Consider the following 92,586-nt stretch of genomic DNA (forward strand, 5'->3'; position numbering starts at 1 on the left):
AAAGATCTCCCCCGCCGAGGGGGAAAGGGAAAGGGTGGGACCCCGCCCCCCCCCCCCCCGCTCCCTCCCCCCCCCCCCCCCCCCCCCCCCCCCCCGCCCCTCGGTCGGGTCCCGGTGGGATTGCTCGGGAGGTCAGGCGGGCGCGGCGGCCGGGTTCTGGGCGGGTACGCCGGTCTGCCGGCCGAGGGTGAACTCCGGGTCCACCTGCGCTGCCAGGTCCGTGCCGGTCTTCGCGTTGCCCCAACTCTCCGCGTTGCGCAGGTGGAAGTGGACGGCCTGGGCGGTGTACCGGCCGGCGTCCCGCCGGTGGTACGCCGCGTCCGCCTCGGCCTTCAGTAGCTCCAACACCTCGCGGTTGGTGGGTTCGAGCGCGCTCAGCGGCGGCGCCTCACCCTGCTCCAGGCGGCGGACCCAGTCCGAGTGGCCGAAGGTGGCCAGCAGGTCGTCCCCCACCTCGCGGCGCAGGAAATCCAGGTCGGCCTGTCCCTGGACCTTGTTGCCGACCACCCGCAACGCGATGTCGAAGTCGCGGGCGTACTCCTTGTACTGCCGGTAGACCGAGACGCCCTTCCGGGTCGGTTCGGCGATCAGGAAGGTGAGGTCGAACCGGGTGAACAGGCCGGAGGCGAAGGAGTCCGAGCCGGCCGTCATGTCCGTCACCACGTACTCGTCCTGACCGTCGGTCAGATGGTTGAGCAGCAGCTCGACCGCGCCGACCTTGGAGTGGTAGCAGGCCACGCCGAGGTCCTCCTCGGTGAAGGCACCGGTGGCTAGCAGTCGCACCGAGCCCTCGTCGAGGGCGATCGGACGTGCGCAGGTCGCGTAGACCGGGTTCTCCTCGACGATCCGCAGCAGCCGGGAGCCGCGGCCGGGCGGGGTGGTCTTGATCATGACGTCCGCCGATGCCAGCCGGGGATTGCTGCCGCGCAGGTACTCCTTGATCTCCGGCAGGTGGGCGCCGAGCGAGGGAAGCGCGGCTGCCTGATCATCAGTCAGGCCCAGGGCCGGCCCCAGGTGCTGGTTGATGTCGGCGTCCATCGCGATCACCGGCCGGCCGTCGGCGGCGAGATGGCGGATGAACAGCGCCGACAGGGTGGTCTTGCCACTGCCGCCCTTGCCAACAAAGGCGATCTTCATCTGGATTCCCGGCTTTCGTTCCGCCGATCGCCACGGAGGCGCCGGCCGTCAGCTTGTTGGTAATCGTTATCGTCACCGATAGCGTCATGGTAGCCATGGCCCTCGCCGCCCCGCCGGAGGGTCCGGAGGATTGCCTCGAACGGGTGACGCCGGGGTTGCTGTGCGGGCCGGGTCGAGGGGGTCGTTACCCTCGGGTAGGTGAGCACTGGAACTGATCCGCTTGCCCCGCTGGCCGAGCTGCCCGGGGTTCCCGAGTCCGTCGCCGAGGTCCGCAAGGCCGTGGACCGGTTGTACGGCCACCGGGTGATGCGGCGGCGCGCGCCCGAGGTCACCTCGGAGGCCGCGCTGCGTGGGGCTCGCGCCTCGGCCGCCTTGGCCGGCGCCGACTGGCCGCTCGAAGAGGTTCGGCGGCGGAGCGATTTCAGTGCCGGCGAGCAGGATCGCGTCATCGGTGGGGCGCTGCGGCTCTCGGCCGAGGCGGGGCAGCTGCTGAGCGTGTGGCGGACCTCGCCGCTGCAGGTCCTGGCGCGGCTGCATCTGCTGGCGGCCGGCGAGGGGAGCTCGGCCGGGCGGCCCCGGCAGGCCGGCGAGCCGGTCGACGAGCTCTTCCCCTTGGAGCTGGCGGCCGCCGAGGGGGTGGCGGCTCGTGTCGCGCCGACCGTCCAGCCCGTGCCGGTGACGACCGCGCTGCCGTCGGCGCCCATGCCCGAGGAGGCCGCCGCGCGGCTGGACCAGCTGTCCCAGCTCCTGGTGGCGCGCACCTCGGGTGCCGTCGGTGCGGCTCCCGCACTGGTCGTGGCGGCGGTGGTGCACGGCGAGCTGCTGGCGCTGCGCCCGTTCGCCTCCCACAACGGGGTGGTCGCCCGGGCCGCACAGCGGATCGTGCTGATCACCGAGGGGCTGGACCCGAAGGCGATCTGCCCGGCCGAGGTGGGACTGGTCGAACTCGGCACGGCCGCCTACCGGCAGGCGCTGGCCGGCTATGCCAGTGGGACGCCCGAGGGGCTGGCGCACTGGATCGGGCACTGCGGGTTGGCGGTGGGACTGGGGGTCCGAGAGAGCACGGCGGTCTGCGAGGCGATGCAGCGCGGAATGGTCTGACCGGCCGAATCGGTCCGTTCCCGCTCCGGTCCGTTCCCGGGCCGGGCAGTGAGTTGCGGCGGCACCCTGACCGCTGGTACCGCCGCTGGCACAGCGTTCCGGGTGACCATGCGTGCACCGGATGTGCCCATCAGGCGGGGATCCTGCCCGTTCGCCTGGTGCGGCGGCCCGTATCGCGGGTCGGCTGCACGTGGGTGCTCGGAACCTGTACGCGGTCCGTGGGGCCTGAACTGCGGTGTCGGTCTGACCTCTTCGGGTCCTTCCGGGTCTCGCGGGCCGTAAACCCTTTGTATCTCGGATCCGGGGCAAACGGAACTCGAACGGCGAATTCTTTACCTTTTGTCCGATTTGCTGACAGATGCTGCCAGTTGGTCAGTTGACCGGACGCTGCCGCTTGGCCAGGTGCCAGACCAGCCCGGCGGTCACCATGGCCGTTCCGACCGCGACGGCGACCACCGCCGTGCGACTGGGGGCCCTGAACTCGGGCAGCCGGCGGTGCAGTTCGATGGGACGATCGAAGACCAGTACCGGCCAGTCACGGGCCACGGCCTCCTTGCGCAGCCCGCGGTCGGGATTGACCGCGGAGGGGCGGCCGACCGCCTCCAGCAGTGGCAGATCGGTGATGGAGTCGCTGTAGGCGTAGCACTCCGCGAGGTCGTAGCCCTGCCGCTCGGCCAGCTCGCGGATCGCGGCCGCCTTGTTCTCGGCGTAGGCGTAGTACTCGATCTCGCCGGTGTACCGGCCGTCCTCGATCTTCAGTCGGGTGGCGATGACGTGGTCGGCGCCGAGCATGGCGCCGATCGGCTCGACCACCTCGGCTCCGGAGCTGCTGACGATCACCACATCGCGACCGGCGGCGTGGTGCCGCACGATCAGGGAGGCGGCCTCCTCGTAGATCAACGGGTCGATCAGGCCGTGCAGCGTCTCGGCGACGATCTCGCGGACCTGCTGCACGTTCCAGCCACGGGTCAGGGTGGAGAGGTACTGCCGCATCTTCTCCATCTGGTCGTGGTCCGCGCCGCCGACCAGGAAGACGAACTGGGCGTAGGCGCTCTTGAGTACGGCCCGACGGTTGATCAGACCGCCCTGGTAGAAGGGGCGGCTGAAGGCGAGGGCGCTCGACTTGGCGATGATCGTCTTGTCGAGGTCGAAGAAGGCGGCGGTGCGCGGGGCGGCCGGGTGGGGGTGGGGTGCGCCGGGCAGTCCGGCGCGGGTGGAATCGCCTGGGGCCGTGGCTCGGGGGGTGTCGTCCCCCGGTGTCGCGCCGTCCGGCTGGACCGCCGCCGGGACGGCACTCGCGTCGTGGTCCGAGGCGGGGGTCGGCTCCGGAGCGGCGGTCGGCGCGGTCTCCGAGGCGGAGTTCTCGTCGCCGTTGGCGAGGTCGGCGTTCTCGGTGGTGTCCACAGCAACCGAGGATAGATGGCGGCTTCGATGACGCCGCCATTCGGTGTACTCAGGGCCCTGCGGGTTTGTGTTTCTGGCCGCTCGGGTACACCATGGAAGTCACGGATCGTTCGCGACCGTGCTAACCCGGTCCGGCTCCTCCCCCCCGAGTCGGGCCGTGGATAGACGACCCCCGCTCTCCCCCCCGGCGGGGGTCGTCGCATGTCCGGGCCCATTTTCCAAGGCCGGCGGCTGGCGTGGGGGAGGTGTCGGAGGGGTGCCGGGCGTGGCGTACCGGGCGGGGAAGGGCGGCGGAGCCCCGCCGCCGTTGATCACTCTCCGTAGTCCAATGCTTCGCTCGGGGCGACTGTTCGGCGGTTGTCAATTCATTGCCGAGATACGCCCGCACGAGTGAAGTGAGCCCTCTCGAGTGGACTCGGATTTGTCCACACCCCCCGGGTTATCCACAGAAATCGCTTCGCGGCAGACGAACGGCCGGCCCGACGGCACTGTGGGGGCCACGCCGAAGCGACGGCCGGTCCGGGGTGCGGTTCGCCCCCTGATGCCAGGCCGTCGGCCGAGGTTCCCACCGTCGCTCGCGGCCCCGCCGGCGAGCGACCGACGCCGGGGAGGCAGGCGTGTCGACACCCACCACCGACCAGTACGAGCCCGGGGCCGAGGACCGGGAGGCCAAGGGCCCGCTCATCCTCACCGCGGACGAGGCTCTGGCCGAGCACCTGCTCCGGCTCTGCGCGGCGGCCGGCACCGAGCCGCAGGTGCTGTCCGGGGCGCCGCCACCGCTTCACGTGTGGGAGGCCGTCCCACTCGTGTTGATCGGCGACGACGTCTCGGAGCACTGCGCCGGGCTTACTCGGCGTCCGGGGGTGCTTCTGCTCGGTTCGGACCTCGGCGATCACGACGTCTGGGTCCGGGGCATCGAACTCGGTGCCGAAGAGGTGCTCTTCCTGCCCGACGCGGAGTCCTGGCTGCTCGACCGGATCGCCGATGCCGTGGAGCGGGTGGGACCCCCGGCGCTCACCGTCGCCGTGATCGGCGGGCGGGGCGGGGCCGGCGCGTCCACGCTGGCCTGCGCGCTGGCCGTGACCGCGGCGCGGGCGGGGCATCGGACGATGCTCATCGACGGCGACCCGCTCGGCGGCGGCTTGGACGTGCTGCTGGGTGGCGAGTCGGCCGACGGGCTGCGCTGGCCGGATCTGGCCGCCGCGCGCGGTCGCCTGAGCGGTCCCGAACTCGCCGATGCGCTACCGCAGCTGCACAGCCTGTCGGCGCTCTCCTGGGACCGGAGCGACGCACTGGTGATCCCGCCGGAGGCCATGCGAAGTGTGCTCGCGGCGGCCCGGCGCCGAGGCGGCCTGGTCGTCCTCGACCTTCCCCGACATCTCGACCCGGCCACCCGGGAGGCACTGGACCAGGCCGACACCGGCCTGCTGCTGGTGCCGGCCGAGCTGAGAGGGATCACCGCGGCCGGCCGGGTGGCCACCGCGATCGCGATGCGGTTGGCGGACCTGCGGGCCGTGATCCGGTTGCCCGGACCGATCGGCCTGTCGAGCGCGGAGATCGCACGCGGACTCGGTCTGCCACTGGCCGGCGAGGTCACCCGGGAGGCCGGACTGCCGGTCGACGTCGAGCGCGGCAACCCACCCGGCCTGCGCCGGCACGGGGCGCTCGCGCGCTTCTGCACCGGCTATCTCACCGAAGTCATGCCCACGATCACCATCAACGGAGGAGCGGTCTCATGAACAGCCGGACGACCTCGACCGGATATCCCGGCACGCGCCGTCTCCCGTGGGGCCGGCGGCCCGAACAGGCGGGGCGGCGGGCGCACCTGGTGGCCGTCCGGCGGCCGGCTGACCCCGCTGGGTCGCCGGGGCCGCCGCGTGGACCGGGAGCCGGGCGCGGCGCCGAACTGATCGACGCCGTGCGGCTACGACTGGCCGAGGCCGGGGCGGCTCCGACCAGTGGTTCGGTGGCTGCGGCGCTGCGGGCCGCCCGTCCGCCGCTCGGTGGGGACGACGTTCTGGACACCGTGCGCTCGTTGCACTCGGAGCTGGTCGGGGCCGGGCCGTTGGACGTGCTGCTGGCGGATCCCGAAGTGACCGACGTCCTGGTCAACGGGCCGGACGAGATCTGGGTGGACCGGGGCAGCGGGCTGTGTCGCGAGGCCGGGGTCCGTTTCGCGGACCGGGAGGCGGTGCGCCGCCTCGCACACCGGCTGGCCACCGCCGCCGGGCGGCGGCTCGACGACGCCCGCCCCTGGGTCGACGCCCGGTTGCCCGACGGGACCAGGTTGCACGCGGTGTTGCCGCCGATCGCCGAGAGTTGCACCCACATCTCGCTGCGCGGCAACCGCCCTCGGCCGTTCACGCTGGATGAGCTCGTCCGGACGGGGGCGCTGCCCGCGGCGGGTGCCGAACTCCTCCGGGGTGTGCTACGTGCCCGGCTCTCGCTGCTGATCAGCGGGGGCGCCGGTACCGGCAAGACCACCCTGCTGGCGGCCCTGCTGGGCCTGGTGGGGCCGACCGAGCGCATCGTCATCGCTGAGGACTCGGCGGAACTCCGGCCGGACCATCCGCATGTGGTCCGGTTGCAGAGCCGGCCGCCCAACCAGGAAGGGCTGGGCGAGCTGACCTTGCGCGACCTGGTCAGGCAGGCGCTGCGGATGCGCCCCGACCGGCTGGTGGTGGGTGAGGTCCGGGGCGCCGAGGTGCTCGACCTGCTGACCGCTCTCAACACCGGCCACGAGGGCGGCTGCGGCACTGTGCACGCCAACGCCGCGGTCGATGTGCCGGTCAGGTTGGAGGCCCTCGGCTCGATGGCCGGTCTCGACCGGCTCGCCCTGCACAGCCAGCTGCGGGCGGCCCTCGACCTGGTGGTCCATCTGGTCCGGGATCCCGCCAGTGGGCGGCGGCGGGTGGCCGAGGTGCACACGGTGACCGCCGACCCGGCCGGTCTGGCCGTGACCCAGCCTGCGGTGGTGCTCGCCCCGGACGGTTCGGTGGTCCGGGGGCCGGGCTGGGCGCGGCTGGAACGACTCTGTGCGGCGCGTGGCGTGGTGGCGGGAACGGGGATCGGGTGATGAGCGAGTGCTTGGAGCCGGCCTCGGTCCTGGTCCTCTGTGTCGTGACCCTGGCTGCCTGGTGGTGGCTGAACCGCTCGAGCCGGGCTCGACGGCGGTCGGACGGCCTCTTCGGCGAAGCCGGCTGCGGGGGTGCCGGAGCGGACCGCCTGGCCGGGCGGGGCGCGCACCTGGTGCGGATGCTGATCGACGGGCGGGGATGGGCGCGGATCCCCTGGCTGGTGCCGGAGTTACTGCTGGTCGCGGTCGGGCTCGGGGCAGCCCTGCCGACACGGTCGCCGGTTCCCCTGGTGGCCATGGCGTTGGCCGTCCACCCGGCGTATCGATGGCGGATCGGTCGGCGGGTGCGTCGCGCGGCGCGTGGGCGGGCGGACGCGGTGGTCGAACTCTGTGCCGCGCTGGCCGGTGAGTTGCGCGGTGGGGCCACACCCGAGCAGGCGATGGTGGCGGTCACGAGCGGGGAACGCGACTCCGGAGGGCTGCTCGCCCGCCTCGGTCCCGAGGCGGTGAGTCGGCTGTCAGCCAGTCGGTACGGCGCGGACGTCCCGGCTGCCCTCCTCTGGGTGGCGGGGCAGCCGGGCGGCGGGGGAGCGGCGGCCGTCGCGGCCTGCTGGCAGATCACCACGGAGAGCGGCGGCGGACTGGCCGCAGGTCTCGACCGGGTCGCCGAGGCGCTGCGGGCCGATCGCGCCCTGGCGCAGGCGATCGAGGGCGAGTTGGCCGGGCCACGGACCACGGCGGTGCTGTTGGCGGCGCTGCCGGGGTGTGGACTGCTGCTGGGTGGGCTACTCGGTGCGCAGCCCTGGGAGGTCCTGCTGCACACCTCCTTGGGGCTGGGGTGTCTGGGTGTCGGGGCGCTTCTGGAGGCGGCCGGGTTGGCCTGGACGGACCGGATCGTGCGTGGTGCCCAACTCGCCGGGGCCGGTGGGCTTGGTGGGCCCCTCGCGGTCGCGGTGCGCGGCGACCGGCTCGGTGCGCGGGCGGGGCGAAGGCCGAACTGTGTTGCCGGACCCCCTCGGTGCGCGGATGCGTGGGCCGTCCGGCGGCCGCGTCCGGTAGGTTCTCGAACTCCGGCGGTGGGGCGATGACCAGCGTCCTCGGTGCTCACGCGGTCCCGCCGCCGCTGGTCATGGCGCTGCTCCTGCTGGCTGACGCGGCTGGTCTGATGGTCGGGACCCTCTGGTCGCTCGGTTGGTTGCTGCGCAGGCGGTCCCGGCGGGCGCGCGCGGTGCGCCTATCGGGTGGAAGGCGCGGACCGGGCGGGCGGCATCGCCGTCATCCCGGGGGATTCGCCCGGGCCGGGCCGGTCCGAGTGGCCGGAGGGTGGGGGTGCGGCGACCGGGCAGAGCAACAGGATTGGCCCGTAGGTGAGTTCACTCCACCACTGAGGGCGGGTGTACCGGCCACGCTGACCGGCGGAGCGATCGCTCCGCTGCTCGGAGCGCTCACCACGGCGATGGTGAAGGTCGGGCTGCCATGGCTGCGCGGCAGACGGGCCCGTCGGGCGGAGTTGGAGCTGGCCCATCTGATGGCCCAAATTCCGCTCACCGCAGAGCTCCTGGCAGCCTGCCTGGTCTCGTCGGCCTCACCTGCCCGGGCGGCGGCGGCCGTTGCCCGGGCGGTGGGCGGCGCCATGGAGGGGCGGCTGGCCGCGGTCTCGGCGGAGCTGAACCTCGGGGCTGCGCCCACGATTTGCTGGGAGCGGCTCGGGGTCGGGTGTCCCGCATTGGCGCCGCTCGCCCACTGCCTCGTCCGGACCAGCGTCAGTGGGGCTCCGGCAGCCGCGCCGCTGGTGGGTCTGGCGGCCGCCCAGCGGGCCGAAGTGGCCGCAGCGGCTCACGCCAGGGTCCGCAGGGCCGGGGTGCTGGCCACCGCGCCGCTGGGGCTCTGCTTCCTGCCAGCGTTCGTCCTGGTCGGCATCGTGCCGGTGGTGACCGGACTGGCGAGTGCTTTTTCGCAAAGAAGTTGACGGCAGATCAGTACAAGAACACCAGGAGGTCAGGTCATGAAGAACATCGCGCACGACTCGGTGTCCCGCTTCCGGTTCATCCCGTTCCCCTCCCACGAGCACGCCGAGCAGGCGTGTCCGGGACCGCTCGCCCCTGCGGTGCCGAACGGCGGGGTACCGCTGGCCGGTTGGGCCCGGCAGCGGGTGCCGCGGCACCGGCCGGCCCGCGAGGTCGTCCGGCGCGGGGTGCGCCGGCTGCCCCGCTGGGTGCGACGTCGCCTGTCGGTGGCGCCGGACGCGGGGATGTCAACCGCCGAATACGCGATCGGGACGGTCGCCGCGTGCGGGTTCGCCGCGTTGCTCTACAAGGTGCTGACCGGTGGCACGGTCAGTGATGCGCTGACCGAACTGGTCAACCGGGCGCTCCATGTGGTCTGAGCGCGCTCGCCGCAGCCCTCCCGGTGGCGCGGGCGGGGTGCGCGGCGGCCGGGACGGTGGCTACGTCACCGCGGAGACGGCCGTTGCCCTGCCGGCGCTGGTGCTGCTGCTGGCGATGGTGCTGTGGGGCGGGGCGGCGGCCGCCGCCAAGCTCCGCTGCATCGACGCGGCGAGGGTCGGGGCACGGGCGGCGGCCAGGGGCGACGGTGACGCGGTGGTCGTGGCGACCAGGGCCGCGCCGCCGGGCGCGGTGGTCCGGCTGACGCGGCAGGCCGGCGTGGTCCGGGTGGTGGTGGAGGCCGAGTGTCTCGGGCCGGGCCGCCTGGCCTCCGCGCTCTCCGTCACGGTGGCCGGCGACGCGGTGGCCGCTCTGGAGGATTCGACGGGTGGTGAAGTGTGATGACGACGGGTCGACTCGGTGGCCGTCGAGGCGGTGTGGGGCGGGCGGGGGCGGTGAGGGTGTCCGGCCAGGGAGCGGCGGGGCCCGAACTGGGCTCCGCGACGGTCTGGTTGGTCTCGCTGATGTTCCTCTGCTGCGCGGTGTTCGGGGTGATCCTGGCGCTGGGCACGGTGCTCGCCGCCAGGCACCGTGCCGAGTCGGCGGCCGACCTCGCCGCGCTCGCGGCCGCCGACCACCTCCTGCTGGACGCCGATGGCGGCTGTGGCCGGGCGGTCGCGATCGCGGCGGGGCAACGGGCAACCGTGGTGTCCTGCCGGGTCGACCTGGCGGCGGACCAGGTGGACGTGGTGGTGCGGGTGCCGCCGGCGGGTCTGCTGGTGCCGCTCGGCCCGGCCCTCGCCCAGGCCCGGGCCGGCCCGGAGTGGTCGCTCGGCCGTGCGCGGGCCGGATCCGGCTCCGCCACGCCGGACCAGACCGTTGCGGCCCGGTGGCTACTCGCGGGGAGCACCAGCGAGCAGGACGGTCAGCAACCGCACCGCGCCGGCCTTGTCCAGCGGGTCGTTCCCGTTGCCGCACTTGGGCGACTGCACGCAGGAGGGGCAGCCACGCTCGCACTCGCAGGCCGCGATGGCGTCCCGGGTCGCGGTGAGCCACTCGACCGCGCGACGGAAGCCGTGCTCCGCGAACCCGGCGCCACCCGGGTGCCCGTCGTAGACGAACACGGTGGGCAGCCGGGTGTCCGGGTGCAGGGGCACCGAGACGCCGCCGATGTCCCAGCGGTCGCAGGTCGCGAAGAGCGGCAGCAGGCCGATCGAGGCGTGCTCGGCGGCGTGCGCGGCGCCGGGCAACTGGTCGAAGGGGACGGTCGCGTCCAGCAGCTGTTCCTCGGTGACGGACCACCAGACCGCTCGGGTGCGCAGCGTCCTGGGCGGCAGGTCGAGCTTGGTCTCGCCGAGGATCTCCCCGGTCGAGATCCGCTTGCGAAGGAAGCCGACCACCTGGTTGACCACCTCCACCGAGCCGAAGCTGAGCCTGCCCGCGCCCCACGCCACACTGCGGTCGGTGGACAGCACCGAGATGGCCGTGGTGTCGCGGGCGGCGGTGGTGTAGCTCGGGTTGGCGGACTCGACCAGGGCCACCGAGGTCTCCAGGTCCAGCTCCCGGACGAGATAGGTCCGGCCCTGGTGGAGGTGGACGGCGCCGGTGTGCACCGTGGTGTGGGCGGCGGCCGCGTCCACCGTGCCGAGCAGCCGTCCGGTCGACACCTCCACGATCTGGACCGGGTTCCCGCCGCTGCCGCGCAGGTCGACGGCGTCGGCCGCGCGCTCCCGGCGGGTCCAGTACCAGCAGCCGTCGGAGCGTCGTCGCAGCAGTCCGCGTTGCTCCAGGGCCGGCAGCAGCTGTTCGCTGGCCGGACCGAAGAGGGCCCGGTCCTCCGGGCCGAGCGGGAGTTCGGCCGCCGCGGCGCAGAGGTGCGGGGCGAGCACGTGGGGGTTGTCCGGATCCAGCACGGTGGCCTCCACCGGGCGCTCGAACAGCGCCTCGGGGTGGTGCACCAGGTAGGTGTCCAGCGGGTCGTCCCGGGCGATCAGGACGGCGAGCGCCCCCTGGCCCTTGCGTCCGGCCCGCCCGGCCTGCTGCCACAGCGAGGCGCGGGTGCCCGGGTAGCCCGCCAGCAGCACGGCGTCCAGGCCGGAGACGTCGACCCCGAGCTCCAACGCGGAGGTGGAGGCCAGGCCGAGCAGCCGGCCCGAGTGGAGGTCCCGTTCCAGGGCCCTACGCTCCTCGGCGAGGTAGCCACCGCGGTAGGCGGCGACCCTGTTGGCGAGGGCCGCGTCGAGGTTGTCCTGGGCCTGCAGCGCGACCAGCTCCGCAGCCCGCCGGGAGCGGACGAAGGCGACCGTGCGGGTGCCGTCCGCCACCAGATCGGTGAGCAGGTAGGCGGCCTCCGCGGTGGCGGTCCGCCGGACCGGGGCGCCGTTCTCGCCGACGTACCCGGTGAGCGGGGGTTCCCACAGCGCGAAGACCAGGGGACCGCGGGGCGACGCGTCCTCGGTGACCGCGACCGCGGGCAGTCCGGTGAGCCGCTCGGCCGCCGCCGCGGGGTCGGCGGCGGTGGCCGATGCGAGCAGGAAGATGGGTTCGGATCCGTACCTGCGGCAGAGCCGGCGCAGCCGGCGCAGGACCTGGGCGACGTGCGAGCCGAAGACGCCGCGGTAGGTGTGGCACTCGTCGATCACCACGTAGCGCAGTGCCTTCAGGAAGGAGGCCCACCGGGAGTGTGCCGGGAGGATGCCGCGGTGCAGCATGTCCGGGTTGGTGAGCACGTACGAGGCGTACTGCCGGACCCACTCGCGCTCCTGGGCGGGGGTGTCGCCGTCGTAGAGCGCGGCCCGGACCCGGGGCGGCGCGAGTTCGGCGGCCCGGCGGCGCTGGTCGGCGGCCAGTGCCTTGGTCGGGGCGAGGTAGAGCGCGGTGGAACCGCGGCCGTTCGGCGCCTCGGTTCCGTCGAGCAGCTCGCTGAGCACTGGCGCCAGGTAGGCCAGCGACTTGCCCGAGGCGGTGCCTGTGGCGAGCACCACAGTTCGACCGGCCCGGGCCAGATTCATCGCCTCCGCCTGGTGGGCCCAGGGTCGCTCCACTCCGAGCTGCAGGGCGGCGGCGCGGATCTCCGGGCGGATCGAGTCGGGCCAGGCGGAATGACGGGCCCGCCGTGCGGGCAGATGCTCCGTATGGGTGAGCCGGTCCGAGCGCCCCCGGCTGGCGACCAGGGTCGTGAGCAGGGCTTCGGGCAGGCGATGGCTGGGCGGCACGAGGACCCAGTGTGTCACTGGAGTGACGGAGAATCGCGGCAAGCCATCGTGCGGGCATGGTGCCAGGTGGTTGAATGAGGCGGTGGCGGCCAGTTGGCCGGGCCGGCGGCACCTGGGCCGGTCGTTCGACCATGCGGTGACAGACCGCAGTGGCCGGGATCGGCAGCCGAGACGGCCGATGCCGCCCGACTCGCCGTAGAACGCAATATGACGTAGCAAGGCAAGGTGCTGGAGGTTCCGTGGACCTGTCCCTGTCGACCCGTACCGTCGGCGATCGCACGATCGTCGAGGTTGGCGGCGAGATCGATGTGTACACCGCCCCGAAGCTGCGCGAGCAGCTGGTCGAGCTCGTCAACGACGGCAACTATCACCTGGTTGTCGACATGGAGGGCGTGGACTTCCTCGACTCGACCGGTCTGGGCGTGCTGGTGGGTGGCCTGAAGCGGGTGCGTGCGCACGAGGGCTCGTTGCGCCTCGTCTGCACCCAGGAGCGGATCTTGAAGATCTTCCGGATCACCGGTCTGACCAAGGTGTTCCCGATCCACTCCACGGTGGATGACGCGGTCAACTCGACCGACTGACGCGGGACCGTTCGCGCGGGCGTCCGCGGCCGGGTCATGGCGGCCCGGCCGCCCGGTCGGCGGCCCTGCGCCCCTCGCCCGGCCAGCCGGCCGGTGCGACGGTGGCTCGGCCTGCCCGTCCGGTCGGTGTGGCGGCCCTGCCAGGCACGCTGTGCGGCCTGGGTGCTTTGACGTGCCCCTGGGCGGCTGGGCCGGCCCGCACAGGGCGCTGGCCGGGCAGAGCCCGCGTGCGGTGTGGTCGAGTGAGCAGGACCGTCCGGCAGCAGAGCGTCGGCGATCGGCGTCGGACGCCCGGCGGAAAGAACCCCGAGGGGGAGAGATGGCAACCGTCGAACTTCGATTCAGCGCCCTTCCGGAGCACGTGCGGACCGCACGGCTGGTGGCGGCGGCGGTGGCCAGACGGGCCGGCGTGGACGAGTCGGTGCTCGATGAGGTCCGGCTGGCGGTCGGCGAGGCCTGTTCCCGGGCCGTTGGCCTGCACCAGCGCGGCAGCGGTAGTGGCGGAGCGGTCCGGGTGGCCTTGACCGACCAGGAGAAGCGTTTCCTCATCGAGGTCGGCGACGGCGCCGGGCCGCTCAGTGACCTGATCGCCTCCGGCGGAGCGGAGGAGTCCGCCGACGGCTCCGAGGACACCCTGGGCCTCGCGGTGATCACCGGGCTGGTCGAGGACCTGGAGGTCGGCCGGGACGACGACGGCGGTGTGATCCGGATGAGCTGGCCGGTGGCGGTGGCCTGACGTCCGAGGCCCGCGCCAGACGCCTGACACGTGGCCCTGACGGAACGTCGGGGCCATTGGCATGCCGTGGGCCCCGCAGCGCGGACGGTGCCTCAAGATGCCGCTGAGGCTGCCGGGGTGACGGTCCACCGGTGCGGCAACGGCGCATCGTCGGCTGAAAATCATGGGCGGTTGCCGAAAACTCCGGGTTTTCGGCAACCGCCCATGATTCTTTGCGGGCTGTCCTGCACGCGGACTATTTCAATCACGCGTTGATTCCTACACTCCTGAGATATCCGGTCGGGTCAGCTGGGTCGGGCCCGGTCGCCTGTGCCACCAGAGCCACTCGCGCGGCGTGCCAACAGGCCGGCGTGCCAGTCGTCAGGGAGGACGCATGGCGGGATTCACTCTCATCACATCCGGTTCAGTGCACCCATCGATTCTTTTCCATACCGGCCTGGAAATGGCCGACGGTACGTCCGGGGCCGCTGTGCTCAGCGGGGGGAATCGTATTCTCGTCCTGATCATCGGTCTGATCGCCCTGGCCGCCCTGGGGGTAGCCGTTCTGCTGGTACGTCAGGTGCTGGTGTACGAGGCCGGGACGCCGGCGATGCGGCGGATCGCGGAGGCCGTCCAGGAGGGGGCCAACGCCTACCTGGCCCGGCAGTTCCGCACCCTCGGCGTCTTCGCGGCCGGGGTGTTCTTCCTGCTCCTGCTGCTACCGGCGGACGGCTGGTCGCAGCGGCTCGGGCGCTCGGCCTTCTTCCTGGTCGGCGCGGTCTTCTCGGCGGCCACCGGCTATCTGGGCATGTGGCTCGCAGTCCGGGCGAACGTCCGGGTGGCGGCGGTGGCCCGGGGCGTGACGGCGGGCCAGGAACGGCCCGCGCAGCACCGCGCGATGCGGATCGCCTTCCGGACCGGCGGTGTGGTCGGGATGTGCACGGTCGGCCTGGGGCTGCTCGGCGCGGCCATCGTGGTGCTGATCTACCGGGCCAACGCGCCGAAGGTGCTGGAGGGCTTCGGGTTCGGCGCGGCGCTGCTGGCGATGTTCATGCGGGTCGGCGGCGGCATCTTCACCAAGGCGGCCGACGTCGGCGCCGACCTGGTGGGCAAGGTCGAGCAGGGCATCCCCGAGGACGACCCGCGCAACGCCGCCACCATCGCGGACAACGTCGGCGACAACGTCGGGGACTGCGCGGGCATGGCGGCGGACCTCTTCGAGTCGTACGCGGTGACCCTGGTCGCCGCGCTGATCCTGGGCCGGGCGGTGTTCGGCGACGTCGGGCTGGTGCTGCCGCTGGTGGTGCCGGCGATCGGCGTGGTCACCGCCGTCCTCGGCATCGTCGCGGTGGCGCCGCGGGCGCGCGACCGCAGCGGGATGACCGCGATCAACCGCGGCTTCTTCCTCTCCGCCGGGATCTCCCTGCTGCTCGTCCTCGGCGCGGTCTTCGTGATGCTGCCGGCCCACTTCGGTGATCTGCGCGACGTGCCGGCCTCGCTGCGGGACCACCACGGTGACCCGCGGCTCTTCGCGCTCGCGGCGGTGGCGATCGGGATCGCGCTGGCGGTGGTGATCCAGCAGCTGACCGGCTACTTCACCGAGACCAGCCGGCGACCGGTGCGGGAGGTCGGGCGCAGTTCGCTGACCGGCCCGGCCACCGTGGTGCTCTCCGGGATCTCGCTCGGCCTGGAGTCGGCGGTGTACTCGGCCGTGGTGATCGGCGCCGCGGTGTACGGGGCGTACCTGCTGGGCGGCGGGTCGATCGTGCTGGCGCTCTTTGCGGTCGCGCTGGCCGGGACCGGCCTGCTGACCACGGTGGGGGTGATCGTGGCGATGGACACCTTCGGTCCGGTGTCGGACAACGCCCAGGGCATCGCCGAGATGTCCGGCGAGGTGCACGGCGCCGGGGCCCGGGTGCTCACCGAACTGGACGCGGTCGGCAACACCACCAAGGCGATCACCAAGGGGATCGCGATCGCCACGGCGGTGCTCGCGGCCACCGCGCTGTTCGGGTCGTTCACCGACGCGATCAACGAGGCGGTCGGTGGTGTGTCGGGTGGGACGGCGGGGGCGGCCAGCCTGAGCCTGGACATCTCCCAGCCCAACAACCTGGTCGGGCTGCTGCTGGGCGCGGCGGTGGTCTTCCTCTTCTCCGGCCTGGCGATCAACGCCGTCTCCCGGTCGGCGGGCTCGGTGGTCTTCGAGGTGCGGCGGCAGTTCCGCGACCACCCGGGGATCATGGACGGCAGCGAGACGCCGGAGTACGGCAAGGTGGTCGACATCTGCACCCGGGACGCGCTGCGCGAGCTGGCCACGCCCGGGCTGCTGGCGGTGCTGGCTCCGATCGCCGTCGGCTTCGCGTTCGGGGTCGGCGCGCTCGGCGCGTACCTGGCCGGGGCGATCGGCACCGGCACGCTGATGGCGGTCTTCCTGGCGAACTCCGGTGGCGCCTGGGACAACGCCAAGAAGCTGGTCGAGGACGGCGCGCACGGCGGCAAGGGCAGCGAGGCGCACGCCGCCACGGTGATCGGGGACACGGTCGGCGACCCGTTCAAGGACACCGCCGGGCCGGCGATCAACCCGCTGCTGAAGGTGATGAACCTGGTGTCGCTGCTGATCGCGCCGGCCGTGGTGCGGTTCAGCTTCGGGGTGCACGCCAGCGCGGGGGTGCGCGCCGGGGTGGCCGGGGCGGCGGTGCTGCTGGTGGTCGCGGCGGTGTACAACGCCCGGCGGCGGTCGGTCAGTGTGGCTGCCGAGCCGTCCGCCGGTGCGTCCGGGGGCTTGGCGGCCGGGACCGGCGAGGCCGTCGAGGCGGCGGCCGGCGGCTGACTGGCCGGGCTTGGCGGCCGGGTCCGGCGGGTGGCCGAGGGGTGGTCCTGGCGGTGGTCGCCGGGACCACCCGTGCGTTCGGCAGACGGACGCCGGGCGGATGCCGAGACGCGATTGACAAACTGTTGAAGGAACGGCTTCGCCCCTCCCGGGCGCGATGGGCACGATCGGCGCCGCGCGCCGGCCGGTGACTCCGGTCGGCCATCGGTGACCAGTGATCGAGATTCAGACCCGGAGAGGGACCTTCATGCGGATCCGCATCCTCTGGCCGGCCGGCCAGGCAACGGCGACCTTGCGGTCGACCCCTACCAGTGAGGCGCTCTGGGCCGAGCTGCCGATCGACTCCTCGGCCAACACCTGGGGTAAGGAGGTGTACTTCGGCACGCCGGTGAGCGTGCCGCGTGAGCCGGACGCGCAGCAGGTGGTCGAGCCCTGCACGGTGGCGTTCCGGACCGACGGCGACGGCTTGGCGCTGCCGTACGGGCCGACCCCGGTCTCGCACGGCGACGAGTGCCGGCTGGCCAGCCCGTGCAACCTGCTGGGCGTGCTGGACGGGGACCCGGGGGCGCTGCGCACCGTGCGCGAGGGCGACCCGATCCGGGTCGAGCGGGCCTGACCAGCGCTGATGGCCAGGCCCTCGGTCGTACGGGGGCCGCACTGGCGGGCGAGCGGGTCGGGGTGGCACGGACGGTCCGGACCGGTCGGGTAGGTTCACCCGGGACGGTTCGGTACTGGACGGAAGGGTTCTCCTGGTGGACGAGCAGGTGCCGGCGGGCCGGCAGGTCGCGCCGACCGGTGGGGCCGCGGCGCCCGGGCGGGCCGCCGGCGGACGACGTGGGACGGACGGCGGGGCCCGGACGCGCCGCCTGTTGGCGGTGCCGGTGCTGGGCGCGCTGCTCGTCTCCGGCGCGGTCGCGTGCAGCAGCGACAACAGCAGCGCCCAGCTGGACTCCTGGGCGAAGACCGTCTGCGACGGGATGCGGGACCCGGTCGCCAAGGCGCAGGCCGCGCTGAGCGACACCGGCCAGGTCAAGCAGGGCGAGACACCCGGCGACCTGCAGCAGCGGCTCTCCGGGGACCTCGGCGTGCTGGCCAGCAGCACCCAGCAGATCGCCGCGGCGATCAACCAGGCCGGGGCACCCAAGAGCAGCGACGGCGCGAGCGTGCAGCAGGACGTGGTCAACTCGCTCGACCAGGCGGCCAAGGGCTACCAGGCGGTGCAGCAGAAGCTGGCCGGGCTGCCGACGAACGACCAGGCGAAGTTCGCCGACGGACTGAAGGGCATCGGCGACCAGGTGCAGCAGCTGGCGCAGGTCTCCACCAGCGCGCTGGCCAAGGTGCAGAGCGGGGACCTGGGCACGGCGATCACCAAGCAGCCGGGCTGCAAGAGCACCGGGACGGTGGCCCCCGGGGCCGGCGCGGCGTCCGGGGCCCCGGGGGCGAGCGGTTCGCCGGCCCCCGGGGGTTCCCCGGGCGCGTCCGGCTCCCCTGCGGCGAGCGGTTCCCCCGGCGCGTCCGGCTCCCCCTCCGCCGCCGGCTCCCAGGCGCCCTCCGGGGCGCCCGCGGGCAGCCCGTCGGCGGCACCCGGAGGCTCCGGAGCGCCTTCCTCGCCGGCGCCCGCCCAGAGCTGACCACCGGGGCGCGAGCTCCGGGGCGCGGGCGTGGTGCGGCCCGCCGGTGGCCGGGCCGCGCCACGGGAGGCGGGAGAATGGCCGGGTGACCATCCTCCCCACCCCTGACCCCGCCCGCCTCGCCCGCCTGCGCGAGGCGCTGCTCGCCGCCTCGTACACCGCGGACGGCTGCCTGGACCTGCTCGGACCGACCGGCTACGCCGCGCTGGCCCGTGGCGAGTCGGTGCCCGCCCTGCGGGCGACCCGTGGCGGTACGCCGCTGGAGACCCTGGTCCGGCTCTTCCTGCTGCAGCGGCCCGTCCCGTACGCCGCGGCGGCGGCCGCCCTCCCGGTCGAGGAGGCGCTGGTGGACGGCTGGCTGACCGCGGACGGCCCGGAGGTCCGGGCCAGCGTGGATGTCCGGCCGTACGCGAACGAGGTGGCCGGGCTGGAGAGCGCCGACGCCTGGGTGGTCTCCGACCTGGGGTGCGCGGTCGGCGGCGCGAGCGGCATCGGCGGTGGCGGCAGCCCCGCCGGGGTGGCCCGCCGCGAGCTGGTGCTGGGGGTGGGCGGCGCGTCCACCACGCTCGCCAACCTCGCCGTGCGCCGCCCGGTCCGCGCCGCGCTCGACCTGGGGACGGGCTCCGGGGTGCAGGCGCTGCACGCCGCCCGGCACGCGCAGCACGTCACCGCGACCGACCTCAACCCGCGGGCGCTCGCCTTCGCCCGGCTCACCCTGGCGCTCTCCGGCTTCGACAACACCGAGACGGCCGAGGGCAGCCTCTTCGAGCCGGTGGGCGAGCGGCGGTTCGACCTGATCGTCTCCAACCCGCCGTTCGTGATCTCGCCCGGCAGCCGCTTCGTCTACCGCGACGGCGGGATGGCCGGTGACGAACTCTGCCGCAGCCTGGTACGCGGCGCCGCCGCGCACCTGGAGCCCGGCGGTTACTGCCAGCTGCTGGCCAACTGGCAGCACGTGCGCGGCGAGGACTGGCACGACCGGCTGGCCGGCTGGGTCTCGGGCACCGGCCTGGACGCCTGGGCGGTGCAGCGCGAGGTCCAGGACGTCGCGCAGTACGCCGAGCTCTGGCTGCGCGACGGCGGCGACCACCTGGCCGGCCCGGAGGACTACCGGTCCCGCTACGACGAGTGGCTGGACGCCTTCGAGGCCGCCAAGGTGGAGGGCATCGGCTTCGGCTGGATCACCCTGCGGGCGTCCGGCGCCGACCAGCCGACGGTGCGGATCGAGGAGTGGCCGCACCCCGTCGAGCAGCCGCTCGGCCCGCACATCGAGCAGTGGTTCGCCCGCCAGGACTTCCTGCGCGGCCACGACGACGCCGCGCTGCTCGGCGCCCGCTACCTGCTGGCCGACGAGGTGGTGCAGGAACAGGTGGGCGCCCCGGGGGCGGAGGACCCCGAGCACGTGATCCTGCGGCACAACCGGGGCATGCGGCGGGCGACCAAGGTGGACACCGTGGGCGCCGGGTTCGCCGGGGTCTGCGACGGCACCCTGGCCGCCGGCGAGATCGTCGACGCGATCGCCCAACTGCTCGGCGAGGACCGGGTGCGGCTGCGCGACCGGGTGCCGGAGTCGCTGCGGCTGCTGATCGAGCAGGGCTTCGTCGAGCCGGTCTCCTGATCCGGGCGGCCGGCCCGCGGCGGCCCAGGGGTGGTGGAGCTCGGTGACGCCGTCGAACAGCGAGAGCCCGGCGGCGGCAGCGCGCCGGTGGCGGCGGGTGGACGGGAAGCCTGCGTGACGTTCCCCAGGGGCGTTGTGTGGCCGCCGGGCTGACGGTCACTCACCGGCCGTCCGTGCTCCCCTCCGGCCGCCTGTTTCCGGCGTTGCGGCCCCGTGCCCGAACGCTGCCCGGGAGGGCGCCGTTCACCCGCCGGTGGTCGTGGGTTCACCCCGCGGACGCCGAGCGTCCGCGCCGGGTTGTCCACGGCCTGCCAGGCTCCCGGCCGGAGCGGATCTTCGGTGAGGGGCGGACGGGGATGGAGCCGGCGACCACGGCGCTCGCGGGCGGCGTGCTCGCGCTCTTCGGCGCGGGCCTGCTGCTCTGGTGTGCGGCCGAGCTGCGGGTGCGCCGACGGCTGCGCCGGCACGGGATCCCGGTCGCGGCCCGGGTGCTCCCCGACGGGAGCCCCGTCGAGGCGCTGGACCCCGCCCCGCTGCTCTCCTTCACCACCCTCGCCTCGGTCGGTGGCGTCGACGGGCGGGACGGGTCGGAACCGGTCCGGACCCGTCCGCGCGGCAGTACCGCGCTGCGCCGGCCGGCCGGGCTGGTCCCGGGCAGCAGCGTCCGGGTCTGCTACGACCCGCGCCGGCCGGCCCGGGTCGTGCTCACCGGCGTCGGGACCGCGGCCTCGTTGCCGCTCGACGTGTTCTGGACGATTCTCGGCACCAGCTCGCTGGCCGCCGGCCTGAGCCTGCTGGCCTCGGTCTTCACGGGCTGAGAGCGCGCCGCCGCCCCCGCTCCCCGGTCCCGCCGAAGGGCCGCCGCAGACCGAAACCGCACCCCTGGAGGCCCCTGCGGCGGGGAACCGCGCGGCGCTAAGGTCCATCGTCGGGTTACCGTTCGAGTGGCGTCGGTCGGCCTTGCCGGTGAAAAAGCGGGATCCGTCCGTTTGACAAGGGTGACCAGGGTACGGTCACACTCCGCTGGTGGAGTCGTCGCGATGCGGCACCACGGGCGGTGGTGTGTGCCGGGCGACGGAGAGCCCGCGCAGCCTTCGGGGGCCGGTTCCGCAACCGGTCGGACACCCGTGGGCCAGCCGTCGGCCAGCACAGGAAAACGACCGGGAGAGAAGAGCGAAGGTGTCCCCGAGCAGCGAGACCGCGCGCAACGGCAAGCGACTCGTCATTGTCGAGTCGCCGGCCAAGGCGAAGACGATCAAGGGCTACCTCGGCCCCGGCTACATCGTCGAGGCGAGCGTCGGGCACATTCGCGACCTGCCCGGGACGGCGGCCGAGGTGCCGGACAAGTACACCGGCGAGGTGCGCCGGCTAGGCGTCGACGTCGACCATGACTTCGCCCCGATCTACGTGGTGAACGCGGACAAGAAGGCGCAGGTCAGCAAGCTCAAGCAGCTGCTGGCGGAGTCCGACGAACTCTTCCTCGCCACCGATGAGGACCGCGAGGGCGAGGCCATCGCCTGGCACCTGCAGCAGGTGCTCAAGCCCAAGGTGCCGGTCAAGCGGATGGTCTTCCACGAGATCACCAAGGACGCCATCCAGGAGGCGGTCGCCAACCCGCGGGAACTGAACCAGCGGCTGGTCGACGCCCAGGAGACCCGCCGGATCCTCGACCGCCTCTACGGCTACGAGGTCTCGCCGGTGCTCTGGAAGAAGGTCATGCCGAAGCTTTCGGCGGGCCGCGTCCAGTCGGTGGCGACCCGCCTGGTGGTCGAGCGCGAGCGCGAGCGGATCGCCTTCACCTCCGCCTCGTACTGGGACCTGGTCGGCACCTTCGGGACCGGCCGCACCCCGGCCGACGCCGCCAACCCGGAGAGCTTCGGTGCCCGGCTGGCCACGGTGGACGGCCGGCGGATCGCCACCGGCCGGGACTTCGGCCCCGACGGGCAGCTGAAGACCGCCAACACCCTGCACCTGGACGAGCAGGCGGCACGCGCCCTGGCGGACGCGCTGGCGCGGACCGCGTTCAGCGTCCGCAGCGTCGAGTCCAAGCCGTACCGGCGCTCGCCGTACGCGCCGTTCCGCACCACCACGCTCCAGCAGGAGGCCAGCCGCAAGCTGGGCTTCGGCGCCAAGCGCACCATGCAGGTGGCCCAGAAGCTGTACGAGAACGGCTTCATCACCTACATGCGCACCGACTCCACCACGCTGTCGGAGACCGCCGTCGCCGCCGCCCGCGCGCAGGTGACCCAGCTGTACGGCGCCGACTACCTGCCGGACGCGCCGCGGGTGTACGCCAGCAAGGTCAAGAACGCGCAGGAGGCGCACGAGGCGATCCGCCCCTCCGGCGACCGCTTCCGCACGCCCGCCGAGACCGGTCTGAGCGGCGACGACTTCCGGCTCTACGAGCTGATCTGGATGCGCACCGTCGCCTCGCAGATGAAGGACGCGGTCGGCCAGTCGGTGACCGTCCGGGTCGGCGGCGTCACCGCGGACGGGCGGGACGTCGAGTTCTCCGCCTCCGGCAAGATCATCACCTTCCACGGCTTCCTCAAGGCCTACGTCGAGGGCGCCGACGACCCGAACGCCGAGCTCGACGACCGCGAGCGGCGGCTGCCCCGGGTCGCCCAGGGCGACCCGCTGGCCGCCGAGCAGCTCAGCCCCGAGGGCCACGCCACCAAGCCGCCGGCCCGCTACACCGAGGCCTCGCTGGTCAAGGAGCTGGAGGACCGGGAGATCGGCCGCCCGTCCACCTACGCCTCGATCATCGACACCATCATCGGGCGCAAGTACGTCTTCAAGAAGGGGACGGCGCTGGTGCCGTCGTTCCTCTCCTTCGCCGTGGTGAACCTGCTGGAGAAGCACTTCGGCCGGCTGGTCGACTACGACTTCACCGCGAAGATGGAGGATGACCTCGACCGGATCGCGGCCGGTGAGGCGCAGTCCGTGCCGTGGCTCAAGCGCTTCTACTTCGGCGAGGGCGAGGGTGCCGCGGCCGGCGCCGCGGCGGAGGCCGGCAACGGCGACGGCGACCACCTCGGTGGTCTGAAGGAGCTGGTCACCGACCTCGGCGCGATCGACGCCCGGGAGATCAGCTCGTTCCGGCTGAGCGACGACATCACGCTGCGGGTCGGCCGGTACGGACCGTACGTCGAGAAGGTCGCCGCCGAGGAGGGCGAGCCGGGCCAGCGCGCCGACATCCCGGTCGAGCTGCCGCCGGACGAGCTGACCGTCGAGCTGGCCGAGGAGCTGCTGGCCAAGCCGAGCGGCGACTTCGAGCTGGGTGTCGACCCGGTCAGCGGCCACCCGCTGGTCGCCAAGGACGGCCGGTACGGCCCGTACGTCACCGAGATCCTGCCCGAGGACACCCCGAAGACCGGCAAGAACGCGGTCAAGCCGCGGACCGCCTCGCTGCTCAAGAGCATGTCGCTGGAGACCGTCACGCTGGAGGACGCGCTCAAGCTGCTCTCGCTGCCCCGGGTGGTCGGCGCCGACCCGGAGGGCGTGGAGATCACCGCGCAGAACGGCCGGTACGGGCCGTACCTCAAGCGCGGTACCGACTCGCGGTCGCTGGCCAGCGAGGAGCAGATGTTCACGGTCACGCTGGAGGAGGCGCTGGCGATCTACGCCCAGCCCAAGCAGCGCGGCCGGGCCGCCGCCGCGCCGCCGCTCAAGGAGCTGGGCACCGACCCGGTCAGCGAGCGCCCGGTGGTGGTCAAGGACGGTCGGTTCGGCCCGTACGTCACGGACGGCGAGACCAACGCGACGCTGCGCAAGGACGACGACGTCGAGACCATCACGCCGGAGCGCGGCTACGAGCTGCTCGCCGAGAAGCGGGCCCGCGGGCCGGTGAAGAAGGCGGCGAAGAAGGCCCCGGCCAAGAAAGCGGCGGCCAAGAAGACCACCGCCACCAAGACGGCGGCCAAGAAGGCCCCGGTCAAGAAAGCCGCCGTGAAGAAGACCACGACCACCAAGGCGGCGGCCAAGAAGACCACCACCGCGAAGAAGGCGGTGGCCGAGAAGGCGGCCTCGGACGAGGGCTGAGCCCGGCTCGAACGAGCCCCGCACCCGGGTGGTGCGGGGCTCGCGGGCTGTGTCACAAGCCGGTCATGGCTGCGGCTCCGGACCGCCGGAGCCCTTTCCGGCCAGTGCTCGCCCGCTACGCTGACGGTATGACGAGCGAGGAGCAGCCCACCCCCACCGCTGAGGCCGCGGCACGAGCCGGGGCCCCCGACCTCCCCGAGGTCGCGCCGGCCGGTACGCCGGGCGAGCGGGCGCGGGCGCTGCTCCGGGTCCGCCCGTACCGGCGGCTCTGGGTGACCCAGCTGCTCGGCGGGACGGCCGACCGGCTGGCCTTCCTGGTACTGCTGGCGCTCACCGTGGCGGGCGCGGCGGTCGGCGGCCAGTTCGGCGGCGGCTACCGCGGCCTGGCGTTCACCGTGGCCCTGGTCTTCGCGGTCCGGCTGCTCGCGGCGCTGCTCTTCGGCGCCGTGCTCCTCGGGCCGCTGCACACGCTGCTCACCAGCCGGCTGGACCGGCGCTGGACGCTGCTCGGCGCGGACGGGCTGCGCGCGGTGCTGGTCGGCATCGCGCCGTGGTGGCTCGGCTGGGTCGGCGGCTCGGCGGTGCTCTACCCGCTGCTGGCCACGGTCTTCGTCACCGGGGCGGCCGAGCGGGTCTGGGCGGTGGCCAAGAGCGCGACCACACCGACCCTGCTGCCCGCCGCCAACCCGTACGTCCCGGCCGAGGAGCAGCGGCCGTCCGCGGCCAACCTGGACACCGTGCGCACCCTGGACATGCGCACCGGCTGGGCGACCGTGCCGCTCGCGGCGCTCGGGCTGATCGGCTGCACGCTGCTGAACAACCTGGGCGCGGCGCTCGGCTCGCACTGGCTGCGGAGCCACCAGGTGACGGTGGCGGCGCTCGGCGCGGCCGCGCTCTTCGCGGCCGCCGCCGTGCTGCTGTACCTGCAGGAGCTGCCGGCCGGCGGCCCGCTGGGCAGCCCGCGCTCGCCGCTGCAGGGCCTGCGCGCGCCCACCGACGCGACGCCCGGCCCGGCGCTCACCAAGGGCCGCACCGGCTCCGCGCCGTACTTCACCTTCTCGGTCGCCGCGGCCTACGCCTCGATGGCGGGGATCGCCTCGCTGGCGCTGCTGACCGCCGGCGAGCACGACGCCGGGCCGATCGGCTTCGGCCTGCTGGTGCTCGCCGCGACCGGCGCGCCGTGGCTCGGCCTGCGGCTCACCCGGACCACGCTGCCCGCGCTCTCCCGGCGCCGGTTGCTGGCGGTGGCGCTGCTCGTGCTGGGCGCCGCGCTGATCCTGGCCGGGCTGGTCTTCGACTACGTGCTGATCCTGCTGCTCACCCTGGTGGCCGGGACGGCCGCCGGGCTGGTGATCGGGGTCGGCCGGGCGCTGCTGGCGCAGGAGGTCGAGGAGGCCCGGCTGCCGCGGGTCGTCGAGCACCTGTACGCGGTGCTGCGGGCGGTGGTGGCCGCCGCGCTGGTGGCCGTCCCGCTGATCGCCGCCGGGTACGGCGAGGTGGAGTTCGGCACCCGGCAGCCCGGCGGCTTCACCTTCGTGCACGGCGGGGCGGCCCTGGCGGTGGCCACCGCGGGCGTGCTGACCCTGGTGCTCGCGGCCATCGTGCTGCTGAAGACGGACGACCAGCGCGGCACGGTGCCGTTCGGGCGGGAGCTGCTGGAGTCGCTGCGCGCCGACCACGACGTGCCGCCGCACCGGGCGACCGGCACCGGCTTCTTCATCGCCCTGGAGGGCGGCGACGGCGCCGGCAAGTCGACCCAGGCGCAGGCCCTCGCGGAGTGGATCCGCAGCAAGGGCCACGAGGTGGTGGTCACCCGCGAGCCCGGTGGCAGCCCGATCGGGCAGCGGCTGCGCGGCCTGGTGCTGGACGTCAGCAACACCGGCCTCTCGCACCGCGCGGAGGCGCTGATCTACGCGGCCGACCGGGCCGAGCACGTGGAGAACGTGATCCGGCCGGCGCTGGCCCGTGGTGCGGTGGTGATCACCGACCGCTACATGGACTCCTCGATCGCCTACCAGGGCGCGGGCCGGGATCTGGCCGCCACCGAGGTGGCGCGGATCTCGCGCTGGGCCACCGGCGGGCTGGTGCCGGACCTGACCGTGGTGCTGGACGTCGATCCGAGCCGGGCCCGGGAGCGGTTCACCGAGGCGCTGGACCGGCTGGAGTCCGAGCCGACCGAGTTCCACGAGCGGGTGCGGTCCGGGTTCCTCGCGCTGGCGGCGGCCGACCCGGTGCGTTACCTGGTGGTCGACGGCAGCCAGCCGCCCGCCCTCGTGACCACCGCGATCCGCCACCGGCTGGACCGCGAGCTGCCGCTCTCCGAGCAGGAGAAGGCGGCCCGGATCGAGCAGGAGCGGCTGGCCCGGGAGGAGGCTGAGCGGCGCGCCGCGGAGGAGACCCGGCGGAAGGCCGAGGCGGAGGCCGAGGAGCGCAAGCGGCAGGAGCTGCTGGAGCGACTCCGGGCCGAGCAGGCCGAGAAGGAGCGGCTGGCGAAGGAGGAGGCCGAGCGGGTTGCCGCCGAGGCCGCCCGGAAGGCGGCCGAGGAGGCCCGGCTGCGCGCCGAGCAGGAGGCGCGGCGGCGGGCGGCGGAGGAGGCCGAGCGGCGCGCGGCGGAGCAGGCCCAGCTGGCGGCCGAGGCCGCCGAGCGGGCCCGTCGGGAGGCGGAGGCCGCCCAGGAGGCCGAGCTGCAGCGTCAGCGCGAGGTTCAGCGGGCGGAGCAGCGGCGGCGGGCGGAGGAGGCGCTGCAACGGGCCGAGGAGGCCCGGCTCGCCGAGGCGAGCGCCGCGGAGGACCCGGCGACCACGCAGCTGCCGAAGGTCACCGGGGCGGAGGAGCTGACCGAGGAGATCTCCGAGCGCGACCGGCGGGCGGCGCTGGCCGCGGCGGAGGAGACCGCGGTGCTGCCGCGGGCGGCCGACGAGACCGCGGTGCTGCCGCGGACGGCTCCGGACGCGCCGGTGCGGCCGGTGGACGACCGGGTGCCGCCGGGCCTCTGGCGGCCCGAGCCGGCGGCGGACGGCGGTTCCGAGCAGACCCAGGAGCTCGCGTCCGGGCCGGCCGGTCCGCCGTCCTCGGCCCGTCGGCCGTCCTGGGCGGAGGCGACCCCGATGGACGACCTGCCGAGCCTGACCGACAGCCTGCTGGGTTCGCGCGAGGAGTGGGCCCGCTGGGAGCAGGAGGGCCACGACCCCGACGAGGGCGGCCGGCGCAAGCGCCGGAAGTGACGTCCTCCGCCAGGGGGGCCGCCCGCGGCCCCGGCCGGGGGTGTCGGTGGCGGCCCGTATGCTCGTGGTCGGAAGCATCGGGCCGTGGATCGTGGGAGCAGCAGTGGCCGTCTGGGACGACCTGGTGGGCCAGGAACAGGTGGTCGAACAGCTGACCGCCGCGGCCCGGGCCGCTCGGGCGACGGTGGTCGCCGGCCGTGGCGGGGGCCTGGCCGCCCCGGCCGGCAACGCCTCGCTGATGACGCACGCCTGGCTCTTCACCGGCCCGCCGGGGGCCGGGCAGATCACCGCGGCCCGGGCCTTCGCGGCGGCCCTCCAGTGCACCAGCCCCGACCTCGAACTGGGCGGCACGCCCGGCTGCGGGTTCTGCGAGGGCTGCCACACGGTGATGGCCGGGAGCCACGCCGACGTGAAGTTCGTCCGCAGCGACGGCCTGTCGATCGGCGTCGGCGACATGCGCGACCTCGTGCTGCGGGCCGCCAGCTACCCGACCGGCGGGCGCTGGTCGGTGATCCTGCTGGACGCGGCCCACAGGCTCACCGAGGCGGCCGCGAACGCGCTGCTCAAGGGGGTCGAGGAGCCCTCGCCGCGGACGGTCTGGCTGCTCTGCGCGCCCTCGGTGCAGGACACCCTGCCGACGATCCGTTCGCGCTGCCGCCAGCTGGTGCTGCGGACCCCGTCCCCGGAGGCGGTGGCCGACCTGCTGGTCCGCCGGGACGGCGTGGAGCCCGCGCTGGCCGAGCTGGCGGCCCGGGCCGGGCAGGGTGACATCGAGCGCTCGCGCCGGCTCGCGGTGGACGAGCAGGCCCGCAGCCGGCGGTTGGAGGTGCTGCGGATCCCGCTGGAGGTGGCCGACCTGGGTGGTTGCCTGGCCGCGGCGCAGCGGCTGGTGGACACCGCCAAGACCGACGCCGAGGCGCTGGCGGAGACCCGGGACGCCAAGGAGACCGATGACCTGAAGGCCGCCTACGGCGCCGCCGAGGGGCTGGGGGGCAAGGCGCCGCGCGGGTTGGCCGGGGCGGTGAAGGAGCTGGAGAAGCGGCAGAAGAGCCGGGCCACCCGGACCCGTCGGGAGACGCTCGGGGTCGCGCTGCTCGACCTGCTCGGCTTCTACCGCGACGTGCTCGCGCTGCAGCTGGGCTCGACCGCCGCGCTGGCCAACCAGGACCAGCGGACCGCGCTGGACCGGGTCGCCGCGGCCGGCCCGCCGGAGGGTACGCTGCGCCGGATCGAGGCCGTGCTGGCCTGCCGTCAGGCGCTGGACCGCAACGTCGATCCGCTGCTCGCGGTGGAGGCGATGACGGTCGCGCTGCGGGCCGGCTGACCCGCCGTCCATCGGACAGGTGTTCTGAGCGGGAAATCAGCTCACTCGTTCGAGTGAACGTGGGTACTCGCCCGCGACGGTCGCGGCGATCGGCGGCGGCGTCTTGCACCCTGTGGTGCGAGTACGCCGTGGTCCGACTACAGGTCGCAGGGCCGGCCCGGCATTCCGGTCCTCCCTGAGGTGGTGCCCGATGCCCCGACAGCTCTTCGTGCTGCTCCTGCTCCTGCTCCTGCTACCCGGCCTCGTGCTGGCCCGCAGCGCGTTCGGCCGCTGGCGCGACCAGCGGGCCGCCGTCACCTACGAGCTGGTCGCCGACCCGCGCCCGACACTGATGCGGGCGGCGGGGGCGGCGCTCTGCGTGGTGTGCGCGGTCGGGCTGGTGGTCGGCTCGGTGCTCAGCTGGCGTACTTCGGCCGGCGGCGCGGAGAGCGCGGACGCGGTGGGGCCGGCGAGCGGCGCCCGGGCCGCCGCGGAGGTGCGGCCGGCTCCGGTGCCCGGGGCCGCGCCCGGCGCGGCCGCCGCACCAGCCCCGGCCGCCGGGTCCCCGGCGCCGCCGCCGGTCGTGGTGCCCTGGGAGATCGTCGGGCACCCGGCGGGCGGAGAGCTGCGGCAGGCCGAGGTGCCCGGGGCGGACGGCCGGCCACGCACCGTGCGGGTCTGGCTCCCGCCGCACTACGCGGACGACCGGGACGCCCGCTACCCCGTGCTGGTGCTGCAGGCGGCCGGCCCGGGGAAGACCGCGGACGCCGAGCTCCCGGACGTCTTCGACGGCATCGCCTCCGCGGTCAAGCTCGGCCGCTCCCGCCCGTTCGTGGTGGTCGCCCCGGCCGGCCCGACCGGTGCCGCGCGCCCCTGCGACCTGGTGGTCGCCGCCCCGCAGGCGCTGGCCGACGACACCGGGATCCGGGCGTCGGTGGCCGCCAGCTTCCACACCATGTCACCCGGTCCGCAGGGCTGGGCGGCGCTCGGCGTCGAGGGTGGCGCCCCGTGCGCGGCCGCCGCGGGGCTCGCCCGCGGTGACCTCTACGGCGCCGCCGCCGCGGTGTCCGGCCGCTACGACGTGCCCGCCCTGGTCCAGGCCGGCACCGAGGCCCCGGCCGGCCGGGCGCCGCAGCTGATGCTGGCGGCCGCCAAGGGCGACGCCGACGGCCTCGCCTCGGCGCGTGCCCTGTTCGGCGCGCTGCGCGGCGGCAAGGGCCAGGCCGCCCGGGCGGTGGTGCGGATCTCCGACAACGTCCAGGACTTCACGGCGGACAAGGAGCGGCTGCGGCTGGTCCGGGTCGCCACCCAGTACCTCGCCGAGACGCTCACTCAGCCGAACGGCTGAGCCCGAAGCGTCCCGGCACCCGCCGCAGCCGGCCCGACCGGGACCGGCCGCGGCGGCCATGTTCAGCACAGCCGGTCGCCGACCGGCTCCCCCGAGGGAGAACACCGCATGCGCCCTGCCCGATCCGCCTGTGTCGCCGCCACCGCGCGGATGGTGTCCGCTCTCACCGCCGCCGGGCTGCTGCTCTCCGGGTGCGCCATCGGCCGGTCGGGGAACAGCGGCCCGCCGCTCTCCGCGGACGGCACGCCGGCGACCGGCTCGCCCGCGCGGGCCGCCGCGCCGCTCGAACCGTTGCCCGCGGCGATCCCGGCCGGCCTCGCCTCCTACTACGGGCAGCGGCTGGACTGGCGGTCGTGCGACCAGAGCTTCGAGTGCGCCGGGTTCAAGGTGCCGCTGGACTACGACCACCCGGGGCGCGGTGACCTGACCCTCGGCGCGGTCCGGGCGAAGGCGTCCGGGGCGGGGGCGGCTCGGCACCTGGGCTCGCTGGTGCTCAACCCCGGCGGCCCGGGCGGCTCGGCGGTGGCGTACCTGGAGGCGGTCGCGGGCAGCTTCAGCCCGGCTGTCCGCGCCGCCTACGACCTGGTCGGCGTCGACCCGCGCGGGGTCGGGCGCAGCTCCCCCGTCAGCTGCCTGAGCGGGGAGCGGATGGACGCCTTCACGGCGGTGGACACCACCCCGGGCACCCCGCGGCAGGTCGACGAGCTGGTCGCCGCGGACAAGGAGTTCGCGGCCGGCTGCGCGAAGCGCTCGGGCGCCGTGCTGGGCCACCTCAGCACCGTCGAGTCGGCCCGCGACCTGGACGTGCTGCGCGCGCTGCTCGGTGACCCGAAGCTCTCCTACGTGGGCAAGTCCTACGGCACCATGCTGGGCGCCACCTACGCCGGGCTCTTCCCGTCCCGGGCCGGCCGGCTGGTGCTGGACGGCGCGATGGACCCGTCACTGGACGCGCTGGCCGCCAACCGCGCCCAGGCCGGCGGCTTCGAGACCGCCTGGGAGGCGTTCGCCGGGGACTGCACCGCGCACCCGGACTGCCCGATCGGCCACAACCCGGAGGAGGCCGGCGAGGAGCTGAACCTGCTCCTCGCCAACCTGGAGGCCACGCCGCTCGGCACCGACCAGGGGCGCAAGCTGACCGCGGCGCAGGCCACCACCGGCGTGATCCAGGCGATGTACGCGGAGTTCCTCTGGCCGCAGCTGCGCAGCGCGCTGGAGGCCGCGAAGGCGGGCGACGGTTCGGGGCTGTTGAAGCTCTCCGACTCCTACTACGAGCGCTCGGCGGACGGCACGTACCCCAGCCTGATGTTCGCCAACATGGCGATCAACTGCCTGGACATGCCGGCCCCGTTCACCGGGCCGGCCCAGGTCGCCCGGGTGCTGCCGGACTTCGAGAAGGCCTCGCCGCACTTCGGCCGCGTACTGGCCTGGATGGCGCTGGCCTGCGCCTACTGGCCGGTCCCGGCCACCGGGCGCCCGCACACCATCCGGGCCGAGGGGGCGGAACCGATCGTGGTGGTGGGCACCACCCGCGACCCGGCCACCCCGTACTCCTGGGCGAAGTCGCTGGCCGGCCAACTGGCCTCGGGGCGGCTGCTGACCTTCGACGGCGACGGCCACACCGCCTACGGCCGGCACAACGGCTGCGTCGACTCCGCGGTCGACCGGTACCTGCTGGAGGGGGAGCAGCCGGAGAGCGGTCTGAGCTGCGGCCGGTAGCGCTCAGGTGGCTCGTCGGGTCCCCGGCGCGGCCGAGGCGGCCAACCAGTCGTCCAGCAGGGCGATCTGGCGCTCCGGCGGGAACTCCTCGGGCGCGAAGAGCGCCTGTACCACCAGGCCGAGCGCGAAGGACTGCGCGGCGGCCGCCAGGTCGGCGGTCGCCGTCGCGGCGGGCAGCTCACCGCGGCGCTGGGCGGCGGCCACGTGCCCGGCCAGCCGCTCCCGTCCGCGCCGGTAGCGCACGGCGTGCGCGGCGGCCAGCTCCGGGTCGGCGAGCGCCACGTCCCAGGAGCAGACCCAGATCCGGTTCCTGGCGGCGCTCTCGGGGGCCAGCGGCAGGATGTCGAGCAGCGCGGCGCGCAGGGCGGGCAGCCCCTCGGAGGGGGCCTGGTGGCGCGGCCGCTCCGCCGAGCGTTGGTCCAGTACCTCCAACGCGCAGGCCAGCAGCGCGCGTTTGTGCGGGAAGTAGTGCGTGAGCAGGCCGGTGCTGGCGTTCATCTCGGCTGCCACGGCGCGCAGCGTCAGCCCGCCGAAGCCGTGTGCGGCCAGCACCCGCCACACCGCCTCGGAGACGTCGCGGCGCCTGGCTTCATGGTCTCCCCGGGCAGGCGTCATGGCGGCTATGGTACCTACCAAACGTTTGTTATGTATCTCTGCCCGCTCTCCCCCTCGCTCGGAGGAACCTCTCGTGTACGCCATACCGCTCGTCGCCGCCCGTCCCGCCGAACTCCGCCCGCTGGAGCCCTGGCAGGCCGCCGAGTTCCTGGCCCACATCGACCGGGCCCGCCCGAACACCGACCCCTGGATCCCCTGGGCCTCGCGCTCCACCGACCTCGACTCGGCCCGTGCCACCCTCCAGGGCTACGCCGACCGGCAGGCCGCCGACGCCGGCCGGATCTACGGCATCTGGCTGGACGGCACCCTGGTCGGCGGCGTGATGTTCGTGCACTTCGACACCGTCTCGGGAAACTGTGAGATCGGCTGCTGGACCGAGTCGGCCGGTGAGGGCCACGGCCTGGTGACCGCCGCCGTGCGCCACCTGGTCGAGTACGCGCTGGTCGAACGCGGCCTTCAGCGCGTCGAGTGGTTCACCAGCACCCGCAACACCCGCAGCCGCGCGGTCGCCCAGCGGCTCGGCATGCGGCTGGACGGCGTCCTGCGCTCGTACTTCCCGTACAACGGCGTCCGGCACGACAGGGAGGTCTGGTCACTGCTGGCGGACGAGTGGCGCACCTCGGAGCAGCGGGCGGGACTCGGCCTCTGACCGGGAGTTCGGCTCGGGTGACCGGTGCCGGCAGCGGCTCGGCCGCCGGCGCCGCGCCCCGGCACCCGCGGGCGCGATCCTGTCGCACAGCGCCTCGCCGTTCCGTGGGGAGACCTCGCCGGAAGGGCCGACGCGGGATCGAAGCGCTGCTGGAGGACGAACGGACTCGATCGCGGCGACCCCGAGACCGCCCGCGCAGGCGGAGAGCAGGAACCGCGGCTGCCGGCCGGTCTGGGAGCAGCCGCGCAGCACGGCGCGCGGTGTCCGCGTGGCGCGCCGCGACTCGAGCGGGAGGAAGAGGGTCAGCAGGGCCGCCACCACGCCGGTCGACGCGAGGACGACGAACCCCGTCTCCCCGTGCGAGGAGCTGACGATCAGGCCGCCGAGGAACTGGCCACCGCCCATCGCGGTGATGAAGGCGATCGGCCACACCGAAAGCCGACGCCCGAGTTCGTCACCGCTCCAGCGGTCCCGCACGAAGATCCGGGCGATGAACGCGCTGCCGCCGGCCCCGAGGGCTGCCGGGCGCGGCCAGCGCCCTCCGTCCCGGGGCCTTTTGTGAGCAGCACCCGTTGCGACGACGTCGACGGTGTGCGGCGCGAAACGAGGGAGATGCAGGCGGAACGCGTGGCCATCACGGTTGGCGATGACGACCGGGCCGTCGTCCCAGATCCGTCGGCACTCGGGGTTCTCGAGGGTCCAGGTGCTGGGCCATCGCGAAGCGGAACATCGCCAGGCGGGCGCGGGCGGGCCGTGGCCAGTTCGACCAGCTGTTCCTGGACGCGGACGGCCATACACGGCCGGTCCTCGGCGAGTTCCGGCAGATGCTCAGCCACGGTGGCGCGGGCGGCGGCCAGGTCGCCGAGGTCACCGACGATCCGGGACCGCGAGTTGGCGGAGGGCAAGCTGGAGGGCCCAGGCCGGCGAGGTGGTCACCGGGGTGTCGCCCCGAGGGTGAGGGCGGCGAGGAGGATGGCCGCAACACTGCCGGCCTCCGTCACCGTGCCGGATCGAACCATGGCGACCGCCTCCGCCACCGGTACGTGGCGGACCGTCATCCCCGCCTCCGTCGCGTCCCGGGCGATCCGGCCGGGGGCGAGGTCGCGGGCGAGGAAGAGGGTCGTCACCGCCGCCGTGCTCGACGGCAGGGGGTGGATGGCTCCGAGGTGCTGCCAAGTGTTGGCGCGCCACCCGGTCTCCTCCTCAAGCTCCCGGCGGGCCGCCTCCACCGGCTCCTCCCCGCGCTCCGTTCCGCCGCCGGGGAGGTGCGGCATGCGGCAGGCTGACGGGTAGAACTCGTCCTCCACCAGGATGAGGAGGCCGTCGGGGTCGAGGGCGACGACGCGCACCCCATCCCTCACCACCACGTGCTCGTACACCCGGGGTGCTGCCGGTCCCTCGAGCGTGTCGGCGAGCAGGGTGAGGCGCGGCCCCTCGTGCAGCACCGTCCGGCTGACCCTCCGCCAGCTGGGCCCGGCTCCGTCCGCTCCGCTGCTCATGCAGCTGATGATGCCAGGCGGGGGTGGTGCCGGGTGGTCGGTTCACTAACTCCACTCCGCCACTGCGGTGGCAGCAACGCGCCGGCCAACATGATGGTCGCGCAATCCCACCCCACCGCGTGGTGGTTGATGCTGTGGGAGATGGCACCGGTCCAGCGCACACACTGGGCCACCAGCACCCGCAGCCCGAGGTAGGACCCCGCGAACACCAGGGCCGCCGGGCGCGCTGCTGGAGCGCGACCGGAGCGGTGGCGCCCATCGCGAAGCTGGTCATCGCCGCCACGAAGAGCAACAGCCGCTGCGTGTTGGACTCGCTGACCGCGTTGAGCGCCAGGGTCACGCTCACCCAGGCCCACCACATCGGCAGTAGCAACAGCAGGGTCCGGAACAGCCCGGCCCAGTCGGGTTCCCCGGCGAGCAGGTGGGAAGCCTTGCTGATGCCGAAGACCAACACGAGGTCGTAGAAGAGTTCAGCCCAGGTGGCTCGGTTCCGGGCATCCTTCGGACCAGGTAGGACTGTCGACAGAGTCATGGATTCCGCCTCTCGCAGAGTCCACTCGAGTCTCATCCGCCCGCTTCGCACAACGCCCGGAGACTGGTCCCGCGCGGGTACTCCGTCAGAACTCGGCGAACACTGTGCGCGAAATACCGTCAGCCGATCTGGCTGGTGGCCGTGCCCCCGGGAGTCCGTCGATCACCAGGCCGATGGTGAAGTCGAAGCGGTCGTGGATGGTTCCGGCGGTAAGTTCGGCGGCGTGGCGCTTGGTCTGGGGGAAGGTCCCGGGCAGTGCGGCGAACCGGCGCAGCAGTTCGTCGCGGCTGACGACCCAGTGGTCGTCGCTGCGGCTGAGCCGGCTGTTCAGCAGGGAGACCTCGAGGCTGTGGGCGCTGACGTAGAGCGCGGCGGCCTGCGGGTCGATGCCCCCCGGCGAGCAGGATGGCGAGCATTCCCTCGCCGACGCGCAGCGTGTCCAGGTTGGACGGAGGGATGAGGTCGGCACCGGCGCGGGCCTGCTAACGCCGTCCTACATCGGCGACCTGGTCCAACGCACTGAGGCCGAGCTCCTCAAGACGCCGAACCTCGGCAAGAGGGGCCTGACCGAGCTCAAGGACGTCCTCGCTTCCAGGGGGCTTTCTCTGGGAACGCGCTTGGAGAACTGGCCGCCGGCATCCCTCGCCGGCGAGTAGAACCGCGCGGTAGGGGCGGGATCATGGCGCGATCCCCAGAAACGCGATGATCCCTGAACCGGGGGTCCCCCGCCGGCGATGATCCGGCGGGCGTCGAAGCGCCAGCTCGTGCACCACGTGGGGCCACCCGTGGAGCCCACCGTCCGCGTCTGCGGATCGCCGCACCCTGATGGTTCTGAACGAATCCCGTGCATCGCAGCGGACCGGACACCGGCGGCCGGCCGGGCGCCATTGGCTGCCCTGCGCGATCAGCCTGATCGGTGGCGGCGACGGCCTGTCCACCGGTCGTCGGTGGCGTCCCGCGGTGCGGACCGCAGGTGCTGTGCCCCGTCGTCAATCATGGTTCGCGGACGAGCCCCCGGGCTGATGCCTCAGCTGTCGAACCAGCCGTTGCGACGCGCATAGCTGCCGGCCTGGAACCGACTCTCCGCGCCGAGCTCGTTCATCAGATCGGTGACGTGGCGGCGGTAGGTGCTGGTCGACATGGAGAGCCGGCGGGCGGCGACCTCGTCCTTCATGCCCGACTCGAGCAACTGGACCACCGAGCGCCGCAGTTCGTCCTTGGCCGAGCCGTAGCCGACACCGCTCGGTGCCGAGCGGAACGGGAGGGCCGAGTCCCAGCTGCTCTCCCAGGCACGGTACAGGTGACCGACCAGGGCCGGGTCGCGAATGATGATGGCACCCGTTCCGTTCCCGCTGGGGCGGTCGGCGATGACGGCGGTCTCCGCGTCGAAGAAGATGATTCGGTCCGGAACGTGTGCCACGGTGCGGATCTCCGCGCCCATCGCAGCCATTCGGCTCAGGTGCTGCTGCATATACCGGTGGGCCAGCACGGAATGCGGATAGAGCGTACGCATCGAGATGCCACGGTTGATGACCTCGGTGGTGCGGGCCAGCCCTTCCTCCAGTGCCTCCTGCGGGGGTAGTTGCGGATGTGCGGCGGCCACTTCCTGGCGCGTTCCGGCGGACAGTTGCTCGAGCATCGACCGGACGGTGTCCGGCAGCGTCAGATGTTCGATCGGCCCCAGCTGGGAATTCCCCTGCCAGGATTCCTCGAATATCGGATTCATTGCCATGACATGGGTCCGCAGGCGCTCGGCCTCGCGATGGTGTTTCCGGATCTCGGCCTCGATGGGCCCGGCCAGATGGGCGGCCGCGGCGCTGGGGCTGCACGGGATGTAGCCGACGGCGTCCGGCCCGTCCTGCGTGCCGCGCAGCAGGTGCAGCCGGGTCAGGTCGCGCACGGCGGCGTCCACCGACGCCATCGTGGCCCCCAGTCGCATGGCGGCCTTGGCCGGGTCGAGCCAGCCCCGCTCCAGCGCAGAGCGGTAGAGGGTCATGTGGAGCTCGCCCAGCAGGGGAAAGCCCTCCGGCTCGCCGGGCGCGTCGGTGGTGTGCGCCGCGTTCTGCGGGTCGCCCGCGGAGTCGGTCGTCGGGGAGGCGTAGCGGTCGGTCGTGCTCATCTTCATGCCCTTCGTCGGTGAGTGGTTGTCACTTGCCACTTGTCATCACCGCGTCTGGGTGGCGGCCGGCGTGGGAGGTCGGGCACGGTTGACCCAGGGAGAGAAAGCAGTCGGCCGCGGCTGGTGGCCGGCAAATAGAGGGGGATTTTCATGAAGGTCAAGCTCGCCGTTCTTGCGCTCGTTTCCGCGTTCGCGCTGGGTGGTTTCGTCGCAGTGGCACAGGTGGGTCACGCCGATCGTCCGGCTGCGAACTCGACCACCGCGAACGCCCGGCCCGCCGACATCATCTGGCCTGCCGCGTCGAACTGAATCATCAGGTCGGGTCGGCATTCGGAAATGTCCGTTCGGCGTATTTCCGAACCCTCGCGGGCTCGGGCGGGAGTGGCGGGGCGCCGCCGGTGAATGCTCCCAGGTCGGGAACGATCAGTCGATGGCGTTTAGGAGTATAACCCTCCGTGCAACGAGGGAAACTCGAGAAGCGGCAGCCGGAACTCCGCCTCGAATAACCGGCACGGAAATACATGACTGGCAGTCAGGTAGTTTGCAAAATACGGGAGTTGCCGCTGGCCGGTTGGCCCGGAGCCAGTGTGAAGTGGGCATGCCAGCAAGGCCCCTTCTTCGGGATCGCCACTGGTCCGGCGCCGACGTCCGTAAGAACACGTCACACCTTGGAAGGAAATAACACGACAATGACGACAGCCATCGGGACGCTGCAGTGCCTCGTGTGCGACACCGACTTCGAGGTCCAGCCGGACTGGGAGAAGGGTGAGATCACCGAGTGCGGCGCCTGCGGTCAGGAGCACGAGGTGGTCGAGAAGACCGACGCCACGGTCCGCGTGGAGCTGGCCCCCGAGGTCGAGGAGGACTGGGGCGAGTGACCTCCTCGGAGCCCGAGGTCCTGCTCTCGGTCACCATGCTGCGCCCGGACGAGAAGCTGCTCCTGCAGGCGCTGCGCGCCGAGGGGCTGCCGGTTCGGCCGGTCCTGCTGGAGGACCTGGCGGAGGTTGTGGCGGGGCATACGGCCCCGCCCGGCCTCGCCCTGATCAGGAACCTGTCCCATCGTGAGGCGATCGGTGTCGCCCGGCGGCTGGAGTACGTCGGGGTCGAGACCCTGAACCGCGCCGCAACCATCGAGACCTGCAACGACAAGGGCCTACAGGCCCTGCTCTTCGCCCAGCACGGCGTCCCGCATCCGATCTCCCGGCACGCGTACAGCTATGCGCAGGTCCGCACCGCCGTCGCGGAGGTGGGCTGGCCGGCCGTCCTCAAGCCGGTCAGCGGCTCGTGGGGTCGTGGGGTCAGCCGGATGACGGACGAGGCGTGCGTCGACGCCTGGGTCGGCGGACGGGAGTCCGCGGACGCGGGCGGGAAGCTCTTCCCGGTCCTCGTCCAGCAGTACATCGACAAGCCCGGCCACGACCTACGGGTCGTGGTGGTCGGCCGGACCCCGGTGGTCGCCATCCAGCGCGTCTCGCAGGACTGGCGCACCAACACCCACCTCGGTGCCGAGGTCGTGCGGGTGGAGATCACCGACGAGATCGAGAAGCGGTGCGCCCAGGTCGTGGACGCCCTCGGCGACGGCTTCTACGGAGTCGACCTGGTGGAGGACCGCTCCACCGGTGAGCTGCTGGTCCTGGAGGTGAACGCCAACCCGGAGTTCGCGCGCTCCTCCGCACAACACGGCGTGAACGTGGCCGGCCTGCTGGCCGCGCACGTGGCGCAGACGTACGGGCGCAGCCGTGCCCGCGCGGCCGCCTGAGACGGAGACGAATCCATGGAGCTGTTTGACACGGCCACAGTGCTGACCCGGGTCCTGACCTCGGGCGTGGTCATGAGCATCGAGAAGAGCGATCGGGAACTCCCCGGTCTGGAAAGGCTGCTGACGAAGCAGACCGGCCGCTCGAAGGCCATCCTGCTGAACAGCCGCAGCGCGGCGCTGCACGCCGCACTGTGCGGGCAGGGCATCGGGTACGGCGACGAGATCAGCCGGCCCGGGCTCGGCGCCAAGGACCTGGCGTTCCTGGCGTGGCTCGGCGTGCGGGTGCGTGAGGACGACGCCCCCGCCGCCTTCGACCACATCGCCCTGAACGCGGAGAACGCCCACCAGCTGGGCGAGTTGGCGCGGCAGTCGACCGCGCCCGCGCTGGTCGTCGACCTCACCGGCCTGGGCTTCGGACCGGCGGCCGCCGTACTCACCGACGACCCCGCCGTCTGGGCGCGCGGCGAACGACTGAAGATCTTCGGCGCCTACGACCTGCGCACCATGTGGACCCAGCAGGAGGAGTCCGCCGACCTGGTCCCCGGTGTCCAGTTCAACTACCGGCTCAGCCCGCTGGTCGCCGCCTGCGTCCGGATGGCGTTGAGCCAGGCGGCCCGGCCCCTCACCACCTCCGGAGCAACCACGTGATCACCGACTTCCCCACACGGCCGCTGCCGCTGCCGAACGCCGACGAACTCGCCGCCGAACTGGCCGCGTTCGGCGGCGACGCGATCATCCCCAAGGAGCTGCGGCGCACGATCTTCCCGGTCATCACGAAGGAAGACGTGTTCAACCTGATGCTCGCTCAGCGGGCCACGCCGGAGCGCGTGGTGAACGACTTCGCCGAGGCGTACCGCGCCTACGTCGGCGCCGAGTACGCGCTGCCCACCGCCAGCGGCACCTCCAGCCTGCACCTGGCGCTGGTCGGTGCGGGCGTGCAGCCCGGCGACGAGGTGATCGTCCCCGCATTCACCTTCATCGCCACCGCGCAGGCCGTGGTCGCGGCCCACGCCGTCCCGGTCTTCGTCGACATCGACCCGAAGACCTACTGCATGGACCCGCAGGCCGCGGCCGCCGCGATCACCGAGCGGACCAGGGCGATCATGCCGGTCCACGTCCACGGCCTGCCGGCCGACGTGCCGGCCCTGCGGGAGCTCGCCGACAAGCACGGCATCGCCTTGGTCGAGGACGCCTCGCACGCCCACTCGGCGAAGATCGGCGACCGCGTCGCCGGCTCCTTCGGTGACGCAGCCGGCCAGAGCCTGATGGCCGACAAGAACTTCCCGCTCGGCGGCGAGGGCGGCATCGCCTTCTTCGCCACCGCCGAGGCGCACCGGCGCGCCGCCGACTACCTGGAGCGGCACGGCATCGACTACGGGATGTCCTGGGTCGCCGCCGCCTTCGGGTCCAGCCAGCTGAAGCGCCTGCCCTACTACGACGAGGTCCGAGCCCGCAACGCGGAGCTGCTCGGCCAGGCGCTGGAGGGAACCGGCCTGTTCCACGCCCCGTACGTACCCGCGGGACACACCCACGCGTACAACATGTACCGGATCGCGCTGACCCCGGACGCCGTCGGCCTGGACGACCTGCCGGTGTACGCGGTCAAGGAGGCGGTGCACGAGCTGCTGGTCGCCGAGGGCGTCCCGGCCCGCGAGTGGCAGAACACCCCGATCCCCTGCCACCTGCCCTTCCGGCACCGCGCCGGCTTCGGAAACGGCTACCCGTTCATCCTCAACCCCGGTGCCGTGCGCGACCACCGGCCGGAGGACTTCCCGGTCACCCAGGGCATGCTGGACTCCACCCTGGTGCTCTGCCGCGAGCTGCGGGCGCCCGTCGAGTACGAGCGGGCGCTGCGCTACGCCGACGCCTTCGCCAAGGTGGCCCGCCGCCCCGACGCGATCCGCAAGCTGGTTGAGGCCAACGAGTACCGCCGCCCGTACGAGAAGGCGGCCCGCCTTGGCTGACAGGATCCGTGTCGCGGTCGCCGGGGCGAGTGGCTACACCGGCGGCGAGGTGATCCGGCTGCTGCTGGACCACCCGCAGGTGGAGCTGGCCTTCCTGTCCGCCGAGCGCAGCGCCGGGACACCGGTGGGGGCCGTTCACCCCTGGCTGCGCAACCACCCGGGGGCGGCCGGCCTCAGGTTCCGCCCGCTGGCCGAGCTCGAGGAGGTGGACGTCGTCTTCGGCTGCCTGCCCACCGGCACCCTGCCGGCCCGGCTGCCGCTGCTGGCCGAGCGGGCCAAGCGGGTGCTGAACCTGGCCGGGGACTTCCGGCTGCGGGACCCGCAGGAGGTCCAGGAGTACTACCCGAAGACCGCCGCTCACCCGGCCGACGAGGAATTCGCCTACTACGTCCCGGAGTTGTCGCCGACCGTACCGGACGCCCGGTTCATCAACCTGCCGGGCTGCATGGCCGTCGCCACCATCTACGCCCTCTACCCGCTGTTCGCCGAGTCACTGGTGCTGCCCCAGGTGGTGGTGGACGCCAAGACCGGCTCCAGCGGCGGCGGGCGCGGTGGCAGTGAGCAACCCGCCGAGCGGGCCGGCAATTTCCGGGTCCACAAGCTGCACGGCCACCGGCACACACCGGAGATCCGCCAGGCCCTGGCCGAGTTCACCGGAACCGCGCCGGAGCTGCGCTTCTCCACGCACAGCCTGGACGTGCCGCGCGGCATCATGGTCACCGCCTACACCAGGCTCCGGCCCGGCACCGCCGCGTTGGACGTCAAGCGGGCGTTCGCCAAGGCGTACGTGGGCAAGCCGTTCGTCCGGGTCCGGCCCGCCCCGAAGGCTCCGCAGGACTTCCCGATGCTGAAGGCCGTCAACGGCTCGAACGTCGCCGAGGTCGCGATCGCCGTCAAGGACGACCAGTGCGTCGCCGTGACCGCGCTCGACAACCTCATCAAGGGCGCGGCCGGTCAGGCGATCCAGGCGATGAACCTGGTCAGCGGGTTCGAGGAGAGCGCGGGCCTGCCCAGGACGGCGGTGTCGCCGTGAAGCCGCTGTACGTCGTCAAGGTCGGCAGCGCCACCCTCGACCGGGGAGACGTCCACGCCGAGCTGGCGCAGCTGGTCCGGCGGGGCGCGCGCGTCCTGCTGGTGGCCGGCGGTGCGGTCGGCATCGAGCGGCACTACCGCTCGATCGGCCGCCCGATGCCGGAACTGCGCCTGCCCAACGGCGACTCGGTGCGCTACTGCCCGCCCGAGGAGATGACGCACCTGGTCGACGCGTACGAGCGGGTCACCCTGCCCGCGGTCGAGGCGGGCCTGCGGGCGCACGGCCTGACCGCCTTCACGGCGGTCGCCGCGCGCGGCGGCCTGGTCAGCGGCCGGGCCAACCGGCCGCTCAAGGCGGTCTCCGCCAGCGGCAAGGCCACCGTGGTCCGCGACCACCGGGCGGGAGTGCCCGAGGAGGTCGACACCGTACGGCTGAACGCCCTGCTCGACGCGTACGACGTGGTCTGCCTCTCGCCCCCCGTCCGTGACCGGGACGGCGGCACGCCGCTCAACGTCGACGCCGACGTGCTGGCGGCCGCGCTGTCCAACGCACTGGAGGCGGACCACCTGCGGCTGGTCACCGGCACCGCCGGACTGCTCACCGATCCGTCGAACCCCACGTCGACGCTTCGGCACGCGCACCCCGGCGAGGCCGCGCAGTACGCCGGCGGCCGGATGCGGCAGAAGGTCCGGGCCGCCGAACTGGCCCTGGCCGGCGCCGCCGACGTCGCCATCACCGGTCCCCACACCATGGCGGACCCGGCCGGCTGGACCCGCTTCTGGCGCACCCGCGAGCCGGAGGCCGATCTGACCCTGCTCAGCCGGGCGGTCGGCGTGCCCTCGGTGTCCGGCGACGAGCACGAGCTCGCCGGCTACCTGCTCGGCTGGTGTGCCGAGCGCGGCATCGACGCCCGGATCGACGAGGCCGGCAACCTCGTCGCCACCCGGGGCGATGGTGCGCGCCGCCTGCTGCTGCTCGGTCACCTGGACACCGTCCCGCACCGGTGGCCAGTCGAGTGGCGCGACGGCGAACTGCACGGTCGCGGCAGCGTGGACGCCAAGGGCAGCCTGGTGGCCTTCCTGGAGGTGCTCGCCGGCGCCGAGATCCCCGCCGACGGCCAGCTGCGCGTGGTGGGTGCGGTGGAGGAGGAGATCTCCTCGTCCAAGGGTGCCTTCCACGCCCGCGACCACTACCCGGCGGACGCGGTGGTGATCGGGGAGCCGAGCGGAGCGCGGAAGTTGACCCTCGGGTACTTCGGACTCTTCAAGCTGGAGGTCACAGCCTCGGTCGGCAGCGGCCACTCGGCCGGCATGGACGCGGTCTCCGCTCCGGACGCACTGATCCGGGTCCTGGATGACATCCGGACCTCGGTGTTGAAGGAGGCCCCGGAGGCGCTCAGTGCGGTGATCGACGTCCGGTGCGAGTCGGCCAGGGAGAGCCACCGGGCGACCGGGATCCTCAACTTCCGCGTCCCGCCGTCGGCTGACCCGGACGCACTGCGCGCGGCCGCGCTCGGCCACGCCGGGCAGGGGGTCGAGATCGAGGTCCTGCGGGCCACCCCCGGCCATGCCGGCGGCCGTGCCACCTCCCTGGTCAAGGCGTTCACCCGGGCCTTCGGCCAGGCCGGCATCAAGCCGACCTACGTCGTCAAGAAGGGCACCTCGGACATGAACACCCTCGCCACCACCTGGCGCGGCGTCCCGATGGTGGCCTACGGACCGGGCGACTCCGCGCTCGACCACACCGACGTCGAGCACATCACCGCCGCCGACCACCGGATCGCGCGCGGCGTCCTCGCCGACGCCGTCGACCGCTGGTTCGCCCTGACGGAAGGGAACCGGGCATGACCGCCCTGCTCGACGCGCCGGTCGATCTGCGCCGGCGCGCGGTGGAGGCCAGGAAGCTGGTCATCGACATGGCCGCGAGCCCGCGCGGCTGCCACCTCGGCGGCAGTCTCTCGGTGCTCGACATCCTGATCGCCGCACTGCACCGCGCCTCGCTCTGCGACGGCACCGAAGTGGTCCTCAGCAAGGGCCACGCCGCCGCCGGCCTCTACGCCGCGCTGCACGTCAGCGGTGTCCTGCCGGAGAACCCGGCCCCGGTGTACGGGCAGCTCGGCCACCCGTACACCGGGCACCCGGGCCCCAAGGTGCCCGGCGTGCGCTTCCCCACCGGCAGCCTCGGCCACGGCGTCCCGTACGCCGCTGGCTGGGCGCTGGCCCGCCGACTCGGCGGGCAGCCCGGCCTGGGCATCGCCGTCGCCGGCGACGGCGAGTTGCAGGAGGGCCTGGTCTGGGAGACCTGCCAGGTCGCGGCGGCCCGGCAGTTGGGCAACTTCGTGCTGGTGGTCGACCGCAACGGCGGCCAGAACGACGGCCTGGTGCAGGACATCTCGCCGCTGCCGAACCTCGCCGAGCGCTTCGCCGCCTTCGGCTTCGAGACGGCCGAGGTGGACGGACACGACCTGACCGCGCTGACCGCCGTGTTCGCCGGGGACCGCGGCGATGCCCGCAAGCCGCTCGCCGTGATCGCCGACACCGTCAAGGGCAAGGGCGTCCCCGCCGTCGAGGGGAAGGCCGGCTCCCACTACGTCACCATCGACGCGACGCGCGCCGCCAAGTGGAAGCGGATGATCCGATGACCGCAGCGACCGCAGCGACCCTCTCCGGTCGCGACGCCTACCGGGACGAACTCGCCCGGCTGGGCGCGGACGACCCCGCCATCGTCTGCCTGGAGGCCGACCTCGGCGGCAAGGGCCACCCGTTCCAGGTCGCCCACCCCGACCGCTTCTTCAACCTCGGCATCGCCGAGGGCGCGATGGTCGACATGGCGGCCGGGCTGGCGGTGGCCGGCTACAAGCCCTTCGTCTCCACCTTCGCGCCGTTCGCCGCGCTCCGCGCCGCCGAGAGCCTCAAGCTCACCCTGGGCTACCTGGCCGCCGGGGTCACGGTGGTGGCGCCGTACGCCGGGGTGTCCGGCGCCTGGTTCGGCACCACACACCACTGCCTGGAGGACCTCGCGGTGCTCCGCTCGATCCCCGGGGTGACCATCGCCGCACCCTACGGCGAGGCCGAGACCAGGGCCGTGGTCCGTGCCGCCGTCGCCTCAGGGCGGCCGCACTACATCCGGACCGGCCGCAACGCCGCCTACCGGAGCCTGCCCTGGGACGGTGCGCAGCCGCCGACGGTCACCTGGGAGCACCGCGCCGATCCGGCGGCCACCTGCCTGGTCTCGGTCGGGGAGGAGGGTACCCGTCTCGCCCTGGAGGCTCGGCAGCTGCACCCGGAGGCCTCGCACGCCCATCTGACCTACCTCGACCACGCCCATCTCACCGCGTCTGCCGCCGAGTTGGCCGCCCGCCATGACCGCTTCGTGGTGGTCGAGGAACACCGCGCGGAGGGTGGCGTCGCCGAGGCGCTCGCCCTGCTGATGCCCGGCCGCGAGGTCCGCGGGGTCAACGCCGGCCATGGCTGGCCCACCCAGGGCGGCGACCACCACGAGGTGATGGGCCAGCTCGGCCTGGCTCTGCCCGCCGTCGTGTCCGCGCTGCGCGGCAACTGACCGACATTCATCCAACCCCGCTGCAGGTCATGGGACTTGGCGGGCCCTAGATAAGGATCTCCCATGCACATCGTGATGGTGGAGTGCAACCCCAACGGCATCGCCGGGATCGCCAACGCCCTGGAGCTGGGCCACGAGGTCACGCTGATCTCAGCCGACCCGGACTTCTACCTCAACGCCTCGCCGCTGGCCGAGAACGCCTACGCACACCCCAACTGCCACGTGGTGAAGAGCGAGACGGCCTTCTCGGTCGACGCCCTGGAGCTGCTGGTCAAGGAGATCCACGCGGCCAACCCGGTGCACGGCGTGACGACCTACAGCGAGTACCACACCGTGCACGCCGCCTCGGTGGCCCGCGCCCTCGGTCTACCCGGCATGAGCGTGGAGGGCGCGCTCAACGCCCGCCACAAGCACCGCACCCGGCTGACGCTCGAGCACAACTCCGAGGTCCGGCAGCCGCGTTTCGCGCACGTCCAGGACCCGGCCGAGATCGAGGCCGCGATCCGCAAGGTGGGCTTCCCCTGCGTGGTCAAGCCCTCGGACGGCACGGCCAGCCTGCACGTGCTGCACCTGAGTGACGAGCAGGAGCTCCAGGACTACCTCGTCGACCTCGCCGAGGTCGACGACTACGGGCGAGGAGTCACCCGGATCCCGGACATCCTGGTCGAGGAGTTCGTCACCGGCGAGCTGGTCTCGGTCGAGGCGTGCGTGCTCGCGGACGGCCGGATCGTGAACCTCGGCATCACCGACCGCACCCTGAGCGGCTTCCCGTACTTCATCGAGATGGGCGCGACCTACTTCCACGGCCACCCGCTGGAGGAGGAGCTGTTCGCCATGAACGAGAAGGTGCTCGGCGGCCTGGGCATCGACTTCGGCTTCATCCACGCCGAGTACATCCTGAGCAGCGAAGGACCGGTGCTCTGCGAGGTCAACGGGCGCCTCGTCGGCGGCATCGTGCCCAGCCTGATGAAGATCTCCAGCGGCGTCGACCCGTACCTCGAAGTGATCCGGCAGGCGCTCGGTGAGACCCCCGAGCTGCCCTTCCCGGGTGAACTCACGGCCACCGGCCGCTGGTTCGGTTCGCCGGTCGAGGGTGAGCTGAAGTCCATCGACTTCTCGCGGCTGACGGAGCAGCCCGGTTACGTCGACGCCCTGAGCTACCGCGAGCCGGGCCGCCAGGTCTCCAAGCTGTCCCGGAGCAACTTCGACTGGCTGGGCCACCTCGTCTTCACCGGCGCCGGCCGCGACGAGGCCTCCGGGCGGGCTGAGGCGGCGCTGGACCTGATCGGCGTCGAGGTCTCGGTCAAGGTGGCGCGATGACCGGCAGGCAGACGTACGGCCGGGTGGCGATCCCCAGCCTGGAACCCGGCCTGCTCTACGACGTGGACATCGAGGAAGGCGTCTTCGCTCGGATCGAGCCGGTGTCCGCCGCCACCGGGGAGCAGAGCCCGTCCGAGCTCTGGCCCGGCTACGTCGAGGCCCACGCCCACCTCGCCCTGCCGGCCAACTTCGACGACTCGCTGGACGACCCGCGGGTGTCCGCCCTGCAGTACCTGTACCACGGCGTCACCCATGTCGCCGACCTGTTCGGGTATCCGCTGGTCAAGGCCCGCTGGGAGCAGGGCAAAGCCGAATCCGCCTTCCCCTACCCGGAGTTGGTCCACTGCGGCTACGCCGCGACCGCCACCCGCGACAGTGCCGGGCGTACCGGCCACGGCGTCGAGTTCCCCTCCCCGGTGTTCCTGCTCGGCGTCGAGGAGGACCTCGCCTCCGTCCTGCACGCCAACCGCGAGCGCGGCGGCACCTTCCTCAAGGTGATGTTCACCGACGGCACCGAGCAGCCCGAGATGGCGGTCCGCTTCTCCCGGCTCTCGCCCAAGGTGCTCGAACACACCGCCAGGATCACCCGGGCGGAGAACGTCCCGGCCGTGCTCGACTGCAACACCCGGGAGGAGGTGCGCCACGCCTACCGGCTCGGCTTCCGTCTGTTCGCCCACCCGGTAAGGGACTTCGAGCTCACCGAGGAGGACTGGCGCGAGCTCGCGGACGCCCGGTTCGTCTCCACCCTGAGTGGCCTGCGCCCGATGGTCATGGCACGCGAGGAGTTCCTGCGCGAGTACGGACGCCCCGGCTTCCTGGAGACCCAGGACAGCGCCAACCTCGACTTCGTCTCGGGGGTCGAGGAGCCGTTCGGCATCCGGTACGAGTGCCAGGACACCCGGACCGCCGCGCTGCGCACCATGCGCCTGAACAACCTCGCGGCGCTGCGGCGCGGCCGCCTGCTGGTCGGCACCGACTGCGGCAACACCGGGGCCTTCCACGGCTACAGCCTGCTGGGCGAGTTGGACCTGCTGGCCGGCGAGGGACCGATCCCGGCGGCGCTGCGCGACGGGCTGCGGGAGGCCGCGACGGTCGCGAACTGGCGCTTCTTCCAGGAGCTGGCTGGCCGAGACGCCACCGCCCACCCGCTTGCCGTCGGCAGCCCGGCGACCTTCAACCTCTTCACCGCCCAGACCCCCGACACCCCGCTCGCCACGCTGCCGGACGCCACCGTCGTCAACGGCGTCCCGATCGACCGCCGGGCCGTCGCAGCTGAGATCCGTGCGCTGCGCCGCTCGGCCTCGGAAGGAAAGGTCGTCCTGTGAACACCCAACTGAGGCGGACCCTGTGGGGCATCAACCTCGGCATCGGCTTGTCGTACGTCGGCAACTTCATCTACTTCCCCCTCCTGGTGTCGAACCTGGGCGTCGCCTACAGCGGCTTCTGGGCCGGGTTCGTGATGTTCCTGACCTATGTCGGCCGGCTGGCCTCGACCTTCTGCTACGAGGGTGTCTCGGACCGGCTCGGGATCCGCCGCGGGATCATCACCGGCATCGCGCTGGAGGCGCTCTCGCTCTGGGGCATGGGATTCGTGCACGGGGTCGCGCTCTACGGCGTGCTGGCCTTCTTCATCGGCTTCGGCTCCGGCATGTCCTTCCCCGGCCTGAAGAACATCCTGTCCACCCTGCCCGAGGCGGACCGGCAGAAGGCCTTCGCCACCTTCCAGATGTCCTGCCAGCTCGGCACCATCGGCGGTGCCCTGGCCGGCGGCCTGTTCGCCGGCGTCGACCTGCGGATCGTGTTCTCGGCGGTCTTCGCCCTCTTCGCCGTCTACTGCGCGGCTGCCGTCGTCGTCATCCCCGCCGACGCGCCGTCGGCGCAGGTCGGCGCCGAACGGTCCGGCAGGCCACCGCTGTTCAGCCTGGCGGTGCTCGGGCAACTGCGGGTCGGCGAAGGTGCACGGTACTTCGTCCTGTCGAGCGTGTTCTGGCTGCTGTCCTCCAGCTTCCTGGTGGGCATCTCGCTGCACATGCACGAGTACGTCCACGGCATGCCGACCTCGATGCCGTTCTGGATCACCGGGACCACCCTGCTGCTCCTGCAGTTCCCGGTGCTGCGGCTGCTGAACACGTATCTGCGGCCCGGCCAGGTCATGGCCGTCGGCTTCGCCGCGATGGCCCTGGCCTACCTGCTGTTCGGCGCCGGCCGCACGGTCGTCTGGGTGGCCGCCGGCTGCTTCGTGGTGGTCCTCGGCGACATCCTGTTCACCCCGTCCTTCGACCTGTGGGTCGCCAGGCGGATCCCGCGCGAGCGCCTGTCCCGCGCCATGGGTTCGATGCACTTCTTCCGCAGCTTCGGGAACATGGTCGGTACGCTGGCCGCCGGTTCGCTCTACGACCTCGCCCGCACCACGGGCATCCCCGGCCTGAACTGGTACGTGGTCGCCGCCGTCGCCGCCGGCTGTGCGGTGTTCAGCCTCGCCGGCGCGAACCGGACGGCCCCCCGGGAGCGTCCCGAGCCGGTGTTGGAGATCGTCGATCAACTCGCCTGACAGTGAGCCGGCCAGAACAGTCAGAAGGTCAGGCAGAAGGGCGGCCCTCGTGAACCCGGCATACGTTCTCCCGCCCCGCGGGGAAGCCCACGTGTGGTTCGGTGACGCGGACGCCGCGGCCCCGGACCGGGACATGGCTCTGCTCTCGGCGGACGAGCGGTTCTGGTGCCTGCGGCTCACCCGGCAGACCGACCGTTCGCGGTTCGCCGCCGCACGGGCGGCCGCGCGGCGGATCCTCGCCGCGTACCTGGGCGTGCCGGCGGAGGCCCTGCGGCAGGCCCGGCCCGGCCCGGCCGACCGGAGCGGCGAGTGGTACCGGCCCCACGTCCGCACCGTCTGCGGCACTCCGGTCTTCGTCAGCCTCGCCCGCTCGGCCGACCGTTGGATGCTCGGCCTCGCGGTCGACGACCCGATCGGCGTCGATCTGGAACACGTCCGCGAGTTCGACACCGCCGGGCTGGTGCGGCGCTGTCTCGCCCCGGACGAACAACAGGCGGTGAACCGGCTCCCGGTACCGGAGCGCGGCGAGGCGTTCGTCCGCGCCTGGACCCGGAAGGAGGCCCTGCTGAAGGCCGCAGGGCTGCCCCCGACCACCGCGGCGCACAGGCTCTCGGTGAGCCCCACCCGGCTGGGCACGGTAGCGGTCCGCCTGCCCGGCCAGGACCCGCTCGAACCAGCCTGCTGGACCGTTCAGGACCTCCCCCCGCAGCACGGCACCGAGCGGGCCGCCCTGGCCCGGCCTGCGGCCTGCACCGGCCCGGTCCGGTGCCACGAGGCCACCGGCCTCCCCCCGGGCGAGGGACACCGCCCCGTCCAGCGGAACCGCACACGTAAACCCCAGAGATGAGGAAGCATCTGATGGCCGACATCTGCGTCATCGGCGGAACCCGGTACTTCGGCAAACTGCTGGTGCACCAGCTGCTCGCCCAGGGCCACCACGTCACCGTCATCACGCGGGGGCAGACCCCCGACCCCTTCGGCTCGTCCGTGCGACGGCTGCGCGCGGACGCGACCCGTGCCGACGAGCTGGCCGCCGCGGTCGCTGGGGAACGGTTCGATGCCGTGGTGCACCAGATGTGCTACACCCCCGGGGCCGCCCTCGCCGCCTGTGAGGCGTTCGGCGACCGGGCCGGCAAGATCGTCCTGACCAGTACCATCGAGGTGTACAACACGGACACCTTCCGCTGGCGGATCCCCGCGCCGTCGCTGAGCGCCCGCGCCCGCGAGGCCGAACTCGACCCGGCCCGGTACGACTACGACGCCGGGCTGCCGTGGGACGACCCCGAGTACCTGGGAGCCAACTACGGTGAGGGCAAGCGTCAGGCCGAGGCCGCGATGACCCGTCACGCGCAGGTGCCGGTGGTGACGGCCCGGCTGGCGCACGTCCTGGCCGCCGACGGGGACTTCACCGGGCGCTACCGCTTCCACCTCGACCGGATCCGCCAGGGGCGGCCCGTCATCGCCCACGCCCGGCCCGGCCGGACCTCCCTGGTGCAGGCCCAGGACGCCGCCGGCTTCCTCGCCTGGGCAGCCGTCTCGGAGGTCACCGGCGTGGTCAACGCGGCCTCCCCCGACCCCGCCGACGTCTATGACATCTGTGCCTCGGTGGAGGGCGCGACCGGGCTGAGTGCCAAGGTGATCGAGAAGGAGGACCCGGCCGGCGACCCCGACCTGTCGCCCTTCTCCTGCCCTGCCGACTTCGCCATGTCCACCGACCGGGCGGCCTCGCTCGGCTATGAGTTCACCCCCGTCAGCGAGTGGCTGCCCGCACTCGCCCGCGCCGCCGCGGCGCACCCCATCTCCAACACCAATGAGGAGCAGTGATGTTCGACCTGATCGTCATCATCCGGGTCCCCGAGGCCGACGAGGTCGCCACCGTCGCCGACGCCCTGGCCCGGATGCGCCCGATCTGCCTGGCCGAGGACGGCTGCGTCAGCTGGGAGGCGTACCACTCGCAGGACGATCCCGGCCGGTTCGTCCTGGTCGAGCGCTGGGCCAGCCGCGAGCACTGGGACGCCCACGACGAGGGCGAGGCCATTCAGCGGATCTACGTCCCGACGATCATGCCGCGGATCGAGCGCGAGGTGCACCCCAGTGCTCCCGTGCCCGCCGTGCGCGAGGACACCCGGTCCGAGCTGGTCTGATCCGGCTCCCCGGACGCCGCACAGCCGGTCCGTGCCTACGGGGCAGGACCGGCTGTGCGGCGTCCGGAACGTGTGCAACGGTGCGGATCTCCGCGCCCAGCGCGGCCATTCGGCTCGGGCGCCGCTGCCGTGCTCGTCTTCGTTCCCTCCGTCGGTGAGTGGTTGTCACTTGCCACTTGTCACCAGCCCGTCTGGGTGGCGGCCGGCGTGGGAGGCCGGGCACGGTTGACCCAGGGAGAGAAAGCAGTCGGCCGCGGCTGGTAGCCGGCAAAGGACGAGGGATTTTCAGGAAGGTCAAGGCAGAAATACCTGACGTCTCTGACGCTCGGTCAGGCGGCTTGGGCAATGCGGGAGTTGTCGCAGGCCCGCCGACTTCCCAACCTGCCAAGCCTCTTTGGTCATCTGTTGTCTGACGATCTGGGTTCACTACGGGGTGCATCGATGATGGACATTGCTGGTCATGGCGTGCGTGATGTCCCCGCACGCGCGGTCGCGGTCGTCGGGATCGGCTGCCGGTTTCCGCGGGTGGACGGGCCGGGCGCGTTCTGGCGGCTGCTGCGTGGCGGCGGTGACGCGATCACCGATCGACGTGGCGGCCGGGGTCCGGCGCGCGGCGGGTTCCTCGATCGGGTGGACGGGTTCGATCCCGAGTTCTTCGGTATCTCGCGACGTGAGGCCGTGGCCATGGACCCGCAGCAGCGGCTGGCCCTTGAGCTGGCCTGGGAGGCCCTCGAGGAGGCCAGGACCCTGCCGGGCGGCCTTGAGGGCAGCCGGACGGGCGTGTTCCTTGGGGTGATCGCCGACGACTACGCGACGCTGCTGCACGGCCTGGGCCCCGACGCGGTGACCGGGCACGCGCTGACCGGGTTGCAGCGTGGTGTGATCGCCAACCGGATCTCCTACACGCTGGGCCTGAACGGTCCGAGTCTGGTGGTGGACACCGGGCAGTCGTCGTCGCTGGCCGCCGTGCACCTGGCGTGTGCGAGTCTGCGGGGTGGTGAGTCCGACCTGGCTCTGGCCGGCGGTGTGAACCTGATCCTCGCGCCGGAGAGCACCCTGGCCCTGGAACGGGCCGGGACGCTGTCGGCGGACGGGCGCTGCTTCACCTTCGACGCTCGCGCGAACGGCTACGTCCGGGGCGAGGGCGGCGGGGTCGTCGTCCTCAAGCTCCTGGAAGCCGCCGTCCGGGACGGCGACCGCATCCATGCCGTCATCCGCGGCAGTGCTCTGAACAACGACGGTGCGACCGAGACGCTGCCGACGCCGGGCCGTGCGTCGCAGGAGCGGGTGCTCCTCGCCGCCTGTGCCGACGCGGGCGTCGAGCCGGGCGAAGTCCAGTACGTCGAGTTGCACGGGTCAGGGACGCGGATCGGCGACCCGATCGAGGCCGCCGCGCTTGGTGCGACGTTGGGCTCGGCCCGCACGAAGGACGCCCCGCTCCTGGTCGGGTCGGTGAAGACGAACATCGGTCATCTGGAGGGCGCGGCCGGGATCGCCGGGTTCATCAAGGCCGTTCTGTGCCTCAGCGAGCGCGAACTCGTTCCCAGCCTGAACCACTCCGGGCCCGGTGAGCGGATCCCCCTCGACGAACTGCATCTGCGGGTGAACACCGAGACCCGGTCTTGGCCTTCGCCGGAGGGGCCGCTGGTCGCGGGGGTCAGCTCGTTCGGGATCGGCGGTACCAACTGCCACATCATCCTTTCGGACTGGCACAGCCTCTCGAACCGGCAGGGCGCGGAACGTGTCGTCGGCGAAGGCGAGGCTGGGGCGCTGCCCTGGGTCCTGTCAGGGCGTGACGAACCCGGGCTGCGTGACCAGGCCGAACGGCTGCGCGCTCATGTGGAGGCGCGCCCGGAGCTCGGGGTGGCCTCGGTGGGACGGTCGCTGGCCGTCACCCGCACCACGTTCGAACACCGCTCCGTCGTCGTCGCGGACGACCGGGACGGCTTCCTCGCCGAACTGGAGGCACGGTCGGCCGGGCAGCCGTCGGCGGCCGTGGTGGAGGGCCGTCACGAGGGGCCGCCGGTCCGGCCGGTCTTCGTCTTCCCCGGCCAGGGCTCGCAGTGGGCGGGCATGGCAGCGGAGCTGATCGAGACCTCCGCGGTCTTCGCCGATCGGATCGGCGAATGCGCCGACGCGCTGCGCCCGTACGTGGACTGGTCGCTGATCGATGTCCTGCGCGGTGTCCCCGGTGCGCCGCCGCTGGAGGGCGACGAGGTGATCCAGCCCGCGTTGTGGGCGGTGATGGTGTCGCTGGCCGCGCTGTGGCGCTCGGCCGGGGTGGAGCCCGCCGCCGTGGTGGCCCACTCGCAGGGCGAGATCGCCGCCGCCACCGCCGTGGGCGCCCTGTCGCTCCAGGACGGCGCGCGGATCGTGGCCCTGCGCAGCCGGGTGCTGAACCGGATCGCGGGTCGTGGCGGGTTGCTGGCGGTGGAACTTCCAGCCGAACGGGTGGGGCGGGACCTCACCGTGGGGGCGGCTTCGCTGTCGATCGCGGCGGTCAACGGCCCCGCGCACACGGTGGTCGCGGGGCCGGTCGCCGCGCTCGACGCGCTGGCCGCCCACTACGGGCAGGAGGTGCGGACTCGGCGGGTTCCGATCGACTACGCCTCGCACAGCGCGGCTGTCGAGGAACTGCGGGAGGAACTGCTCACCGCCTTCGCCGGGATCGCCCCGCGCTCCACCGGCGTGCCGTTCTACTCGACCGTCACCGCGGAACCGATCGACACCGCCGAACTGGACCCCAGGTACTGGTTCCGCAACCTGCGCGAGCCGGTGCGGTTCGGACCGGCCGTCGAGGAACTGCTGAACTCGGGCCACTCGACGTTCCTGGAGGTCAGCCCACATCCGGTGCTGGCGATGGGCATCCGGCAGGCAATTGACGTGTACGGCGGGGACGGCGCCGCGCTGAGCACGCTCCGGCGCGGCCACGGGGACCGTCGCCGGTTCCTCACGGCGGCGGCCGAGGCCTTCGTGCGCGGCGTCGCGGTGGACTGGGCCGCGCTGCTGCCCGGTTCGGCGCCGCTGGCCGACCTGCCGACCTACCCGTTCCAGCGTCGCTCCTGCTGGCCGTCCGGGATGCCCGGGGGCACCGAGCAGGTGCCTGACGCGAACCCGGCTCCGGCCGTGGTCGTGGACCGGAGACCGGTGCTGGAGCTGGTCCGGAGCCTCACGGCGGTCGTGCTGGGCGCCGGGTCGGCCGGCGACGTCCGGCCCGGCCGGACGTTCCGGGAGATGGGCCTGGACTCGGCCATGACGCTCGAACTGCGCAACCGGCTGTCGACCGCGACGGGGCTGAACCTGGAGAGCACCGTCCTGTACGACCACCCGAGCCCGGCCGCCCTGGCCGCCGCGATCGGTGAGCTGAAGGCGGGCGCGTCCACTGGTGGTTCCCCGGCGGTCGTGCGGGAGCGGGCCGACGATGACGACCCCGTGGTCATCGTCGGCATGGCCTGCCGGTTCCCCGGCGGAGTGCGCTCGCCCGATGATCTGTGGAACCTGGTCGACACCGGAACGGACGCCATCGGCGACTTCCCCGACGACCGCGGCTGGGACCTGGCGACGCTCCGTCACCCGGAGCCGGAACGGATCGGGACGTCCTACGTCCGTCAGGGCGGCTTCGTGCGGGACGTGACGGAGTTCGACGCGGAGTTCTTCGGGATCAGCCCGCGTGAAGCCCTCGCCATGGACCCGCAGCAACGGCTCCTGCTGGAAGTCACGTGGGAGGCGCTGGAGCGCGCCGGGATCGACCCCGCGACACTGGAGGGCAGCCGGACCGGCGTGTTCGCCGGGGCGATGCACTCCGGCTACGGGCCGAGCATGGAGGCGGCCGGGCACGGCGTCGCAGGACACCTGCTGACCGGCACCAGCGCGAGCGTTATCTCCGGACGGATCGCCTATGTCCTCGGCCTGAACGGGCCCGCGCTGACCGTGGACACCGCGTGCTCGGCCTCGCTGGTCGCGGTGCACCAGGCGGTGCGGTCGGTGCGGACCGGAGAATGCTCGCTCGCCCTGGCCGGCGGGGTCACGGTCATGGCGACCCCCGGCATGTTCGTGGAGCTCTCCCGCCAGCGGGTGCTGGCCGCCGACGGCCGCTGCAAGGCCTTCTCCGCCCAGGCGGACGGCACCGGGTGGGGCGAGGGCGCGGGCATGCTCGTGATCGAACGGCTCTCGGACGCCCGCCGCCACGGCCACCCCGTGCTGGCGGTCATCGCCGGAAGCGCCGTCAACTCCGACGGCGCCTCCAACGGGCTGTCCGCGCCGAGCGGCGTCGCCCAACAGCGCGTCATCGAGGACGCCCTTGCCGATGCCGGGCTCGCGCCGCAGCAGGTCGACGCCGTGGAGGCGCACGGGACCGGCACCGCACTCGGCGACCCGATCGAGGCCAACGCCCTGCTGGCCGTCTACGGGCGCGATCGGGACCGGCCGCTGTGGCTGGGGTCCCTCAAATCCAACATCGGACATGCGCAGGCGGCGGCCGGCGTCGGCGGCGTCATCAAGATGGTCCAGGCCATCCGGAACGCGACGCTGCCCGCCACGCTGCACGCCGACGAGCCGTCCCCGCACGTGGACTGGTCGGCCGGGTCGGTGGCCCTGCTCGACCAGGCCCGTCCCTGGCCGGACACCGGCGGGCCCCGGCGCGGCGGCGTCTCCTCGTTCGGGATCAGCGGCACCAACGCGCACGTGATCCTGGCGGAGCCGCCTGCCGAGGCCGAACCCGCGCAAGAGCCGGTGCGGCCGCCCGTGGTGCCGATCGTCCTGTCGGCCCGGACACCGGACGCGCTGCGGGAGCAGGCCCGGATGCTGACCGCCGAGCCGCTCGACCCGGTCGGCGCGGCACCGGCCCTGACCGCCAGGACCTCCCTCGACGAGCGCGCCGTAGTGATCGCCCGTGACCGGCAGGAGGCCGATCGGGCCCTGGACGCACTGGCCCGCGCCGAGGAGGCCCCCGGTGTCGTCACCGGCCGCGCCGGCGAGCCCGGCCGGACCGTTCTGGTCTTTCCCGGACAGGGCGGCCAGTGGCGGGGCATGGCATCGGCGCTCGCCGCCGAGAACCCCGTCTTCGCCGCCCGCCTGGCCGAGTGCGAGCGGGCGCTCGCGCCGTACATCGACTGGTCGCTGGCCGACGTCCTGGACGGCGCGCCCCTGCTCGACCGGATCGACGTCGTGCAGCCCGCGCTGTGGGCCGTGATGGTGTCGCTGGCCGAGCTGTGGCGGTCGGCTGGGGTCGTCCCGGACGCCGTGGTCGGCCACTCCCAGGGCGAGATCGCCGCCGCTGTCGTGGCCGGGGCGCTCTCCCTCGACGACGGCGCCCGCGCTATTGCGTTGCGCAGCAGCGTGGCCGTCGACCTGATGGGCCAGGGGGCGATGGCCGTGATCCCGCTGCCTGCGGAGCGGGTGCGGGAACGGCTCGGCACGCTGAGCATCGCCGCGATCAACGGACCGGCCACCACCGCCGTGGCCGGAGCCCCGGACGCGATCGCCGAGCTGGTCGACACCTACCAGGGCGAGGGCGTCAACGCCCGCGTGATCGCGGCGGCCTTCGCCTCGCACTGCCCGGCGGTCGAACCGATCCGCGAGAAGATCCTGGCCGAGCTGGCGCCGCTGGCGCCGCGCACCGGCGAGATCGCGCTGATGTCCTCGGTCACCGCCGACTGGCAGGAGGGCGGCGAGCTCGACGCGTCCTACTGGTACCAGAACCTGCGGCACACCGTGCGCTTCCAGGAGGCGGTCGAAGCGCTCATCGCGTCCGGCCACACCACGTTCGTCGAGGTCAGCCCGCACCCGGTGCTGGTCGGCAGCACCGGCCAGATCCTCGAGGAGGCCGGAGTCGACGGGATCGTGACCGGCTCGCTGCGCCGCGACGACGGGGACCTGCGCCGGTTCCTCACCTCCGCCGCCGAGGCCTACGTCCAGGGCCTGCCCATCGCGTGGGAACGGTTCACCGGAACGGCCGCCGTCCACGTCGACCTGCCCACCTACCCCTTCCAACGTCGTCGCTACTGGCTCACGGGCACGCCCGGGCCGTCCGGCATGGCCGACCTCGGCCAGGCCTCGGCCGACCATCCCCTGCTCGGCGCGGCCGTCGATCTCGGCGACGGCGAGACGGTGTTCACCGGGCGGCTGTCGAGTCGTGCCCATCCTTGGCTGGCCGACCACGCCCTCTCGGGGACGATCGTCGTGCCAGGCACCGCGTTCCTGGAGCTGGCACTGCACGCGGGCGCGAAGGCCGGGACGGCACGGGTCGAGGAGCTGACGGTCTCCACGCTCATGGAACTCCCGGAGGACGGCGCCGTCGACCTGCGCGTCCGGGTGGCGGGCGAGGACCGCGACGGGCTTCGGACCTGCCGGATATCGGGCCGGGCGACCGGCGGGGAGTGGATCGAGCACGCCACCGGCACCCTCGGCGCCGACACGGCCACGGCACCGGTCCCGGCCCCCGTGGACTGGCCGCCCGCCGACGCGACGCCGCTACCGCTGGCCCGCATGTACGACGACCTCGGCCTGCGGGGGTACGAGCACGGGCCGGTGTTCCAGGGGCTGCGGGCCGCCTGGCGACGCGGCGGTGAGCAGTTCTCCGAGGCCGTCCTGCCCGAGCCGGAGGCCGCGAACGCCGGGGCTTACCACCTGCACCCCGCCCTGCTCGACGCGTCCCTGCACGGCCTGATCGCCGACGCCCTGGGCCGCGAGGGGCAGCGCGTGCAGCCGCTGCGCTGGCGCGGAGTGTCCCTGTTCGGTGCGGGTGGCCGCGCGTCGCTGCGGGTTCACGCAGCGCCCGCCGTGGACGGAGGCCTCCCCCTGACCCTGCTCGACGCCTCGGGAGACCCGGCGGGGCTGGTCGAGTCGGTGGAACTCCGTCCGGTCGCAGCGGGCCGTCCGGCCGATCCCGCCGCCGTGGCGCGCGGCTCCCTGTTCGCGCTGGGCTGGGAACCGCTGCCCGAGCCGACGGCCGGCTCGCCGACCGGGCAGGTGCCGGTCTCGTGGGACGCCCTCGACCTGGACGCGCTGCTCGCGGCGGCCGAGCCACCCGAGCACGCCGTCGTGAGCTGCCCGGTCGGCGAGGACGGGACCGACGCGGCGACGGCGGCCAGGAAGGCGGCCCACCGGACGCGGGATCTGCTCGGCCGTTGGCTGGCCGAGGACCGGCTCGCCGGGACCCGCCTGGCGCTGGTCACCCGTGGGGCCGTTGCCGTCCGGCCCGGCGAGACCGTCCGGGACCTCGCGCAGGCGGCGGTCTGGGGCCTGGTGCGGACAGCGCAGGTCGAACACCCGGGCCGGTTCGCCCTGGTCGACCTCGCCGCTGACGCCACCGAGGTTCCGGCCGCGGCACTGGCGCTGGACGAGAACCAGGCGGCGGTCCGTGGCGGCGCCGTCCTGGTGCCCCGGCTCGTGTCCGCAGTGGGTGATCCCGCGCTCCGGCTCCCCGAGGACGCGACCGCCTGGCGGCTGGACATCCCCGAACGTGGCACCCTCACGGCCCTGGCGGTCCGGCCCTGCCCCGAGGCCGCCGCCGAACCCGGCCCCGGCCAGGTCCGGATCGCGGTCCGCGCCGCCGGGCTCAACTTCCACGACGTCCTGGGCGCGCTCGACATGCACCCCGGCGACCCCGGCCCGCTCGGCCTGGAAGGCGCGGGCGTGGTCACCGCGACCGGGCCCGGTGTCACCGGCCTGGCCACCGGCGACCGGGTGATGGGCCTGTTCCCCGCCGCGTTCGGCACGGTGGCCCACGCCGACCACCGCACCCTCGTCAAGATCCCCGACGGCTGGTCGTTCACCCGGGCCGCCGCCGTGCCGGTCGCCCACCTGACCGCCCTGCACGCTCTGATCGAGCTGGGGGGCGTGAGCGCGGGTGACCCCGTCCTGATTCATGCCGGGGCGGGCGGCGTCGGCATGGCCGCCGTCCAACTGGCCCGGCACCTGGGCGCGGAGGTCTACGCGACCGCGAGTCCCGCCAAGTGGCCCGCACTGCGTGCCCTCGGCGTCGACGACGACCACCTCGCCTCGTCCCGCGAGCCCGGATTCGGCGAACGCTTCGGGGCGGGTGGCCGGCGCATGGCGGTGGTCCTGAACTCGCTGACCGGCGAGCTCGTCGACGAGTCGCTGCGGCTGCTGCGTCCTGGCGGGCTCCTGGTCGAACTGGGCAGGACCGACCCGCGCGATCCCGCCGAGGTGGCCACCGCGCATCCCGGTGCGCGCCACCAGGCATTCAACCTCCTCCAGTTGCCGCCCGAGCACCTCGCCCGCCTGCTGAACCGAGCGGTCGAGCTGTTCGCCGAGGGCGTGTTCACCTGGCCCGCCGTCACCGACCTGGACGTCCGGCGCGCGCCCGAAGCCTTCGGGCTGCTGCGCCAGGGCACCCACGTCGGCAAGGTCGTGCTCACCGTCCCGCCGATCCTCGACCCGGACGGAACCGTCCTGATCACCGGCGGGACCGGCGCCATCGGCCGGGCCATCGCCCGGCACCTGGTCACCGAACACGGCGCACGACGGCTCCTGCTGGCCGGACGCCGCGGCGGTGACGCGCCAGGAGCGGCCGAGCTGGCGGCCGGCCTGAACGGGCTCGGCACCGAGGTGAGGTTCGCGGCCGTGGACGTCGCCGACCGGGACGCCGTCGCCGCGGTGATCGAAGCCGTCCCCGACCGGCACCCGCTGACCGCCGTGATCCACGCCGCGGGCGTGGTCGACGACGCGCCGATCACCTCGCTCACCCCCGAACAGATCGACCGGGTGATGCGCGTCAAGGCCGACGGGGCCTGGCATCTGCACGAGCTGACCGCGAGCCACCCACTCACCGCGTTCGTCCTGGTCTCCTCGATCACGGGGACGCTCGGCGGCGCCGGGCAGGGCGGCTACACCGCCGCCAACGCGTTCCTCGACGCGCTCGCCCGGCACCGCCGCGCGCAGGGCCTGCCCGCCCTCGCGCTGGCCTGGGGGCTGTGGGACGACCCGGACGGCATGATCGGCGCCCTCACCGACGCCGACCGCGCCCGCTTCGCCCGGGCCGGGCTCGTGGAGATGGCTCCCGAGCACGGCCTGGCCCTGCTGGAGGCGGCACTGCCGTCACCGCACGCCGTCCTGGCGCCCGCCCGGCTCGACCGCGAGATCCTTCGCGACCTCGGAACGGACCTTCCGCCAGTCCTTCGCGAGGTCGTGGCGGCCGCCGGAGCGGGGCGGCCCGGGAACGTCCCCGAACACCGGCGGCACCGGCCGCTGCGGGACGAGCTGTCCGGCCTGGCCGCCGGTGAACGCGCCGGCATCCTGGCCGACCTGGTCCGGACCCACATGGCCGCCGTGCTGGGCTCCCGGCCCGAGGTGATCCCGGACGACAGGCCGTTCGGCGAGCTCGGGTTCGACTCACTCACCTCGGTCGAGTTCCGCAACCGCCTCAGCGCGGCGACGGACCTCAAGCTCCCCCTCACCCTGCTGTTCGAGGCGCCGACGCTTCCCGAGCTCGTCGCCGTCCTGGACACCGAACTCGTACCGCCTGAGGAGGCCCCGGCCGCCCCGCAGGACGCCTCCCGGGACATCGAGGCGGACGTGACGGCGCTCGTCGAAGCCGCGACCGCCGAAGAACTGCTCGACTTCATCGACCGCCAGCTCACCTGACCCCCCACGAAGGACCGATCCGTCATGGAATCAGCATCAGACGGGAAGCTGCTCGGATACCTCAAGCGCCTTACCCTCGACCTGCACCAGGCGCGCGAGCGCCTGCGCGAGCTGGAGGAGGATGACCGGGAGCCGATCGCGATCGTCGGCATGGCGTGCCGCTATCCGGGCGGGATCGACTCGCCCGCCGCCCTGTGGCGGCTGCTGGCCTCGGGCGGGGAGAGCGTCGGCGCCTTCCCCCGTGACCGGGGCTGGGACGACGGCCTGCACGACCCCGAGAACGGCGGCCGGAGCCTGACCGGCTCCGGCGGCTTCCTCTACGACGCGGCGGACTTCGACGCGGGCTTCTTCGGGATCAGCCCGCGCGAGGCCCTGGCCATGGACCCGCAGCAACGGCTGCTGCTCGAGACCGCCTGGCGGGCCTTCGAGGACGCCGGGATCGATCCGGAGTCGGTGCGTGACACCGAGACCGGCGTGTTCGCCGGGCTGTCCTGCCACGACTACGGGCTGGGGCGCGGCGACGTGCCCGAGGAGGCCGAGGGCTTCCTGACGACCGGGTCGGTGGGCGGCGCCGCGTCCGGCCGGATCTCCTACACGCTCGGCCTGCGCGGCCCGGCGATCACCGTGCAGACGGCCTGCTCGTCCTCGCTGGTCGCGCTGCACCTGGCCGTCCAGTCGCTGCGCCGCGGCGAGTGCACGATGGCGCTGGCGGGCGGCGCGACGATCATGGCCACACCGCAGCTGTTCACCGAGTTCACCCGCATGCGGGGCCTGTCGCCGGACGGCCGGTGCCGCCCGTTCTCGGCCGGCGCCGAAGGAAGCGGGCTCTCCGAGGGCGTGGGCGTGCTGCTGGTGGAACGGCTGTCGGACGCGCGACGGCTGGGCCACCCCGTGCTGGCCGTGGTGCGCGGCAGCGCGGTGAACCAGGACGGCGCCAGCAACGGCTTCACCGCACCGAGCGGGTCCGCGCAACAGCGGGTCATCGGACAGGCGCTGAAGGACGCGCGGCTGTCACCCGGTGACGTCCAGGTGGTGGAGGCGAGCAGCACCGGCACCCCGCTCGGCGACCCGATCGAGGCGCGCGCCCTGCTGGCCGCCTACGGGTGTGATCGGGACCGGCCGCTGCGGCTCGGCTCGCTGAAGCCCAACATCGGGCACTCCCAGGCGGCGGCGGGCGTCGCCGGGGTCATGAAGACGGTGCTGTCGATGCGACACGGCAGGCTCCCCGCCACCCTGTACGTGGACGAGCCCACCCCGCACGTCGACTGGTCGGCGGGCGCGGTCGAGCTCGTCGCCGAGGAGACCGCGTGGCCCGAGACGTCAGGGCCGAAACGCGCTGCGGTGTCCTCGCAAGGCATCAGCGGCACCAACGCACACGTGATCATCGAAGAAGCCCCGGTCATCCTCGAAGAGGTGCCGCCCGGCGAGGAGGTCCGGGCCGCCGAGCAGGACGGGCCACGCCTGCTGACCCTGTCGGCCAAGACACCGGCCGCACTGGCCGAGCTCACCGCGCGCTACGCCGACCTGCTCGCCGACGGCGCCGACGGCGATCCGCTCGCGTCGATCTGCCGGACCACGAGCCTCGGGCGGGCGCACTTCACGCACCGGCTCACCGCCGTCGCGTCCTCCTGCGCCGAGCTGCGGGACCTCCTCACCCGGACGCGCCAGGACGAGGCGCCGCCGCCCGGCGTCCGCGTCGGCGCGCGGACCCCGGAGACCAGCCGGGGCCCGGTGTTTCTCCTCACCGGCCGCCTGGACTCGCAGTTCGCCCACGCGGCCGCCGAGCTGGCCGGGGCCGAGCCGGTCTTCCGCCGCGCCTTGGATCAGTGCGCCGAGGCGCACGGCGGCCGGCCCTCGCCGTTCGCCGTCCAGTACGCGCTCGCCGAGCTGTGGCGGTCGTGGGGGGTGGAGCCCGTCGCCGTCGTGGGCCACGGCATCGGCGAGCTGGTGGCCGCGTGCGTCACGGGCACGATGAGCCTGGAGGACGCGCTGAAGGCGGCGGCCCGGACTCCGGCGGACGCCGCCGAGCCGGAGCGGTTCACCGACAAGATCGCCGCGCTGCTGCGGGACGGACACCGGATCTTCGTGGAGATCGGGCCCGCCTCGCCGCTTCTCGACCAGGTCCGGACGACCGAGCACACCGCGTTCCTGCCGTCGCTGCGCGAGGGGAAAGACGCCCGGCGCACGCTCCTCGACAGCCTCGGCGCGCTCTACACCCGAGGCGTCCGGATCGACTGGACGCGCGTGCACGGCGAGCCCGCCGGGCCGCCCGCGCGGCTGCCCGGATACCCGTTCCAGCGCGAGCGCTACTGGCTCTGGACGGGCGGCCCCCGCAGGGATCAGGCACCGACTCACGGCGGGCCGCTGGTGGCACAGGTACGGCTCGTCGGCGCCGACGGCACGCCCGTGGCGCTCGCCGACGGCGTACGCCTGGAAGCGGTGCCCGGCGCGGCCGGGCCCGCCGAGCCCGAAACGGAGGGGCCCGCCGCACCGGAGACCGAGAACGTTGCCGAGCTGGTGGTCGGCATCGTCGGCCGGGCGCGCGGCGCGGCCGTCACCGGCGACGACCTGCACCTGTCGCTGCGGAGCCTGGGCGTCGACTCGCTGATCGCGATGGACATCCGGCAAACCCTCGCCCGGCGGCTCGGCGTTGACCTTCCGCTGCCCGATCTGCTGGACGGCCGGAGCGTCACCGAGATCGCGCGGACCGTCCAGGCGGCCCGCGGCGGCGGCGCGGACCGGACCGAGGAGCCCGGGGCGACGCTGGTCGCCGACCCGGCGGCCCGCCACGAGCCATTCCCGCTCACCGACCTCCAGCAGGCCTACCTGGTCGGCCGGACCGACGCCTTCGAGCTCGGTAACGTCTCCACCTCCTTCCTCGTCGAGATCGACCTCGAGGAGACCGACCTCGACCGGCTCGCCGCCTCCTTGCGGCACCTCATCGACCGGCACGACATGCTCCGTGCGGTCGTGTCCAGGGACGGGCACCAGCGGGTGCTCGCCGAGGTCCCCGACTATCAGATCGCCACGGTCGACCTGCGGACGTGCGACGACGCCGAACGGGCCCGCCGCCTGGCGAAGATCCACGAGGAGATGCGGGACCAGGTCTTCGACACCGAGGTCTGGCCGCTGTTCGACGTCCGGGCGACCCTGCTCGACGCGCGCACGACCCGGCTGCACCTCAATTTCGACGCGCTGATCATCGACGGCCGGAGCTCCGGGCTGCTGTTCCGGGAGTGGGCGCAGGCCTACCGCTGCGGGACGCCCGTGGCGCCCGCCCCCGCCATCACCTACCGCGACTACGTGCTCGCCGCCGCCGAGACGGATGCCGCGCTGCGCGAGAAGTCGCTCGCCTACTGGCAGGCACGGGTCGCCGCCCTCCCGCCCGCGCCCCTGCTGCCGCTGCGACCGGGATCCGCGCCACTGCGGCCGGTATTCACCCACCGCACGGCCCGGATCGAGCCAGGGGCATGGCAGCGCTTCAAGGACAACGCCGCCGCGGCGGGCGTCTCGCCTTCGGCCGCCCTGTGCACCGCGTATGCGCAGGTGCTGGGCGCCTGGAGCGCCTCGCCGCGCTTCACGCTCAACCTGCTGGCGTTCAACCGGCGGCCGCTGCACGAGGACGCCGGCAGGGTCATCGGGAACCTCAGCGCGACCACCCTGCTGGAAGTCGACGCCGCCCCCGCCGAGGCCTTCGCCTCAGGCGCCACGCGGTTGCAGAACCAGTTGCTGACCGACCTCGAACACGGGTACGTCAGCGGCGTCGAGGTGCTGCGCGAGCTCAACCGCACCCGGGGCGGGACCGGCCTGGCGAGCATGCCCGTGGTCTTCACCAGCACGATCGGCTTCTCGGGGCGGGGCGACGGTGAGCGCGGCGCGCTCACGGCACTGACCACGCTCGGCGCCTCCGGCAGGCTGGCGTCCAGCTCGGTACGGACGCCGCAGGTGTGGCTCGACCACCAGGCCCTGGAGGAGGCCGGGGAACTGGTCCTCAACTGGGACGTGGTGGAGGAGATGTTCCCCGACGGTGTCGTCGACGGGATGTGGGACGCCTACCTGGACCTGGTGCGGGACCTGTGCGGCGAGGGGGCGTGGAGCCGCCCGCCGTCCGTGCTCGCGCCGGTGGCCGACCTGGAGATTCGGAAGGCCGTCAACGCCACGGACGCCCCCGTCCCTTCCGAACTGCTGCACGACGCGTTCCTGCGGCAGGTCGAGACCCGGCCGGACGCGCCCGCCGTCATCACCGCCGCCCGGACCCTCAGCTACGGCGAGGTGGACCGCCGCTCCGACCGGATCGCCCGGTGGCTGATCGACCGCGGCGCGGGCCCTGGCGTGCTCGTCGGCATCGTGATGGACAAGAGTTGGGAGCAGGTCGTCGCGGCGCTGGGCATCCTCAAGGCCGGGGCCGCCTACGTGCCGGTCGACGCCGCCGCGCCCGGCCGCCGACTTCGGATGATCATGGAGGCGGCCGGTATCGAGCTGGTGCTGACCCGGTCGGCGGTCGCGGACGGGCTCGACCTGCCGGACGGAACCCGCGCGCTGCACGTCGACACCGAGCCGGAGGACACCGGTGCGAGCGGCCTCCTGCCGCCTTCCCCGGCCAGGCCTGACGATCTCGCCTACGTCATCTTCACCTCGGGTTCCACCGGGGTTCCGAAGGGCGTGATGATCGAGCACACCGGCGCGGTCAACACGATCCAGGACATCAACGACCGGTACGGCGTGACCGCACACGACCGCGTACTGGCCCTGTCCGCGCTCAACTTCGACCTCTCGGTCTACGACGTGTTCGGCCTGCTCGCGGTCGGCGGAGCCCTGATCCTGCCCGACGCGTCGGCGCAGCGCGAACCGGCCGCCTGGCTGGAACTGGTGAACCGGCACCGCGTGACGATCTGGAACAGCGTCCCCGCGCTGATGGAGATGTTCGTCGAACACGTGCGGGTCCTCGGCGGCCCGCCGTCGCTGCGGGTGGTGATGATGAGCGGCGACTGGATCTCCGTCACCCTCCCCGGCGCCATCGCCTCGATCCTGCCGAACGCGCGGGTCTGCAGCCTGGGCGGCGCGACCGAGGCGTCCATCTGGTCGATCCTGTACCCGATCGCCCGAGTGGACCCGGACTGGACGAGCATCCCGTACGGCAGGCCGATGCGGAACCAGCGCTTCCACGTGCTGGACGAGGCGTTGCGGCCGCGCCCGACCTGGGTCCCCGGCGACCTGTACATCGCCGGTGCCGGCCTGGCCCGCGGCTACCTCGGCGACGAGGCGAAGACCCGGGCGGCGTTCCTGCGCCACCCGGTGACGGGGGAGCGGCTCTACCGGACCGGTGACCTCGGCCGTTACCTGCCGGACGGCGACATCGAGTTTCTGGGGCGCGCGGACTTCCAGGTGAAGATCCACGGGCATCGGATCGAGCTCGGCGAGGTCGAGGCGGCGCTGCTGCGCCGACCGGACGTCCGCGCGGCGGCCGTGGTGGCCGAGGGCGAGCGGGGCGGCCCCAGACGGCTCGTCGGGTACGCGGTGTCGGATACCTCCGAGGATGAGCTGCGCGAGGCGCTCGGCCGGGAACTGCCCGGCTACATGGTGCCCGCCCGCATCGTCCTCCTGGACGAGCTGCCGCTGACCGGCAACGGCAAGGTGGACCGCCACCACCTGCCGTCGCCCGAGGAGACGGCCGCGTGCTCCGGTAAGGCGGTCGCACCGCGCGATGCGACCGAACGGATCCTCGCCGGGATCTGGGCCGAGTTCTTCGAGCCCGCCGACGGGACCGTCGGCGTCACCGCGAACTTCTTCGACCTCGGCGGCGACTCGATGCTCGCGGTGCGGATGATGGCCCGGATCCGGCAGCGCACCGGCCGGTCGCTGCCGGTGGCCACGCTGCTCGCCCGGCCGACCGTCGAGTCACTCGCCGAGGTGCTGCGCGACCAGGCCGGCGACGAAGGCCGGGCGGCCCTGGTCACGGTCCGGGACGGCGGGACCCGGCCACCATTGATCTTCGTCCACCCGGTCGGCGGCGACGTGCTCTGCTACGCCGGGCTCGGCGCCCTCCTGGACGACGACCAGCCGATTCACGCCCTCCAGTACCCCGACCTCGAACCCGCGCAGCAGACTGTGGCCGACCTGGCCGCACACTACGCCGACGCGATCACCGAACGGTTCCCGGACGGCCCGTACCGGCTCGGTGGCTGGTCCATGGGCGGCGTGATCGCGCTGGAGATCGCCCGCCTGCTCGCCGGGCGGGGCGGGACGGTCGAGCTCGTCGCGGCCGTGGACCTGCTCGAACCGCCCGGCCGCGCCGAACCCGCCTCCGACGCGGCGCTGCTGGCCCGGTTCGCCCGCGACCTGGCCGGGCTGGCGGGAAGCGACTGGAACCCCGAGCCGGCCGAGTTCGAGCCCACGGGCGACCGGTCCCCGATCGAGGAACTGCTGACGCGGGCCCGGCACGCTGCCGTCTTGCCGGACGAGATCGACGGCGCCACCCTGGAACGGCTCGCGGGCCGGTTCCTGCGGCTCAGCCGCGCGCTGGCCGACCACGAGCCCGCTGCGTACCGGGGCAGGGTCCGGCTCCTGCGGGCCATGGACGGGGCCACCGCCGCGACCACCCGGCAGTGGCTGGACATCCTCGGCGACCAGGCCGAGAGCGTCGACGTGCCCGGCGACCACTACAGCGTCATGCGCTCCCCGTACCTCCAGGCGCTGGCAGCCGACCTCGACAAGGCCCTGAACGACCTGTGATCCGAACCCGCCGAACCCGCCGATCCAGGAGGACCGGATGACCACCATCGAACTGCCGACCCGGGCCGAGACGGGCCTCACCGCCGCATCGGTCCTGGACCGCGTGAGGGCGTACGCCTCGCGCCTCCCGGCGTGTGCGCCGGAAATCGAGCGGCTGGGCCGGATTCCCGGTGACGTCCTCGACGGCCTGAAGGCCACCGGGCTGCTGCGCGCCGCCCTGCCACCGCTGCTGGGCGGTGTCGAGATGACCGTGCCGGAGATCACGCGGGCCGTCGACCTGCTGGCTGAGGGGGACGCCTCGGTCGCCTGGTGCGCGGCCGTCGCGCTGAACGCCGCGCTGGCCGTGGTCTCGCTGCCCGCGGAGGCGTTCACCGAGCTGTTCCCGGACCCGGACCTGATCACCGCGACGGTGCTGCCACCGGCCGGGCGGGCGGTCCGGCGGGACGGCGGCTACCTCCTGTCGGGCCGCTGGACCTACGGCAGCGGGATCACCCACGCCGACCGGGTGATGGCCGGGTTCCAGACCCCGGAAGGCGGCCCGAGGATCGCCGTCTTCGACGCCGCGCACGTGCGGGTGCTCGACACCTGGAACACCACCGGGCTGCGCGGCACCGGCTCCCACGACTTCGAGGTCGCCGACCTGTTCCTCCCGGAACGGCACACGTTCGGGCTCGTGCCGTCCGGCACCCGGCAGCAGCCGCTCCACCTGCGCGCCGACAACCTCGCCCTCAAGATGGCGGGCGTGCCGTTGGGCATCGGCAGGTCCGCGCTGAACACCGCCAGGGAGATCCTCGCCGCCAGGCGTTCCACACTGCCGTGGCCGGGCGTCCCGGCCGACCTCGCGCACGCCGAGTCGCTGATCGGTGCGGCGGACGCCTACGTGTACTCCACGCTGGAGGACGCCTGGGCCGCACAGGCGGCGGGCCTGGCGCCCGAACGCGGCACGGCCGCGCTGGCCCGCCGGTTCGCGCACCGGGCCTGCCGGGAGGCGGTCCAACTCCTTTACGACGCCGTGGGATCGGCCGCGGTCTACACCGAGCGCACCCCGCTCGACCGGTGCCTGCGCGACCTCATCACCGCGGGCCGCCATGTCGCGTCCTCGGAGCAGATCCTCGACGGGGTCGGCGACCTGCGGCTCGGGGGCGCCCCCGCCTCACCCCACTTCTGATCCGAGCAGGGCACACGCGGTGTTGACGCCGTCCTCGGCGGAGATGCGGGCGGCCATGTCCTCTGGTACCCCGCATTCGCCGATGGAGGTCGGAACTGGTGATCGATGAGCTGCTCCCCAACTCGGTGGTAGCCGTGGAGACCTACGGTGACGACGAGGCCGGCCAGGCCCCGCTCCACCCCGAGGACAGGAGGTCGTGGCGCGGGCAGTGGACAAGCGCCGCCGCGAGTTCTCCGCGGTGCGCGGCTGTGCTCGACACGCCATGGCGAAGCTCGGTGTGCCGCCGGTTCCCGTGCTGCCCGGCGAGCGTGGTGCTCCGCAATGGCCGCAGGGCCTGATCGGCAGCATGACCCACTGCGACGGCTACCGCGCTGCCGCCCTGGTCCGCGCGGCCGACCTGGCTTCCCCGGGCATCGACGCCGAGCCCCAAGGCCCACTCCCGGACGGCATCCTGCCCTCCATCTCACTGCCCGCCGAACGGAAGCGCCTGACGCTGCTGGGCGCCCGGCAGCCCGCAGTTCACTGGGATCGACTGCTGTACAGCGCGAAGGAGTCCGTCTACAAGGCTTGGTTTCCGCTGACCGGGAAGTGGCTGGACTTCGAGGAGGCAGACATCGAGATCTACCTGGCGCCCGGAACGGCGTCATACGGCCACTTCCGTGCCGAGCTCCCCGTTCCCGGACCGGTCGTGGGTGGCCGCCGCCTTGGATACTTCGAGGGACTGTGGACGGGTCGGCCAGGGTTTGGTCGGCACCGCAGTGACGATTCCGCACGTCTCATCGTCACGTGACCTGCAGAGGGGCTCTTCCTGGACGCCTCGCACTTCCGCAGGCACCCGAACGCGCTCGCCGAGCCCGCGCTCCCGGCGTGCGGCATGGACACCGACGGCAAGCCCGTCTTCATCAGCCTGAACCGGGTCCGCAGCCCCACGACACCCACACGGAGCGGGACATGCCCAATTCGGTTAGCACCTGGCGGAGTTCGATGCGGCCGTGCACATACCGCCTTCCCGTTCCACTTTGGTCCAGCCACCGACTCTGTTGCTCAATTCCGGAGTGGCGCCGAAGCGCGGGCTGCGACCTGCGGCAACGCGGGGGCTGTTGCGACCCTCCTGGCCGGTCTCTGCTGCTCGGCCGAATTGAGTAACAGAGTCGCCACCCCGCGCCGTTCATCATCCCCGAGACCGGCGAAAGCCCGCTTATCGGGTTTCTACAAGCCCACGCTCGTCCTCGTCACCGCGCCACGGCAGTCCCTGTCCACCGCGTGCACGCCCGAGCACGGTTGACCACCGAATGTCCGCCGGGAGCGAGCATGAAGCTTTTCCGCTCACGCAGACGCCCCCCAGAAGGTCGCGGAACGGCAAAAGGCCCAGGTCACGGGCTATCTGACCTGGGCCTTCTCGGAGCCGCCTGCGGGATTCGAACCCGCGACCTACGCATTACGAGTGCGTTGCTCTGGCCAACTGAGCTAAGGCGGCACCGCTGTCGGGGCGACCGCCCGTGGGGAGGTCGGCATCGGCAACGCGGGCAAGTCTACACAGGTTCGCGTGTGGTTCCGTACCGGATAGCTGGGGAGGGGGGTGGGCCGGGCAGTGGAGATCGGCTCGTGTCGGGTGTCCGTGGCCGGCGTGGCGGCCGTCGGGCTTGTGCCGGTTGTTCGGCGCTCGCACTGCTCAGCGGGGTCGGGCCGCCGCTTCCGCAGGGTGGGCGCGGTGGGGAGGACGGCCAGGCCGAGGATCGCCAGTACGACGGTGCGTGCGGCCCGCGGCCGAGGTGAGCAGCTCGGCCGGTGGGGCCGCGCAGTAGACCAGCCGGAGTAGGGCCGGCTTCCGGCGCCGCTGAGCGAGGGGGAGCGCGAAGGTGCCGTTCACCGCGAAGATCGCGACCCAGCAGGTTCTGCCCGGCGGTGCGGGCCGGCGGTGCCGCGGTCCTTGCCGGTGAGCACGGCGTCGGGGCCGGTGCGCGGTCGGCGTGCGGGAGGCACGCCAGCAGCGGGCTCGGGTCGGGGGTTGTGACAGGGTGGACGCCGGCAGTGGCGCGGCAGGGAGGCGTGGGGAGTCGATGGAGCTGATCCCGGTGGCCGGGGCTGGGTTGGACGCGGCCGAGGCGGAGGTGTGGTGGGTCGCGGTGGACCCCGAGTCCACGGCGGCGGCCGAGGCGGGGGACGCCGTACTGAGCGCGGCGGAGCGCGAACGGGCCGGGGCGTTCGCGCGGCCGGTCGACCGGGCGCTCTACCGGGTGGCGCACGTCGCGTTGCGGGTGGTGTTGGGGTCGTGCCTGGGGATCCCGGCGGGGGAGGTGTCGTTCTCGCGGGCGGTCTGCCCGGGGTGCGGGGGCCCGCACGGACGGCCGGAGGTGGTGAGCGGCGGGGTGGACTTCTCGCTGACGCACGCCACCGGGGCGGCGGTGATCGCGCTCGCCCGTCGGCCGGTCGGGGTGGACGTCGAGCAACGGGCGGCCTTCGCGGGCCCGGCGGGCCTGGAGGTCGGGGGGCAGCTGCATCCGGCCGAGCAGGCGGAGTTGGCGGTGCTGCCGGTGGCCGAGCGAGCGGACGGTCTGCTGCGCTGCTGGACCCGCAAGGAGGCGTACCTGAAGGGCGTCGGGATCGGCATCGCCTACGGGGTGGCCGAGCCGTACGTCGGCACCGGTGGGCAGCCGTCGGCCCCGTCGGGGTGGGCCTTGGTGGACGTCCCCTCGGCACCCGGCTACGGCACGGCGCTCGCCCTGCACCTGCGTCCCGACCAGCCGGAGGGTGCGCCGATCACCGTGCACACCCGCGAGTTGCCGGCGTCCGCGCTGCGCTGACCTCCTCTCAACAGCTCCTTCTCAAGCACCTGGAGGTCGGCCGGCCCGACTTCTCCAGCCGCGCCCCGCCTTCCCGAGCCGGTGGGCTCTGGAGGAGCTCGGGTCTGCATCGCCTGCGACCGTGCCACTCGGTGGCCAACCTGGCCTCCTGCCGAGTGGCGGCCAAGGCCGGATACACCCTCGAAGGCACCATGCGCAGCGCGCTGTTGCGCGCGGACGGACGGCACGATCAGCACCGACGCCCTACCGCCCCTCGGCTCGGACCCTCCCGACAGCCCGAACGGGGGCGATCGCCGCGGATGGCGGGCCAGACCTACGGGAGTGGAAAGTCGAACAGGGCGACTTTCCGCGCGACCCCGGTGGGGGCTCAGACGTCGCCCGGGGAGTCGAGCCGGTGCAATTCCTCGGCGGAGAGCCGCAGCGCGCCGGCGGCCAGGTTCTCGACCAGGTGGTCCGGGTTGCCGGTTCCGGGGATGGCGAGCACGTGCGGGCCGCGCTGGAGCGTCCAGGCCAGCCGGACCTGCGCGGGCGTCGCGTCGTGCGCCCGGGCGACGGCGAGCACCTGCTCGTCGTCCTCGCGGCGGCCCTCCTCGCGCCCTTCCCCGGCGATGGCGAAGAACGGTACGAACGCGATGCCCTGCTCGCCGCAGACCCGCAGGAGTTCCTCGGCGTCCGCGGGTCGCGCGTCGATGCTGTACCGGTTCTGTACGCAGACCACCGGCGCGATGGCCTGGGCCTCGGCGAGGTGCTCGGGCCCGATGGCGGACAGGCCCAGGTGGCGGATCAGCCCGGCCGCGCGCAGCTCGGCCAGCGCGCCGAAGTGGTCGGCGAACAGGGGGAGTTCGCGCATGCTGGGGAGCAGGCGCAGGTTCACCACGTCGAGGTGGTCGCGGCCGAGCTGGCGCAGGTTCTCCTCCACCTGGCCGCGCAACTGCTCGGGCCGGGCCGCGTACCACTCGCCGGAGGGGTCGCGGCCCGGCCCGACCTTGGTGACGATGACCAGGTCCTGCGGGTACGGGGCGAGCGCGCTGTTGATCAGCTCGTTGGCGGAGCGCAGCGAGGAGAAGTAGAACGACGCGGTGTCGATGTGGTTCACGCCGAGTTCGACCGCGCGCCGCAGCACGCCGATCGCACGGTCGCGGTCGCTCGGCGCGCCGTGGTCGAAGACACCGCTACCGGTCAGGCGCATGGCACCGAAGCCGATCCGGTTGATGGTCAGGTCGCCGAGTCGCCAAGTACCAGCGCTTGCCGCGCTGGTTGCCGCTGAGGTCATGATCCGCAGTGTCGCACGGCGGGCCGCTGCCGGGTGGGCCTCGGCGAAGGATCGCCGGGCCTTCGAGGTTCCCCATGGGCCGGCTGTTGCCCTTCGTGCCATGCTGGGGTGACCGGGTGCGTCGACGGGGGAGGGGGCGCTCATGACGGAGGCGAGGGGTTCCGGCCCGCTCGTGCCGGACGGCCGGGCCTGGTACGTCGCGAACGAGATCCTGGCGTTCCTGCTGGAGCTGGTCGCACTGGGTCTGCTCTGCTGGTGGGGCTTCGCCACGGGCGGCGACCTCGCTCTTCGCGTCCTGCTCGGGGTCGGTGCGCCGCTGCTCGCCATCGTGCTGTGGGGGCTGTTCGCCGCCCCGAGGGCGCGGTTGCGGCCGGCCCTTCCCGGTGTGCTGCTGGTCAAGGCACTGGTTCTCGGTGGAAGTGCCGCGGCCCTGTACGGGGTGGGGCACCCGGTCGCGGCAGTGGTCGTCGGGGCCGTGATGGTCGCGAACACGGCGCTGGCCGAGACCGCTCGGCGCGCCGCACCGGGCGCCGACTGACGCGACGGGCACCGAAGGACCGGGGAGGGCCGGGAGTTGGCGAGAATCCCGCCAACTCCCGGCCCTTCGGCGCCGGTCAGCTGCGGCCGTAGGTGCCGGTGGACCAGAGGGCCTTGCCGTCGGCGTCGTAGAGGACGACGTTGTCGTCGTCCTGGACGACCAGGTCGGCGCCGGGGTGGCCCCAGGTGCCGGTGGACCAGAGGGCGGTGCCGTCGGCGCCGTAGACGACGAGGTTGCCGTCGGCCTGCATGGTGGTGTGGGCGCCGGGGTGGTTCCAGGTGGCGCTGTCCCACAGCGGCTGCCCGCTCTTGAGACCCGTCAGCACGAGGTTGCCGTCGGTCTGCATCCGCAGGGAACCCGACCCGGACGCGAGCGTGGCGTTGGGCGCCAGCGTGGCACCGCTCGCCAGGGGCTGCCCGAGGGTGTCGGGGTTGGCGGTGCCGGTGGACCACAGGGCCCGGTCGTTGACGTCGTAGAGCACGACGTTCCGGTCGTTCTGGACGACCAGGTGGTCGCCGGGGTGGCCCCAGGTGCCGGTGGACCAGAGGGCGGTGCCGTCGGCGCCGTAGACGACGAGGTTGCCGTCGGTCTGCAGGACGGTATGGGTGCCGGGGTGGTTCCAGGTCCCGGTGGCCCACAGGGCGTGGCCGGTGCTCAGGTTGTAGAGCACCAGGTTGCCGTCGGCCTGCATGTCCAGCCGGGTGGCGTTCGAGGTGAGGCTGCTGCCGCTGGGCAGCACGGTGCCGGCGGTGACCACGTGACCGGTCAGATCGTGGGTGGGGTCGTAGGTCTGGGTGGACCAGACCGGGGTGCCGGCGGAGTTCCGCAGCACGAAGTTGCAGTCGTCCCCGAGCGTGGCGCGGGCGCCCGCTCCGGCGGCGGGGGAGTACCAGAGCGGCTGACCGGTCGGGTTCACCTGCATGATCCACAGGTCGCCGTCGTCGCCGATCGAGGCGACCGGCTGACCGTTGTCGATGTACGTGCCGGCCGACCACAGCTGCTTGCCGGTGTACGAGGTCAGCACCAGGTAGCCGTTCGGCTCGAGGTGCAGCCAGCCGCAGGCGGAGTACAGGGCGTCGCCGCTCTGCATCGGATCGGCGGCGTCGACGACGGCGCTCTGCCGGTAGTCGGCGACCTGGCCCAGCGTCACCGGTGCGCCGAACCGCGGTGCTCCGTTCGCGGCTGCCTCGCCCGGGTAGAGCACGGCATCGGTGCCGAGTTCGACCAGGTCGGGGAGCCCGTCACCGGTGAAGTCGCCGGGGGCGACCAGGGCGCTGCCGGAGTCGGGGGTCGGCTGGTAGACGTTCAGCGGCGAGATCGGGACGGGCGTCGGCAGCGGGCCGGCGGCGCCCACCGAGTCGGTGCTCCAGGTCTGCGCCTGGGCCCCGGTGCAGGGGCTCAGGTAGTCCATGCCGTTGTTCGTGACGGAGCCGACCAGGGTGACGCACTGGTTCGACCCGCTGTCCACCAGCGTGCCGCCGGGACCCGCGACCCAGTGGTGCTCGGAGGCACGGCCGTCGCAGGGCAGGAACCCGAGCGGGGTGCCGGGGTGCGCCGCGGCGGAGGCCGCGTCGAGGCACTGGCCGCCGGTCTGCACGGTGCCGTCGGTGCCGAACACCAACTGGTCGCCCCCGGCGCCGCAGATGTCGATCGCGGCGCTGCCGTCGCCTCCGCGGGCGAAGCACATCGCACTGCCGCTGGCGAGCCGGACGGCGGACTTGAGCTGGGAGGTGGCCGGTGGGATCAGGAAGTCGGTCCGGGTGCCGTCAGCACCGAGGTTCAGCGGGTAGCTGGTCAGCGTGCCGGTGTGGTTCTCCCGGACCCACAGGGTGGGCGTGCCACCGGTCGAGCCGGGGGCCAGCACCGTGGTGTTCGACCAGTCGCCGTTGCTCAGCAGCACCGGTGTGCCCAACTGGCCGCCGCCGATGCCGGGGTAGTAGTAGAGCAGGGTGCCCTCGACCGTGATCAGCGCGGGCGGGGTGCCCGGGCCGCCGAGACCGTCGAGGGCGACGATCTGGGTGGTGGAGTTCCAGGTCGGGTCGTAGCCGGTGCAGTCGCCGCCGGCCGTCGGGCAGGCGGGCTTGGCGATCTGGACGGCGAGCTGGGGGTGGCTGAAGTGCCCTGCGGTACCACCGGAGTCGGCGTCGTTGGGCACGAGGTACAGCGTGTGCGAGACCGTGCTGAGCGCGTAGAGGTCGTCCGGGCCCGAGCCGGTCAGGCTGCCGTGGTGGGTGACGAGGTAGTCGCTCCACGGCTCGGACCGCTCGGGGGACTGGCTGGGGGTGGCGGCGGTGTAGGGGGCGCCGTGGTCCGGAAAGACCGTGAGACTGCTGCCCGTGGCCGCGACGATGTCCGGCAGCCCGTCGCCGGTGACGTCGCCCGCGACGGCGGCGGTCGTGCCGTGCGGGGTAGCGGTCGTGCTGTGCGGGGTGGCCGGCTTGCCGGTGTCGGCCTGCGCGGTGCCGGCGAGACCGGTGGCGAGCAGGGTGGTGAGTGTGGAGACGGTCGCCACGCCTCTGGCGAGGCGGTGAACGCGACGTCTCGGGGCGCCTTCGCGCTCCCTCATGGTGGTCCTCCCCCGGAAGATTGGGAAATGCAGGCGAAGATTAGTGGGTCCTCGCGCACCCCTGGCAAGGGGGTTCTCGGCTGCCGGGGGGGCTGACCGGGCGGGACGCCGGTCAGCTCAGCAGCTGCTTCTTGTAGGCCTCGGCGACCGCTGCCGCGCGGTCCCGGACGCCGAGCTTGGCGTAGAGGTGGAGGAGGTGGGTCTTCACCGTCGCCTCGCTGATGAAGAGGCGCTTGGCGGCCTCCTTGTTGGTGGTGCCGGCGGCGACCAGGCGGAGGATCTCCAGTTCCCGGTCGGTGAGGGTCTCCGAGGGGGAGGGAGCCGGTTCGCGCATCCGACCGAGGAGCTTCTGGGCGACGGTGGGGGCCAGCACCGCCTGGCCCTGGTGGGCGGCGTGGACGGCGCGGACCAGTTCGTCGCGCGGGGCGTCCTTGAGCAGGTAGCCGGTCGCGCCGGCCTCCACGGCCGGCAGCACGTCGGCGTCGCTGTCGAAGGTGGTGAGCACCAGCACCCGGATCTCCGGCGCGAGTTCGCGCAAGCGGCGGATCGCCTCGACGCCGCCCATCCTCGGCATCCGGAGATCCATCAGCACGACGTCCACGCCCAGCGCCTGCGCCCGGCTGACGCCCTCGGCGCCGTCGCCGGCCTCGCCCGCGACCTCGAAGTCCGGGTCGCCCTCGAAGACGGCGCGCAGACCGTCCCGGACGATGGGGTGGTCATCGACGATGAGCAGACGAATGGTCATAGGGCATTGTCTCCCGGGAGTGCGGCACGCTCGCGCTGATCGCGGTGCCCTCGCCGGGGCTGCTCTCGATCTCCAGCGTGCCGCCGACCTGGTGCAGCCGCTGGTGCATGGCGGTCAGGCCGTAGCTGTCGGGGCGGGAGGAAGGGGCGGTCGAGCTCCCGCCGTGGAAGCCGTTGTCGGACTCGCAGTGGAAGCCCAGGCCGTCGTCGAGCACGTCGAGCATCACCACCTCGTGCGTGTAGGAGAGCGTGAGCCCGGCTCGCGAGGCTCGGGCGTGCTTGGCGATGTTGGCCAGCCCCTCCTGCGCCACCCGGAACAGCACCACCTCCAGCGCGGGCGACAGCGGCACCGGGCTGCCGGTCACCTCCACCCGGACCGGCACGCCCGAGGTCTGCGACCACCGGTCGGCCAAGTCACCTATCGCCTCGGGGAGGTGGGCCTCGGCGAGCGGGCCCGGGCGCAGCGCCTGCACCGAGCGGCGGGCCTCGGCGAGACTCTCGCGGGCCAGCCGGCGGGCCAGTTCACGGTGCCGGGCCCGGCGTTCCGGATCGTCATCGAAACGTTCGGCGGCCTCCAGCTGGGTGACGATACCGGTGAGCCCCTGCGCGATGGTGTCGTGGATCTCGCCGGCCAGCCGCTGGCGCTCGTCCAGCACACCCGCCTCGCGCGCCTGGGTGACCAACTGCGCGTGCAGGCCGGCGTTCTCCGCCATGGTCTCCCGCAGTCGCCGATTGGCCTCGGCCAACTCGCCAATGTGCTGGGATCGTTGACGGCCGCGCTGGTCGTCCTCGAGGGCCTGCTGGACGATCAGTCCGGCGACCACCACGTTGACCACCACCAGTCCTCCGTACAGCAGCAGCAGTCCGCCGTGCAGGTTGGCCACCCCGCCGACCTGCGTGGTGGCCATCAGCGCGGCGATCACCACGATGCCGATCGGCCGCAGTCGGCGCGGCAGCACGCCCGCCTGCTGGTAGCCGGTGAACGCGAAGAACCCGAACAGCGGGCTCAGCACCACCAGCGATCCGATCAGCGGAGCCAGGCCGAAGTAGAAGACCACCGCCTTGACGCGGTGCCGCTCTTCCACCGGAAAGGGGACCGACATCAGCCACTGCCAGAGCGCGGTGAGGACCGACAGCCCCAGGATCAGTGTCAGATGGGGGGCCGTCCTCGGGCCGAGAGCGGTGGCGAGCACCACCGAGAGGGCCAGCCCGAGGTACGGGAGGTAGCGGTTGGTCAGCAGGCTCAGCCGGCCCTGCGCGGGATCTTGGTTCACGGTGGCCATCTTGGCCCCGGTCGATGGTCCCGGTCACTCCCAGCGGAAGGTCCGGGCCGCGACCAGGCTGCCGAGTATGGTGTAGCCGGCCAGCACGGCCAGGTGCTGCCAGAGCGCGCCCTGTCCGGCCCAGGCGTCCATCACCGCACCGAACGGGATGAACTCGCTGATTGTGCGCAGCAGGTGCGGCATCTGGGCGATCGGGAAGTACAGGCCACTGGCGAAGAAGTTCAGCACCATCAGCGGGACGCCCAGCGCGCTCGCCATGGCGCCGCTGCGGGCCACCGCAGCGACCATCAGGCCGAGGGCCAGTACCGCCGTGCCGCCGAGCAGAAACGAGGCGATCACGCTGCCCATGTTGGCCGGTGCCGCCACGTGGAACGCCAGCACGCCGATCCCGACGATCAGCACGACCCCGGCCGCCGCGAGCGCCGCGATCACCGTGACCAGGGCGGCGAGCAGCCCGGCCGCCGGTACGGGGCTCACCGAGAGCCGGCGCAGTACGCCCTTCTCCCGGTAGCCCGCCATCGTCATGGGGAGGCCGGTGAGGGCCAGGAAGAGCGGCACCATCGCGGCAAGGGTCGGCACGTAGACGTCGATCACCCGCTTGCCACCGAGGGATGCCTGTGCGCTCTGGAAGGCCGGGATGTTGCCGAAGACGATGACCAGCAGCACCGGGAGCAGCAGCCAGATCAGTGCGGCGGGTTCGCGCAGCAGCAGCCGGGCCTGGGTGATGGTGAGGGTGCGGAAGCCCTTGCGGGTCATGGCGATGTTCATCTCGGTCTCCTCGACGTGGGGGTGGGGGTGGGCTCAGGCGGATTCGGCGTGCCGCTGCCCGGTCAGCGCGATGAACGCGTCGTCCAGGCCGGCCTGTTCGACCCGAAGGTCGGCGGCGACGATCTGCCGGCGGGCCAGCAGTGAGGTGACCACCTGCACCAGGTTCCCGGTGCCGCTGATCTCGACCTGCGGACCGTGCCACGCCACCGCGTCCACCTCGGGCAGCGCCAGCAGCAGCGCGTCGTCGAGCGGGGCGGAGGGCCGGAACCGCATCCGCTGCCGCTCGCCGGCCCGGGCGGCCAGCCCGGCCGGGGTGTCCACGGCCACCACCCGGCCGGCGTCGATCACCGCGACCCGGTCGCAGAGCCGCTCGGCCTCCTCCATGAAGTGGGTGACCAGCAGGACGGTGACGCCGGTGTCGCGGATCTGCTCCACCAACTCCCAGGTGGTCCGGCGGGCGTGCGGGTCCAGGCCGGTGGTCAGCTCGTCGAGCACCACCGCGCGCGGGTTGCCGACCATCGCCAGCGCGATCGCCAGCCGCTGCTTCTGACCGCCGGACAGCTGTTTGTAGCGGGCGCCGGCCTTGTCGGCCAGGCCGAGTCGGGTCAACAGCCCGGTCACGTCGGCGGGTGCGCGGTAGAACGAGGCGTACAGGTCGAGCGCCTCGCGCACCTTCAGCTTGTCGGGCAGCCCGCTCTCCTGAAGCTGGACGCCCAGCGCCTGGCGCAGCGCCGTGCGCTCCCGCTCCCGGCCGGGGTCGAGGCCGAGCACCGAGACCCGACCGCCGTCCGACGGGCGCAGGCCGGCCAGGCACTCGACGGTGGTGGTCTTGCCGGCGCCGTTCGGGCCGAGGACGCCGAAGATCTCGCCCTCCTCGACCGTGAACGAGACGTCGTGCACGGCGATGTCGTGCCCGTAGCGCTTGTGCAGGTGCTCGACCTCGATGACTGCCATGGCCTGTGATCTCCCCTCGTGAACCGCGGACCTTGGACAGATGACCGTCGACCGCTGAATGCTGACCGCTAAGTGATGACCGCTGAGTGCTGACCGCCGGCCCGGACCGGCGCTCTCCCCCGGTGCCACCAGCCTCCCGCGCAGGACCCCACCCCCGGATCGACCTCCCGGTTCCTCCAGGCACCGATCCGGTGGATGCCAGGCATCCACCAATCGGTTGATGTCCCAGGCACAGCCGGGCTGCGGGTGCCCCGCCAGGAGCTCGCGGAGGGCACGCCAGGCGTTCAGGAACTCCCGGTAATCACTCACTCATGGTTGGTAGCGTCCGACCTGTCGCGCCAACTGGCGCGGCAGGACCGCGAATCGAAAAGAGAGCACGCATGACCACCGCCATCCGCCGGGCCGTCATCCCGGCCGCCGGCCTGGGCTCCCGCCTCCTGCCGCTCACCAAGGCCACTCCGAAGGAGATGCTCCCGGTCGGGGACAAGCCGGTCGTCGAACACACCGTCAGGGAGCTGATCGACTCCGGGATCACCGACATCACCATCGTCGTCTCGGCCAGCAAGGGGCTGATCCAGGACCACTTCCAGCCGGACCCGGGCCTGGTCGCCCAGCTCCGGGAGGCCGGCAAGCACGGCTACGCCGACGCCGTGGAGGAGGTCGCCGACCTGGCCCGGCGCGGCCACATCACCTACCTGCACCAGCACGGCCCGTACGGCAACGGCACCCCCGTCCTGAACGCCGCCCGCAACCTGGGCGAGGAGCCGCTGCTGGTGCTCTGGCCGGACGACGTCTTCGTCGCCGACGTCCCCCGCGCCCAGCAGCTGATCACCGCGTACGAGGCCACCAACTCCCCGGTGCTGGCGTTGATGCCGATGGACCCGGCCGACGCCCCGCGGTACGGGGTCCCGGTGGTCAAGGAGGACCTGGGGGAGGGGCTGCTGCGGATCACCGGTCTGGTGGAGAAGCCCACGCCGGCGGAGGCGCCCTCGGCGTACGCGGCGATCGGCGGCTACGTCATCACCCCCGGCATCATCGACGAGCTGCGCGAGCAGACCCGGCTCTGGCACGAGCACCGCGAGGGCGAGATCTACCTGACCGACGCGGTCAACGCCTACGCCGCCCGCCGCGCGGTCTACGGTCAGGTCATCTCCGGTACCTGGTACGACACCGGCAGCCCGCTCGCCTACCTCACCGCCCAGTTCGCCGCCGCCCTCGCCCACCCCGAGTACGGCCCCACCCTCCGCCGGCTGGCCCAGACCCTCGGCGCCGACCCGGAGACCGCTCCCGCGCCGGTCGGCTGAGCCGCCGCGCACCCGGCCCGGGCCGTCACCGGGCCGGGGGCACCGGTGGGGCGCACCCGCGCGGGGGCGGGAGGCTCCTGGCGACCGGACCCGCCGCGGACGGCCTGGTCGCCGGCCGCGCCGCCGCACCGGACCACGCCCACCCGCCGGCCCCGGCGGCACCCCGCCGGATCCCGCCCCCGCTGTCGCGAGGAACGACTATCCTCATCGCCGTGATCGATCCCACGCCTCCGGCCGACTCGACTTCCACGCCCCGGATCAGCTCGACGACTCCGATCCGGGTCGCCCGCCCCTCGCGCGACCTGGCCGCCGCCGAGCGCTTCTACGTCGAGGGCCTCGGCCTGGACGTGCTCTGGCGGACCACCGAGCGGGTCTCCGGTGAGCACGACCTGCTCATGGTCGGCCCGGCCGGCGGCGCCTGGCACTTCGAGCTCACCCACGACCCGGAGCACCCGCTCGATCCCACCCCGACCGTGGACGACCTGTTCGTCGTCTACCTCGGCGCGCCGGTCGAACCGGCCCTGGTCGACCGCCTGCTGGCCGCCGGCGGCACCCGGGCCGCGGCCCACAACCCGTACTGGGACCAGCACGGCGTCACCATCCAGGACCCGGACGGCTACCGCCTCGTCCTCTGCGCCCGCCGCTGGCCCGGCTGAGCGGGAGCCTCCGCCCGCAGCCGGGCCACCAGCGCCGCGACGTCCACCGGCCGGCTGGTGTCCGTCCGGTGCACCGGGCCCAGGCTCAGCGGACGGGCGCCGTGGACCCAGCCCGCCCAGTGCTCCTCGGTCAGCGCGCCGCCGCTCTCCAGGTGCACGGCGTGCCGCTCGGGGGTCCGCGCGTCGAACCGGGCCCGGGCCACCGCCGCCGGCACCTCGCACCAGACCTCCTGCACCGCGCTCACCCCGGCCCGGCGCAGCCCGGCCACCACGACCGGCCGTAGCGGCGCGAGCCAGGGCGCCTCCAGCACGGCGTCACCACGTGCGTCGCGCAGCAGCGTCCACAGGGTCTCGCCGGCCGCCGCGCCAAGCGAGTTGCTCCATTCCCGGTGCGACCAGCCGGCCGGCCGCGCGTCGGCCAGCGTGTCCGCCAGGGTCTCCTTGATCGCGTCCTTGCTGAGCAACGGCAGGCCCAACTCGGCCGCCAGTTCCCGCGCGAGCGTGGTCTTGCCCGCTCCGGGCAGCCCGTTCACCAGAATCGTCAGCACGCCCGTGATCCTAGGAGCGTGGTCCCAGCCGGAATACCGGGACCAGTCAGGTGGTCCCCGGTCCGGCTGTGATCGACTCGGCTGATCCGTCGGGCGGTGCCCGAAGGCGGAGGAGGTGTGCGATGAGGATCCGCTGTGCGGTGCTCGACGACTACCAGGGTGTGGCGCTGACCATGGCGGACTGGTCGTCGATCGCCGGGACGTTCGACGTGACGAGTCACCGGCGACACCTCGCCGACCCGGACGACCTGGTGGCCGCCATCGGCGACTGCGAGATCGTGGTGGTCATACGGGAGTGAACGCCGTTCCCGGCAGTGCTGTTCGCTCGGCTGCCCCGGCTGCGGCTGCTGGTCACCAGTGGCAGGCGGAACGCCTCGATCGACCTCGCCGCCGTGGCGGCGCACGGCGTGACGGTCTGCGGCACGGCGAGCTCCGGACTGCCGCCGGCCGGGCTGACGTGGGCGCTGATCCTGGGCCTGGCCCGCAACCTGGTCGCCGAGAACACCGCGCTGCGCGGTGGCGGCCCCTGGCAGAGCACGATCGGCACCGACCTGCACGGCCGGCGGCTCGGTCTGATCGGACTCGGCCGGATCGGCGGCACGGTGGCGACGGTCGGCCGGGCGTTCGGGGATGGACGTGATCGCCTGGAGCCGGCACCTCGGCAAGCAGCGGTGCGACGAGCTCGGTGTCCAACTGGCATCCTCGAAGGAGGAGTTGCTGGAAAGCAGTGACTTCGTCTCCATCCGTCTCGCACTCGGCGAGCGCAGCAGGGGCCTGATCGGCGCCCCCGAACTCCGGCTGATGCGGCGCTCGGCGTACCTCGTCAACACCGCGCGGGCCGCGATCGTGGACCGGTCCGCCCTGCTGACGGCCCTGACCGAGGGCTGGATCGCCGGCGCCGGCCTGGACGTGTTCGAGACCGAGCCGCTCCCCGCGGACGAGCCGCTGCGCACCCTGCCCAACGTGCTGGCCACCCCCCACCTCGGCTACGTGACGCAGGCCAACTACCGTACGTACTTCCCGAGGTGGTGGCCGACATCGCCGCCTTCCCGGCCGGTTCGCCGATCCGGACGTTGACCGCCTAGAAGTGCCGGGTGAGCCCGGCCGGGTGGCTCACCGCGACCGTGTGGGTCGCCGAACCCGTCCCGGTCAGCAGGTGCAGCAGGAAGCCGGTCGGCTCGTGCAGGTAGCCCGGCGGGCGGTCGTCCGCCAGCCTCAGGTCGGACTGCCGGTACGTGCTGGGCGCGATCCCGAGCGTGCTGCCCGCGAACGGTGCGCTGATCGCCCGGTGCACGTGGCCCGCCAACACCCGGGCCACGTGCGGGTGCCGGGCGATCACCCCGGCCAGTGCCGGGCCGTCGGCCAGCCGTGTCCGGTCCAGGAACGGGATGCCGACCTCCGCCGGCGGGTGGTGCAGGCAGACGAACGCCGGCAGCTCCGCCCGCTCCGCCAACACCTCGTCCAGCCAGTCGAGTTGGGCGTACCCGAGACGCCCCCCGGAGAGCCCTGGCCCGGCCGCCGCAGTGGAGTCGAGCACCACCACGGTCGAACCCGGGTACTCCACCAGGTAGTTGGTCGCGTGCCCGCCGCCGAGGAACCCGCTGCCCCCGAAGCTCCGCACCACCTCCCGTGCCACGTCGTGGTTGCCCACCACCAGGTGGACCGGGAGCGGGAACCCTCCGATCACCTCGCGCAGCGCCGCGTACTCGTCCGGCCGTCCGTGGTCGGTGAGGTCACCGGTGATCACCACGCAGTCGGGCAGCGGGTCGAGGACGAGCACCCGGCCGAGCGCCCGGTGCAGCCCGGTGGCCGGTTCGCCGGCCAACAGGCCGGTGGTGAGGTGCGGATCGCTGAGGTGCGCTATCGCAAAGGCCATGCCGACACTCTCCCCGCCCGGTGCGGGCGTTGACCACCCGCACCGGGCCGGGAGGCCGACTCAGCCGGTCAGGTCGGCCGAGCAGTCGGCGGTCGACACGTTCGCCGGGTCGAGCGCGTGCCGGATCTCGTGCAGCACGACCGGGTCGACGGCCATCAGCACGTGGTCCGGGTGGTTCAGCGGACAGAGGTCCTGGACCAGCACGTTGTTGACGTCCGGCCCGCTCAGGAACTGCGACTGGTAGGGCGTCACCACCTCGTCGTCCTCGGTGGCGATGACCCAGTAGGTCACGCCCGGCAGCGTGTCGCCGCCGGCGTTGAGCGCGGTGAGGGCGGCCGAGCCGACCAACTGGTCGGTGCAGGCCGGGCAGGCCGAGCCGACCAGCGCAGCGGCGCCGGGGAAGGACTGTGCCAGGGTGGCCAGCCCGTCCAGCGTGGTGCCGTGGTTGCTGGGGGCGAGCCCGATCAGGGTGTGCACCTTGCTCGCGCCCCCGTCGAACTTCATGTAGTAGCGCGGCAGCATGCCGCCCTGGCTGTGACCGACGATGTCGACCTGCCCGGCGCCGGTTGCCGCCAGCACGCCGTCGACGAAGGTCGCCAGCTGCTGCGCGGAGTCCGCCACCGGCGCGATCGCCCGCAGCACGGGGATGCCGGGCATCGCGCCGTAGGTGAGCGCGTAGACGCAGTAGCCGTCCATGGCCAGCGCGGGCGCGACGGTGTCCCAGTTGACCGAGCCGTTGGCGAAGGTGCCGTGGACCAGCACCACCGGTCGCGGGTGGGCCGAACTCGGCTTACACGACCAGTCGTTGGCACCGGGGACACCCGGGGCGGCGAGCGCCTGCGCGGCGGCCACCGGGTCGTCCTGCGGCTTCGCGTTCGTCGTGTTCGTCGCCGCTGTCGCGTTGGCCGGGCCGGTGGCCCCGGCGAGCGCGGCGACCAGCAGCGCGCAGCCGACCGCGAGCGAGCCGAGTCGCCGTCGTCCGGGCAGGCGGGAATGGGTGGGGGTGGTGGGCATGACGTCCTCCGAGTGGGGGATGGAGGTCAGAGCCCGGTCCGGCCGGTCACGACGACCGCACCAGGCCTGAGCCGGCGTGCGTGGGGGCACGCCGGCAACTGCTGAACTGGCCGGTAAGTTACTGCTGGGTCAAGCCCCTGCCCAGTCCCCGCGCACGAACTGGCACCGAGCCCCGCCGGCGGTGTCGTCCGCTGTCCCTCGGCCTGTGCCTCCCACAGTTCGGGGCACCGTGCGGCGACGCGTGCGGTGACGCGGCGAGCAGCGCGGCGGTCGGCAGCGCGGGGAGCCGGTGGCCGTCGCGCAGGCGGGGGCGACCTGATCGGCGGCCCGCTGCCACATGTCGGGGGCCGCGACGTACTTCCCGCCCGCGCCCGCGTTGCCGCTCGGGAGTGGGAGGCGGTGGCGGACCGCGCGGATGCCGAGCGCTGCCCTGACAGGGAGGCGCCGTCAAGGAATCCTCACGGCGCCATAACCACTGCTTCTGGTCACAAGAGAAACCAGTTCTTGGACTTCTCACAGCCGGCTGCGCCAGGCTGGAGGTACCGAGACGAGGAGCTGAGCGTGATCGAGAGCCGTCAGCACTACCAGGAGCCGGTGCTCATCGCCGGAGCGGGGATCGGCGGGCTGACCACCGCGCTGAGCCTGCACGCCGCGGGCATCGACGCGGTGGTGGTGGAGAGTACCCGCGAGATCCGCCCGCTCGGGGTGGGGATCAACCTGCAGCCGCACGCCGTACGCGAGTTGACCGAACTCGGCCTCGGTGCCGAGCTCGCCGCGTGCGGCGTGGCCATCGACCGGACCGTCTACTGCGACCGGTACGGCAACGAGATCTTCACCGAGCCGCGCGGGATCGCCCAGGGCTACCGTTGGCCGCAGTACGCGATCCACCGCGGCGAGTTGCAGCTGCTGCTCCTCGCCGCCGTCCGCGAACGGCTCGGCGCCGAGGCGGTGCGCACCGGCACCCGGCTGACGGGCTTCGCGGACGACGGCCCGTCAGCCGTCCAAGTCCGTCTGCTGGAGCGGGAGACCGGTGCCGTCACGGAGTTCGCCGCCGCCGCGCTGGTCGGTGCGGACGGGCTGCGTTCCGTCGTCCGTGCCCAACTGCACCCGGATGACGGGCCGTTGTGCTGGTCCGGCGTCCGGATGTGGCGAGGCGTGACGAGGAGCGAACCGTTCCTGGACGGCCGCTCGATGGTGATCGCACAGGACGGGGAGGCCGGGGACGTCCAGCTGATCGCCTACCCGATCGGCCGGAAGCGGATCAACTGGGTCTGCCAGGTCCGGGTCGGCGGGCCGAGCACGCTCGACGAGGACACGGACTGGGACCGTACGGGCCGACTGGCGGACGTGCTGCCGCACTTCCGGGAGTGGACGGTCGGCGGCCTCGACGTCGCCGGCCTGGTGACCGACAGCGAACTGCTCCTGGAGTACCCGATGGTGGACCGGGACCCGCTCCCCGGCTGGGGGCGCGGCCGGGTCACGCTGCTCGGCGACGCCGCGCACCTGATGTACCCGGTCGGGGCCAACGGCGCGTCCCAGGCCATCGTCGACGCCCGGGTGCTCGCGCACGAACTCGCCCGGGCCGCCGACGTGCCCCGCGGCCTGGCCGGATACGAGGCCGCGCGGCGCGAGGCGACCGCGTCCGTCGTACGGGCGAACCGTGCCATGCACGGCGACGTCGGACGGACCCCGCAGGACCTCGCCCGGATCACCGCGACCTACCGCCACGCCACCGGCAGCGACGTGGACGTGCTCAACAACCGCCCGTCGCTGGACCACACCTGAGGGGGGCCGGCAGGACGAGCCGCTCGGCAGCTGCCCGGAAGCGGCGCCCTGCCCGGTCCCGGTCGACCTGCCGGGACCGGGCAGGACCAGCCACTGTTCCCGGGCCGGCCCGGGCCACCGGCGCCAGAGGGGGATCTGGCCCGTCAGCCCCTGGAGGCTCCGGTACTCCTGTGGGCGGGCGCGCCGCCGCCCGTCCCGTGTCGCTCGGTCGCCTCACTGGTTGCCCAGCACCATCCACTTCGCCGGCCTCTCCAGCGGCGCGAACCCCACCTTGGCGTAGACCTCGTGGGCGTCGGCGGTGGCCAGCATGACGCGGCGCAGGCCGTACGGGGCGAGGTGGTCGCGGACGGCGGCGGCCAGCGCCGTGCCGAGTCCCTTGCCACGGACGGCGGGTGAGATGTAGACGTCGCAGAGCCAGCCGAAGGTGACCCGGTCGGTGACCACTCGCGCGTAGCCGAGCTGGGCACCCGAAGTGCCGTCGTAGACACCGAAGTTGAGCGAACCGGCGATGGCCCGGTCCTGCGTCTCGCGGGCCCGGCCGAGCGCCCAGTAGGCGTCCTGCGACAGCCACCGGTGGATCAGCTCGGCGTCAAGCCGCGCGGGGTCGGTGGAGATCTCGTAGCCGTGGGGGAGTTCAGTGTCCATGCCCGGATCCAAGCAGCCCGCACATGGCCGGGCCAGCGGATTCCGTGCCGGCCGCTACCCCACCGGGCGGCGTGCGTACACCTCGATCTCGATCTCCATCCGGGGGTCGGCGAGGCCGCACACCAGCATCGTCGCGGCCGGTCGGACCTCGCCGAAGCAGCGCCGCAGGACCGGCCAGCAGGGCTCGAAGTCGGCGCGCTCGGGCAGCAGGTAGCGCACCCGCACCACGTCGGCGAAGCCGCACCCCGCCTCGCTCAGCGCGGCCTCGATGTTGCGCAGACACTGCTCGGCCTGCTCCACCACGTCGTCGGAGATCGACATGGTCGTGTAGTCGAACCCGGTGGTTCCCGACACGTGTACCCAGTCCCCGTCGACCACGGCCCTGGCGTACCCGATCTGCTCCTCGAAGGTCGAACCGCTCAGGATCGTACGTCGCTCTGTCATGTGCGGAACCCTACTGCCCCGGCCGGGAACCTCCTCGGGGGTCAGCGCTGCCGGGCCCGGTACAGGTCGCGGATCAGGGCGATCTCGGCGCCGTGGTGGAGCAGTTCCTGGTTGACCCACCACACCGTCTCGATGAACGGATCCTCCGGGTCGCTGCCGTAGGGGTAGCTGCTGTGTCCGACCGTGTCGAGCGCGCTGTCGTCGGCGCTCAGCAGCGCGTGCCGCCACGCCTCGGCGCCGGCGTCGAAGGCCGCGATCGCCCCGGCCGCGTCCCCCGCGACCCGGACGTCGTCCGCCGTCAGCGCGTGGCTGCCGACGGTGTGGTCGGCGCGGAGGGTCAGCAGCGTGCTGAGGTGGCTCAGCCGCCACGCGATGGTCGTGAAGGGCGGCGGGAACGGGTGCTCGGCGGAGGTCGCGTCGCGTCCCCACTCACCCGCGCCGGTCAGCAGGTCCGCGCGCGGCCCCGGCCCGTCCGCGTGGCGGCGGACCGACCAGCAGTCGGGCACCGGTTCCCAGCGGTACTCCTCGTCGGTCATCGGGATGACCGCGACGTCCGTCCCGTTGCCGCTGTCCATGAACGGGCCCGCCATCCGGTCGGTGAGGCGTCTGCGGGCGAAGTCGAACTGCTGGAGCAGCGGGTCCAGACGGGGTGGTGTCTTCATCGGTTGCTCCTGTGGCGCGCCGGACCGCCCCGGGGGACGGGTTCATCTGCCGGCCGTCACCCTGTCACAGCCGGCACCGGCTCGCCATCCGTTTCTCCGCCACCGTGATACCTCGGCCCGGGGCACGGCGTCCTATCCGGTGACGATCGTTACGGACAGCGCAGGACCACCCGGGGGAACCACATGCAAGAGGCGCTCAGCTTCGAGGAGTTCGCGTCTTCAAGGGCCCGCAGACTCTTCCAGGTCGCGTACCTGATGTGCGGGGACTGGCACCAGGCGCAGGATCTCGTGCAGACCACGCTCGCCAAGCTGTTCGCCGTGTGGGGACGGCTGCAGCGCGAGGACCGGGTGCTGGAGATCGACGCGTACGCGCGGAAGGCGCTGCTGCGCACCTACCTCTCGCACCGCCGGCTCCGCCGCTCGGGCGAGCTGGTGGTCGAGACGGTGCCCGATCGGCCGTCCGGTGGCCACGGGGGCGGTCACGAGGGCGGGACCGAGCTGCGGTTGACGCTGGTGGCGGCGCTGCGCGTGCTGCCGCCGCGCAACCGGGCGGCGGTGGTGCTGCGGTATCTGGAGGACTACAGCATCGAGGCGGTGGCCGAGACGCTGGGGTGCAGTGCGAGCGCCGTGAAGAGCCTGAACACGCGCTCGCTGGCCCGGCTGCGGGAACTGCTGGGGGAGGACCGCGAGCTGCTGTTCCGCAACTGAGCAGGCACGGGACTACCGGGACTACCGCGACGACAAGGGATTTCGCGATGGACTTTGAAGAGGATCTGACCAGAATGCTCGCGGAGAGCGTGGAGGAGCTGGACCCGCCGGTGGCGGTGATGGTCGCGGCGGGGAGCCGGACGGGCCGCCGGCGACGCCGGCTCCGCCGGGGACTGCGGACGGTCGGCGCGGCGGCGGCGGCCGCTGGGGTGGTGGCCGTGTGCGCGACGGTGGGGGTGGGGCGCGGCGGGCCGCAGGTCGTCCCGGCGGCCTCCGCGCCGGCGTCCGTCAGTGCCTCCGCCGTCCCGTCCGCCAGCGCCTCCGCGGCCACGTCCGCGAGCCCGAGCATCGATCCCGCCCTGCTGCGGGACATCACCTGGCAGGGGCTGCTGGAGGTCTTCCACGACCAGCTGCCGCCCGGTGCGCAGCTGGCGAGGCTGGACCCGTACGCGGTCAAGTTCAACAACAGCGCCACCTCGCGCTACATCGAGCTCCAGTACAACGACGGCGCCGGCGCCTCGACCGTCATGGTGGAGCTGAGCAAGTTCACTCCGGGGTACACGCCTCCCGCGATCGACTGCACCGGCTGGCACGGCGGTACCGACGAGGGCCCGCGCAAGCCCGACTACGACAAGCCGACCTGCCAGGCAGCCCAACTGCCCGACGGCAGCCGGATGGTGGGCTACATCACCGCCACCGACGTGGTCGGCCTGTACGACGACGTCGTCAAGCTGGTCCGGCCCGACGGCACGTACCTCTCGATCACCGCGGCGAACGCGACGCTCGACCAGTACACCGGCCAGCACGGTCCGGCGATCACCGTGACCCGGGACAAGCCGCCGCTCGGGCTCTCCGGATGGGAGGCGATCGCGCAGAGCCCGCAGTGGCAGTTCCGGGTGCCGCAGTCGGTGCTGGACGCGGGGGCGGCCTTCGCGACGGGCGTCTCGCGCCTGCCCTGCCCGCAGGGATCGAAGCCGGGTGACTGCGACATCTGACTCCCGCGGTTCCCGGACGAGTAAGCGTGGTCCGTCGTCATTCGTCGACTTCGGCGCCTGACTGCTGGTCGCCCACGGAGCACTGATCGTTCGGAACGGCTCGTCCGGCGGGCGCGCTCCCTCCGTTCGGCCGGTGGACCAGCGAGCGGAGATGTGCCACCCGGGCCTGGACCTGGGCGGCTGAGGACTCGCGGGCCGGCGGACGTTCGCCGTGACAGACAGACCCGGCAGAGGCCGCCGGACAGCGACTCCGGTCGGCCGGGCGCCCGGCAGTTGGTGCACTCCATCCTCCGGCACACAGCGTCGGCGGGGGCTTGGGCGCGGGCGCGGACGGGCGGCAACTTGTCGGTCAACCTGCGGCGGGCGAAGGCACCGGGACTGTGCACGTCCAGCGGCAGGCCGGCGGTGAGCGCGACGTGGAGGTGCGGAACGGTCGCGTCACGGTCCAGCCACTCGGCCGCGAGCGGTTCCAGCGCCTCGCACTCCCGGGCGGAGAGTGCCATCCGGGCGTCGGTGAACCCGAGGGTGGCGAGCGCGTCGTAGGCGGGCGAGGGGTGAGTGCTGGGGTGAACGTCCTCGGATGGCCCAACCGTCAGATCAGGTGAGGGCGTTTCGGTGCCGACGTCGAGGAACCGCGCCCACCACGCGTCGCCCCTGGCGGTACGGGAGAAGTAGGTCCGGAAGACCCAGCGCGTCCGGCCCTCGCCGACGTTCTCCCGGATCCGGCGCAGGTGACCGGCCTCGGAGAGCGCGTTGAGGGCCGAGCGGACGGCCTGCTGGCCGTAGCGGGGCTGTTCCTTGGCGAGCGTCTTGACGTCGATCGCGGCGCCGTCGGGGAGGTGGTCGATCAGGCCGGCGAGGGAGCGCTCACGTTCGGGCAGGTGTGCGAAGTCCAGCTTGTGGCAGGGGGATTGGCCGGGGATGGTGCGCTTTCCGTAGCCGGGGGCGGCCATCGGGGGCAGGACAGCGGTAAGGTTGGCAGAAGCCACGGGTCATCTCCGTGAGTTAGGCCCCCGTCAGGTGTTGGTAGCACCGGCGGGGGTTGCTTCGTCTATTGGTGCGGACGGTACACCACGTGTGCGCTGCGTGGCGACTCCGTGACCATTAGTCATATGCCTTGGCGATGAGGACGGCTGGGAGGGTGGGTGGGTTCAAACGCCCACCCGTTCCTCACAAGAGGGCGCTCGGATCTCGACCTCTGAGCCCCGAGCGTCGGTGGCGAACGCGAGGAAGCGCGCCCAGGCGGTGGGCGAGAAGGCCGCGCCGGATCGGCCGGCGACGGGCCGCCGGCCCCGCGCGTCGGGGGCCAGCGCTTCAAGTCCCGGGCTGAGGGTGGCACCTGATGAACAGAGAGTGGTTGTCCCCGGGGCATGATGAGCGACATGGACCTCCGCATCTTCACCGAGCCGCAGCAGGGCACCTCCTACCGGACGCTGCTGCGCGTCGCCCAGGCCGCCGAACAGCTCGGCTACGACGGTTTCTTCCGCTCGGACCACTACCTCAAGATGGGCGACGGCGACGGCCTGCCCGGTCCGACCGACGCCTGGATCACGCTGGCCGGTCTCGCCCGCGAGACCGAACGCATCAGGCTCGGCACACTGATGACCGCCGCCACCTTCCGACTGCCCGGTGTCCTGGCCATCCAGGTCGCCCAGATCGACGCGATGAGCAACGGCCGGGTCGAACTCGGCCTGGGCGCCGGCTGGTTCGAGGCGGAGCACGCGGCGTACGGCATCCCCTTCCCGAAGCGCCGCATCGACCGGCTGGAGGAGCAGCTCGCCATCATCACCGGACTGTGGGAGACCAAGCTCGGTGAGACCTTCGACTACGAGGGCACGCACTACCGGCTGACCGACTCCCCGGCACTGCCCAAGCCGGTCCAGGAGCGGATCCCGTTGCTCCTCGGCGGTATGGGCGCCGAGCGCACGCCGGCGCTCGCGGCTCGCTACGCGAGCGAGTTCAACGTGCCGTTCGCCTCCGTCGAGCGAACCGAGGAGCAGTTCGGGCGGGTTCGGGCCGCCGCCGCCGAGCGTGGTCGGCCGGCGGACGAGCTGGTCTACTCGAACGCGCTGGTCGCCTGTGTGGGGCGGAACGACGCCGAGGTGGCCCGCCGCGCCGCCGCGATCGGCCGCGAGGTCGATGAGCTGCGGACCAACGGCCTGGCCGGTAGCCCGGCCGAGGTCCTGGAGAAGATCGCCCGCTATCAGGAAGTCGGCTGCGGGCGGATCTACCTGCAGATTCTCGACCTGGAGGATCTGGACCACCTGGAGCTGATCGCCGCCCAGGTGATGCCTCAGCTCGGCTGATCGTGGCCGGCCCGGGGGGGGGGGGGGGGGGGGGGGGGGGGGGGGGGGGGGGGGGGGGGGGGGGGGGGGGGGGGGGGGGGGGGGGGAAGGAAGGGGGGGGGGGGGGGGAGGGGGGGGGGGGGGGGTGGGGGGGATAA

General features: G+C 73.1%; 66 protein-coding genes, 1 tRNA gene and 6 pseudogenes. 51 read left to right on the forward strand and 22 right to left on the reverse strand.

What is annotated here, in order from left to right; all coding sequences use genetic code 11:
* Window positions 1-132: 132 nt before the first annotated feature.
* Window positions 133-1,137, reverse strand: a complete 1,005-nt coding sequence (locus ACZ38L_RS03855) for an ATP-binding protein (RefSeq protein ID WP_465688912.1) — start codon at window positions 1,135-1,137, stop codon at window positions 133-135.
* Between the two features lie 198 nt (window positions 1,138-1,335).
* Between ACZ38L_RS03855 and ACZ38L_RS03860 the strand changes: the two genes are divergently transcribed.
* A complete protein-coding gene (locus ACZ38L_RS03860; protein WP_465688914.1) occupies window positions 1,336-2,238 on the forward strand; it encodes an oxidoreductase in 903 nt (300 codons plus the stop codon).
* A 372-nt stretch (window positions 2,239-2,610) separates the two neighbouring features.
* Here the strand turns inward: ACZ38L_RS03860 and ACZ38L_RS03865 are convergent, their stop codons facing one another.
* Window positions 2,611-3,441 (reverse strand): HAD family hydrolase, encoded by an 831-nt coding sequence (locus ACZ38L_RS03865; RefSeq protein ID WP_465689111.1) that lies wholly within the window; start codon window positions 3,439-3,441, stop codon window positions 2,611-2,613.
* Between the two features lie 818 nt (window positions 3,442-4,259).
* On the opposite strand from ACZ38L_RS03865, the gene ssd reads away from it, so the two are divergent.
* The 7 genes and pseudogenes from ssd to ACZ38L_RS03900 all read left to right on the forward strand — a co-directional run.
* A complete protein-coding gene (ssd, locus tag ACZ38L_RS03870) occupies window positions 4,260-5,381 on the forward strand; it encodes a septum site-determining protein Ssd (RefSeq protein WP_465688916.1) in 1,122 nt (373 codons plus the stop codon).
* Window positions 5,378-6,718: a TadA family conjugal transfer-associated ATPase gene (locus ACZ38L_RS03875; protein WP_465688918.1), complete on the forward strand. Its 1,341-nt coding sequence runs from the start codon at window positions 5,378-5,380 to the stop codon at window positions 6,716-6,718. The genes ssd and ACZ38L_RS03875 overlap by 4 nt, the downstream gene beginning before the upstream one ends.
* Window positions 6,718-7,806, forward strand: a complete 1,089-nt coding sequence (locus tag ACZ38L_RS03880; RefSeq protein ID WP_465688920.1) for a type II secretion system F family protein — start codon at window positions 6,718-6,720, stop codon at window positions 7,804-7,806. Before ACZ38L_RS03875 ends, ACZ38L_RS03880 begins: the two co-directional genes overlap by 1 nt.
* Before the next feature lie 368 nt (window positions 7,807-8,174).
* On the forward strand, window positions 8,175-8,687 hold the full coding sequence (locus ACZ38L_RS03885; RefSeq protein ID WP_465688922.1) for a type II secretion system F family protein: 513 nt from the start codon (window positions 8,175-8,177) through the stop codon (window positions 8,685-8,687).
* A gap of 36 nt (window positions 8,688-8,723) precedes the next feature.
* Window positions 8,724-9,104 carry a DUF4244 domain-containing protein gene (locus ACZ38L_RS03890; RefSeq protein ID WP_465688924.1) on the forward strand — a complete coding sequence of 127 codons (381 nt, stop codon included), beginning with the start codon at window positions 8,724-8,726 and terminating at the stop codon, window positions 9,102-9,104.
* On the forward strand, window positions 9,094-9,504 hold the full coding sequence (locus tag ACZ38L_RS03895; protein ID WP_465688926.1) for a TadE family type IV pilus minor pilin: 411 nt from the start codon (window positions 9,094-9,096) through the stop codon (window positions 9,502-9,504). The genes ACZ38L_RS03890 and ACZ38L_RS03895 overlap by 11 nt, the downstream gene beginning before the upstream one ends.
* Window positions 9,504-9,911: pseudogene (locus ACZ38L_RS03900) on the forward strand (Rv3654c family TadE-like protein); the annotation flags it as partial. The gene ACZ38L_RS03895 and the pseudogene ACZ38L_RS03900, both read left to right, overlap by 1 nt.
* 84 nt (window positions 9,912-9,995) lie before the next feature.
* Here ACZ38L_RS03900 and ACZ38L_RS03905 read toward each other — a convergent pair.
* On the reverse strand, window positions 9,996-12,317 hold the full coding sequence (locus tag ACZ38L_RS03905; RefSeq protein WP_465688928.1) for a DEAD/DEAH box helicase: 2,322 nt from the start codon (window positions 12,315-12,317) through the stop codon (window positions 9,996-9,998).
* Between the two features lie 239 nt (window positions 12,318-12,556).
* On the opposite strand from ACZ38L_RS03905, the gene ACZ38L_RS03910 reads away from it, so the two are divergent.
* From ACZ38L_RS03910 to ACZ38L_RS03965, 12 genes are all read left to right on the forward strand, one after another.
* The gene (locus ACZ38L_RS03910; RefSeq protein WP_396556068.1) at window positions 12,557-12,898 is read left to right on the forward strand and encodes an STAS domain-containing protein; all 342 of its coding nucleotides are present in this window, start codon (window positions 12,557-12,559) and stop codon (window positions 12,896-12,898) included.
* A gap of 319 nt (window positions 12,899-13,217) precedes the next feature.
* Complete coding sequence (locus ACZ38L_RS03915; protein ID WP_465688930.1) at window positions 13,218-13,634, forward strand: ATP-binding protein; 417 nt, start codon at window positions 13,218-13,220, stop codon at window positions 13,632-13,634.
* Between the two features lie 442 nt (window positions 13,635-14,076).
* Window positions 14,077-16,443: a sodium-translocating pyrophosphatase gene (locus tag ACZ38L_RS03920; RefSeq protein WP_465688932.1), complete on the forward strand. Its 2,367-nt coding sequence runs from the start codon at window positions 14,077-14,079 to the stop codon at window positions 16,441-16,443.
* Between the two features lie 247 nt (window positions 16,444-16,690).
* Window positions 16,691-17,059: a cyclophilin-like family protein gene (locus ACZ38L_RS03925; protein ID WP_465688934.1), complete on the forward strand. Its 369-nt coding sequence runs from the start codon at window positions 16,691-16,693 to the stop codon at window positions 17,057-17,059.
* A 136-nt stretch (window positions 17,060-17,195) separates the two neighbouring features.
* Window positions 17,196-18,074: a BAR domain-containing protein gene (locus ACZ38L_RS03930; protein ID WP_465688936.1), complete on the forward strand. Its 879-nt coding sequence runs from the start codon at window positions 17,196-17,198 to the stop codon at window positions 18,072-18,074.
* Between the two features lie 85 nt (window positions 18,075-18,159).
* Window positions 18,160-19,692: a DUF7059 domain-containing protein gene (locus tag ACZ38L_RS03935; RefSeq protein WP_465688938.1), complete on the forward strand. Its 1,533-nt coding sequence runs from the start codon at window positions 18,160-18,162 to the stop codon at window positions 19,690-19,692.
* 356 nt (window positions 19,693-20,048) lie between these two features.
* Window positions 20,049-20,510: a hypothetical protein gene (locus ACZ38L_RS03940; RefSeq protein WP_465688940.1), complete on the forward strand. Its 462-nt coding sequence runs from the start codon at window positions 20,049-20,051 to the stop codon at window positions 20,508-20,510.
* Window positions 20,511-20,871: 361 nt separating this feature from the next.
* Window positions 20,872-23,733 (forward strand): type I DNA topoisomerase, encoded by a 2,862-nt coding sequence (topA, locus tag ACZ38L_RS03945; protein WP_465688942.1) that lies wholly within the window; start codon window positions 20,872-20,874, stop codon window positions 23,731-23,733.
* A 128-nt stretch (window positions 23,734-23,861) separates the two neighbouring features.
* Window positions 23,862-26,957, forward strand: coding sequence for a dTMP kinase (gene tmk, locus ACZ38L_RS03950; RefSeq protein ID WP_465688944.1), 3,096 nt, complete (start codon window positions 23,862-23,864; stop codon window positions 26,955-26,957).
* A 103-nt stretch (window positions 26,958-27,060) separates the two neighbouring features.
* Window positions 27,061-28,281 (forward strand): DNA polymerase III subunit delta', encoded by a 1,221-nt coding sequence (locus ACZ38L_RS03955; RefSeq protein ID WP_465688946.1) that lies wholly within the window; start codon window positions 27,061-27,063, stop codon window positions 28,279-28,281.
* Between the two features lie 190 nt (window positions 28,282-28,471).
* Window positions 28,472-29,608 (forward strand): alpha/beta hydrolase, encoded by a 1,137-nt coding sequence (locus ACZ38L_RS03960; protein ID WP_465688947.1) that lies wholly within the window; start codon window positions 28,472-28,474, stop codon window positions 29,606-29,608.
* 108 nt (window positions 29,609-29,716) lie between these two features.
* A complete protein-coding gene (locus ACZ38L_RS03965; protein ID WP_465688949.1) occupies window positions 29,717-31,324 on the forward strand; it encodes an alpha/beta hydrolase in 1,608 nt (535 codons plus the stop codon).
* Window positions 31,325-31,327: 3 nt separating this feature from the next.
* On the opposite strand, the gene ACZ38L_RS03970 is transcribed toward ACZ38L_RS03965, so the two are convergent.
* The gene (locus ACZ38L_RS03970) at window positions 31,328-31,939 is read right to left on the reverse strand and encodes a TetR/AcrR family transcriptional regulator (protein ID WP_465688951.1); all 612 of its coding nucleotides are present in this window, start codon (window positions 31,937-31,939) and stop codon (window positions 31,328-31,330) included.
* A 73-nt stretch (window positions 31,940-32,012) separates the two neighbouring features.
* Here ACZ38L_RS03970 and ACZ38L_RS03975 point away from each other — a divergent pair, with 73 nt between their 5' ends.
* The gene (locus tag ACZ38L_RS03975) at window positions 32,013-32,588 is read left to right on the forward strand and encodes a GNAT family N-acetyltransferase (RefSeq protein ID WP_465688953.1); all 576 of its coding nucleotides are present in this window, start codon (window positions 32,013-32,015) and stop codon (window positions 32,586-32,588) included.
* On the opposite strand, the gene ACZ38L_RS03980 is transcribed toward ACZ38L_RS03975, so the two are convergent.
* The 4 genes and pseudogenes from ACZ38L_RS03980 to ACZ38L_RS03995 form a co-directional block, all read right to left on the reverse strand.
* A complete protein-coding gene (locus tag ACZ38L_RS03980) occupies window positions 32,532-33,065 on the reverse strand; it encodes a hypothetical protein (RefSeq protein ID WP_465688955.1) in 534 nt (177 codons plus the stop codon). The genes ACZ38L_RS03975 and ACZ38L_RS03980 overlap by 57 nt on opposite strands.
* 455 nt (window positions 33,066-33,520) lie before the next feature.
* The gene (locus ACZ38L_RS03985) at window positions 33,521-34,087 is read right to left on the reverse strand and encodes an NUDIX domain-containing protein (protein ID WP_465688957.1); all 567 of its coding nucleotides are present in this window, start codon (window positions 34,085-34,087) and stop codon (window positions 33,521-33,523) included.
* A 283-nt stretch (window positions 34,088-34,370) separates the two neighbouring features.
* Window positions 34,371-34,655, reverse strand: a pseudogene (locus ACZ38L_RS03990) (low temperature requirement protein A); the annotation flags it as partial.
* A gap of 49 nt (window positions 34,656-34,704) precedes the next feature.
* Window positions 34,705-35,071 (reverse strand): annotated as a pseudogene (locus ACZ38L_RS03995) (hypothetical protein); the annotation flags it as partial.
* 54 nt (window positions 35,072-35,125) lie between these two features.
* On the opposite strand from ACZ38L_RS03995, the gene ACZ38L_RS04000 reads away from it, so the two are divergent.
* Entirely contained in the window at window positions 35,126-35,275 is a 150-nt protein-coding gene (locus ACZ38L_RS04000; protein ID WP_465689113.1) for a DNA-directed RNA polymerase subunit alpha C-terminal domain-containing protein, read from the forward strand.
* A 371-nt stretch (window positions 35,276-35,646) separates the two neighbouring features.
* On the opposite strand, the gene ACZ38L_RS04005 is transcribed toward ACZ38L_RS04000, so the two are convergent.
* Entirely contained in the window at window positions 35,647-36,738 is a 1,092-nt protein-coding gene (locus tag ACZ38L_RS04005) for a hypothetical protein (RefSeq protein WP_465688959.1), read from the reverse strand.
* 150 nt (window positions 36,739-36,888) lie between these two features.
* On the opposite strand from ACZ38L_RS04005, the gene ACZ38L_RS04010 reads away from it, so the two are divergent.
* From ACZ38L_RS04010 to ACZ38L_RS04100, 19 genes and pseudogenes are all read left to right on the forward strand, one after another.
* Complete coding sequence (locus tag ACZ38L_RS04010) at window positions 36,889-37,047, forward strand: hypothetical protein (RefSeq protein WP_465688961.1); 159 nt, start codon at window positions 36,889-36,891, stop codon at window positions 37,045-37,047.
* Between the two features lie 380 nt (window positions 37,048-37,427).
* Window positions 37,428-37,616, forward strand: a complete 189-nt coding sequence (locus ACZ38L_RS04015) for a lysine biosynthesis protein LysW (RefSeq protein ID WP_465688963.1) — start codon at window positions 37,428-37,430, stop codon at window positions 37,614-37,616.
* A complete protein-coding gene (locus ACZ38L_RS04020; protein WP_465688965.1) occupies window positions 37,613-38,497 on the forward strand; it encodes a RimK family alpha-L-glutamate ligase in 885 nt (294 codons plus the stop codon). Before ACZ38L_RS04015 ends, ACZ38L_RS04020 begins: the two co-directional genes overlap by 4 nt.
* A gap of 15 nt (window positions 38,498-38,512) precedes the next feature.
* The gene (locus ACZ38L_RS04025) at window positions 38,513-39,145 is read left to right on the forward strand and encodes a degT/DnrJ/EryC1/StrS aminotransferase (RefSeq protein WP_465688967.1); all 633 of its coding nucleotides are present in this window, start codon (window positions 38,513-38,515) and stop codon (window positions 39,143-39,145) included.
* A complete protein-coding gene (locus tag ACZ38L_RS04030) occupies window positions 39,142-40,461 on the forward strand; it encodes an aminotransferase class I/II-fold pyridoxal phosphate-dependent enzyme (RefSeq protein WP_465688968.1) in 1,320 nt (439 codons plus the stop codon). The genes ACZ38L_RS04025 and ACZ38L_RS04030 overlap by 4 nt, the downstream gene beginning before the upstream one ends.
* Window positions 40,454-41,494 carry an N-acetyl-gamma-glutamyl-phosphate reductase gene (gene argC, locus ACZ38L_RS04035; protein WP_465688970.1) on the forward strand — a complete coding sequence of 347 codons (1,041 nt, stop codon included), beginning with the start codon at window positions 40,454-40,456 and terminating at the stop codon, window positions 41,492-41,494. The genes ACZ38L_RS04030 and argC overlap by 8 nt, the downstream gene beginning before the upstream one ends.
* Entirely contained in the window at window positions 41,491-43,341 is a 1,851-nt protein-coding gene (locus tag ACZ38L_RS04040; RefSeq protein WP_465688972.1) for a M20/M25/M40 family metallo-hydrolase, read from the forward strand. The genes argC and ACZ38L_RS04040 overlap by 4 nt, the downstream gene beginning before the upstream one ends.
* Window positions 43,338-44,135: a thiamine pyrophosphate-dependent enzyme gene (locus ACZ38L_RS04045; RefSeq protein WP_465688974.1), complete on the forward strand. Its 798-nt coding sequence runs from the start codon at window positions 43,338-43,340 to the stop codon at window positions 44,133-44,135. The genes ACZ38L_RS04040 and ACZ38L_RS04045 overlap by 4 nt, the downstream gene beginning before the upstream one ends.
* Entirely contained in the window at window positions 44,132-45,055 is a 924-nt protein-coding gene (locus ACZ38L_RS04050; protein ID WP_465688976.1) for a transketolase family protein, read from the forward strand. Before ACZ38L_RS04045 ends, ACZ38L_RS04050 begins: the two co-directional genes overlap by 4 nt.
* Before the next feature lie 63 nt (window positions 45,056-45,118).
* A complete protein-coding gene (locus ACZ38L_RS04055) occupies window positions 45,119-46,375 on the forward strand; it encodes an ATP-grasp domain-containing protein (protein ID WP_465688978.1) in 1,257 nt (418 codons plus the stop codon).
* A complete protein-coding gene (locus tag ACZ38L_RS04060) occupies window positions 46,372-47,700 on the forward strand; it encodes an amidohydrolase family protein (RefSeq protein ID WP_465688980.1) in 1,329 nt (442 codons plus the stop codon). Before ACZ38L_RS04055 ends, ACZ38L_RS04060 begins: the two co-directional genes overlap by 4 nt.
* Entirely contained in the window at window positions 47,697-48,926 is a 1,230-nt protein-coding gene (locus ACZ38L_RS04065) for an MFS transporter (protein ID WP_465688982.1), read from the forward strand. Before ACZ38L_RS04060 ends, ACZ38L_RS04065 begins: the two co-directional genes overlap by 4 nt.
* Before the next feature lie 91 nt (window positions 48,927-49,017).
* Entirely contained in the window at window positions 49,018-49,773 is a 756-nt protein-coding gene (locus ACZ38L_RS04070; RefSeq protein ID WP_465688984.1) for a 4'-phosphopantetheinyl transferase family protein, read from the forward strand.
* Window positions 49,770-50,750 carry an NAD-dependent epimerase/dehydratase family protein gene (locus ACZ38L_RS04075; RefSeq protein WP_465688986.1) on the forward strand — a complete coding sequence of 327 codons (981 nt, stop codon included), beginning with the start codon at window positions 49,770-49,772 and terminating at the stop codon, window positions 50,748-50,750. The genes ACZ38L_RS04070 and ACZ38L_RS04075 overlap by 4 nt, the downstream gene beginning before the upstream one ends.
* Window positions 50,750-51,070: a putative quinol monooxygenase gene (locus ACZ38L_RS04080; RefSeq protein ID WP_465688988.1), complete on the forward strand. Its 321-nt coding sequence runs from the start codon at window positions 50,750-50,752 to the stop codon at window positions 51,068-51,070. Before ACZ38L_RS04075 ends, ACZ38L_RS04080 begins: the two co-directional genes overlap by 1 nt.
* A 465-nt stretch (window positions 51,071-51,535) precedes the next feature.
* Window positions 51,536-60,676 (forward strand): type I polyketide synthase, encoded by a 9,141-nt coding sequence (locus ACZ38L_RS04085; protein ID WP_465688990.1) that lies wholly within the window; start codon window positions 51,536-51,538, stop codon window positions 60,674-60,676.
* Window positions 60,677-60,700: 24 nt separating this feature from the next.
* Complete coding sequence (locus ACZ38L_RS04090; RefSeq protein ID WP_465688992.1) at window positions 60,701-67,408, forward strand: amino acid adenylation domain-containing protein; 6,708 nt, start codon at window positions 60,701-60,703, stop codon at window positions 67,406-67,408.
* A gap of 37 nt (window positions 67,409-67,445) precedes the next feature.
* Entirely contained in the window at window positions 67,446-68,576 is a 1,131-nt protein-coding gene (locus tag ACZ38L_RS04095) for an acyl-CoA dehydrogenase family protein (protein WP_465688994.1), read from the forward strand.
* 98 nt (window positions 68,577-68,674) lie between these two features.
* A pseudogene (locus ACZ38L_RS04100) lies at window positions 68,675-69,349 on the forward strand (4'-phosphopantetheinyl transferase family protein); the annotation flags it as partial.
* Between the two features lie 630 nt (window positions 69,350-69,979).
* Here ACZ38L_RS04100 and ACZ38L_RS04105 read toward each other — a convergent pair.
* Window positions 69,980-70,053, reverse strand: a tRNA-Thr gene (locus ACZ38L_RS04105).
* Window positions 70,054-70,636: 583 nt separating this feature from the next.
* On the opposite strand from ACZ38L_RS04105, the gene ACZ38L_RS04110 reads away from it, so the two are divergent.
* Together ACZ38L_RS04110 and ACZ38L_RS04115 are read left to right on the forward strand one after the other, a co-directional pair.
* Window positions 70,637-71,380 carry a 4'-phosphopantetheinyl transferase family protein gene (locus ACZ38L_RS04110; protein ID WP_465688996.1) on the forward strand — a complete coding sequence of 248 codons (744 nt, stop codon included), beginning with the start codon at window positions 70,637-70,639 and terminating at the stop codon, window positions 71,378-71,380.
* Window positions 71,381-71,456: 76 nt separating this feature from the next.
* Window positions 71,457-71,616, forward strand: a pseudogene (locus ACZ38L_RS04115) (GNAT family N-acetyltransferase); the annotation flags it as partial.
* 131 nt (window positions 71,617-71,747) lie between these two features.
* Here the strand turns inward: ACZ38L_RS04115 and ACZ38L_RS04120 are convergent.
* On the reverse strand, window positions 71,748-72,653 hold the full coding sequence (locus ACZ38L_RS04120) for an oxidoreductase (protein ID WP_465688998.1): 906 nt from the start codon (window positions 72,651-72,653) through the stop codon (window positions 71,748-71,750).
* Window positions 72,654-72,795: 142 nt separating this feature from the next.
* Here ACZ38L_RS04120 and ACZ38L_RS04125 point away from each other — a divergent pair, with 142 nt between their 5' ends.
* Window positions 72,796-73,191, forward strand: coding sequence for a YrdB family protein (locus ACZ38L_RS04125; RefSeq protein ID WP_465689000.1), 396 nt, complete (start codon window positions 72,796-72,798; stop codon window positions 73,189-73,191).
* Between the two features lie 76 nt (window positions 73,192-73,267).
* On the opposite strand, the gene ACZ38L_RS04130 is transcribed toward ACZ38L_RS04125, so the two are convergent.
* From ACZ38L_RS04130 to ACZ38L_RS04150, 5 genes are all read right to left on the reverse strand, one after another.
* Entirely contained in the window at window positions 73,268-75,757 is a 2,490-nt protein-coding gene (locus tag ACZ38L_RS04130) for a ricin-type beta-trefoil lectin domain protein (RefSeq protein WP_465689002.1), read from the reverse strand.
* A 112-nt stretch (window positions 75,758-75,869) separates the two neighbouring features.
* On the reverse strand, window positions 75,870-76,502 hold the full coding sequence (locus ACZ38L_RS04135) for a response regulator (RefSeq protein ID WP_465689004.1): 633 nt from the start codon (window positions 76,500-76,502) through the stop codon (window positions 75,870-75,872).
* Complete coding sequence (locus ACZ38L_RS04140) at window positions 76,474-77,775, reverse strand: histidine kinase (RefSeq protein ID WP_465689006.1); 1,302 nt, start codon at window positions 77,773-77,775, stop codon at window positions 76,474-76,476. The genes ACZ38L_RS04135 and ACZ38L_RS04140 overlap by 29 nt, the downstream gene beginning before the upstream one ends.
* A 33-nt stretch (window positions 77,776-77,808) precedes the next feature.
* Window positions 77,809-78,552 (reverse strand): ABC transporter permease, encoded by a 744-nt coding sequence (locus ACZ38L_RS04145; protein WP_465689008.1) that lies wholly within the window; start codon window positions 78,550-78,552, stop codon window positions 77,809-77,811.
* Window positions 78,553-78,585: 33 nt separating this feature from the next.
* Window positions 78,586-79,506 carry an ABC transporter ATP-binding protein gene (locus ACZ38L_RS04150; protein WP_465689010.1) on the reverse strand — a complete coding sequence of 307 codons (921 nt, stop codon included), beginning with the start codon at window positions 79,504-79,506 and terminating at the stop codon, window positions 78,586-78,588.
* 380 nt (window positions 79,507-79,886) lie between these two features.
* Here ACZ38L_RS04150 and ACZ38L_RS04155 point away from each other — a divergent pair, with 380 nt between their 5' ends.
* Both ACZ38L_RS04155 and ACZ38L_RS04160 read left to right on the forward strand, forming a co-directional pair.
* Window positions 79,887-80,810: a UTP--glucose-1-phosphate uridylyltransferase gene (locus ACZ38L_RS04155; protein ID WP_465689012.1), complete on the forward strand. Its 924-nt coding sequence runs from the start codon at window positions 79,887-79,889 to the stop codon at window positions 80,808-80,810.
* Between the two features lie 215 nt (window positions 80,811-81,025).
* Window positions 81,026-81,466, forward strand: coding sequence for a VOC family protein (locus tag ACZ38L_RS04160; RefSeq protein ID WP_465689115.1), 441 nt, complete (start codon window positions 81,026-81,028; stop codon window positions 81,464-81,466).
* Here the strand turns inward: ACZ38L_RS04160 and ACZ38L_RS04165 are convergent.
* Window positions 81,427-82,014 carry a P-loop nucleotide/nucleoside kinase family protein gene (locus ACZ38L_RS04165; protein ID WP_465689014.1) on the reverse strand — a complete coding sequence of 196 codons (588 nt, stop codon included), beginning with the start codon at window positions 82,012-82,014 and terminating at the stop codon, window positions 81,427-81,429. The two genes, ACZ38L_RS04160 and ACZ38L_RS04165, sit on opposite strands and share 40 nt — an antisense overlap.
* A gap of 122 nt (window positions 82,015-82,136) precedes the next feature.
* On the opposite strand from ACZ38L_RS04165, the pseudogene ACZ38L_RS04170 reads away from it, so the two are divergent.
* Window positions 82,137-83,099 (forward strand): annotated as a pseudogene (locus ACZ38L_RS04170) (D-2-hydroxyacid dehydrogenase family protein).
* Here ACZ38L_RS04170 and ACZ38L_RS04175 read toward each other — a convergent pair.
* Complete coding sequence (locus ACZ38L_RS04175) at window positions 83,096-83,890, reverse strand: phosphodiesterase (protein ID WP_465689016.1); 795 nt, start codon at window positions 83,888-83,890, stop codon at window positions 83,096-83,098. The pseudogene ACZ38L_RS04170 and the gene ACZ38L_RS04175 sit on opposite strands and share 4 nt — an antisense overlap.
* Before the next feature lie 60 nt (window positions 83,891-83,950).
* Window positions 83,951-84,904 (reverse strand): esterase/lipase family protein, encoded by a 954-nt coding sequence (locus tag ACZ38L_RS04180; protein ID WP_465689018.1) that lies wholly within the window; start codon window positions 84,902-84,904, stop codon window positions 83,951-83,953.
* A 561-nt stretch (window positions 84,905-85,465) separates the two neighbouring features.
* Between ACZ38L_RS04180 and ACZ38L_RS04185 the strand changes: the two genes are divergently transcribed.
* Window positions 85,466-86,689 carry a flavin-dependent oxidoreductase gene (locus ACZ38L_RS04185; RefSeq protein WP_465689020.1) on the forward strand — a complete coding sequence of 408 codons (1,224 nt, stop codon included), beginning with the start codon at window positions 85,466-85,468 and terminating at the stop codon, window positions 86,687-86,689.
* 213 nt (window positions 86,690-86,902) lie between these two features.
* Here the strand turns inward: ACZ38L_RS04185 and ACZ38L_RS04190 are convergent, their stop codons facing one another.
* Genes ACZ38L_RS04190 through ACZ38L_RS04200 form a run of 3 tightly spaced genes read right to left on the reverse strand, consistent with a single transcriptional unit; the run spans window position 86,903 to window position 88,440 of the window.
* Window positions 86,903-87,334, reverse strand: a complete 432-nt coding sequence (locus ACZ38L_RS04190) for a GNAT family N-acetyltransferase (protein WP_465689022.1) — start codon at window positions 87,332-87,334, stop codon at window positions 86,903-86,905.
* A 54-nt stretch (window positions 87,335-87,388) separates the two neighbouring features.
* The gene (locus tag ACZ38L_RS04195) at window positions 87,389-87,778 is read right to left on the reverse strand and encodes a RidA family protein (protein WP_465689024.1); all 390 of its coding nucleotides are present in this window, start codon (window positions 87,776-87,778) and stop codon (window positions 87,389-87,391) included.
* A gap of 41 nt (window positions 87,779-87,819) precedes the next feature.
* Window positions 87,820-88,440 (reverse strand): DinB family protein, encoded by a 621-nt coding sequence (locus ACZ38L_RS04200; RefSeq protein ID WP_465689026.1) that lies wholly within the window; start codon window positions 88,438-88,440, stop codon window positions 87,820-87,822.
* 183 nt (window positions 88,441-88,623) lie between these two features.
* On the opposite strand from ACZ38L_RS04200, the gene ACZ38L_RS04205 reads away from it, so the two are divergent.
* From ACZ38L_RS04205 to ACZ38L_RS04215, 3 genes are all read left to right on the forward strand, one after another.
* The gene (locus ACZ38L_RS04205) at window positions 88,624-89,148 is read left to right on the forward strand and encodes a SigE family RNA polymerase sigma factor (RefSeq protein ID WP_465689028.1); all 525 of its coding nucleotides are present in this window, start codon (window positions 88,624-88,626) and stop codon (window positions 89,146-89,148) included.
* A gap of 47 nt (window positions 89,149-89,195) precedes the next feature.
* Window positions 89,196-90,143: a hypothetical protein gene (locus tag ACZ38L_RS04210; protein WP_465689029.1), complete on the forward strand. Its 948-nt coding sequence runs from the start codon at window positions 89,196-89,198 to the stop codon at window positions 90,141-90,143.
* Window positions 90,144-91,525: 1,382 nt separating this feature from the next.
* Window positions 91,526-92,449, forward strand: a complete 924-nt coding sequence (locus ACZ38L_RS04215; RefSeq protein ID WP_465689031.1) for an LLM class F420-dependent oxidoreductase — start codon at window positions 91,526-91,528, stop codon at window positions 92,447-92,449.
* The last annotated feature ends 137 nt before the right edge of the window (window positions 92,450-92,586 follow it).

The organism is Kitasatospora sp. NPDC024654 (genome assembly GCF_055559155.1).

What these genes read in the sequence shown, in the direction of transcription:
- ACZ38L_RS03855 (WP_465688912.1), bottom strand. Translation starts at nt 1,137, where the DNA reads ATGAAGATCGCCTTTGTTGGCAAGGGCGGCAGTGGCAAGACCACCCTG.
- ACZ38L_RS03875 (WP_465688918.1), top strand. Translation starts at nt 5,378, where the DNA reads ATGAACAGCCGGACGACCTCGACCGGATATCCCGGCACGCGCCGTCTC.
- ACZ38L_RS03880 (WP_465688920.1), top strand. Translation starts at nt 6,718, where the DNA reads ATGAGCGAGTGCTTGGAGCCGGCCTCGGTCCTGGTCCTCTGTGTCGTG.
- ACZ38L_RS03885 (WP_465688922.1), top strand. Translation starts at nt 8,175, where the DNA reads ATGGTGAAGGTCGGGCTGCCATGGCTGCGCGGCAGACGGGCCCGTCGG.
- ACZ38L_RS03890 (WP_465688924.1), top strand. Translation starts at nt 8,724, where the DNA reads ATGAAGAACATCGCGCACGACTCGGTGTCCCGCTTCCGGTTCATCCCG.
- ACZ38L_RS03895 (WP_465688926.1), top strand. Translation starts at nt 9,094, where the DNA reads ATGTGGTCTGAGCGCGCTCGCCGCAGCCCTCCCGGTGGCGCGGGCGGG.
- ACZ38L_RS03915 (WP_465688930.1), top strand. Translation starts at nt 13,218, where the DNA reads ATGGCAACCGTCGAACTTCGATTCAGCGCCCTTCCGGAGCACGTGCGG.
- ACZ38L_RS03920 (WP_465688932.1), top strand. Translation starts at nt 14,077, where the DNA reads ATGGCCGACGGTACGTCCGGGGCCGCTGTGCTCAGCGGGGGGAATCGT.
- ACZ38L_RS03925 (WP_465688934.1), top strand. Translation starts at nt 16,691, where the DNA reads ATGCGGATCCGCATCCTCTGGCCGGCCGGCCAGGCAACGGCGACCTTG.
- ACZ38L_RS03940 (WP_465688940.1), top strand. Translation starts at nt 20,049, where the DNA reads ATGGAGCCGGCGACCACGGCGCTCGCGGGCGGCGTGCTCGCGCTCTTC.
- tmk (WP_465688944.1), top strand. Translation starts at nt 23,862, where the DNA reads ATGACGAGCGAGGAGCAGCCCACCCCCACCGCTGAGGCCGCGGCACGA.
- ACZ38L_RS03960 (WP_465688947.1), top strand. Translation starts at nt 28,472, where the DNA reads ATGCCCCGACAGCTCTTCGTGCTGCTCCTGCTCCTGCTCCTGCTACCC.
- ACZ38L_RS03965 (WP_465688949.1), top strand. Translation starts at nt 29,717, where the DNA reads ATGCGCCCTGCCCGATCCGCCTGTGTCGCCGCCACCGCGCGGATGGTG.
- ACZ38L_RS03970 (WP_465688951.1), bottom strand. Translation starts at nt 31,939, where the DNA reads ATGACGCCTGCCCGGGGAGACCATGAAGCCAGGCGCCGCGACGTCTCC.
- ACZ38L_RS03985 (WP_465688957.1), bottom strand. Translation starts at nt 34,087, where the DNA reads ATGAGCAGCGGAGCGGACGGAGCCGGGCCCAGCTGGCGGAGGGTCAGC.
- ACZ38L_RS04005 (WP_465688959.1), bottom strand. Translation starts at nt 36,738, where the DNA reads ATGAGCACGACCGACCGCTACGCCTCCCCGACGACCGACTCCGCGGGC.
- ACZ38L_RS04010 (WP_465688961.1), top strand. Translation starts at nt 36,889, where the DNA reads ATGAAGGTCAAGCTCGCCGTTCTTGCGCTCGTTTCCGCGTTCGCGCTG.
- ACZ38L_RS04015 (WP_465688963.1), top strand. Translation starts at nt 37,428, where the DNA reads ATGACGACAGCCATCGGGACGCTGCAGTGCCTCGTGTGCGACACCGAC.
- ACZ38L_RS04025 (WP_465688967.1), top strand. Translation starts at nt 38,513, where the DNA reads ATGGAGCTGTTTGACACGGCCACAGTGCTGACCCGGGTCCTGACCTCG.
- ACZ38L_RS04045 (WP_465688974.1), top strand. Translation starts at nt 43,338, where the DNA reads ATGACCGCCCTGCTCGACGCGCCGGTCGATCTGCGCCGGCGCGCGGTG.
- ACZ38L_RS04050 (WP_465688976.1), top strand. Translation starts at nt 44,132, where the DNA reads ATGACCGCAGCGACCGCAGCGACCCTCTCCGGTCGCGACGCCTACCGG.
- ACZ38L_RS04055 (WP_465688978.1), top strand. Translation starts at nt 45,119, where the DNA reads ATGCACATCGTGATGGTGGAGTGCAACCCCAACGGCATCGCCGGGATC.
- ACZ38L_RS04060 (WP_465688980.1), top strand. Translation starts at nt 46,372, where the DNA reads ATGACCGGCAGGCAGACGTACGGCCGGGTGGCGATCCCCAGCCTGGAA.
- ACZ38L_RS04075 (WP_465688986.1), top strand. Translation starts at nt 49,770, where the DNA reads ATGAGGAAGCATCTGATGGCCGACATCTGCGTCATCGGCGGAACCCGG.
- ACZ38L_RS04080 (WP_465688988.1), top strand. Translation starts at nt 50,750, where the DNA reads ATGTTCGACCTGATCGTCATCATCCGGGTCCCCGAGGCCGACGAGGTC.
- ACZ38L_RS04090 (WP_465688992.1), top strand. Translation starts at nt 60,701, where the DNA reads ATGGAATCAGCATCAGACGGGAAGCTGCTCGGATACCTCAAGCGCCTT.
- ACZ38L_RS04095 (WP_465688994.1), top strand. Translation starts at nt 67,446, where the DNA reads ATGACCACCATCGAACTGCCGACCCGGGCCGAGACGGGCCTCACCGCC.
- ACZ38L_RS04110 (WP_465688996.1), top strand. Translation starts at nt 70,637, where the DNA reads ATGGAGCTGATCCCGGTGGCCGGGGCTGGGTTGGACGCGGCCGAGGCG.
- ACZ38L_RS04120 (WP_465688998.1), bottom strand. Translation starts at nt 72,653, where the DNA reads ATGACCTCAGCGGCAACCAGCGCGGCAAGCGCTGGTACTTGGCGACTC.
- ACZ38L_RS04125 (WP_465689000.1), top strand. Translation starts at nt 72,796, where the DNA reads ATGACGGAGGCGAGGGGTTCCGGCCCGCTCGTGCCGGACGGCCGGGCC.
- ACZ38L_RS04130 (WP_465689002.1), bottom strand. Translation starts at nt 75,757, where the DNA reads ATGAGGGAGCGCGAAGGCGCCCCGAGACGTCGCGTTCACCGCCTCGCC.
- ACZ38L_RS04135 (WP_465689004.1), bottom strand. Translation starts at nt 76,502, where the DNA reads ATGACCATTCGTCTGCTCATCGTCGATGACCACCCCATCGTCCGGGAC.
- ACZ38L_RS04145 (WP_465689008.1), bottom strand. Translation starts at nt 78,552, where the DNA reads ATGAACATCGCCATGACCCGCAAGGGCTTCCGCACCCTCACCATCACC.
- ACZ38L_RS04150 (WP_465689010.1), bottom strand. Translation starts at nt 79,506, where the DNA reads ATGGCAGTCATCGAGGTCGAGCACCTGCACAAGCGCTACGGGCACGAC.
- ACZ38L_RS04155 (WP_465689012.1), top strand. Translation starts at nt 79,887, where the DNA reads ATGACCACCGCCATCCGCCGGGCCGTCATCCCGGCCGCCGGCCTGGGC.
- ACZ38L_RS04175 (WP_465689016.1), bottom strand. Translation starts at nt 83,890, where the DNA reads ATGGCCTTTGCGATAGCGCACCTCAGCGATCCGCACCTCACCACCGGC.
- ACZ38L_RS04180 (WP_465689018.1), bottom strand. Translation starts at nt 84,904, where the DNA reads ATGCCCACCACCCCCACCCATTCCCGCCTGCCCGGACGACGGCGACTC.
- ACZ38L_RS04190 (WP_465689022.1), bottom strand. Translation starts at nt 87,334, where the DNA reads ATGGACACTGAACTCCCCCACGGCTACGAGATCTCCACCGACCCCGCG.
- ACZ38L_RS04195 (WP_465689024.1), bottom strand. Translation starts at nt 87,778, where the DNA reads ATGACAGAGCGACGTACGATCCTGAGCGGTTCGACCTTCGAGGAGCAG.
- ACZ38L_RS04200 (WP_465689026.1), bottom strand. Translation starts at nt 88,440, where the DNA reads ATGAAGACACCACCCCGTCTGGACCCGCTGCTCCAGCAGTTCGACTTC.
- ACZ38L_RS04205 (WP_465689028.1), top strand. Translation starts at nt 88,624, where the DNA reads ATGCAAGAGGCGCTCAGCTTCGAGGAGTTCGCGTCTTCAAGGGCCCGC.
- ACZ38L_RS04210 (WP_465689029.1), top strand. Translation starts at nt 89,196, where the DNA reads ATGGACTTTGAAGAGGATCTGACCAGAATGCTCGCGGAGAGCGTGGAG.
- ACZ38L_RS04215 (WP_465689031.1), top strand. Translation starts at nt 91,526, where the DNA reads ATGGACCTCCGCATCTTCACCGAGCCGCAGCAGGGCACCTCCTACCGG.